This is a genomic window from Tissierella sp. MB52-C2, from assembly GCF_030931715.1.
Taxonomy (GTDB): Bacteria; Bacillota; Clostridia; order Tissierellales; family Tissierellaceae; genus Tissierella.
On the sequence record NZ_CP133261.1, the window covers coordinates 1326444 to 1441786 of the forward strand.

105 protein-coding genes, 3 rRNA genes, 1 pseudogene and 1 other annotated feature (2 of these 110 cut by a window edge) are annotated in these 115343 nt (G+C 32.0%); of the genes and pseudogenes, 88 read left to right on the forward strand and 21 right to left on the reverse strand.

Features of this window, described 5'->3' with window-relative positions:
- Positions 1 to 828, forward strand: partial view of an AraC family transcriptional regulator gene (locus RBU61_RS06520; protein WP_308878816.1) — the 3' portion only. 33 nt of this gene lie to the left of the window's left edge; 828 of the gene's 861 nt are visible here — the last part of the coding sequence; its start codon lies off the left edge, out of view; it ends in the stop codon at positions 826 to 828.
- A 122-nt stretch (positions 829 to 950) separates the two neighbouring features.
- On the opposite strand, the gene RBU61_RS06525 is transcribed toward RBU61_RS06520, so the two are convergent.
- Positions 951 to 1913: an AraC family transcriptional regulator gene (locus RBU61_RS06525; protein WP_308878817.1), complete on the reverse strand. Its 963-nt coding sequence runs from the start codon at positions 1911 to 1913 to the stop codon at positions 951 to 953.
- Positions 1914 to 2205: 292 nt separating this feature from the next.
- On the opposite strand from RBU61_RS06525, the gene RBU61_RS06530 reads away from it, so the two are divergent.
- Positions 2206 to 2424, forward strand: a complete 219-nt coding sequence (locus RBU61_RS06530; protein ID WP_308878818.1) for a cation transporter — start codon at positions 2206 to 2208, stop codon at positions 2422 to 2424.
- 67 nt (positions 2425 to 2491) lie between these two features.
- Entirely contained in the window at positions 2492 to 4390 is a 1899-nt protein-coding gene (locus tag RBU61_RS06535; RefSeq protein WP_374212490.1) for a heavy metal translocating P-type ATPase, read from the forward strand.
- A gap of 108 nt (positions 4391 to 4498) precedes the next feature.
- On the opposite strand, the gene RBU61_RS06540 is transcribed toward RBU61_RS06535, so the two are convergent.
- Positions 4499 to 4885 (reverse strand): metalloregulator ArsR/SmtB family transcription factor, encoded by a 387-nt coding sequence (locus RBU61_RS06540; RefSeq protein WP_308878819.1) that lies wholly within the window; start codon positions 4883 to 4885, stop codon positions 4499 to 4501.
- Between the two features lie 301 nt (positions 4886 to 5186).
- Here RBU61_RS06540 and RBU61_RS06545 point away from each other — a divergent pair, with 301 nt between their 5' ends.
- The 15 genes from RBU61_RS06545 (at position 5187) to RBU61_RS06615 (ending at position 22765) form a co-directional block, all read left to right on the forward strand.
- Positions 5187 to 5756, forward strand: a complete 570-nt coding sequence (locus tag RBU61_RS06545; RefSeq protein WP_308878820.1) for a TetR-like C-terminal domain-containing protein — start codon at positions 5187 to 5189, stop codon at positions 5754 to 5756.
- Between the two features lie 302 nt (positions 5757 to 6058).
- Complete coding sequence (locus RBU61_RS06550; RefSeq protein ID WP_308878821.1) at positions 6059 to 7852, forward strand: oleate hydratase; 1794 nt, start codon at positions 6059 to 6061, stop codon at positions 7850 to 7852.
- A gap of 96 nt (positions 7853 to 7948) precedes the next feature.
- Positions 7949 to 10060, forward strand: a complete 2112-nt coding sequence (locus tag RBU61_RS06555) for a hypothetical protein (protein WP_308878822.1) — start codon at positions 7949 to 7951, stop codon at positions 10058 to 10060.
- Positions 10057 to 11286 carry a hypothetical protein gene (locus tag RBU61_RS06560; RefSeq protein ID WP_308878823.1) on the forward strand — a complete coding sequence of 410 codons (1230 nt, stop codon included), beginning with the start codon at positions 10057 to 10059 and terminating at the stop codon, positions 11284 to 11286. The genes RBU61_RS06555 and RBU61_RS06560 overlap by 4 nt, the downstream gene beginning before the upstream one ends.
- A 10-nt stretch (positions 11287 to 11296) precedes the next feature.
- Positions 11297 to 13234, forward strand: coding sequence for a VWA domain-containing protein (locus tag RBU61_RS06565; protein WP_308878824.1), 1938 nt, complete (start codon positions 11297 to 11299; stop codon positions 13232 to 13234).
- A gap of 105 nt (positions 13235 to 13339) precedes the next feature.
- Positions 13340 to 13960: a TetR/AcrR family transcriptional regulator gene (locus RBU61_RS06570; RefSeq protein WP_308878825.1), complete on the forward strand. Its 621-nt coding sequence runs from the start codon at positions 13340 to 13342 to the stop codon at positions 13958 to 13960.
- A 147-nt stretch (positions 13961 to 14107) separates the two neighbouring features.
- Positions 14108 to 14821 (forward strand): ABC transporter ATP-binding protein, encoded by a 714-nt coding sequence (locus tag RBU61_RS06575; protein WP_308878826.1) that lies wholly within the window; start codon positions 14108 to 14110, stop codon positions 14819 to 14821.
- Positions 14814 to 16376 carry a hypothetical protein gene (locus RBU61_RS06580; protein WP_308878827.1) on the forward strand — a complete coding sequence of 521 codons (1563 nt, stop codon included), beginning with the start codon at positions 14814 to 14816 and terminating at the stop codon, positions 16374 to 16376. The genes RBU61_RS06575 and RBU61_RS06580 overlap by 8 nt, the downstream gene beginning before the upstream one ends.
- Positions 16377 to 16394: 18 nt before the next feature.
- A complete protein-coding gene (locus tag RBU61_RS06585; protein WP_308878828.1) occupies positions 16395 to 16610 on the forward strand; it encodes a DUF1648 domain-containing protein in 216 nt (71 codons plus the stop codon).
- Positions 16611 to 16692: 82 nt separating this feature from the next.
- Complete coding sequence (locus RBU61_RS06590) at positions 16693 to 17001, forward strand: winged helix-turn-helix domain-containing protein (protein ID WP_308878829.1); 309 nt, start codon at positions 16693 to 16695, stop codon at positions 16999 to 17001.
- A 794-nt stretch (positions 17002 to 17795) separates the two neighbouring features.
- Entirely contained in the window at positions 17796 to 19331 is a 1536-nt protein-coding gene (locus tag RBU61_RS06595) for an ABC-F family ATP-binding cassette domain-containing protein (protein ID WP_308878830.1), read from the forward strand.
- 594 nt (positions 19332 to 19925) lie between these two features.
- On the forward strand, positions 19926 to 20366 hold the full coding sequence (locus RBU61_RS06600) for a GNAT family N-acetyltransferase (RefSeq protein ID WP_308878831.1): 441 nt from the start codon (positions 19926 to 19928) through the stop codon (positions 20364 to 20366).
- 33 nt (positions 20367 to 20399) lie between these two features.
- Positions 20400 to 20942: a GNAT family N-acetyltransferase gene (locus RBU61_RS06605; RefSeq protein WP_308878832.1), complete on the forward strand. Its 543-nt coding sequence runs from the start codon at positions 20400 to 20402 to the stop codon at positions 20940 to 20942.
- A 175-nt stretch (positions 20943 to 21117) separates the two neighbouring features.
- A complete protein-coding gene (locus tag RBU61_RS06610; protein WP_308878833.1) occupies positions 21118 to 21849 on the forward strand; it encodes a class I SAM-dependent methyltransferase in 732 nt (243 codons plus the stop codon).
- 238 nt (positions 21850 to 22087) lie between these two features.
- Complete coding sequence (locus RBU61_RS06615; protein ID WP_308878834.1) at positions 22088 to 22765, forward strand: biosynthetic peptidoglycan transglycosylase; 678 nt, start codon at positions 22088 to 22090, stop codon at positions 22763 to 22765.
- Positions 22766 to 22814: 49 nt separating this feature from the next.
- On the opposite strand, the gene RBU61_RS06620 is transcribed toward RBU61_RS06615, so the two are convergent.
- Positions 22815 to 23459 carry a polysaccharide deacetylase family protein gene (locus tag RBU61_RS06620; RefSeq protein WP_308878835.1) on the reverse strand — a complete coding sequence of 215 codons (645 nt, stop codon included), beginning with the start codon at positions 23457 to 23459 and terminating at the stop codon, positions 22815 to 22817.
- 410 nt (positions 23460 to 23869) lie between these two features.
- On the opposite strand from RBU61_RS06620, the gene RBU61_RS06625 reads away from it, so the two are divergent.
- The 5 genes from RBU61_RS06625 to RBU61_RS06645 all read left to right on the forward strand — a co-directional run bounded on the left by RBU61_RS06625 (position 23870) and on the right by RBU61_RS06645 (position 31058).
- Positions 23870 to 25306 carry an aminoacyl-histidine dipeptidase gene (locus tag RBU61_RS06625; protein ID WP_308878836.1) on the forward strand — a complete coding sequence of 479 codons (1437 nt, stop codon included), beginning with the start codon at positions 23870 to 23872 and terminating at the stop codon, positions 25304 to 25306.
- 22 nt (positions 25307 to 25328) lie between these two features.
- Positions 25329 to 27263 (forward strand): OPT family oligopeptide transporter, encoded by a 1935-nt coding sequence (locus RBU61_RS06630; RefSeq protein WP_308878837.1) that lies wholly within the window; start codon positions 25329 to 25331, stop codon positions 27261 to 27263.
- Positions 27256 to 27672, forward strand: coding sequence for a hypothetical protein (locus RBU61_RS06635; RefSeq protein ID WP_308878838.1), 417 nt, complete (start codon positions 27256 to 27258; stop codon positions 27670 to 27672). Before RBU61_RS06630 ends, RBU61_RS06635 begins: the two co-directional genes overlap by 8 nt.
- 377 nt (positions 27673 to 28049) lie before the next feature.
- Positions 28050 to 30347 (forward strand): RNA polymerase recycling motor HelD, encoded by a 2298-nt coding sequence (gene helD, locus RBU61_RS06640; RefSeq protein ID WP_308878840.1) that lies wholly within the window; start codon positions 28050 to 28052, stop codon positions 30345 to 30347.
- A gap of 165 nt (positions 30348 to 30512) precedes the next feature.
- Positions 30513 to 31058 (forward strand): hypothetical protein, encoded by a 546-nt coding sequence (locus tag RBU61_RS06645; RefSeq protein ID WP_308878841.1) that lies wholly within the window; start codon positions 30513 to 30515, stop codon positions 31056 to 31058.
- Between the two features lie 191 nt (positions 31059 to 31249).
- On the opposite strand, the gene RBU61_RS06650 is transcribed toward RBU61_RS06645, so the two are convergent.
- Together RBU61_RS06650 and RBU61_RS06655 are read right to left on the reverse strand one after the other, a co-directional pair.
- Positions 31250 to 31582, reverse strand: a complete 333-nt coding sequence (locus RBU61_RS06650; RefSeq protein ID WP_374212491.1) for an IS3 family transposase — start codon at positions 31580 to 31582, stop codon at positions 31250 to 31252.
- Positions 31583 to 31697: 115 nt separating this feature from the next.
- On the reverse strand, positions 31698 to 32039 hold the full coding sequence (locus RBU61_RS06655; RefSeq protein WP_308878842.1) for a YmaF family protein: 342 nt from the start codon (positions 32037 to 32039) through the stop codon (positions 31698 to 31700).
- Positions 32040 to 32342: 303 nt separating this feature from the next.
- Here RBU61_RS06655 and RBU61_RS06660 point away from each other — a divergent pair, with 303 nt between their 5' ends.
- From RBU61_RS06660 to lysS, 10 genes are all read left to right on the forward strand, one after another.
- Positions 32343 to 33872 carry a thiol-activated cytolysin family protein gene (locus RBU61_RS06660; protein WP_308878843.1) on the forward strand — a complete coding sequence of 510 codons (1530 nt, stop codon included), beginning with the start codon at positions 32343 to 32345 and terminating at the stop codon, positions 33870 to 33872.
- 388 nt (positions 33873 to 34260) lie between these two features.
- On the forward strand, positions 34261 to 34950 hold the full coding sequence (locus RBU61_RS06665; protein WP_308878844.1) for a response regulator transcription factor: 690 nt from the start codon (positions 34261 to 34263) through the stop codon (positions 34948 to 34950).
- Positions 34951 to 34961: 11 nt separating this feature from the next.
- Entirely contained in the window at positions 34962 to 36899 is a 1938-nt protein-coding gene (locus RBU61_RS06670; RefSeq protein WP_308878845.1) for a HAMP domain-containing sensor histidine kinase, read from the forward strand.
- 144 nt (positions 36900 to 37043) lie between these two features.
- Complete coding sequence (locus RBU61_RS06675; RefSeq protein ID WP_308878846.1) at positions 37044 to 38402, forward strand: ABC transporter substrate-binding protein; 1359 nt, start codon at positions 37044 to 37046, stop codon at positions 38400 to 38402.
- A gap of 21 nt (positions 38403 to 38423) precedes the next feature.
- Positions 38424 to 39281: a sugar ABC transporter permease gene (locus tag RBU61_RS06680; RefSeq protein ID WP_308878847.1), complete on the forward strand. Its 858-nt coding sequence runs from the start codon at positions 38424 to 38426 to the stop codon at positions 39279 to 39281.
- A 13-nt stretch (positions 39282 to 39294) separates the two neighbouring features.
- Entirely contained in the window at positions 39295 to 40173 is an 879-nt protein-coding gene (locus tag RBU61_RS06685; RefSeq protein ID WP_308878848.1) for a carbohydrate ABC transporter permease, read from the forward strand.
- A 22-nt stretch (positions 40174 to 40195) separates the two neighbouring features.
- Positions 40196 to 42145: an HlyD family efflux transporter periplasmic adaptor subunit gene (locus RBU61_RS06690; protein ID WP_308878849.1), complete on the forward strand. Its 1950-nt coding sequence runs from the start codon at positions 40196 to 40198 to the stop codon at positions 42143 to 42145.
- On the forward strand, positions 42142 to 43302 hold the full coding sequence (locus RBU61_RS06695; protein ID WP_308878850.1) for an ABC transporter permease: 1161 nt from the start codon (positions 42142 to 42144) through the stop codon (positions 43300 to 43302). The genes RBU61_RS06690 and RBU61_RS06695 overlap by 4 nt, the downstream gene beginning before the upstream one ends.
- Before the next feature lie 65 nt (positions 43303 to 43367).
- On the forward strand, positions 43368 to 44444 hold the full coding sequence (locus RBU61_RS06700) for a sn-glycerol-3-phosphate ABC transporter ATP-binding protein UgpC (RefSeq protein ID WP_308878851.1): 1077 nt from the start codon (positions 43368 to 43370) through the stop codon (positions 44442 to 44444).
- Positions 44445 to 44496: 52 nt separating this feature from the next.
- Positions 44497 to 44768 (forward strand) — a binding site (T-box leader).
- Positions 44769 to 44859: 91 nt separating this feature from the next.
- Positions 44860 to 46380, forward strand: a complete 1521-nt coding sequence (gene lysS, locus RBU61_RS06705; RefSeq protein WP_308878852.1) for a lysine--tRNA ligase — start codon at positions 44860 to 44862, stop codon at positions 46378 to 46380.
- 89 nt (positions 46381 to 46469) lie between these two features.
- Here lysS and RBU61_RS06710 read toward each other — a convergent pair whose 3' ends face one another.
- Together RBU61_RS06710 and RBU61_RS06715 are read right to left on the reverse strand one after the other, a co-directional pair.
- Positions 46470 to 48224, reverse strand: a complete 1755-nt coding sequence (locus RBU61_RS06710; protein WP_308878854.1) for an ABC transporter ATP-binding protein — start codon at positions 48222 to 48224, stop codon at positions 46470 to 46472.
- Positions 48221 to 49957: an ABC transporter ATP-binding protein gene (locus RBU61_RS06715; RefSeq protein ID WP_308878855.1), complete on the reverse strand. Its 1737-nt coding sequence runs from the start codon at positions 49955 to 49957 to the stop codon at positions 48221 to 48223. Before RBU61_RS06715 ends, RBU61_RS06710 begins: the two co-directional genes overlap by 4 nt.
- Before the next feature lie 153 nt (positions 49958 to 50110).
- Here RBU61_RS06715 and RBU61_RS06720 point away from each other — a divergent pair, with 153 nt between their 5' ends.
- From RBU61_RS06720 to RBU61_RS06780, 14 genes and pseudogenes are all read left to right on the forward strand, one after another.
- Complete coding sequence (locus RBU61_RS06720; protein ID WP_308878856.1) at positions 50111 to 50980, forward strand: LysR family transcriptional regulator; 870 nt, start codon at positions 50111 to 50113, stop codon at positions 50978 to 50980.
- A gap of 207 nt (positions 50981 to 51187) precedes the next feature.
- A pseudogene (locus tag RBU61_RS19540) lies at positions 51188 to 51349 on the forward strand (recombinase family protein); the annotation flags it as partial.
- A gap of 427 nt (positions 51350 to 51776) precedes the next feature.
- Positions 51777 to 52466, forward strand: a complete 690-nt coding sequence (locus tag RBU61_RS06730; protein WP_308878857.1) for a response regulator transcription factor — start codon at positions 51777 to 51779, stop codon at positions 52464 to 52466.
- Positions 52467 to 53399, forward strand: coding sequence for a HAMP domain-containing sensor histidine kinase (locus tag RBU61_RS06735; RefSeq protein ID WP_308878858.1), 933 nt, complete (start codon positions 52467 to 52469; stop codon positions 53397 to 53399).
- A 77-nt stretch (positions 53400 to 53476) separates the two neighbouring features.
- A complete protein-coding gene (locus RBU61_RS06740; RefSeq protein ID WP_308878859.1) occupies positions 53477 to 54397 on the forward strand; it encodes an ABC transporter ATP-binding protein in 921 nt (306 codons plus the stop codon).
- Positions 54394 to 55092: an ABC transporter permease gene (locus tag RBU61_RS06745; protein WP_308878860.1), complete on the forward strand. Its 699-nt coding sequence runs from the start codon at positions 54394 to 54396 to the stop codon at positions 55090 to 55092. The genes RBU61_RS06740 and RBU61_RS06745 overlap by 4 nt, the downstream gene beginning before the upstream one ends.
- Before the next feature lie 19 nt (positions 55093 to 55111).
- Positions 55112 to 55306 (forward strand): hypothetical protein, encoded by a 195-nt coding sequence (locus RBU61_RS06750; protein WP_308878861.1) that lies wholly within the window; start codon positions 55112 to 55114, stop codon positions 55304 to 55306.
- Between the two features lie 292 nt (positions 55307 to 55598).
- Positions 55599 to 56600 (forward strand): C45 family peptidase, encoded by a 1002-nt coding sequence (locus tag RBU61_RS06755; RefSeq protein ID WP_308878862.1) that lies wholly within the window; start codon positions 55599 to 55601, stop codon positions 56598 to 56600.
- A 383-nt stretch (positions 56601 to 56983) separates the two neighbouring features.
- A complete protein-coding gene (locus RBU61_RS06760; protein ID WP_308878863.1) occupies positions 56984 to 57976 on the forward strand; it encodes a hypothetical protein in 993 nt (330 codons plus the stop codon).
- Between the two features lie 17 nt (positions 57977 to 57993).
- Complete coding sequence (locus RBU61_RS06765) at positions 57994 to 58881, forward strand: ABC transporter ATP-binding protein (RefSeq protein WP_308878864.1); 888 nt, start codon at positions 57994 to 57996, stop codon at positions 58879 to 58881.
- Positions 58882 to 58884: 3 nt separating this feature from the next.
- Complete coding sequence (locus RBU61_RS06770; protein WP_308878865.1) at positions 58885 to 59643, forward strand: hypothetical protein; 759 nt, start codon at positions 58885 to 58887, stop codon at positions 59641 to 59643.
- A gap of 372 nt (positions 59644 to 60015) precedes the next feature.
- Complete coding sequence (locus RBU61_RS06775; RefSeq protein ID WP_308879781.1) at positions 60016 to 60660, forward strand: VanZ family protein; 645 nt, start codon at positions 60016 to 60018, stop codon at positions 60658 to 60660.
- 10 nt (positions 60661 to 60670) lie between these two features.
- On the forward strand, positions 60671 to 60748 hold the full coding sequence (locus RBU61_RS19545; RefSeq protein WP_374212516.1) for a hypothetical protein: 78 nt from the start codon (positions 60671 to 60673) through the stop codon (positions 60746 to 60748).
- A 12-nt stretch (positions 60749 to 60760) separates the two neighbouring features.
- The gene (locus RBU61_RS06780; RefSeq protein WP_308878866.1) at positions 60761 to 60967 is read left to right on the forward strand and encodes a hypothetical protein; all 207 of its coding nucleotides are present in this window, start codon (positions 60761 to 60763) and stop codon (positions 60965 to 60967) included.
- A 107-nt stretch (positions 60968 to 61074) separates the two neighbouring features.
- Here the strand turns inward: RBU61_RS06780 and RBU61_RS06785 are convergent, their stop codons facing one another.
- A complete protein-coding gene (locus tag RBU61_RS06785) occupies positions 61075 to 62256 on the reverse strand; it encodes a PLP-dependent aminotransferase family protein (protein WP_308878867.1) in 1182 nt (393 codons plus the stop codon).
- 58 nt (positions 62257 to 62314) lie between these two features.
- Between RBU61_RS06785 and RBU61_RS06790 the strand changes: the two genes are divergently transcribed.
- The 17 genes from RBU61_RS06790 to RBU61_RS06870 all read left to right on the forward strand — a co-directional run bounded on the left by RBU61_RS06790 (position 62315) and on the right by RBU61_RS06870 (position 78850).
- Positions 62315 to 62764, forward strand: coding sequence for a DMT family transporter (locus RBU61_RS06790; protein WP_308878868.1), 450 nt, complete (start codon positions 62315 to 62317; stop codon positions 62762 to 62764).
- Between the two features lie 144 nt (positions 62765 to 62908).
- Positions 62909 to 63310 (forward strand): BlaI/MecI/CopY family transcriptional regulator, encoded by a 402-nt coding sequence (locus tag RBU61_RS06795; protein WP_308878869.1) that lies wholly within the window; start codon positions 62909 to 62911, stop codon positions 63308 to 63310.
- Positions 63303 to 65066, forward strand: coding sequence for a M56 family metallopeptidase (locus RBU61_RS06800; RefSeq protein ID WP_308878870.1), 1764 nt, complete (start codon positions 63303 to 63305; stop codon positions 65064 to 65066). The genes RBU61_RS06795 and RBU61_RS06800 overlap by 8 nt, the downstream gene beginning before the upstream one ends.
- Positions 65067 to 65087: 21 nt before the next feature.
- Entirely contained in the window at positions 65088 to 66320 is a 1233-nt protein-coding gene (locus RBU61_RS06805; protein ID WP_308878872.1) for a S8 family serine peptidase, read from the forward strand.
- Positions 66321 to 66374: 54 nt separating this feature from the next.
- Entirely contained in the window at positions 66375 to 66704 is a 330-nt protein-coding gene (locus RBU61_RS06810) for a hypothetical protein (protein WP_308878873.1), read from the forward strand.
- Between the two features lie 69 nt (positions 66705 to 66773).
- On the forward strand, positions 66774 to 68669 hold the full coding sequence (locus RBU61_RS06815; RefSeq protein ID WP_308878874.1) for a S8 family serine peptidase: 1896 nt from the start codon (positions 66774 to 66776) through the stop codon (positions 68667 to 68669).
- A gap of 385 nt (positions 68670 to 69054) precedes the next feature.
- Complete coding sequence (locus tag RBU61_RS06820; RefSeq protein ID WP_308878875.1) at positions 69055 to 69636, forward strand: isoprenylcysteine carboxylmethyltransferase family protein; 582 nt, start codon at positions 69055 to 69057, stop codon at positions 69634 to 69636.
- A gap of 356 nt (positions 69637 to 69992) precedes the next feature.
- Positions 69993 to 70391, forward strand: coding sequence for a hypothetical protein (locus RBU61_RS06825; protein WP_308878876.1), 399 nt, complete (start codon positions 69993 to 69995; stop codon positions 70389 to 70391).
- 20 nt (positions 70392 to 70411) lie between these two features.
- The gene (locus tag RBU61_RS06830; RefSeq protein WP_308878877.1) at positions 70412 to 70891 is read left to right on the forward strand and encodes a hypothetical protein; all 480 of its coding nucleotides are present in this window, start codon (positions 70412 to 70414) and stop codon (positions 70889 to 70891) included.
- 231 nt (positions 70892 to 71122) lie between these two features.
- Entirely contained in the window at positions 71123 to 72112 is a 990-nt protein-coding gene (locus tag RBU61_RS06835; protein ID WP_308878878.1) for a sulfurtransferase, read from the forward strand.
- Positions 72113 to 72185: 73 nt separating this feature from the next.
- On the forward strand, positions 72186 to 72881 hold the full coding sequence (locus RBU61_RS06840; RefSeq protein WP_308878879.1) for a TVP38/TMEM64 family protein: 696 nt from the start codon (positions 72186 to 72188) through the stop codon (positions 72879 to 72881).
- A 188-nt stretch (positions 72882 to 73069) separates the two neighbouring features.
- Complete coding sequence (locus RBU61_RS06845; RefSeq protein WP_308878880.1) at positions 73070 to 73393, forward strand: metalloregulator ArsR/SmtB family transcription factor; 324 nt, start codon at positions 73070 to 73072, stop codon at positions 73391 to 73393.
- Positions 73394 to 73417: 24 nt separating this feature from the next.
- Positions 73418 to 73768, forward strand: a complete 351-nt coding sequence (gene arsD / locus RBU61_RS06850) for an arsenite efflux transporter metallochaperone ArsD (RefSeq protein ID WP_308879783.1) — start codon at positions 73418 to 73420, stop codon at positions 73766 to 73768.
- 47 nt (positions 73769 to 73815) lie between these two features.
- Positions 73816 to 75561 carry an arsenical pump-driving ATPase gene (gene arsA / locus RBU61_RS06855; RefSeq protein WP_308878881.1) on the forward strand — a complete coding sequence of 582 codons (1746 nt, stop codon included), beginning with the start codon at positions 73816 to 73818 and terminating at the stop codon, positions 75559 to 75561.
- 48 nt (positions 75562 to 75609) lie between these two features.
- A complete protein-coding gene (arsB, locus tag RBU61_RS06860; protein WP_308878882.1) occupies positions 75610 to 76671 on the forward strand; it encodes an ACR3 family arsenite efflux transporter in 1062 nt (353 codons plus the stop codon).
- Positions 76672 to 76692: 21 nt separating this feature from the next.
- The gene (locus tag RBU61_RS06865; RefSeq protein ID WP_308878883.1) at positions 76693 to 77094 is read left to right on the forward strand and encodes an arsenate reductase ArsC; all 402 of its coding nucleotides are present in this window, start codon (positions 76693 to 76695) and stop codon (positions 77092 to 77094) included.
- 490 nt (positions 77095 to 77584) lie between these two features.
- Positions 77585 to 78850, forward strand: a complete 1266-nt coding sequence (locus RBU61_RS06870; RefSeq protein ID WP_308878885.1) for an extracellular solute-binding protein — start codon at positions 77585 to 77587, stop codon at positions 78848 to 78850.
- 231 nt (positions 78851 to 79081) lie between these two features.
- Here RBU61_RS06870 and RBU61_RS06875 read toward each other — a convergent pair whose 3' ends face one another.
- The gene (locus tag RBU61_RS06875) at positions 79082 to 79399 is read right to left on the reverse strand and encodes a hypothetical protein (RefSeq protein WP_308878886.1); all 318 of its coding nucleotides are present in this window, start codon (positions 79397 to 79399) and stop codon (positions 79082 to 79084) included.
- Positions 79400 to 79516: 117 nt separating this feature from the next.
- Between RBU61_RS06875 and RBU61_RS06880 the strand changes: the two genes are divergently transcribed.
- Entirely contained in the window at positions 79517 to 79879 is a 363-nt protein-coding gene (locus tag RBU61_RS06880; RefSeq protein WP_308878887.1) for a metal-dependent transcriptional regulator, read from the forward strand.
- Between the two features lie 466 nt (positions 79880 to 80345).
- Entirely contained in the window at positions 80346 to 80753 is a 408-nt protein-coding gene (locus RBU61_RS06885; RefSeq protein ID WP_308878888.1) for a hypothetical protein, read from the forward strand.
- A 122-nt stretch (positions 80754 to 80875) separates the two neighbouring features.
- On the opposite strand, the gene RBU61_RS06890 is transcribed toward RBU61_RS06885, so the two are convergent.
- A complete protein-coding gene (locus tag RBU61_RS06890) occupies positions 80876 to 81310 on the reverse strand; it encodes a DNA starvation/stationary phase protection protein (protein WP_308878889.1) in 435 nt (144 codons plus the stop codon).
- A 112-nt stretch (positions 81311 to 81422) separates the two neighbouring features.
- Between RBU61_RS06890 and RBU61_RS06895 the strand changes: the two genes are divergently transcribed.
- The gene (locus RBU61_RS06895) at positions 81423 to 81728 is read left to right on the forward strand and encodes a winged helix-turn-helix transcriptional regulator (RefSeq protein ID WP_308878890.1); all 306 of its coding nucleotides are present in this window, start codon (positions 81423 to 81425) and stop codon (positions 81726 to 81728) included.
- A 36-nt stretch (positions 81729 to 81764) separates the two neighbouring features.
- On the opposite strand, the gene RBU61_RS06900 is transcribed toward RBU61_RS06895, so the two are convergent.
- The 4 genes from RBU61_RS06900 to RBU61_RS06915 all read right to left on the reverse strand — a co-directional run bounded on the left by RBU61_RS06900 (position 81765) and on the right by RBU61_RS06915 (position 85735).
- On the reverse strand, positions 81765 to 82616 hold the full coding sequence (locus tag RBU61_RS06900; protein ID WP_308878891.1) for a DegV family protein: 852 nt from the start codon (positions 82614 to 82616) through the stop codon (positions 81765 to 81767).
- 225 nt (positions 82617 to 82841) lie between these two features.
- The gene (gene mnmA, locus RBU61_RS06905; RefSeq protein WP_308878892.1) at positions 82842 to 83954 is read right to left on the reverse strand and encodes a tRNA 2-thiouridine(34) synthase MnmA; all 1113 of its coding nucleotides are present in this window, start codon (positions 83952 to 83954) and stop codon (positions 82842 to 82844) included.
- A 53-nt stretch (positions 83955 to 84007) separates the two neighbouring features.
- Positions 84008 to 84949 carry a phosphoglycerate dehydrogenase gene (locus RBU61_RS06910; protein WP_308878893.1) on the reverse strand — a complete coding sequence of 314 codons (942 nt, stop codon included), beginning with the start codon at positions 84947 to 84949 and terminating at the stop codon, positions 84008 to 84010.
- Between the two features lie 66 nt (positions 84950 to 85015).
- Positions 85016 to 85735, reverse strand: coding sequence for a zinc dependent phospholipase C family protein (locus RBU61_RS06915; protein ID WP_308878895.1), 720 nt, complete (start codon positions 85733 to 85735; stop codon positions 85016 to 85018).
- Positions 85736 to 85977: 242 nt separating this feature from the next.
- Between RBU61_RS06915 and thpR the strand changes: the two genes are divergently transcribed.
- The 4 genes from thpR (at position 85978) to RBU61_RS06935 (ending at position 89551) form a co-directional block, all read left to right on the forward strand.
- Positions 85978 to 86535, forward strand: a complete 558-nt coding sequence (thpR, locus tag RBU61_RS06920; RefSeq protein ID WP_308878896.1) for an RNA 2',3'-cyclic phosphodiesterase — start codon at positions 85978 to 85980, stop codon at positions 86533 to 86535.
- Between the two features lie 89 nt (positions 86536 to 86624).
- Positions 86625 to 87515: an acyl-CoA dehydratase activase-related protein gene (locus RBU61_RS06925; RefSeq protein ID WP_308878897.1), complete on the forward strand. Its 891-nt coding sequence runs from the start codon at positions 86625 to 86627 to the stop codon at positions 87513 to 87515.
- A 1-nt stretch (position 87516) separates the two neighbouring features.
- A complete protein-coding gene (locus tag RBU61_RS06930; protein WP_308878898.1) occupies positions 87517 to 88614 on the forward strand; it encodes a CoA protein activase in 1098 nt (365 codons plus the stop codon).
- Positions 88595 to 89551 carry an acyl-CoA dehydratase activase gene (locus RBU61_RS06935; protein ID WP_308878899.1) on the forward strand — a complete coding sequence of 319 codons (957 nt, stop codon included), beginning with the start codon at positions 88595 to 88597 and terminating at the stop codon, positions 89549 to 89551. Before RBU61_RS06930 ends, RBU61_RS06935 begins: the two co-directional genes overlap by 20 nt.
- A 34-nt stretch (positions 89552 to 89585) precedes the next feature.
- On the opposite strand, the gene RBU61_RS06940 is transcribed toward RBU61_RS06935, so the two are convergent.
- On the reverse strand, positions 89586 to 91151 hold the full coding sequence (locus RBU61_RS06940; RefSeq protein ID WP_308878900.1) for an FAD-dependent oxidoreductase: 1566 nt from the start codon (positions 91149 to 91151) through the stop codon (positions 89586 to 89588).
- A 380-nt stretch (positions 91152 to 91531) separates the two neighbouring features.
- Between RBU61_RS06940 and RBU61_RS06945 the strand changes: the two genes are divergently transcribed.
- From RBU61_RS06945 to rrf, 3 genes are all read left to right on the forward strand, one after another.
- Positions 91532 to 93062: ribosomal RNA gene (locus RBU61_RS06945) — 16S ribosomal RNA — on the forward strand.
- A gap of 88 nt (positions 93063 to 93150) precedes the next feature.
- Positions 93151 to 96045 (forward strand): 23S ribosomal RNA (locus tag RBU61_RS06950).
- A 24-nt stretch (positions 96046 to 96069) separates the two neighbouring features.
- Positions 96070 to 96186: ribosomal RNA gene (gene rrf, locus RBU61_RS06955) — 5S ribosomal RNA — on the forward strand.
- The 16S, 23S and 5S rRNA genes sit together here, the layout of an rRNA operon.
- A gap of 48 nt (positions 96187 to 96234) precedes the next feature.
- On the opposite strand, the gene feoB is transcribed toward rrf, so the two are convergent.
- Positions 96235 to 98385, reverse strand: coding sequence for a ferrous iron transport protein B (gene feoB / locus RBU61_RS06960; protein WP_308878901.1), 2151 nt, complete (start codon positions 98383 to 98385; stop codon positions 96235 to 96237).
- A gap of 13 nt (positions 98386 to 98398) precedes the next feature.
- Positions 98399 to 98641, reverse strand: coding sequence for a FeoA family protein (locus tag RBU61_RS06965; protein ID WP_308878902.1), 243 nt, complete (start codon positions 98639 to 98641; stop codon positions 98399 to 98401).
- Between the two features lie 126 nt (positions 98642 to 98767).
- Here RBU61_RS06965 and RBU61_RS06970 point away from each other — a divergent pair, with 126 nt between their 5' ends.
- The 9 genes from RBU61_RS06970 to RBU61_RS07010 all read left to right on the forward strand — a co-directional run bounded on the left by RBU61_RS06970 (position 98768) and on the right by RBU61_RS07010 (position 106398).
- Entirely contained in the window at positions 98768 to 99244 is a 477-nt protein-coding gene (locus RBU61_RS06970; protein ID WP_308878903.1) for an iron dependent repressor, metal binding and dimerization domain protein, read from the forward strand.
- A gap of 263 nt (positions 99245 to 99507) precedes the next feature.
- On the forward strand, positions 99508 to 100077 hold the full coding sequence (locus RBU61_RS06975) for a GNAT family protein (RefSeq protein WP_308878904.1): 570 nt from the start codon (positions 99508 to 99510) through the stop codon (positions 100075 to 100077).
- Between the two features lie 21 nt (positions 100078 to 100098).
- Positions 100099 to 100791: an isoprenylcysteine carboxylmethyltransferase family protein gene (locus RBU61_RS06980; RefSeq protein WP_308878905.1), complete on the forward strand. Its 693-nt coding sequence runs from the start codon at positions 100099 to 100101 to the stop codon at positions 100789 to 100791.
- Between the two features lie 190 nt (positions 100792 to 100981).
- Positions 100982 to 101755: a hypothetical protein gene (locus RBU61_RS06985; RefSeq protein WP_308878906.1), complete on the forward strand. Its 774-nt coding sequence runs from the start codon at positions 100982 to 100984 to the stop codon at positions 101753 to 101755.
- Positions 101756 to 101867: 112 nt separating this feature from the next.
- Positions 101868 to 102629, forward strand: coding sequence for a hypothetical protein (locus RBU61_RS06990; RefSeq protein ID WP_308878907.1), 762 nt, complete (start codon positions 101868 to 101870; stop codon positions 102627 to 102629).
- A 226-nt stretch (positions 102630 to 102855) separates the two neighbouring features.
- The gene (locus tag RBU61_RS06995) at positions 102856 to 103815 is read left to right on the forward strand and encodes a phosphotransferase (protein ID WP_308878908.1); all 960 of its coding nucleotides are present in this window, start codon (positions 102856 to 102858) and stop codon (positions 103813 to 103815) included.
- Between the two features lie 450 nt (positions 103816 to 104265).
- Positions 104266 to 104772, forward strand: a complete 507-nt coding sequence (locus tag RBU61_RS07000; RefSeq protein ID WP_308878910.1) for a hypothetical protein — start codon at positions 104266 to 104268, stop codon at positions 104770 to 104772.
- A gap of 192 nt (positions 104773 to 104964) precedes the next feature.
- Entirely contained in the window at positions 104965 to 105747 is a 783-nt protein-coding gene (locus RBU61_RS07005) for a YfcE family phosphodiesterase (protein ID WP_308878911.1), read from the forward strand.
- A 174-nt stretch (positions 105748 to 105921) separates the two neighbouring features.
- Complete coding sequence (locus tag RBU61_RS07010; RefSeq protein ID WP_308878913.1) at positions 105922 to 106398, forward strand: superoxide dismutase family protein; 477 nt, start codon at positions 105922 to 105924, stop codon at positions 106396 to 106398.
- Positions 106399 to 106462: 64 nt separating this feature from the next.
- Here RBU61_RS07010 and RBU61_RS07015 read toward each other — a convergent pair whose 3' ends face one another.
- The gene (locus RBU61_RS07015; RefSeq protein WP_308878915.1) at positions 106463 to 107185 is read right to left on the reverse strand and encodes a LysM peptidoglycan-binding domain-containing protein; all 723 of its coding nucleotides are present in this window, start codon (positions 107183 to 107185) and stop codon (positions 106463 to 106465) included.
- Between the two features lie 234 nt (positions 107186 to 107419).
- On the opposite strand from RBU61_RS07015, the gene RBU61_RS07020 reads away from it, so the two are divergent.
- Together RBU61_RS07020 and RBU61_RS07025 are read left to right on the forward strand one after the other, a co-directional pair.
- Complete coding sequence (locus tag RBU61_RS07020) at positions 107420 to 108244, forward strand: metallophosphoesterase (protein ID WP_308878917.1); 825 nt, start codon at positions 107420 to 107422, stop codon at positions 108242 to 108244.
- Positions 108245 to 108251: 7 nt separating this feature from the next.
- Positions 108252 to 109325: a DNA polymerase IV gene (locus RBU61_RS07025; RefSeq protein WP_308878918.1), complete on the forward strand. Its 1074-nt coding sequence runs from the start codon at positions 108252 to 108254 to the stop codon at positions 109323 to 109325.
- Positions 109326 to 109374: 49 nt separating this feature from the next.
- Here the strand turns inward: RBU61_RS07025 and ftsH are convergent, their stop codons facing one another.
- Together ftsH and RBU61_RS07035 are read right to left on the reverse strand one after the other, a co-directional pair.
- Positions 109375 to 111222, reverse strand: coding sequence for an ATP-dependent zinc metalloprotease FtsH (ftsH, locus tag RBU61_RS07030; protein ID WP_308878919.1), 1848 nt, complete (start codon positions 111220 to 111222; stop codon positions 109375 to 109377).
- 134 nt (positions 111223 to 111356) lie between these two features.
- On the reverse strand, positions 111357 to 111800 hold the full coding sequence (locus RBU61_RS07035; RefSeq protein ID WP_308878920.1) for a MarR family transcriptional regulator: 444 nt from the start codon (positions 111798 to 111800) through the stop codon (positions 111357 to 111359).
- Between the two features lie 257 nt (positions 111801 to 112057).
- On the opposite strand from RBU61_RS07035, the gene RBU61_RS07040 reads away from it, so the two are divergent.
- Genes RBU61_RS07040 through RBU61_RS07050 form a run of 3 tightly spaced genes read left to right on the forward strand, consistent with a single transcriptional unit; the run spans position 112058 to position 113893 of the window.
- Positions 112058 to 112546: an RNA polymerase sigma factor gene (locus RBU61_RS07040; RefSeq protein WP_308878921.1), complete on the forward strand. Its 489-nt coding sequence runs from the start codon at positions 112058 to 112060 to the stop codon at positions 112544 to 112546.
- On the forward strand, positions 112543 to 113076 hold the full coding sequence (locus tag RBU61_RS07045) for a hypothetical protein (RefSeq protein ID WP_308878922.1): 534 nt from the start codon (positions 112543 to 112545) through the stop codon (positions 113074 to 113076). Before RBU61_RS07040 ends, RBU61_RS07045 begins: the two co-directional genes overlap by 4 nt.
- Before the next feature lies 1 nt (position 113077).
- A complete protein-coding gene (locus tag RBU61_RS07050) occupies positions 113078 to 113893 on the forward strand; it encodes a hypothetical protein (RefSeq protein ID WP_308878923.1) in 816 nt (271 codons plus the stop codon).
- Between the two features lie 139 nt (positions 113894 to 114032).
- Here RBU61_RS07050 and RBU61_RS07055 read toward each other — a convergent pair whose 3' ends face one another.
- Positions 114033 to 115343 carry the 3' portion of a hypothetical protein gene (locus RBU61_RS07055; RefSeq protein ID WP_308878925.1) on the reverse strand. Its footprint extends 636 nt past the window's final position, so 1311 of the gene's 1947 nt are visible here — the last part of the coding sequence; the start codon falls outside the window, past its right edge; it ends in the stop codon at positions 114033 to 114035.

Sequence of the window (115343 nt, forward strand, 5' to 3'; positions counted from 1 at the left end):
GAGTATATGGAAGAACATATTCTAGAAAATATTAATTATGAAGATGTGTCGAGGCAGGTATATATGTCAAATTATCATTTTCATAGAATCTTTAGTATGATTACTGGAATAACAGCGAATGAATATATTCGAAATCGAAAACTTTCAATGGCAGGTCAAGAATTGATAATGTCAGATAAGAAAGTAATTGATATTGCAATGAAATATGGATATGATTCTCCTGAAAGTTTTACTAAAGCTTTTTCAAGATTTCATGGAATAACGCCCATCGTGGCAAAACGTTCTGGAATGCAGTTAAAATCATTTAATCGCCTCGTAATGAAAATTAAATTGGAAGGTGGAACGGTTATGAAATACAAAATCGTAGAAAAAGAAGAGTTTAAACTATTGGCTAAAGTCAACGCATTTAGAAATGAATCTATTTCAGAAGAAGGTAATACGGAGATACCAGATTTTTGGAAACAATGTGGAGAGAACGGAGTATTTGATGTGCTGACCAGACATACTATAGAGCATGATGTTTATGGAGTATGTGCTCCTATATCGAAAGAAAGCACCCATTTTGATTATGGTATAGCTATGAAATATGATGGTGAGAAAATTCCAGAAGGATATAAATTATGGCATGTGAAACCAACCTTGTGGGTAGTATTTGAATGTATCGGGGATGATGAAGGATGTATAGGAGAAACGTGGGATAGAATATTTAAAGAATTCTTACCCAGTTCAGATTACAATATGTTGGATGATACAGATTTTGAATTATATCCAGAAAATAATAATTCTGATTGTTTTTGTGAAATATGGATTCCTGTAGAGAAAAAATAATGGAGTATGTAAGAGTAGTATAATCTGTATTGTAGTTAATACACATCTAGCATATGGCTTTGTTTAGTGGAAAGATGAAAATAGCAATGGACGATATAGAAATGGGAAGCTAATAATAAATATTATTGGCTTCCCATTAATCTGTGAATTTTTCTGTATTCCAATGGAGTGACTTTCATTAAGTCTTTGAAAGCAACAGTGAATTTACTCTGACTCTCATAACCGACAGAGATAGAAATATCAGCGATGCTCTGTTCCGTTTCATAAAGCAGTACTGCTGCCTTTCGTATTCGATATTCCTTCATAAAAGCCGCAAGGGATTGACCATATAAATCTTTGAAATGCTTTTTTAGAGCAGTAGCACTGATGCAATATTCCCTGGCCAGCTCTTCAATGGTAAAACGATAGGAGAGCTGCTCAGTAATACGCTTTTGAATTTGTTTTACAATATCAACTTGCTGCCTTGCATAAATGCGTACTTGCTTTTCGCTTGCAGGATCAAAATAGTAAAGGTAGAGTAGCAGTTCCATTATCTTCAGCCGGTAATAGGCCCCTCTGATTGCTTCCGGAACAGAATACATACCTGAAAAAATGTGCTTGATTTGCTCCTTGGATTGTATCATAAAACACTCGTCATGAAGAAAAAAACGTTCTAGTGTTCTGCAGATATTGTTGGGCATACCGGGAAGGAGGTTTTCCCATTGAACTGGTGCTGCATCTAGATCGATAGTGATCACAAGCCCTTGATAATACCCTAGGGGAAGCTCAATGCTGTCCCAATGGTTTTGAGGGTGCCTGAGAAAGATATCGCCCTCACCAACGTATTGTAAGCAACCATCCTTCATTCGGCATTCAACCCGTCCTGCCCAGCAATGATTGATTTCTATGGCATTCTTTGATTTTACTATGCCTGGTGAGTACTGATAAGAAGATATGTCAACCTTTGCAACCTCAATACCCGGAAATATGGGATATACCGATACAGTACCATCTCCATCTTCAAGCTTGAGTTTGTAAGTAGCATGGTCGTGGCTTTTTTCTAAAAGAATTCCTTCATCAAAATGTAAAATTGTATTTAATGTCATTTGATTACCTGCCTTTATATATTCTAATCGTAAAATATCGATTCAACTTATGGACTGTTATTACTGTCATTTATATTTTTTCTAGGGTATTAACAACATAATTATATCATAGGAAGCTATGTATTACTTTACATTTTGTTCCAAATAGACAAAGTTTTAGCCCTATTGGTTTTCTTTTATTACATCTGTTGACATCTTACTGATAAATGAATATACTAAACACATAACGATAAAACAATTGTTTGATTGTTTTATCGTTCAAATTAAATAGATAGTGGGAGGAGCATATATTATGAAAAAAACAATTAAGTTACAAGATCTAGACTGCGCTAATTGCGCTTCTAAAATTGAAAATGCCATTTCAAAAATTGAGGGTGTGACCAGTGTCAAAGTAAACTTCATGGGACAGAAAATGATATTAGAGGCCCCAGATGACAAGTTTGACGAGGTTTTAGCTCAGGCAAAAAAGACTGCGAATAAAATCGAGGCAGATCTTGTATTTTTAGACTAAATATAGAAACGGCAGCGCTATATATACTAAGTCGCTGCCGTTTTAACAGAAAAGGGGGATTACGTTTATGACTAAGAAAGAAAAAAGGCTTCTGATACGAATTTTAATTGCGGGAGCAATCTTTTTTTTAGCTATGCCGATTCATAATAGAGAAGCTCTCGGCTGGAGTTTCCTACAATCACCTATTATGGATTATATTGAATTTCCAGCTTTTCTAATCGCCTACATTATCATCGGAGGCGAAATTGTGAGGAAAGCACTACGAAATATCAGCAAGGGACAGGTTTTTGATGAAAACTTCCTGATGAGTGTTGCCACAATTGGGGCATTTTGTCTTAGAGAGTACGGAGAAGGCGTTGCAGTAATGTTGTTTTACCAAGTAGGAGAGCTGTTCCAATCTTATGCAGTTTCCAGATCACGCCAATCTATTGCCGACCTGATGGATATCCGTCCTGACTATGCAAATGTCTTGCGAGATGGAGAGTTGGTTCAAGTCGATCCAGAAGAGGTAGTTATTGGGGATACGATTGTGGTTATACCGGGAGAACGTATACCACTGGACGGAGTTGTTACAGATGGTCGCTCTACTCTGGACACTTCAGCCCTTACCGGAGAGTCTATTCCACGTGATGTGAATACTGGTGATGAGGTTATCAGCGGATGTATCAATCAGACTGGTAAGCTAACCATCGAAGTTTCAAAAGAGTTTGGAGAGTCTACTGTTTCAAAAATTTTGGAGCTGGTGGAAAATGCTTCAGATAAGAAGAGTAAAAGTGAAAACTTTATTACCCGTTTTGCCCGTTATTATACACCGGTTGTAGTTTTTGCTGCTATAGCACTTGCAATTATACCGCCACTTGTTACTGGGCAATCATTTGTAATTTGGATTGAACGTGCACTTACATTCCTTGTAATTTCATGTCCATGTGCACTGGTTATCTCAGTACCTCTCAGCTTCTTTGGAGGAATTGGAGGCGCATCTAAATGCGGCGTTTTAGTAAAAGGCAGCAACTATTTGGAATTGCTTGCTGACACTGAAATCGTTGTATTTGATAAAACAGGTACACTTACAAAAGGAAATTTTGTTGTAAGTGAGGTTCATGCTCTTAACATGAGTAAAGAGGAACTAATAGAAGTTGCAGCTCATGCAGAAGATTATTCTAGTCACCCCATTGCCGCAAGTATCAAGAAAGCCTATGGCAAAACTGTGGATTCTTCATTGATAAAAGATATTGAAGAAATTGCTGGTCACGGTGTGAAGGCTACAATTGATGACAAGGAAGTGCTTGCAGGTAATGCAAGGCTTATGAAACTGAAAGATATCTCATATGAAGAGTCATCTTCTGTTGGTACTGTTGTTCACATTGCCATTGATGGCGCATATGCTGGATATATCCTTATTGCTGATGAAATAAAGGCAGATTCACCTAAGGCTATCCGTGAGCTTAAAGAAGCAGGAGTCAAACAGACGGTTATGCTCACAGGTGATGCCGAAGCTGTAGGGCAGAATGTAGCCTCCCAGCTGAAATTAGATAAAGCATATACGGAGCTGCTACCTGCTGATAAAGTAACACAGCTTGAGAAGCTGATGAAGCAAAAAGGTGAGAAAGCAATGTTGGCCTTTGTCGGTGATGGTATCAATGATGCTCCCGTTCTTGCACGGGCTGATGTGGGAATTGCCATGGGGGGTCTTGGCTCTGATGCAGCCATTGAAGCCGCAGATGTTGTAATAATGACAGACGAACCTTCAAAGATTGCTACAGCAATGAAAATAAGTAGAAAAACTCTACGCATTGTAAAACAGAATATTATTTTCGCGTTGTTTGTAAAGTTAGTAGTATTGGTGCTTGGAGCCTTTGGCCTTGCTAATATGTGGGGAGCAGTATTTGCAGATGTGGGTGTTTCAATTATTGCCATACTAAACGCTGTCCGCGCATTGAATGTAAAAAAATATAGTCATTCGTAAAGTAATGACGAGAGATAGATATAGTATTATTTTTCCTTATGAAACAGCAGCTTATCCTAGTATTTTAAACGTGCTATTCACAATCAGACGTGAATAGCACGTTTTCATTTAACAGTCTTTATAGTCGATAATTCCCTTGTTTGGGCAGGTCATTTGAAAAAAGTTATCTATCATTTGATGGGTAAGATGAGCGGTCTCCGTATCAGCTAATGTGTAGTAAACTTCCTTGCCGTCACGTCTGCTGGAAATGAGACCACTAAGCTTTAAGGACTTTAAGTGATGAGATACCGCCGCAGTACTCATACCAATGGCTGCTGCAATATTGATACCACATTCTTCACAATGACATAAAAGCCACAAAATTCGAAGTCTTGTGCCATCGCAAAGTTGTTGAAAAACAGCAGATGCATCTGAAAAATAATTTTCATCGGGCATTTTGTCAAGGATCTTTTCAACATTTTGACCATGGTTATGAGGTAAGCATTTTTTATCCATACAGATACCACCTTTCAAATTAAACAAGTATTTGATTGTTCAATTATATTCTAGCACTGTAAATTTGTCAATTCCTTGCACAGAAGGGAGGAGGAAAAATGACACTGAATAATACATCTATTCATGAAATAACAGTAAAACAAATGGTAAGTTAAGAGTATTTGTTCTTAACTTCCTATTCGTATATTTAAAGAAACACAAGTTGGGAAGTATAATAGATCATATGATCATAGATTATTTGCAAACAGCCTACTATGTGTTATAATTTTTAATACAGATAAAGGGTTAAGGAGGTGGCGACTTGGCACAGCAATATACTAAAAAAATGATTCGAGAAGAATTCATAAAGATGCTGAATGAGAGTCCACTTAATAAAATCACAGTTAAGGATATTGCTATAGCATGTGAGATCAATAGAAATACTTTTTATTACTACTACACGGATGTATATGCACTTCTGTCAGAGATATTCCAAACAGAGCTTCAGACAGTCATTAATGAATATAATGATACACTCTCCTGGGAGGAGAGCTTTATTGTGGCTGCTAAATTTGCTTTAGAAAACAGAGCGGCTGTTTATCATGTATATAATTCTATGCAGAGAGAAGAATTAGTGAATTATATATATAATGTATCAGGGAATGTCATGATGCGATATATTGAAAAAGTAAGCGATGGTATCTCAGCTTCTTTAGAAGATAGAAAACTGATTGCTTCTTTTTATCAGTGTGCCCTCACTGAAATGGTATTACACTGGATCGCTTCTGGAATGAAGGGAGACCCTGATACTATAATCAGACGAATCGGGTATCTCTTCGATGGAAACATAGAGTTATCTCTTAAACGAAGTGCTGGTTTAAATGATGTCTAGTAAAAAACAATAGGAGAATCCTTCCGCATCAGACATTTTAACTTTAATGCCTAAAAACTAGACAAACAAACTGCAGTGTTCGAAATTCGAACACTGCAGTTTGTTTATCTAATGAAAAAGATATAAAAAAGCTATATTATAGATTTATACAAACTTTATAAATAATAAGTATTCAAAAATTAAAAGGAGGACTTATTATTTATTACACCATATTGGCATGCTAATAGAGTGAACAGAGAAGAACTGCAAATTAATAATAGGATTAGAAGAATATCAAAAAAATTAAGAAAGAGGGAGATACAATGAAATTAAAAACATATGACGATAGACTTAAACTTACAAATGGAAGTTATCATTCTTTAGTAAATGCAAGAAAGCCTAAAGGAATTGAAGAGAAAAAAGCTTATTTAATTGGGACAGGAATTGGAGCATTGGCTGCTGGCTGTTTTTTAATTCGTGATGCTCACATGGATGGCAGCAAGATCACGTTTTTAGAACAATTAGATATTCCTGGTGGATCTTTAGATGGTGCAGTTCGCCAGAATGCAGGTTATGTAGCACGTGGCGGACGTGAAATGGGACATTATTTTGAAGTTTTATGGAATCTATTTAGTTCATTACCATCTACAGAAGACCCTAATATGACTGTGTTGGATCACTTCTATTATACAAATTATGATGACCCAAATTTTAGCAATTGTCGTATTACAAAAAACCAGGGTGAACGCTATGACAATGGAAAATTCAACTTAGGTCAAGAATTAGCAAAGGAATTAGCTGCTTTTACAATGATGTCAGATGATAGTCTTCAAAATAAATCAATTGAGGATATTTTTTCTGAAGAACTATTAAATAGTGATTTCTGGACATATTGGAGAACTATGTTTGCTTTTGAAAACTGGCATAGTGCTTTAGAGATGAAATTATATATGAATCGTTTTATTCACCATGTTGGAGGGCTTCCAGACCTTTCAGCTTTACAATTCTCACGTCATGACCAATATACTTCATTTGTAAAACCAATGGTTAAATATTTAGAAGATCATGGTGCTAAATTTGAATATGGAATCACTGTCGATAATGTGGAGTTCCTAATTTCAGAGGATAAAAAAGTTGCAAAGAAAATAGTTGCAAAAGATAAAAATGGAAAAGATGTTTCTATTGATTTAACAGAAAATGATTTAGTATTTATCACCAATGGTTCTATGACTGAAGGCTCTGGATATGGTGACGACAACACACCTGCTCCATTTAACAAAGAGATAGGTGGATGCTGGAACTTATGGAGAAATATAGCAGCTCAATCAGATGAGTTTGGAAGACCAGATAAATTCTGTACAGAGCCAGAAAAATCTAATTGGGAATCTTGTACAGTAACTTGTCATGATGAACGTGTTCCTAAATATATTGAAAAAATTACAAAACGTTCTCCATATGGCGGACGTACTGTAACAGGTGGTATAGTAACAGCCCTTGATTCTTCATGGTTAATGAGCTGGACAATAAATCGTCAAGAACAATATTATGGACAGCCTGAAAAGGATGTTGTTGTTTGGGTATATGGTTTATTCTCTGATACTCCTGGAGACTATATTAAGAAACCTATGAGAGATTGTACTGGTAAGGAAATCACAAAAGAATGGTTATATCATATAGGAGTTCCTACAGAGGAAATAGAAGAGTTAGCAGGATCTTGTACTGCAGTTCCTGTTATGATGCCATATATCACATCTCAATTTATGCCTCGTGAATTTGGAGATCGTCCATATGTTGTACCAAAGAATGCAGTAAACTTTGCTTTCCTTGGACAATTTGCCGAAACCCTAGATGACCCAGGACGTGATACAGTATTTACTATTGAATACTCAGGACGTACGGCTATGGAAGCAGTATATGTTTTAACTGGAGTTGAAAAAGGAGTTCCTGAGGTCTATGCTTCAAGATATGATATGCGTTATTTATTAAATGCAGGTAAATGTTTATTAGATGGTGAAAAACCAGAAGTAAATCTATCACCAATGACTAAACAAATGATTGCACAACAAATAGCAGGAACAGAAATTGAAGTATTATTGAAAGATTATGGAATTCTTTAATCACATTTAAACTTAATAATTTAATTAAAATCCCGAATTTTCAAAGTCGGGATTTTAATTTATATTTGTCTACTACCACTAAAGGAGGGAAATTTTGTGGATAAAAAGAAAGATCTTAAAATAGATTATATTCCTACCATAGAGGAAATGGAAAATTGGTATGAAGAAGACTTGCGAAATGAAGCTTCAAGATCATGGGAATATGAAAATAATAAAAAAATAGAAGAAGAAGGATTATTCTTTAAAACATTTAGAAGACTGGAAGAAATAGATGATAAAGTTCTCTTTGATTCTAAAAAAGATAATGTCTACTATGAAAAATATAAAAAATATCTAGAAGAAGAGACAGAGAATAAAGCAAGGGAAATACAGGAAATTGAAAATTTAATTGAATATGAAAAATTCTTTCTCCGTTGGGAAAGGAGAGTCAATAGAGAAAAAAATGGTTCTAGTCATTATGGAAGCAATTCAGCTACAAGGTATCGAGTTGATTCTATAAAAAGATTAGAGAAAAAGTTAGAAAATATACTAGATACTTCTCCAGAAGGGTGGGAGTACTATTATAAAAATCAGTTAATAGGGGATATAGAAAACAAACAACAACAGCGTTTAGTAAATGTTCCATATGTAGCCAAAGCAAAACAAAAAGTAATGGAATCTTTAAACTTAGGAACTCCTGTATATATTGTGGGGCATTTAGGAAGTGGAAAAACACAATTAGCAACTGAAGCAGCTTTGGACTTTACTATTGAAAATAAGGTCCAAAGTGAATTAGAGGATAAAATGGAAAATTGGTATTCTATAAATTCAAATGCAACAGAAAAAGATGCTATTGAGAAATTTAGAGAGTTCAATGAAGAAAGAAAAGATTACTATAAAAATATTTTGGTAAATGGAAGTAAAGAGGAAATAGAAGTATTACAGCCATTATTCATATCTGGATCTCATAATTTAACTTATGAAGATATGTTTGTAGAAAAAACCTTATCTCTTAACCATAGTTTTTCTCAAGGCTCCTTTTCAGATTATCTCAATATGATTATAGAAGATTTTTATGAGTGGATGGATAAGCATAAAGAAAGATTAGATAAGATGACTGGCGAAGAGCAATTACAACTTAAAATTCAGATATGGAAAAGCTTTTCCGATTTGTTGGTGGCAAGTAATAGTGCCTTTGGTACTGAAATCAGAAAAATAGAAAGAGAAATTTTAATCGCAGTAAAGGAAGGGCGTACTGTAATAGTAGATGAATTAAATACAATTGCAATGCAAAACTTAATTGGATTAAATGATATATTACAGCGTCATGCAGGAAGTACAGCTTACATTACAGGAGTTGGTCCAGTAGTAATTAAACATGGATTTGGATTTATAGGTACAGGAAATCTATCAACTCAAATGGTTAACTATGAAGGAACAAATGAATTAAATCCAGCTTTTAAATCACGATTTGTAACTATTGAATACAATTATATACCTCAAAATGTAATTGGGTCTTTAGAAGATCAAGAACTCCTAGAAATAAACCAACTTTTTAGAGTAATAATTACAGGATTAGCTGATAAAAGTGGGAATATTCATATTCCCAACCCTAAAAGAACATTAGAAGAATTATTTAGATTTTCTCAACTATGTAAAGTTACACAAAACGTTTTTATGGGCAAATGGAATGACAACGAAGATCATAGTGATTCTGGAATAGAAGATTTAGAGTTAAGAGAATCTGTATTATCTGTTCGTAATATTCTGCACGTTTTAGATAATTGGAATCAAGGGGAAGAAAAAGATCTAAGCAAAGCTTTATGGGACGGATTTATAAGTTCAATTACTTATGCTGATGACCAAAACTATATTCTATCGCAAGCAGTTCGTTTTGGGTTCTTTCCTGTAAATGAAGGATGGAATGTTGAGACAAAAGCCATAGGAGGAGGTACAACTACCTATGAAGAAATTCGTACCCGCCCATACAATTATATTCGCCCTAAAATAGAAACTTTGAGCTATTTAGATGTAATTCATCTTGTATTTGGCAAAGGACCTGGCAGAAAAACTTTACCAAAAGAGTTAATAGAAAGATTTGAAGATAATATAGATAATTTAAAACAGATTGATGTAAACAAATATCAAGAATTAGACCAGCAGCTATTTCATTTAGAACATTCAAAGAATCTGCTAGAATATTTGGAGGATAATGGAGGGAAAAAATGAAAGTAAATTTGTCTATAGATGGAGAGCACTTTAAGAATGAAGTCAAGAATTTAAGAAATAAGCTGGAGGAATGTAAAAAAACAGGTATTTTAGATAATGATTTTGAAGATAGATTAAAAAGACTCTTACAAATGGAAGATAGTCTACTAAGAGATTTAATTCCATATTACCGAACTAATCTAGATAATATTAAAAAAACTTCTATGGAGGTAATTCCCATAAAGGAATTAGGATCTTTTAGTTCTCACGGTTTTCCACAAAATATATTAAGAATCAATAAAAATCTTTTTATCACCAGCAGTATAAATAGTAAAGTACAATTCTTTTATATAAATATTCCAAAAAAAATATCTGAAGAAAATGAAATAGAGGTGGAATGGAGTCTACCTATAAAGGAGATAAAAGAAAGAATTTCATTTATATATAAACTAAATCATAAAGAAATCCTGCTTTTAGGTGTAAAAGGAGGATGTTATATACTTTCAAGTGATGATTTTGATAAATTACCAGATATTAATGAGCAGATTAAAGTTAAAAGAATTCATATAGATTCTGATTTTAAAGGATCTGGAAGGACTTTAGAGATTGGAGATAATCTATTTGTAACAGGGAATGAAGAAGATACATTAACTTTATTTGAAATAGTGAAGGAAAAGGGTGAATACTCTTTAAATTTTCATACAGATATATCTTGTATTATTCCAAACTGGACTGCCATGGAAAAAATAGATGAAGACTGCTTTATAGTTGGAACAAAAGATGGAATAATATATTTTGTTAAATATGAAAATAGTCAGCTTAGAGTCCTAGGAGAAACTGATATGTTCCATAATAGAATAAGAAAAATCAATTGTCTAGAGGATGGAAAAGGTAATAAGAAATCTCTTATGGTAATCGGAAACAAAGGAAAATGTAAAATATTTTCTTTATATGAAGATACAATTTTAGAAAATCATGACTTAAAAGGCAATTTATTTGACCTTCAATCTGAAAAAGGTACTGCTGTAGTTTTAAGTGAAGATGGAATTATATACTTATTTGAAGAGAATTTTGGGAATTGGTATTTAAATAAAGAGGCGACCATCAATAATATGTTCTTTACAAATATATTTAAATTAAGCATTTCAAAATATTTGCTTATGGATATAGAAGGTAAATTAAATCTTTTGGACATTGATGGAATTTATACATCTCAGGATCTATGGAGTATCGCTCTATACCAGTAGGAGGTAAACTATGTTTGATGAACAAACTTTAATTGAGGAATCTAAAAAACATTGCGAAGAATTTTTACAAAAACAACAACGATCACTGGCTACATTTACAAAAGATTCTAGCTTAATATATATTCCTGATGAAAAGTTAGAGAGATTTAGATTAGATTCTTCCAAAGGAATTCTGTATTTGCCTTTGGCTAGTTTTTTAGATAAAGATTTGGATGAAAATCAAATGATGTGGCATATCTATTATGAGTTAGCCTTATATCCTGATTGGAGAAAACAAACTAGAATGTATTTAAATAGAAAAAAACATTGGCAGAAAGAAATTGACAGTATGACAAATTATATTCTAGATAGAATAAAAAAAGAGGGGTTGGAAAAAGACTCTGCATATGAGCCTAAGATTATTTCAAATTATGTAAAAAAAGAAGTTCTTGATTTATTATATTCCTTAGATAAGTATATTTCTTTTTTAAGGGTTTTACAGTTATGTCCCATATACAGAGATGAGGAAAATTTTGAAAAAATCATTTTATATATGAAGGAAATAGGTAAGACTGTTGAAGGAATCTCAGAAATCCCTAAGCATAGGGCTTTTATAAACAGTTTTTTAATTATTGAATTATATAAAACTGAACCTAAATTTGAAGAAGGTGTCGAAAATCCATTTCATAGGAAGGTTTTTAATGAACCTTTTTTTGACTTTGTTCGTTATCAGTTAATGAGACAGATAAATAACGAGCAAGGAATTATGGAAAGAGACCCATTTATTCAATCTTTTATCTTTCCAGCTTTTAAAGAATTATGGAAACAGGAAATTGATGAAATGATATTTTATAAATCAAAGGAAGGTAAAGAGGAAAGTATAAAAGGAGGGGAAAACCCCTTTAAACAGGATGATATAGATGAAGTACAAGAATCTCTGGAATCTACCTATGAAGAAGTAGAAAGGATTTTAGAGGAAATGCTGGAGCAACAAGACCAAATGGTTTCCAGCGTAGAAAATATCATGAATAATAAAATGGATTTAGAATGTTATGGAATCAGCCAAGGTGATCAACAGTTATTTCAGTTTTATTCAAATAAGATGAAAAAAGAAAGAGAAGAAATGCGTCAATTTTGGAAGAAATTAATAGGAGATGCTAAGGAAGAAATAAGTGTAAAAAAAGACCATGAAATAAAGGGGAAACTGGATATAGGTAATTTGATTAGTTTTTATCCAGATTTTATCGAAGCTGAAAAAAAGGGAAACTATAAAAACCTCCCGATTTTCAATAGATACCTTCTAGAATCTCAAACAGATATATTGCCTGAAAGAATAGAGATTTCTTTTGTTATAGATAATTCAGGCTCAATGGATCCTAGGAAAATTGAAGCAGCAAGAAAAGCATTGGCAGTAACATTATTGTCAATAGATGATTTCAATAGATATTTAAAAAATAATTCAGAACAGTTGAATCAGAAAATTGAAGTTTTAAGTGAAACTTGGTTTTTTGGAAGTAAATATTATAATGTTAAAGAATTTAATCATAAAAATCTACAGGAAAAGGAAAAAAGTGAAATAATTCGTTCCATTGTAAGACTAGATGGAACAGATGGAGCAACTGATGATGGAAGTTGTCTAAAAGAAATATCCAATAGGATTACGCCTAGACAGGCAAGAGAACTTAAAAAGGGAAGTCAAATAAAGATAGTTTTTCAAGTTACAGACGGTGCATCTAGTTTTCCGGGATTAGCAAAGGAAGCTGTAGAGGAATTATTGTCTAAGAATGTGGAAGTATATGGATTTCAAATAGGGAAAAATAATCAAGCCAATGAAAAGATATTTAACTTTGTATGGAATGAAGGATATAAAGAACCACATGGAGTAATAATGGGTGAAGAAGTAGAAAAGTTGCCAAAAGAATTGCTAAAAGCTGTAGGAAAAAATATGAAGTCTATTTTTAATAATTAGTTGGATAAGCGTTAGGACGGTATTACCAAACATAATAAGTATAACTTGCAATTGACAATTTGTCAGTTGTGAGTTATACTATGATTTACAGGGAGGGATTTTTTAATGCGAGATGTAAAAGAGCCGGAAGTTCGCAGGGCAGAGATCATGGCTGCTGCAGCTGAGCTATTCGTAACAAAAGGCTATCTAAATACTACAACCCAAGACATCATTGATGAATTGAAAATATCCCGTGGTCTGTTATATTACCACTTCAAAAATAAAGAAGATATTTTGTTCTGTATGGTCGAGAAGTATTCTGAACCTTTATTGTGTCAGTTAAAGACTTTAGCCTATTCGGAAAAGAAAACCGCAATTGAAAAAGTACAGCAGTTCATTGAAGTAACTCTAATTTCACCAGAAAGCATAACTGGTGAAAAAATAGAACTACAAAACTCCGTCAATTTGGAAGAAAACCGATACATGATGGATAGGTTCAATCACAAATTCTGCAATATTGTGATAGAATACTTTACTCATATTATTGAGCAAGGGAATGAGGAAGGTGTTTTTCATGTAGCACATCCTAAGGAAACAGCGGCTTTTTTAATTACTGGATATGCTTTTGTTTCTAATGATTTGAAAATTATATATCATGATTATGGATATATGGAAAAATATCTTGTGGCATATAAACAGATTCTAGAACGAACACTAGGGACGAAAGAACATATTTTCTTCTCATAATTGCACCAATGGGAAATATACCTATTGGGCAATTTTTAACCACAATACTGACACTTTGTCAGTATGTTTTAAATCTTACCGATAGTTATGGCTGTCGGTTTATTTCAAAATCAACACTGACAATTTGTCAGTAGAGGGGGAAAAGAAATGTTAAAAATTAATAATCTTACCAAAACCTATGACGGTGAAAAGAAAGCAGCTGATAACCTAAGTCTCAAGATTGAGGCAGGAGACATTTATGGCTTTATTGGAGCTAATGGAGCTGGAAAAACATCAACCATTAAGTCAATTGTTGGAATTCATGACTTCGAAAGCGGAGAAATCACAGTAGATGGACATTCTATAAAATTGGAACCGATGAAATGCAAGGCTATGATGGCATATATACCTGATAATCCAGATTTATACGAACATTTGACGGGCTATCAATATATCAATTTTATTGCTGACCTTTATAATGTTTCTAACACAGAACGTAAAGAAAAGGTTCAGAAGTATAGTGATATTTTCCAGATGACATCCAGCTTGGGAAATGTGATTTCTTCTTATTCCCATGGTATGAAGCAAAGAACAGCGATTATTGCAGCCATGGTACACTCTCCAAAACTTTTAATTTTAGATGAGCCATTCGTTGGACTTGACCCAAAAGCTACCTATGCTCTAAAACAGATTATGCAAGAATTAGTAGCAAATGGTGGTGCAATTTTCTTTTCTACCCATGTGCTTGATGTGGCAGAAAAACTCTGTAATAAAATTGCAATTATTAAACAAGGAAAACTGGTTGCCAGTGGTTTGACTGAAACGGTGAAAGGTAATAGTTCACTGGAAGAAGTATTTATGGAGGTTCAGGGAGATGAATAGGACTTGGCTGCTACTCAAAACACAACTTTACAATTATTTCTCTATTAATGAGATTATGGAACCGAATAGCCAAAAGAAAAATGCCTCTTTTATTGCAGGGATTGGAGTACTTACCATTGGATTGTTTCTTTGTGTCTATAATGTATTAACAGCAATTTCTCTTGTAGAGATGGGTCAACAAAACTTAATACCAGCCTACATGGTAGCAGTATCTAGCTTTGCTATTTTATTACTTAGTATGTTTAACTCAAATGGTATTCTTTTTGGGAGTCAAGATTTTGAAATGCTTTCAGCTTTACCAATTAAATCTAGTGAAATTATAAGCAGTAAATTTTGGTTCATGTATTTGCTAAATTTAGTTTTAGGATTTGTGTTTATGGTTCCGGGAGGGATTGTATGGGCGATCCATTCTAATCTGAATGTTCTATTCCTACTCCTATATATTATCACAATATTTTTTGTTCCACTTATTCCGATGTGTATAGCGGCTTTGATTGGTGTTGGAATTGTTTTGCTATCTTCTAAGTTCAGGAATAAGAATATTTTTTCTCTACTGTTTAGTTTTATGATGTTAGGAGTGATTGGATATATCGGTTTTTCCAGTACTCAGAGTGGAACAGCCAATGGTAATATTGGGGCAATGCTTGCTGACCAGATTAGTGGAATGTATCCGTTATCACGTTGGTTCCTGATAAAAGACAATTATCCATTCACAGGAGCAATTTTATTCCTGCTTATATCTGCAACAATCTTTTTCCTGTTTATAAAAATTGTTGCAGGAAAATACAACCAAATGAATTCAATCCTTATGCAGGCTGCTGGAAAATCAGTAAAGCGAAAAGAAAATCTAAAACACTATTCCAGATTTATGGCTCTGTATCAAAAAGAGTTTGGTCGTTTTTTCAGCTCATATATGTACGTATTGAATACTAGCCTTGGTGTAGTTCTTCTTTGTATTTCAAGTATCGTTTTTGCTGTAGTATCTCCAGATACACTTGCAAGACACATAGGAGTTGAAAACATTGATGTTTTTTTCGGACAGTTCGCCCCGATTATAATTGCGTCTATGCTTTCTCTTAGCTGTCCAGCAGCCTCCTCTATTTCTTTAGAGGGGAAAAATATCTGGATTTTACAGAGTGCTCCTTTATCCATGAAAACATTCCTAAAAAGCAAGATTGCAGTAAATCTTACATTACACAGCTTTGGATATTGGCTTGCTGTCATGTCGTTTTCGTTCAAGTTAAAATTAGATGGGTTCCAGCTTATTACACTTTTTGCCATACCTGCTGTTTACTCTATTTTTACAGCAGTACAAGGAAGTTACTTTAATAGTCGCTTCCCAAACTTTGAATGGGAAAATGAAACATTATTAGTGAAACAGAGTATTCCTGTAATTCTATCGAGTGCTGTTGGTATGGTGGCGGTTGCAATTCCCGTTTTGATACACTGGTTTTTAGATTTTTCCCTCCTACTTACTTTATGGGGCATGGCACTCATTCTGTCGGTTATCACATGCTTACTTTATCGCAAGGCATGTAAAATAAAAATTATTTAAATTTAGGAGGATGGCAAAATGAAAAAAAGTATTGTAAAAGACATATTTGTACTGATAGTTATGTTAGCTGCAATGTTTCTTATCATTCAGTTTTTACCAGATAGGGTACCTATACACTTCAATGCACGGGGCGAAGCCGATATGGTAATAAACAAGTATTTCCTACCACTTGGTACTGTCATTCCTTATTCTGCGTACTGGCAGATTCTAAGAGGTAGAAAAGGCAAGAAATAGATGGATATAATTAAAGGTGAGCTGAAAGATTTTGAAATAATTTAATCAGCTGAATAGGAAAAGAAAAAGTTGGTTGCTCTAATTGAACCAGTCATTTAGTTTAGGTGATTTATATATTGATTATGATAAGAGAATAGTAACAGTGGTTGGAAAAGCAGTACATTTGACTCCTATTGAATATCGGATTATTGTCTTGCTCTCTCTGAACGCAGGTACTGTACTGACCCATGAATTTCTATGCCGTGAACTTTGGGGACCTTATGCGGGCAAAAGCAAGGCACTTAGGGTAAATGTTGCAAACCTTAGGAGAAAAATTGAAAAAAATACAGCAGATCCTCAATATATTTTAACAGAAATGGGAGTGGGATACAGGATGTTAGAAGAAATATAACAGGTTGCAATTATATTCATTTGCGGTATTTGGTTCTTTTGAGCAAAATTGCCTAGTCAGCGCCGCCAGTATGTACCCTTGGGGTAATGCGAAAATTGCAGACACTGGCGTATTGACTTTGACGTCCTTTAGGGGAAAAGGTCATGTCCGAAAAGTAGTGCGTTCAATCAGCAAGTATGCCTATGATCAGGGATACGAACCTCACTATTGATGCCAGCTCGACAATCAGGCATCTACGTTGCTGGCTAAAGCGGCGGGGTTGACGCTATTTGGAAAGTGGGAAGTAGTTTCTCCCGACTCCGCTGACCGAGAATCTGAGTCAAAATTAAACTAAGCTACGAAAAAAGACCGCCATAAGATTTCAGACTATTTTATTTATTATTTACAATCCCAAGTAAATGTGATACTATAGAGGAGCTTATATGTAGTGAATTTGGAGGTTATTATGGTAAATCGTATTATTATAGATCAAATGACAAGAGAAATCTGCTCTGTACAATTGAAGCCGATGAAGCGTTGTACCGAGCTTAAACTAAAAGCATAAAGCTTTCCATTCATCGGTAAATAGGTTATTTTAGGCGTATATTGTTACGCTTTATTTTCGTACCTATTTTCCGAGTAATTATGACTGGTTTATTAGGCCGTGGACAATGTTTTGTCCCCGGCCTTTTGTGTGAGCTCAAACTAAATTTTGGGCGGTAATGTACGTTAATAATACGTACTATTAGGAAGCAGGAGGTCGTGTGTTTATACACAAGATCTTCTGCTTTTTTTATTAGAAAGGAGTTTTAAAAATGAGCTTATTAGAAATTAAAAATTTGTCTCATACTTATGGAGACAAGATATTATATAAAAATGAATCTCTTGTATTGTTCAAAGGAGAACATATGGGTATTGTAGGACAGAATGGTACAGGAAAAAGCACCTTAATTGGAATAATGTCGGGAGAAATTATTCACGATAAGGGGAGTATTGCTTGGCAGCCAAACATAAAACTTGGACATCTTGACCAACATGCAGTTGTTCTAGGAGAATACACAGTTACAGAGTACTTGAAAACAGCATTTCAAAATTTATATATTTTAGAAGAAAGAATGAACAAGCTGTATGAGAAATATACTTTTACTGGTAATGAAAAAGATTTATTACAAGCAGCAGAGTGTCAAACTATTTTGGAAACTCAAGAATTCTATCTTATAGAGTCACGAATAGAAAAGGTAATGAATGGACTTGGACTATCTGTCATTGGTGGGGATAGACTGATTTCAAAGTTAAGTGGCGGTCAACGAGCAAAAGTAATTCTTGCGAAGCTACTGCTGGAAGAACCAGATGTGTTATTGCTTGATGAACCTACAAATTTTTTGGATAAGGAGCATGTTCTGTGGCTTTCAGAATATCTGTCTGCATTTCCTAATGCGTTTGCTGTGGTTTCCCACGACTATGATTTTCTTGAAAAGATTTCTAGTTGTATTTGTGATATTGACGGAGGAATAATCAGAAAATATACGGGAAAATATTCTGATTTTCTAAAACAAAAAGAGCACATAAGAGAGGAGCATATTCGTAGATATTATGCTCAACAGCAGCAGATTAAAAAGACTGAGGAATTTATCCGCAAGAATATTGCAGGTGTAAACAGTAAAAATGCCAAGGGAAGACGGAAACAACTTGAACGTATGGAACGAATATCTCCTCCTTCTGTTACAAATTCAAAGCCTGATTTTTGCTTCCTAGAAAGTCCTAGTTCAGCACATGAAGTGTTAAAAGTAAAAAATCTTGAGGTAGGTTATTACTATTCCTTATTCTCACCTTTAAACTTTACTATAAATGGTGGCCAAAAGATTGTGATTACAGGTTTTAATGGAATCGGAAAATCTACCTTGCTTAAAACCTTAACTGGATATATTAAAAAAATATCAGGTGAGTTTATGTTTGATAATTCTGTGAGAGTTGGATATTATGAGCAGGATATTATATGGGAAAATCCCTCACTTACACCCATTGAGATAATCACTAAATACTATCCGTCTCTAAATATCAAAGAGGTACGCCGCCAGCTCTCACGATGTGGTATAAGCAATGATCATGCAATACAGGCAGTGTCAACATTAAGTGGAGGTGAGCAGGCAAAAGTGAAGTTATGCAAGCTAATGCTATCTCCTTGTAACTTTTTAATTCTTGATGAACCGACAAATCATCTGGACTCTGCTGCTAAAGAGGCGCTTCAAAATAGCTTAAAAAATTTTGGAGGTACTGTGTTGATAGTATGTCACGAAGAAGCATTTTATCGTTCGTGGGTAAACAGGGTAATAAACATAGAACTAATATAAGTATTGATAATCCAAATTAGGAATGTGAGATTAATAGTACGAACTTCTATATTTAAACGAATATCAAAAAAAATAGGAACGATTAAGTGAAAGGTTTTTAATTAAATATCTAGATGTATAATAAATTCCCTCAAACTAATGCTTGAGGGAATTTATTATACACACAAAAACATACTTTAGAGATATTCATATATATTGTAATTTAATATATATTATAATATATATGTACAAAATGTAAAAAATGAGAGAATTTATATGGAGATTACTTACAATATAGGATAAATTTGTATCTTGGTTTTAGAGGTATTGTTTTATAGTATATGATTTAATATATTAGGGTAGGAGTCAGGAATTATGATAATCAAACTAGAGAAAAATATTAATCAAAAACAACTTGAAGTATTTATAATACGAATTAGAAAGGAAAAATCAAATATAAATTGAAAAATAATAAAAAAATTGTTATATATCAATTAATATTTAGCTACAAAAATTTTCTCTTGTCACTCGACTTATTTATGTTATATTATAGGAATATCTATTAATGTTAGAACACGCAATTTATTGAAAATATTAAAACTATTGAGGTGTTAAATGAAAGATAATATTCTAGTCTTGGAAGCTAAACAATCAAATTATGAAGAATTACGGGAGATATTCTTTACTGTTCGTCAAAATGCTTTTCACTGGATAGAACCAGAAATTTTGAAACTATCGGACTTTGATGAAAGTACAAAGGATGAACTAATATTAGTTGCATCAATAGGAGATAAAATTGTTGGGTTTGTATCAATTTGGGTACCAGATAAATTTATTCATAATCTATTTATATTACAGGACTTTCAAGGTAAAGGTATTGGAACGGCTCTTGTTAATGAAGCCATAAAAAGGGTAGGACTACCATTAACCTTAAAATGCGTAAAATCAAATACTAAGGCTCTTAATTATTATAAATCTCACAATTGGAAAATCGAAAAAGAAGAAATGAGCAATGAAGTGCTATATTATTTAATGAAATATAGCAATCAATCATAAATGAATATATTATATAGTTAAGGGGGAGAAAATATGGATACAAGTTTATTTCATTCATTGGAAGGTAAAAATATCTGCTTTAAATCATTAAGTACAAATGATGCTGAGGAGATACATAGTTATGCATCAGATGAGGAGGTTTCACGTTTTATCGGCTGGAATTTAATGAATACCTTGGATGAAACTCGTGAGTATATTGAAACAATGTTAAAACGTGAGTCAGCAGGGACTCATTTATATGCCTCCATTGTTCTAAAATCAACCCAGGCAATTATAGGGACTGCCATGATTTTCAATTTTGACCAAAAATCAAACCATGCTGAAATTGGTTATGTTTTTCATAAAGAACATTGGGGCAAGGGCTATGGCTCAGAGAGCGTTGCTTTAATGAGTGATTTCGCATTTAGATCACTCAATCTTCACAAACTCCATGCCACTGTAGTGGATGCAAATATTGGTTCTGCCCGTATACTTGAAAAGAACGGGTATGAGTTAGAGGGACGATTAAAAGACTACTATCTTATAGAAGATAAATATTACGATGCATTACTTTTTGGCAAAGTTCAAACTAAATAAACTAAACTGGATGCAAAAAATATTAATTAGCTAAGAATGATATTATTTTGCATCTTTTGATTTTTTGAATATTTTCTTTTACAATGAAATTAAATTAAATAAGTGGTTATAAATTAAAAGATATAATATAAATAGAGAATAAGACTATATAACTTATATAGGGGGTATAAATGGAATGAAACAAAATAAGTATGATGATAAAACATTCTTTGAGAAATACAGTAAAATGGATCGTTCTGTGAAAGGACTTGCTGGTGCAGGTGAATGGAAAACTCTTGAATCAATGTTACCTGAGTTTAAGGATAAACGTGTTCTGGATTTAGGATGTGGATTTGGCTGGCATTGCCAATATGCTATAGAGCATGGTGCTAGAACTGTTACTGGGGTTGATATTTCAGAAAAAATGCTTACAGTAGCAAAAGAAAAAACAAATAAAAATATAAGTTATATCTGTAGGCCCATAGAGGATATTTCTTTTAATGAAAATTCCTTTGATATAGTAATTAGTTCACTAGCTTTTCATTATATTAAGTCATTTGAAGAAATTATAAAAAAAGTATCCCAGTGTCTTGTACATGGTGGAGATCTTGTTTTCTCCGTAGAACATCCAGTTTTTACAGCTTATGGAACTCAAGATTGGTATTATGATGAGAAGGGGAATATTCTACATTTTCCTATTGATAATTACTTTTTTGAAGGTGAAAGAAACGCTAATTTTCTTGGAGAAGAAGTAGTCAAATATCATAAAACACTTACAACCTATTTAAATGTTTTATTAAAGGAAGGTTTTGAAATAACAGGAATTGTAGAACCGCAACCGTCAGAAGAGTTACTTCATACTGTTGAAGGAATGCAAGATGAGCTTCGTAGACCAATAATGCTGATTGTTTCTGCAAAGAGAAAATAAATTATATTATAGAAAAGAAGTAATTATTTTATCATTAATTAAATTACATTCTTTAGATTATGAAATAGTATAAGGTCCAGAAATCCTATGTAATAATGTATTCTCTCTTATTAATATATATTAGACTGTTACTTTCCTATTCTTACAAAATTGTTAGGAGATTGTAAGGTAAATGAATGGCAAATGTATGGTCTATATAATATAATTAATTAGTAGAATACGAAAGGGGCAGGTGGAGATGAAAAAGAAAATAATTGTTTTAATTATATGTATTTTTCTCATCGGCATTTTTGCATTAGGTGTATTTACAGCTCCAACTATTATTACTGGATATGAAATGTATAAATCTGCTATAAATGACACAAATCTTGAAGATGCAATTAACCAAGTTAGAGATGATGAAAATTATATAGAACTTGATAAAATATCGGATGACTATTTAGAACTTGTATTAAAGTCAGAGGATAAGCGATTTCATTATCATTTTGGCATTGACTTTATTGCAATAGGAAGGGCTATGCACAATAATTTAAAAGCTCACTCCTTGGTACAGGGAGGAAGTACAATAACTCAGCAGCTGGCGAAAAATTTATATTTTTCCTTTGATAAAAAGTATGAACGTAAGATTGCAGAGATGTTTGTGGCAATTGATCTTGAAAAGATGTTAACAAAAGATGAGATACTGGAATTATACTGTAATATCGCCTATTTTGGTGAGGGATGCTATGGAATTAAAGAAGCTGCTAATTATTATTACGGGGTAGAGCCCATTGAATTATCAACTGAGCAATCATATGCTTTAGTGCATACGCTGAAAAGTCCAAACAATTATAATCCAAATGTTTATAAACCGGTAGCAGTCCATAAGTTTTTATCTTATGACTGGGCAGGTGGGATTTTGAGTACTGCTATATGATGAGAATAATACAAATGTTTTATTAATGTTTACACTACCCAGGTCAATCCTAGGTAGTGTTTTTTAATTTGCCAATGAAAACACTAAATTCATCTAAAGAATTAATATATATTCTATTTATGGCGTAAATTCCATTGCTTTTCTTAGCTGTCTTTTCTTTTGTCGTAAAGCCCATCAAATATCCTGCATCTTTAACAGCCTTAATAGTATCTTCATTATATTTTCCATAAGGATAAGATATATAATTAACTTTTTTGTTTAGAAGTTTTTCTAAATATTCCTTAGATTTATTTATAGTCTCTAGCTGTTTTTCATAGGTGAGTTTATCTAATTCTATATGTTGACATGTATGATCTTGAATGTCTATTCCATTGTTTTGAAGTTCCTTAATCTGCTGTGAATTCAAGTAATTATTATCTTCATCAATGGTATCAGTAATAACGAAAATTGTAGCCTTTATCCCAAATTCTTTAAGTATTGGATATGCATACTTATAATTGTCTGCATATCCATCATCAAAGGTTATAACCACAGATTTTTCAGGTATCGGGAGGTTTTTATTAAATATTTCATATAATTCATTTAAAGTAAGAACTGTGTAATTATTTTCTTTTATATATTGAATTTGTTTTCTAAATTCTTCTGGGTTCATTATTAGTCCATTATTGTCAGCATAACCTACGGAATGATACATAAGTATATTTATTCCTTATACGGTATTATTTGAAAAGGCTAAAGCTGGTTTATTAAAATACATTAAACTTAAAATAGTAACTATAAATACAGATACTTTCCTAATGTTAATCATGTTTTTCTCCAAAAATAAATTGTATTTTATACTTATTGATCAATTCTAACTATATTTATTATTGGTTTTGAAGTTCTAATATATTCACAATAAGAAATAGAAATTAAGTAAAATCATGACAGCAGTAAAATTTTTACAGGAGAATTTTTGATTAAAAAAAACGTAGCTAATTAAGGATAATAGATACATTATAGGGAATAACTATTATGCAACAAATAATATTCTTTACAAGAAGAACTTTAAAATATTCAAACATAATATTACAATTTCTATAAAAATACCGTAGGAGGAATAAAATGTCTAATTTACAAAATATAGAACCCAAAAAAGTATTTCATTGGTTTTATGAGTTAAATCAAATTCCAAGATGCTCTGGTAATGAAAAGATGGTTAGTGACTTTCTTATAAATTTTGCAAAAGAGAGAAACTTAGAAGCGTATCAGGATGAGATGTACAATGTCATAATAAAAAAGGCAGCATCAGAGGGATATGAGAATTCCGATCCTGTAATTATTCAGGGACATATGGATATGGTTTGTATAAAGGGAGAAGGTTCTAATCATGATTTCACAAAAGATCCTATTGAAATGATAATAGAAGGAGATACCATGAGGGCAAATAATACTACTCTAGGAGGCGATGATGGTATAGCAGTTGCTTATGGCCTTGCCATAGTAGATTCTGATAATTTAAAACATCCTCCCCTTGAAGTATTAATTACCACCAATGAGGAAACTGGTATGGATGGAGTTCATGCTTTAACTAATGAGCATCTATCTGGAAAAATTCTTTTAAACATAGATTCTGAAGAAGAAGGAATATTTTTAGTAAGCTGCGCTGGGGGCGCGAATAAAATTACAACTTTTGAACTTCAAAGAGAAAAAAGAGATGGTGATGGTTTAGAAATTAAAATTTCTGGCTTAAAGGGCGGTCACTCTGGTATGGAGATAATTAAGCAAAGAGGCAATGCCATCAAACTACTTGGTAGAATTTTAGAAGAATGTAATATGACAAGCAATATAAGGCTATCTAAAATAGAGGGTGGAACTAAGCATAATGCCATACCAAGTGATGCAAGTGCAGTTATTTTAGTAGAGGATAAAGAAGTTGTAAAAAAGATTATTAAAGATCTTGCACAGGATTTAAAAGAAGAATATCGAGTAGAAGATAGCGGATTAAATATTGATGTAAAGGAAGTAAAGGTTGAAGATGTCTATACTAAAGAATTAAATGCTGATTTAATTGACTATATTATGATGGTTCCAGATGGTGTCCAATATATGTCTAAGGATATAGATGGGTTGGTACAAACTAGTCTAAATAATGCTATTATTGAAGAAAAAAATAATAGTATAGAAATAACTGCTTCTGTACGTTCAGCATCTAGCAGTTCCTTAAGACAAATCCTAAATATTCTTTCGGTTATTGCAAGAAGGACTAATGCAAAAACAGAGGAAAAAAGTGCATATCCTGCTTGGCAATTTGATAAAGATTCTAAAATTCGTGAAAAAGCAGTCAAGGTATATGAAGAATTATTTGATAAAAAGGCAGAAGTCAGTGCTATCCATGCAGGGCTTGAATGTGGTCTTTTAAAGGAAATATTGCCAGATACTGATATGATAAGTTTTGGACCAAATTTGTACGATGTGCATACTGAAAAAGAGCATTTAAGTATTTCTTCTGTGCAGAGAGTATGGGAATTTCTTATAAAATTACTGGAAGATTTAAAATAGATAAACATAGGAGGAACTTATCATGGCAAATGATTCAAAAAAATTATCTAAGCAAGCATATGGTGGGGTAGAGGGAGAGGATTATATTCCCTTTATCCCTACAACTGAGATTATTCCTGAAGCGACGGGTTATTCAATAATTATGGGCATTATATTTGCAATGATATTTGCCGCGGCAAACACCTATCTAGGACTTAAGGTAGGGCTTACTATTTCTGCAGGTATTCCAGGAGCAATTCTTGCAACAGGATTATTAAAATCAATATTTAGAAGAAATAGTATACTAGAAGCAAACTATGTAGCATCTCTAGCAGCTGTGGGAGAATCCATCGCTGGCGGTATTATATTTGTATTGCCCGCTATTATATTAATAGGATTCAATCTTTCACTTACTACAGTTGCATTGGTTACTGTTATCGGTGGAATTATGGGTGTATACTTTATAACTCCCGTTCGTAAATACTTAATAGTACAAGAACATGGAAATTTAATTTATCCAGAGTCCATGGCTCAGGCTGAGGTTTTAGTAAATGCAAATCAAGGTGGTCAAGGATTTAAATCTGTATTAAAGGGTCTCGGAGTAGGTCTTGGATACAAGGTGGCATCTGGAGGTCTTGGTCTATGGAACGAAACAGCTTCATATACCATAGTTGCCTACCAAGGAACTATGATTGGTATGGATACCTTAGCATCTCTTTTGGGAGTTGGATTTATAGTTGGAACAGGTACTTCAATATTAATGTTTGCAGGTTCTGTTGTAGCATGGCTTGGGCTTATTCCCCTAATAAAGTTTTTTGGAGTCCTTGCGCCTACACCTATATTTCCATCTACTATGCTAATTTCTGAAATGTCAGCTACAGAGATTTGGTCTAATTATATTAAATATATAGGAGCAGGCGCTGTGGCCATGGGAGGATTCATTTCATTAGCTAGATCTCTACCTACTATTATCACTTCCTTTAAAGAAGCTATGGGTGGTTTTGGAAAAGGTGAGAAATCTTATGATAGAACAAATGAAGAAGCACCAATTATATGGGTATTGGCAGCAGCTATATTTGGATTTTTGCTAACTTGGCTTGTTCCTTCTATAGGTGCAGGTCCAGTAGGTGCAATCCTTGCTATATTCTTTTCATTTTTCTTTTCAGTTGTTTCAGCTAGGATGGTTGGAGTAATAGGAGCAAGTAATAATCCTGTATCTGGTATGACTATTGCAACACTTCTTGTTATAGCTTCAGTATATAAGGCTATGGGAGCTACTGGAACTGAAGGTATGAGAACAGTCCTATTGGCTGCTGGTATAGTCTGCGTTGCAATAGCCGTTGGAGGAGGAGTAGCTCAGTCTTTAAAGGCTACATATATCCTAGGCGGCAGCCCTAAAAAGATTCAACACGGTATGTTTATATCATTAGCTATAGCTTCATTTATAGCTGGAGCCACTGTATTGCTTTTACACAATGCCTATGGAATAGGCTCTGAGCAAGTTACAGCTCCTCAGGCAACACTGATGAGGTTAATTGCAGAGGGTATCATGACAGGACAGCTTCCTTGGACTCTTGTAATCATAGGAGCTGTAATTGCACTATTTTGTGCCTTTGCAGGTCTTCCTATTCTACCAGTTGCTTTAGGTATTTATTTACCAATATCTTTAAATAGTGCTATTTTCTTTGGTGGGATTATACGTAAACTTGTAGAAGTTAGATTCAAAAAAGATGAATCTAGTTTAGATTTGGCTGTAGAAAGAGGGACTTTAATCGCTTCAGGCCTTGTTGCTGGAGATGCCCTTACAGGTATAATAATCGGTATATTTGCTGCCCTAAATATTAAAACTGACTTTCTTGCAGGCATTATTCCAAATGAAGCATTTAAAAATCTAGTAAGTCTAGGAATATTTGTAGCCCTTGCTGCTTGGTTATATAGTTACTCTTGTAGACTTAGAAGGAATGGTGAAAATGCATAAGAGTAGTAAAAAGAATAAAGAGATAAAAAGAGAAAATAGGCAGGACAAAGATAAATATAATTTTATATTATATGTTCCAGAAGTTACTCATGATGATTGGAAAATAGTAAATGGAAAGGTACTACTAAACTTTAAAGTTGTAAATCCTATGACTAGATTTGCGGGATTTTTAGCTAAAAAAGAACCTATAAGAGATATGCTATTTGATGATATGTGTACTTCTGCTTGGCTTTTAATCGATGGTGAGCGTTCAATATATGAGATAGCAAAAATTCAGTTTAAAATGGGTGATGATGATTTTAAAGATGACTTAAGAAGACTTGCAGTATTTATAAAGTATATATCCAAGCAAGGTTGGGTTAAATATAAGAGAGTAAAAAATAGAGAGGAAATAAAATATTCTTTATAAGAAAGTTCTATTTTTTTATATTTTCGTTTCAAGAATTTTCCGAAATGAGTTTCAAAAAAGGCTTCTAAAGAAGCCTTTTTTATAAATGGTTTACATAATATGGAAAAAAGGTCGAATTTCTAGTGAAATTTGACCTTTTCCTTTTCTAAGTATATTATAGCTTAAAAATACCAGATATACAAGAAAAAGTTTAAAATATTACGAATTATAGAGATTATGTGATATAATACTCTTCTCATATAATAGGGCCATGTATTTATTAATATCATGGACTTTATTTTTTTCTATATATTATATAGAATTAGTGTACCGTCATTTCACCGCTTAAACGTTCTTTTTATTTACATTTATAATTTTATATTGGAGGTGTAAGTTTTATGCAGGCTCAAAAACATCCAGCATTTGATGCGGAGAATAGATATTTAGAGGATACTTGTAAATGTATAGACAGTGAGATAGATTATCTTGCAGATGAAGTAGAAAAAATGGATGAAGAATTATTAAGACTTAAGAGAGCTGTAGGGGGTAACTATAGCGATGATGTCATTGTAAAAAATACAATTCATGAAGCAAATAAGAGAAAGCTTAATCAGCTTAGAAGAGCTGAGGATAAACCGTATTTTGGAAGGATTGACTTCAAAGAACCTGGGAAAAGTGAATACGAGACATTTTATGTAGGAAAAACAAGTTTAACTAAGAAAGATGATAACAAAATGCTTATTATTGACTGGAGAGCTCCTATGGCAAGCTTATACTATAGTGGTGAAATAGGAGAAGTAATGTATAAAGCACCTGATGGGTTGATAATAGGAGATTTGGAGCTTAAAAGACAATACGAAATACAGAAAAAGGAACTAATTAATATCTTCGATAAAGGACTTACTCCTATGGACGAGTATCTTCAGACAGCATTATGGGAAAAGAAGGATAATAGACTTAAGGATATTGTAAATACCATACAAGGTGAGCAAGATGACATTATAAGGGCGGATAAAGGAAAAGCTTTGATAGTCCAAGGAGTAGCAGGAAGCGGAAAGACTACAATTGTTTTACACAGGATAGCATACCTTATGTATACTTATCAGGATATATTTGATGCTGAAAAACTGCTCATCGTAGTACCTAACAATCTTTTCCTAAACTATATCTCTGATGTACTACCAGATTTGGGGGTTGAAGAAATAAAACAATCTACATTTGAAGATCTTGTGATGTCTTTATTAGATACAGAGTATAAATTGGCAGATATTGAAACTAAGTTTTATCAATTGTTAGACTATCAGAATCTATCAGTAGAACACAGAGAGAAACTACAGTTAAGTTCGTTTTTTAAAGGCTCCATGATATTTAAAAGTATAATAGATAGATATATTACGGATTTAGCATCTAGTTTAGTTCCTAAAATTGATCTTAAAATAAATGACCTTACTATATACTCATATGATGAAGTGTTGAAAATGTATGAACAAGACTATAAATACCTTCCTATCGTACCACGTTCAAAAAGAATACAGAAATACATCGAAGTAAATATATCAGATAGAGTTAAAATTATTCAAGATAAAGTAACTAAAAAATGTGATAAAAAAATAAAAGAGCTGAAAGATTCAGTAGAGGATATAGAGACTGTTAGAGATAAGATTAGACGTGTATATAATAAGAGAGATAGGATCAATAAAGAGTTGGAAGACTCTATGTATAAGGCTGTAAAGAAGTATTTCGATGAATGGAAAAACCTTGACATCCTAATACTGTATAAAGAATTGCTGTCGGATTCTCAGAACTTGGGGAAATATAGTAGGGGTGAATTTGATAAAGATATATTGGATTTTATAAGCAATTATTCTAAAAAGATATTTGATGATGGGATGTTGGAAAGAGAGGATTTAGCTGCATTGTTATATCTTTATTTGAAGCTTGAAGGACTATCTTCAAAGGGAAAATATAATCATATAATAGTAGATGAAGCACAAGACTACAGTGAGCTTCAAATGTATATATTAAGACAGCTTAGCAATAATGATTCTTTTACAATAGTGGGTGATATTTCACAAGGAATACATTCATATAAGGGTATAGGGAATTGGAAGGAATTAATGGAGAACGTATTTATAGGCTGCGATAAGGAGTTATTGAAGTTGAAAAAATGTTATCGTTCTACAATGGAGATAATGAATTTTGCTAATCAAGTCATAAAAAAATGGAGAAAAGAGGAAATAACCCTTGCAGAGCCAGTATTAAGATCAGGAGATAAGCCTTTTATTATAAAAAAGAATAGTGACATTGAGATCATTAGTGATATAATTTTGAGAATAAAGGAGCTTAAAGAAGAGAATCATAAGTCAATTGCTGTAATATGCAAGACTACGGAAGAGAGTACAGTTGTGTATAAAGCATTGAAGGATGCTATGGGTGATGATATACATTTAATCACTGATAAAGATACTTCTTACGGAGGTGGAATAGTAGTAATTCCCACATATCTATCAAAGGGATTAGAATTTGACGCTGTTATAATATATAACTGCTCAGCTGATAATTATATTGATGATGAGCTTCACATAAAATTACTATATGTTTCAATAACAAGGCCTTTGCATAAGCTTTTTATATATTATAAAGATAAGCCATCGGTATTGTTAGATATTGATAGTGAACACTTTAGTATCTTATAAAAGTTTGAGCGTTGATTTATGCTTAATAATGGATTTAATTCTTCAGGGGAATATGTTTAAGGTACATTTTGGGAATTGAGATTTGATGAAGTAAAAAAAGCGCAAATGTTTAAAGCTAGATAAGATTGTCTAGAGTTAGAAAGTTAATACAGGAGGGTTTGCAGAATGGGTAATTCATGGAGCGGATTGAGACGGGAATTAGAAAATGATTATATATGTGAATCCTTAAAAGGGAGAGTACAGTATTTTTTAACTCATTACCGTAAGGCTCATGATGATTATGGAAGAGTGGCTGTAAGAGTTGATGGTGAGGAAGTTTTAATGGGGAATCCCTTTGATTATTATGTAAAAGGTTATATCCATAAGGAAAGAGCTTTAAAAAGAGAAATGGAAGTTTCACCAAGAGAATGGACAGGAAAAGAAACTTTGTATGATGAGGAAAATAGAAAAGTTGAAGACATGATAAATGAAATGGCGAATAATGATGGCTTTTTTGAGATTTATCATATTACCGATGCCATTAGGGAATATAAAAATTCGGATATAAAACAAAGCATTACTTCTTCCAATCCTGTGATACGAATGTTTGCCATTATGCACAGGAGATTAGGAAAACGTACTCTTATAAATATGATATCAGAAATTGATAATCAGCCTGAATGGCTGCAATTCTTTTATAAATTAAGGCTTGAGGCTGAGGATTTGTTATAATTAATTTATGAAATTTTGTTACTTAATAGAAAAATAAAGGAAGACGATGAAGGCTAAAAGAGGCGAAATATTCGGTCATATTATGACTGTGAAGTGCACCCTGTCAAGTAGACAATATAAATAAATAAAATATTGGACTGGACCCGATTAGGTAGACACGACAAATAGTCTATTTAGTCAGGTTCAGTTTTTCATATTCTATATTCTACAGGGGTAAGGTAATTTAATGAGCCATGAATCCTGTGGTTATTGTACAAGCTTACATAATCAGATAATAAATATTCAAGCTCCTCAAAGTTTAGAAACATTTTATTGGATGCCAAACTATGTTTTTTCATAATGCTGCCAATTATTCTCCTAGAAACTTGATATCTTTTTTTATCTAGTTCCATAGTTATTTCTACTATTTTTAATATTTTGCACATGACACTAATACTGTATTTATCTTTATTAGCTTTTATAATAGCTACCATCCTAGTATCAGTGTCGCCTGCTTCATGTGGCATTAGGGTATAAAATATCATTTTTTATTTTAAGCTGTTGATTTTCTTTCCCAAGTTTTATTAACTCTTATTCCTTATTATATATTCGTACTTAGTTGGTGTCATATAATTAATTGATGAGTAAATTATCATTATATTATACTAATGGATCTTCTATTAAAGAAGAAAATACAAACATATGACTATGCTCGTCATCTACTGAAGCTCTTACACTTACAAAGTGAATATGTTTACCTTCGCCTACTGGAATACCAGGACCCGATATCCCTTCAATGTGATGATAGTGCTTAGAGAAAAAATCAGTATTAGTAAACAACTCATGAAGGTGATTGCCACCAGGCAATGAAATAGCCATTCCAGAAACAGCTGCAAAACGATGGTTGTGTCTATCCTCACATTCCTCTGTCATTTTAGTATTGCCTATAATCTCGTGAATGTGTGTCTGTCTAAAGTTATTATAATTATCATTATAGTACATTATTTCGTATCTTATCTTTATTTAACTACTATTTATCAATTTTAAAGATTTTAAAGGGATTTAAAGTAAAGTTTGTAGCTTGTAAATTTTACGATTATCGGTAAAAGGGGGACTAAATATCTATTTTTAGTATTTCTATCTAGTTATGTTGACTTGTATTAATGAGACATCGTATAATATCGATATAAAGTAAGGAAAGAAGTTGTTTAAATGTATTGAAAAGAATATATTTCGAATATAGGTTTTAAATGAAATAATGTCTTTTGATCTAAGCAGAAAAACATAAAATTTAGGGGGATCAATATGGAAAAAAAATCAATAAAAACAAAAAGACTTTTAATTTGTTTGTTGGCTAGTCTATGTATAATTCAACAACCTTTGTCTATATTAGCAGAAGAAGTACAATCGTCTATAGGTATACAAACAGATGATATTAATGATATTGATGAAGGAGTTTTCAATTTAAACTATAATAAAAATGAGGTTCTTGCATCAGAAGGAGACACAATTGAAAGTTTTATACCAAGAGAAGGTAATTTGATAAAAGATAAGTTTATTGTAGTGGAACGTACTAAAAAAACTCTTAACACAACGCCAGTGGATATATCCATAATAGATTCAATGACAGATAGGACATACCCAGGAGCATTACAGCTGGCAAATAGGGATTTCATCGATAATCAGCCTAATTTATTAGCATGCAAAAGAAAGCCAATAAACATTAGCATTGATCTTCCAGGTATGAAGTCTGAAAATACAGTAAACGTACAGAATCCAACATATGGTAATATAAATGGTGCAATAGATGATTTGATAGCTAACTGGAGTGAAAAATATTCACCTACACATACACTACCTGCTAGAATCCAATATTCAGAATCAATGGTCTATAGCAAATCTCAAATATCTTCAGTTCTTAATGCTAACACTAAAGTTATTACTGATTCACTTGGAATTGATTTTGATGCTATTTCAAACGGAGAAAAAAAAGTTATGGTTGCTGCATATAAACAGATATTCTATACGGTAAGCGCAGAAACCCCTAACAATCCATCAGACCTCTTTGATAATAGCGTTACTTTTAGAGAATTAACTCGTAAAGGGGTAAGTGACCAAACTCCACCAATAATGGTTTCAAATGTGGCATATGGTAGAACTATTTATGTAAAGTTAGAGACAACATCTAAGAGTAACGACGTACAAGCTGCATTTAAAGCATTGCTTAGTGATGCTAGTATAAATGCCAAATCAAAATATAAAGATATATTTGAAGAAAGCTCATTTACTGCAGTTGTATTGGGTGGTGACTCAAAAGAGCATAATAAAATAATTACAAAAGATTTTGATCAAATAAGAAATGTAATTAAAGATAATTCAGAGTGGAGTCCTAGAAATCCAGCATATCCAATTTCATATACAAGTATTTTCCTAAAAGATAATTCAGTAGCAGCTGTTCATAATAAAACAGACTATGTTGAAACTAGATCTACCGAATATTCTAGTGGAAAAATAAACATAGACCATCGTGGTGCTTATGTAGCACAATTTAATATTTCATGGGATGAACTTTCATATGATGAAGATGGTAATGAAATTCTAAATCATAAAACATGGGATGGAAATTGGGCAGATAGAACAGCACGTTTTGTTTCAGTAATTTATCTACCAGCTAATTCAACGAATATAAGAATTTATGTAAGGGAATGTACAGGACTAGCATGGGAATGGTGGAGAACAGTTATTGATGAATACAATGTTCCTTTAACAAAAGAAATTAATGTTTCGATTGGAGGAACAACACTAAGTCCAACAGGCAGTATTAGTCATAAGTAACTGTTAGTTGGGCTACATATATTTATTATATCTTCCTAACTTATCATTATTTGCCTTAAGTATGTTGGAAGTATAGAATTGATGAAGAAAAAAATAGGTTGAAATACTTAAGTTAAGATATTTTAATTGAACATGTAATACGTTTAAATTCCCTCAAGTTTAATTTGAGGGAATTTTTGATAGATTTTTTTATAAGTTTACTCATTTATAAAATTTTATATAAGAATTATGATGGAACAGGTGGATTGTACTTGGAGAGGTATGAAATTAGCAAAACATAAATTTATTTGATAAGATGCATATGGTATAATAGACGATCCATATTATTTGAAAAAAGGATTAAGGTATTATATAATAACATGGAAAATAATATAAATAAGGTGATTAGATGGTAACGCATAATATATTAGTTGTAGATGATAATGTGGAGATATTGGAAGTCCTTGAGATATACTTAAAAGAAGCTGGATATAATGTTTACAAAGCAAAGGATGGTCTCCAAGCCATTGAAGTCCTAAGACTTTACAAGATACATCTCATTCTTATGGATATTATGATGCCAAAGTTAGATGGCATCAAAACTACATTACATATTAGGGAGAATAACAATATTCCAATTATTCTTTTATCTGCTAAGAGTCAAGAATATGATAAGATAGAGGGACTAGAAGTTGGGGCTGATGATTATATAACTAAGCCTTTCAGTCCTCCTGAATTGTTAGCAAGAGTAAAGGCACAGTTGCGAAGATATACAAAATTAAATACTGGAACGTTAAACCAAAGTCAGATTGATATAAGAGGATTGACAATAAATCAAAAGAATAAGACGGTGGAGGTTAATGATGAATCAATTAAACTCACGCCTACAGAATATAAAATTTTATTACTATTAGCAAAAAACAAGGGAACAGTATTATCATTGCAAACCATATATGAATCAGTATGGAGACAACCATTTTTAGATTCAGAGAGTACCGTCATGTTTCATATTAGTAAACTAAGAGAAAAGATAGAGATAGATCCTAAAAAACCTATGTATTTGAAAGTTGTGTGGGGTCATGGATATATGATTGAATGAGAGGGAATCTTATGAAAAATAAAAATAATAGAATATATAGAATTATATCTTTTATCTCCATTTTACTCATAAGTATAAGTATGGTATCCTCTATTGGGATTTGGAAAAATAGGAGTTTCTTTTTTGATGGTTATATTTATAGTAATTATCTAAATTCTAGTGTTAGAGAGTATTGTTCTGAAGTATATAGATTTATAACGGGAGATATGTCTGATAAAGAGAAAGAATCATTTCAAGTAGAAAATCAAGGAGCATATTATTATATTATAGATGATAATACAAAAGAAATCTTTACTAATCTTCCAGAATATACTAATTATATTGAATTTTCTTCCCAGCCTAATATTATATCTTTTGAATATAATGACAATCAAAAGTTGTTCTTAAAAAATGTAGAAGAGTTTAAATTATCGATTGTTGAATCAGACTATATAGTAGACATTGATCCAGAGCATAGGAATTTTTCAGGATTCGTATTTATTGATAAAAATAATGAATTTGCTTCAGGTATTCTTCGATATACAATTGAAATAGGATTTAAACAGCAAAAAATACTATATTTAGAGATTAAAATTGCAGTAATTTCTCTTTTAGTTGGAGTTACATTATATCTTATATCATATAAAAAAATGATTAGAACTTTAAATGAAGTAATGAATGTAATACCAATAGATGTAAGATTAGGAGCTCCTATATTGGCTCTTATTCTTTTGGTTTTTCTATTTAGGACCTATTTATATACAATAGGACTTTTTTCACAATTATTGAGTCGTATTATTCTATATGTCATTTTTGTTATATTGATATTCATCATGTTAACTGGTTCCATATTGTTGATAATAAAAGTAGATGAGTATAAAAGGGATAATATGAAATTTAATCAGGAGTGGGAAAATAGGCTCACCCAAAATATACCTTCATGGATTATCGGATTGATTTTGCAGCTTATTTGGTACTTTTTTACATTATCCTTCTTTGCTCCAGGGAGGTCTACGATATACGATTACATCTCAATGATCAGAACTAAGTGGGTTATAGTTGTTGTACATAATTTGATTATTTTAATATTTTTCATCTTAATTCGTCAAATTATAATAAACAAAAGAATATACGCAAGAGAAGTTATAAGCATTACACAAGAAATAGCGAATGGTGATTTGGAGCAAAGTATCCCAATTGTTGGAAACGATGGCTATGCTAAAATTGCTCATAATATTAATGAAATAAAAGAAAATTATATTCATGCACTTGAAGAGCAGAAAAAAAGTGAAAGATTAAAGTATGAGTTGGTAACTAATATTTCACACGATTTAAAAACACCTATAACGTCTATTATAAACTATATCGAATTAGTTAAGAAAAAAGGAGTATCAAATGAAATAGAAAAATATATTCTTAATGCTGATATGAATGCAAAACGGCTTAATATTTTAATTGAAGATTTGTTCGAACTATCAAGAATAGAAAGCGGTAACATTCAGTTGGATATTTCAAAGGTTGATATTGTGTTGATGATTAAGCAAATAGGTTATGAATATACAGAGAGAATGAAGGAAGCGAAGCTTGAGTTGGTTGTAGAAACCACAAGCAAGCAAATATTATGGTCTTGTGATAGTCTTAAAATGTGGAGAGTATTTGATAATATTATAATCAATGCAGTCAAATATTCTTTACCAAATACAAGGATATATGTAGCAATTACAGAAAATATAAAAGAGAGACAGCTTACTGTCAGTATAAAAAATATATCTTCTTACAGAATGGAGTTTGAAACTGATGAATTATTTTTACGGTTTAAAAGAGCTGATAGTTCAAGAAGCTCTGAGGGTTCAGGGTTGGGGCTTGCTATAGCAAAGAGCATTATAGAGTTCCATCATGGCAGTATCAATATTGAGACAGAAGGTGATATGTTTAAAGTTATTATTCAACTAAATGATATATCTTTATAGTAGAAAAAGCGTATTATAGTTAATCTATATTACGCTTTTTTGCATAGTTCAGCAAATCCTAAGCAAATCCTAAGAAATTTTATTAGCTTCTTCCTATATAATCTATTATGTAAATAAATTCTAATTAGAAAAGGAGAGATGATAATGAAGAAACGTTTACTTGCTATTATAGTTCTTTTAATTATCTTAGTAGGATGTACTGGAAAAATGCAGAATGGTAATGGAGATATTATGAGTATATCAGACCAAAACGACGTAAAAGAATACATACCACCTAAAATGGAGGGAGAAATTTCTATTTCAACTATGAATGAAGATGAATATTTAACGATTGCAGCCCAAAAGTTTATGAGCAAATACCCTAATGTAAAAGTCATAATCAATTCATATATGGGCACAGAAGATGAGGATGATACAGGAGTTTCAAAAGTAGATTCTATGGCTGTAGAGAATTATAGAAATCATCTAAATACAAAAATAATGACAGGAAAAGTAGAGGATATTATTTTTACAGGGCTGCTTCCAGTTCAGAAGTATATCAATATAGGTGCATTTGAGGACTTGAGTAAGTTTATAAATCTTACACCTGAGATTAATTCTGATAATTATTTTATGAACGTTCTTGAAGCTCCAAAAGATGAAAATGGAAAGATACATACGCTGCCAATCAGGTGCGCTTTATCTATTGTTAGCTTTAATAAGCAATTAGTAACTGATAGTAACAAGAAAATGGATGATGGTATGACAAAAATCAGCTTTGAAAAAGCAGCAGAATTTGCACAACAACTTGTAGATAATACAAACAGAAAGAATACTTTTTTAAGCCTAGAAGAAGGAGCACATTTTTTTAACCGTGCATTTAACGACTATCGTAACGAATTTATTGATATGGGTAATAAGAAGGCAAATATTACAGATCAATATGTTACTTTATTGAATCATGTAAAAGATTTAGAGGAGAAAGGTTATTTTGATACAGAAAACAGTATAGATTTTTATAATATGGAATACTATTTTGCTTTTGGCATTGATTTTGATATGCAAGCTGCTTTTTACAGCTTACTGCCAGATACCTATGTTTATGCAATGCCATTGTCCGATGCCAATGGAAATGTTTATCTGAATCCAAATAGTGACATAGGTATTAGCAGTACCTCCAAAAATAAAGAATTAGCATGGGAATTTGTTAAATTTTTATTATCAGATGAAGTCCAAAGCTTACCATCATTCTATGGTTTGGGCGTAAATAAAAAAGGTCTTGATGCTTCAGTTGAAAGGATATTAAAGATGTATAACGATGGAAATAATGAAAAAGTTAGTAAAGAAGCATATAAAAGTCTTTTAGAAAAATGGATAATGGAAATCAATGCTTACGATACAAGTGATCCTATTATCACTGATTTTGTCTGGGAAGAGAGCAAGAAGTTTTTCGATGGAAAACAATCGGCAGAAGAAGCAGCAAGGATATTGCAAGCAAAGATAGATAAATATTTTAACGAATAACGATTAGGGAGAGATGATGAAATGAAGAGGAACAATATAATACCAAGCATGATGTTGTCAATTAGTTTATTGGGATTTTTGTTTTTTTATCTCTTCCCCTTTATCATTTCATTAATCTATGGATTGACTGATAATCCTATAAATATGAAGTTTGTTGGCTTAAAAAATTTCAGCGATTTACTTCAAAATAAATATTTTATGCTAGGACTTAAGAACACTGCTATTTTTATGGCGATTAGCATACCGCTTAACATTTTACTATCTTTAGTCATAGCATTAGTCATAAACAAATCTACAAAATATAGAAATCATTTCAGTCTTGTATTTTTAATACCTTTGGTCATACCATCAGCGACAATCGCTTTTTTTTGGGAAAATCTTTTTAGTCTGAATGGTATTGTCAACAAATATTTAAGTGTCTTTGGTATAGAAAAAATAGACTGGTTTCAGAGTAAATACGGTATGCTTGTTATGATATTTATATTTCTATGGAAAAACATAGGTTATAATATGGCCCTTTTTATCAGCGGATTAAATAATATTCCAGAAGAGTATTATGAATGTGCTGATATTGAAGGCGCCAATTGGTTTCATAAATTTACAAAAATAACTTTGTTATATTTGATGCCTACCATATTTTTGGTATTGATTATGACCTTTGTTAATTCCTTTAAGGTATTTAAGGAAATATACATTATTACAGGGGAATATCCCCATGAAAGCTTGTATGTTTTACAGCACTATATGAATAATATGTTTCTATCATTAAATTATTCAAAGCTTGTTAGTGCTGTGTATATTTTGACTATTGTCATTGTGTTCTTTGTGGCTGTGGTATTTAAGACAGAGGATAGATTTGCTAAGGACTTAAGAAGCTAAGGAGGCGGAAGTTATGAGTAAACCAACATATTATTCTAAAAGAATTTTTCATATATCCTTATTAATTGCATTTTCTATTATAGCAATAATTTATATTCTTCCCTTGATTATTACTTTTACCAACTCCTTGATGAGTATGAATGAAGTGAGTCGTCATTATAGTACTGCTGGAGACATTTTTCATCCAGAGGGAAAGTTTGTTAATATGGTTATAATTCCGGAAAGGATTACACTATCCCAGTATATCCATATACTTGTAGAGAGTCCTGTATATCTCAATATGTTTTGGAATTCTGTTAAAATCGTTGTTCCTGTTGTTGTGGGACAATTATTTGTGTCCTCTATGGCAGCCTATGCATTTACGGTTCTTAAATTTAAAGGTAAGGAATTCTTGTTTTTTATTTATATTATTGTTATGCTGCTTCCTTTGCAGGTTACTTTAATGCCAAATTATATCGTCTTTGATTGGTTAAATATGACAGATAGCTATCTAGCCATTATTCTGCCGGGTATATTTAACCCCTTTGGGGTATTTCTGCTAAGACAGTTTATGAAAATGATTCCCAGTGCCTATATAGAATCAGCACAAATGGATGGGGCTGGGCATATTAGGATATTCTTTAGTATTGTGTTGCCTATGGTAAAATCAGGACTTGCTTCTGTAGCCATGCTTACATTTATTGATTATTGGAATGTAGTTGATCAGGCTGTTATTTTCATTCAAGATACTTATGCAAAGCCCATGTCCTTATTTCTAGCCCAAATCAATCAAGGACAGATGGGAGTATCCTTTGCATCATCATGTTTTTATATTTTTCCAGTATTGATTATATTGTTTTACGGTCAGGAATATTTGAAAGAAGGAATAAATTTATCAGGATTAAAAGGATAACATTAAGAGGTGATAAAAACATATGAACAGCAAAAAATTCATAAAAGGAATAAATCTATTTTTGGGAATTACACTTTTTCTAACTTTTTTTTCTAAAACCATATATAATTTTAACCTTCCTACTGTAACAGTTGTGTCTCTTGTAGGTGGGAAATTACTTAATACAGTTGAAGGGACTTCACAGATTACTTATAGAGATAGCTATGATATCTATGCAAAAAAAGAAGGTATAGTAAAAGATATTCTTATTAAGCCTGGTGATAAAGTGATAAAAGGACAAGCACTTATAGAATTTGATCTAAATGAGGATTATATTGAGGAATTGACATTAGATATACGAAAAAAAGAACAGGATATTAAGCTTTTGAATATGAAATTAAATAATTTGAAATCGGAGGATTTGACTGCAGAAAAAGGGAAAATCGAAAAGTTGAATACTGAGATTTTAGATATAAAGTCTGAAATAGAAAGGATTGAAGATGGGACATATGAATCATTAAAAAAATCAGAATATGAGTTTAATATTGATATTGCGGAAAAAAAACTGAGTGATAAAAAAGAACAATTTAATTCAGGAATGACAAATAAATCTGAGCTTAATGAAGCAGAGAATAACCTTGAAATAGCTAATATGCAGTATGAACAATATATACAATCTGAGAAAGAAGCTAAAAACGCCCTATTGAACGATAAACAAGAGCAAGTAAATAACTTATATGAAAAAACATTTTCCTTTGAGAAGGAAAATGAGTATGCAATTAAAGATTTACGCTTTCAAATAAGTGATATTGAGTCTGAACTTTCGATATTGGATAAAAAGCTAGAGCAAGAGACAGATGATATGACTATTGAAGAATTGACATTGAATATACGAAAAAAAGAACAGGATATTGAACTTTTGAATATGAAATTAAATAATTTTGAATCTGAAGATTTAATGGCTGAAAAAAGGGAAATCAGAAGATTAAATGATGAAATTTCAGATATAAAGTCTGAAATAAGAAGGATTGAAGATGGTAGATATGACTCATTAAAAAAATCAGAATATGAGTTTAATATTGATATTGCGGAAAAAAAACTGCGTGATAAAAAAGAACAGTTTAATTCAGGAATGACAGATAAATCCGAGCTTAATGAAGCAGAGAATAGCCTTGAAATAGCTAATATGCAATATAAACAATATATGCAGTCTGAAAAGGAAGCTAAAAGTTCCCTATTGAACGATAAACAAGAGCAAGTAAATAGCTTATATGAAAAAACATTTTCCTTTGAGAAGGAAAACGAGTATGTAATGATGGATTTTCGTTTTCAATTAAACAATAGTCAAGCTGAGCTTTCAATACTTAATAAGAAGCTAGAAAAAGAAAAGAATGGTAAGATTATAGCAGAAGCTGATGGCATTATCATCGGTATAGAATGTGAAACAGGAAAGCTTATAAATAAAAATGATGTTTTGGTTCAGGTGAAGGATATGTCAAGTGAATTTAAAACAGAGTTAGTTATTGATGAGGAAAAGCTAAATTTATTTCACATGGAAAGCCCTGTAGAAATAAAAGTAAGAGGAATTTCAGAAACTTTAACAGGAGAAATTCTAAGTATAAATCCCAATGGGAGTGAAGATGATACAAGACATAAAATAACTATAGCCATAAAAGATACTTCCTTTCAGTTGGCAGGGAGAAATGCTGATATAAAGATTAAGGCCGAAAGTCAATTATACAATTCAATTATACCAAATGATGCAGTAAGGAAAGATACAAAAGGATATTATGTTTTGGTGTTGCGAGAAGAAAATAATGTACTGGGTAGAAATTACATCGCTCATAAGACCTATGTGGAATTGATAGATACCGATAATTCTCTATCAGCCATTAGAGAATTAAGCTTGTTTGAACCGATTATTGTAACTAGCACTTCTCCTATTGACTCTGGAAGTCGAGTAAAATATGAAGGTATTGGTGATAAAGAATGAAAATAAAGAAAAGGGTCTTAATGATTTTGACTTTGATGCTGTGCCTAACCACAGGATTATGCTATCTTATAGGCCTATATATAGTAGAAAGCACAACTAATAACCTTTATATGACGTCTATAGATAAAGATTCTACTTTCTTTAATGCCAGAGATATTGATTTCCTAAATGAGAAGAGACATCCTTTTACTTTTATAGCAAGAGAGTATATGAATGTTTCTTCTGGTATAATTGAAGGTCAGACAGAGATTATCGGAACAAACGAGAATTTTGCCTATATGAAGAAATTAAAAATATTATCAGGATCATTCTTTAATGAGATACATATTGAAAAAAATAGCAATGTAGTTGTATTAAGTAGTAAAGCTGCTTGGCATTTTTTTGGAAATAAACAAAGCGTAGGTAATGATATAATCATAAGTAATGAAAAGTTTCAAGTAATTGGGGTGTTTGAAAAGGATTTAGCACAAGAAGATGAAATACTTTTATATATGCCTTTTTCAAAGTTAAATCAACTTGCTTCTAATGAATTGAAAGTTTTAGATATATGGCTTCAACTTGACAATATATCGGAAGTGGAGCCAGTCATAATAGAAATGGGATATCTACCTAATGACATAAATATTGTTGAAATAGATCAGTATAAGGATATTGTTATGCAACGTTTTAAATTTATTATTTTCATTGTTGGTATAGTTATTATCATTTTTTTATGGAAAATGATATTGAATAATATAAGGATTTTAAAGCAAGAAATAATAGAATTTTTGAAAGAAAATTATATAAGAGATATATGGTCAATTTTTAGCAATAGGAAGATTCTCTTTCAATTGCTATATTCCTTAGCTTATATGCTATCTGCTTTACTGATTTGGAAGATAATTCGATTTAAACCACGTATACCTAGTGAGTTTTTTATGTGGAGAGATTATAATTTTTATGTTTTTAGAGATATATTGGATTTTTATATACAGTCTAATATTGGAATCCCAGTATTACAATATCTAAATTATTTAAATACTATATCTAATATATTGTTTTTCCTATCCATATTATCAGCTACATCTATTTTGTGTGTATTATCTAGAAGAAACCAAAGGAATCTAGTTCAAGAGGATGATAAATTAGAAAATAAAAATAATCAATCATTTATTTAGAAATATCTTAATGAGAATTGAGCTGAAAGATATATGAAATTATATAGAGAAAGGGGAGATTCTATTTGAAATTACAATTAAAAAACATTAGCAAGACATATGAGAATGGGTTTACCGCTGTAAAAGATTTTAATTTAAATGTTGAAGATAAAGAATTTATAGTCTTTGTAGGACCTTCAGGATGTGGGAAAACTACTACACTTAGAATGATTGCGGGTCTGGAAGAAATAACAAGTGGAGAACTAAAAATTGATGGAGAAATTATGAATAATGTATTATCTAAGAATCGAAATATTGCTATGATTTTTCAAAATTATGCTTTATATCCACATATGAGTGTATATGACAATATAGCCTTTGGTATGAAAATACGTAAATTACCAAAATCAGAAATTGACCATAAAGTAAAAGAAGCGGCAAATATTCTTAATATTTATGATTTGCTAGATCGGAAACCCAAAACATTGTCTGGTGGCCAACGTCAGCGTGTTGCCATGGGTCGAGCTATTGTTAGGGAGCCAAAGATCTTTCTCATGGACGAGCCTTTATCAAACTTAGATGCAAAATTAAGAATTCAAATGCGGGCAGAAATTGCTAAACTATATCATCGTTTACAAGCAACCATTATTTATGTAACTCATGACCAGACAGAAGCAATGACCCTTGGAACTCGAATAGTGGTAATGAAAGAAGGGGTAATCCAGCAAGTCGATACTCCCAAAGGATTGTATAGTCACCCTAAAAATATATTTGTGGCAGGATTTATTGATACACAAATAAATTTTATTGATGCAATAGTAAAAAAGATTAATGATAAAATTTATCTTCACTTCAATGGTATTGACATAATATCTCCAGAATCAATTGAAAATGTAATGGAGCACTATGTAGATAAAACAGTTATAGTAGGCTTACACCCTGAAGCTATACAGATATGTCAAAATAGTACAAAATATGCAAAAGTAGATGTAGTGGAACATCTAGGTTCTGAGGATAATTTATATTTAGACTTATCTGGAATGAGTATTAATGCAAAGGTTAGCTCAGAATTAAATATAAAAGTTGGTGATAATGTAAAAATCTCCATTGATACAAAGCAAATGCATGTTTTTGATAAGACAACAGAATTGGCTATATGTTAATATTAGAAAAATGTTGACTTTATAAATAAAGTATAATAGAATAATCAAAAGTAAAAAGATTATGAAGAGATGAGTAGATAGATTAAATTTTTTTACAGAGAGCTTCCATTGGTGAGAGGAAGTAAAAAATATTTATTGAAAAAAGCCTCTGAGTCTTACATTGAACCTAAAAATAGGGGATGATGTAACGGGAGCTCCCGTTAAAGAGCTAGAGTATAACCTGTTAACTATATTGTAGTTAAGAGACGTACTTGAAAAGGTTAATATGGTGACATATTAACAAACTGGGGTGGTACCACGAAGTAATTATCTCTCGTCCCCAAGACTTATGTCTTGGAGGTGAGAGTTTTTTTATTGTCACAAAGTAGAAATATGTAAAAAATCTATTTTGAAAAAATGAAAGGTGGTATTATCAATGTACGGCAACTATACAGATTTAAATAATTTAAGTGAGATAATGCAAGATGCTAATGAATTTATGGTAGAGAGAGTAAAGAAATTAACACAGCTTAAAGAATATGGGATTAATCCATATCCATATTCTTTCAATACAAGTTCTAACTCTAAGTATATATTAGAAAACTTTGATTCTATAGATAGTGAACAAGAATTTATTTTAGCAGGTAGAGTTATGCTTTTAAGAAAGATGGGAAAGGTTACTTTTTTAAATATTAGGGATCAGCAAGGAACAATTCAAGTTTATATAAGTAAAGGCCATATAGGAGAAGAGGAATATAATCTAATTAAACTAATAGATACAGGGGATATTATAGGAGTACAGGGAAGTGCATTTAGAACAAAAACAGAAGAAATAACTATAGATGCAAATAAAATCACAATGCTTTCTAAATCCATAAGACCATTACCAGAAAAATATCATGGGATTCAAGATGCTGATTTAAGACAAAGACATCGTTCTCTTGATATGATAATGAATGAAGACGTAAAACAAAGACTTATTAATCGTTCAAAAGCTATGTCAGCCATAAGAGAATTTATGGCTGGAAAAGATTTTATGGAGATGGAAACTCCAATATTAGATACAAAATATGGCGGAGGAGAGGCAAAGCCTTTTGTAACAAATGTAAATGCGCTAAACTGTGAAGTGTTTATGAACGTGTCCCCAGAATTATATTTAAAAAGACTTATAGTAGGAGGAATCGATAGAGTTTATACTATGGTAAGAGCCTTTAGAAATGAAGGTATAGATAGAACTCATTATCCAGAGTTCACATTATTTGAATGTTATATGGCTTATGCAGACTATGATGATATGATGAGGCTTATGGAGCAGCTATACGAATATGTATTTTTAAAGGTAAAAGGAACGACTAAGGCAACTTATGATGGAATAGAAATTGATTTTAAAGCTCCGTGGAAAAGAGAGACTATGTGCAATCTTGTAAAAAAGGATACTGGAATAGATGTAGAAATCCTTTTAAAAGAAGATATAGTGAGATTAATAAAAGAGAAGGAACTTTTATTAGAGGAGCAAGAGGAAGGGCTAGATTTAGAAGAAACTTCAAAGGGAGATTTAACTTTAATTCTATTTGAAGCTTATAGTGAGCAGCATTTAATAGAGCCTACTTTTGTAATAGATTTTCCATTAGATTCTTCTCCACTATGTAAAGTTCATAGGTCTAATCCAGAATTAATTGAAAGGTTTGAGCCTTATGCTTTTGGTGTAGAATTAGGAAATGCGTATTCAGAACTTAATGATCCATTAAGACAGAGAATATTGTTACATGACCAAGCTAATAAATTGAGAGCAGGGCTTGAGACAGCGAGCCCAATGGATGAGGAATTTGCAGTAGCAATAGATACTGCAATGCCACCAGCCGGAGGTTTGGGAATAGGTATAGATAGAATGATGATGTTCTTAACAGATTCTCCATCTATAAAGGATGTAATAGCATTTCCATTAGTAAGGAGATAAAAGAGCTTTGGGTTACAGCGAAGAATGTAGATAACATGAAAACCTTAGGATTTAAGTATTTATATCCTAAGGTTTTTCTATGAATTAAATTAAGAAGAAGCAATAGTTTGTGCAGGAACTAACTGGCTGTTATAAAGTCTTTCATAATAGCTACCGTTTTTTAATAATTGATTATGAGTTCCACTTTCCACTATATTACCATTATCCATGACCAAAATTAAGTCTGCCTCCCGTATGGTTGAAAGCCTGTGGGCTATAACAAAGCTTGTTCTACCTTCAACCATTTTTAGGAAGGCTCTTTGTATATGGATTTCTGTTCTAGTATCTATATTACTTGTGGCCTCATCTAAAATAAGCATTGGTGGATCCACAAGCATTACCCGGGCAATGGTAAGGAGTTGTTTTTGTCCTTGAGATAGGTTTCCACCATCATCAGAAATAAGTGTATCATAACCATGAGGTAAACATTGTATGAAATTGTGAGCGTCAGCAGCTTTAGCAGCTGCAATAATTTCTTCATCTGTTGCATCTGACTTACCATAAGAGATATTATCTCGTATAGTACCTGAAAATAGCCATGTGTCCTGAAGTACCATACCAAAACTAGATCGTAGACTATCACGGCTAATGGACTTAATATCAATACCATCAATGGATATGGAACCTTTATCAATATCATAAAATCTCATAAGTAAGTTTACAAGAGTTGTCTTACCTGCACCAGTTTTACCAACTATGGCAATTCTAGTACCAGATTTTACATTTAGATTGAAATTTGTAATCAAAGGATTATCAGGGCTATATGAAAAACTCACGTTATTAAAGTCTATTTTACCTAGACTATCTTTAATATTAATAGCGTCTATAGCATCAGCTTTTTCTGGAGGTGTATCAAGAATATAGAATATACGTTGTGCTGATGCAGCTGCAGCCTGTATCTGAGTAAATATTCCAGTTATCTCATTGAAAGGTTTTGCAAATAGATTTGAGTAAATAAGAAAGCTTGAAATGTCTCCAACTGTGATTTTGCCTAATATAGCTAAAGTACTGCCCATAATACCTATAATAGCATAGGTATTATTGTTCACAAGGCGAGTAGTAGGTCCAGATAGTGAGCCATAAAACTGTGATTTTACTCCTGAATTATATAGTGTATTGTTAATTACTTTAAATTTCTCGAAAGAACGATCTTCATAATTAAAGGCTGTGACAATTTTTTGTCCACTAATAATTTCTTCCACATAGTCATTTAACTTTCCTAAGCTTTTTGCTTGATTTCTAAACATTTGTTGTGAACGATTAGCAATAAATCGTGCCATTAAAAAGGAAGCAGGAGCAGAAAAAATCACTATTATTGTCATAATTGGACTTATATATAGCATAAATCCTATTGCACCTACGATAGTAACCATAGCCGTAAGCAATGTTGAAAGTCCATGAAGCATTCCATCTGAAACAGTATCTATATCATTGATAAAACGACTTATTGTATCACCATGAGGGTGACCATCATAGAACTTAAGAGGCAGTATACTAATTTTATCAAAAAGTTGATGACGCATATCATTGACAGTTTTATATGAAATCCAATTTGTTAAATAGGTCAAGAGCCATGTAAATAAGTTACCAAGACCATAGATCAATGCCAAAATAATTAAAGTTTTGAATAGTAATGTAAAATCTACTGCATCTATTCCAATCATATGATCAATAGATTTACCTATGAGCATAGGACCAATTAAGCTTGACACAACACTTAGAAAGGCGGCTATGAAGGAACCAAATACATAAGCTTTGTAGCTTTCAATATATTTTAAAGTTCTCTTTAATATATTCTTGTTCATATAGAAGCCTCCTCATTTGAAAATTGTGATAAACATATTTCTTTATATACTTCACAATTATTCATAAGTTCTTTATGTGTACCAGAGCCTACAATATGTCTGTCATCAAATACAATAATTTTATCAACTTCCTTTATAGTGCTAACCCTCTGAGATACAATTATTACAGTCATATTTTTACTAATTTCATTAATTGCTTGTCTTAGTGCTGCATCTGTAGCGAAGTCTAATGCACTTGCAGAATCATCAAGTATCAAAATATCAGGTTCTGAAACTACAGCACGAGCGATGGTCATACGTTGTTTTTGTCCACCTGAAAAGTTTAATCCACCACGTGATACCTGTGTGTTATATCCATTGGGAAGCTTTGAAATAAATTCATCAGCCTGTGCAATTTTAGCTGCTGCTACAATCTCTTCATCTGTGGCATTTTGTTTGCCCCAACGAATGTTTTCTGCTATACTTTCTGTGAATAGCACCGCATTTTGTGGTACAATACCAATTTTGTTACGTAGTTCATGAAGTTTATAATCTTTAACATCTATTCCATCTACAAATATATTACCTTTTGTCGCATCATAAAACCTAGGAATAAGGTTTATGAATGTAGATTTTCCTGATCCGGTGCTACCTATAAGTCCAATAGTTTCTCCAGGATTAATATCTATTGAAATATCTTCAAGAACCATATCACCTGTATTGCTGTAAGCAAAGGAAACATTGGTGAACTGAATTGATGGAGTGTTATTATTTATAATACTGGGAAGACACTCTGCATTGTCTGGAATCGACGTAGTAATAGCTAACACCTCATTTATACGATCGGCAGAAGCAGCTGCCCTAGTAAATATAATTACAAGGTTGGATACCACTATAAGTGCAAGTAGTATTTGAGTAATATAATTTACAAATGCAATAATTTCTCCATGAGAAAGCTTTCCCGTATTAACATGGAACCCAGCGACCCATAATATGGCTATGATAGCAGCATTCATTACAAATGAAGTCATAGGATTAAGTAATGCAGATATCTTACCAACACTAATGGCAGATTCAGTTAAATCATCGTTTGCGGCGTAAAATCGTTGTTTTTCATTTTCGGTTCTTGCAAATGCACGGATTACTCTTATTCCAGAAAGATTCTCTCGCAATATTAGTCCCATTTTATCCAGTTTCCTTTGATATTTACGATAAAGGGGTGAAGATTTGCTTATAACAAAATACAATATAATTGCAAAAATAGGTGTAACAGCTAAAAAAATCAGTGATAATTTAAAATCTAGTATCATGGCCATGATGATTGCACCTATACATATAAAAGGTGCACGTATAACCAGACGTATAAGCATTGCAACTGCAAGCTGAAGTTGATTTACGTCATTTGTAATTCGATTTATTAGTGATGATGTACCAAAAGTATCTATTTCCGAATAAGAAAAAGAAGATATATGTTTAAAAAGAGTATTTCTTAAAGTCGTACCAAAACCTTGTGATGCACGTGCCGCATAATATTGACATATCATAGAGCTGCAAAATCCTAGTATTGCCATTAGGAGCATAAGTCCGCCCATTTTAAGTACATAATCTGTATCGTGTTTATCAACACCATTATTAATGATAAGTGCTATAATTGTAGGCAGTAGTAATTCAAGGATTGCTTCCAACAGCTTAAAAGCTGGACCAATTATACATTCTTTTTTATATGGTTTTAAAAAGACTGCAAGTTTGAACAAATTTATCATCCTCCACCGTGATATAATGATTAAAGATATATTGCACATTTTCATATCTCAGGCTATAATTGTATCATAGGAATTGACATATTTAAAATATCTATTTCATATATGTGATATATGAAAAACATATATCATTTTGGAGGTTTTTTTATGGATTTAAGACAATTAAAATATTTTCTTACAATTGCAGAGGAAGGTCAGATAACTTCAGCGGCTAAAAAACTTAATATGGCACAGCCGCCCCTAAGCCAGCAACTCAAGCTTTTGGAAGAGGAGCTTGGTGTAAAGCTCGTAGAACGAGGCTCACGACATGTGAAGCTTACAGATGCGGGGAAAATCTTGATGAACAGAGCACGTCAAATCTTAGAGCTATCGAATTCAGTTGTAAAGGAAATTGACGATTTCAGCAAAGGACTGAAGGGAACCTTATCAATAGGTACAGTTTCCTCCTCAGGCGAAACACTTTTAAGCGGAAGAATATCGGAATTTCGCAAGGAACATTCTGGTATTAAGTTTGAAATATATGAGGGTAATACTTTTGCACTTATTGATCTTCTAAATAAAGGTATTATAGAAGTAGGAATTGCCAGGACACCATTTAATGCCTTAAACTTTGAGTGTAAATATGCAAAGGCTGAACCTATGATAGCTGCAATACCAAAGGAATGCTATTGGGGCCCAACTGGTTCTACTGCATCAGTCAGTGAACTAAAAGATAAGCCATTAATCATTTATAGAAGGTTTGAACATTTAATTTATGAAACCTGTATGGAGCATGGATTTGAACCAGAAATATTCTGTAAAAATGATGATGCTCGAACAACTCTTTTGTGGGCAAATGCAGGACTTGGAATAGCCATAGTCCCTAAGTCTGCATTTGAACTTGCTGCTAATAGAAATCTGCTTTACAAAGAGATAGAAAGTGAAAAGCTGAAAACTCAAATAGCTGCAATATGGGTGAAAGATAGGTATATTTCTCCTATTGCATTAAAATTTATAGAAAGTTTCGGAAGCGTATAGGTCAAAGTTTCGGAAGCGTATAGGTCAAAGATATAATTGCACACTCTCAAAAAGTCACTGTGAATCCGCTTCTATGGGATGGAAAAGAATATGCCGATGATATTTTGAGCATACCCTTTAGATAAAAACTTAATATGAAATTAAGAGGCTAAGTTTTAGGTGGACTTCAATGACTGATAGACTTAATCTCTTTTTTATACTCAAGAAAGGAATACAGTAGATTCCCTACAAAATATAAGAAAACTAAAAGAAAAGAATATCGCCATATTTTTTGAGAAAGAGGGAGTCAACACCTTAGAGAGCAACGGAGAATTATTAATTACAATCCTTAGCAGTCAAGCTCAAGAGGAGAGCAGAAACTTAAGTGAAATACAAGGTGGGAATTAATAGTTAAAATACTTAGAATTTCATTGTTATCAGGTAACTTAAATGAATAATGGGGAAGTTTTGGTAAATTTAAGTGCTTTATGTTGAAATAAATCTCCTAAGGATATACAATAACAATGTTGTTGCAAGAATTGAAACATAAGATGAAAAATATCTAAAAAATACAATAGCTGTATATAATTTTATTACCAAAAAGCAATATATTGGTATTCTTATAAGTATGCTTGATCTTAATATAATAAACTTAAAATTATTCTTTAGAGAATTGATGAAATATAAAAGTTTTATTTCCTGCCATAAGGTTTATTATACTATCCTCAAAAAAATCTTTTGAAATTTAAAGCAATTGTTGCACATATAGAAAAGAGTTATAATAAAAATATCATAGATTGAATGTGAGGTAGAAATCATGAAAATTTTACTGGTTGAAGATGATAAAAATATAAGTGAAATGGTTTGTGATTATTTAGAGGGTGAATCCTATGAAGTTATACAGGTATATGATGGGAATGAAGCGATACATAAATTTGAGAAAGATAAATATGACGCGGCATTAGTAGATTTGATGCTTCCTAGCTCTAGTGGATTGGAAGTAATTAAGGCCATCCGCGCTACAAGTATGATACCGATTATTATCATTACTGCAAAAGATAGTGATGCAGATAAAGCGATGGGCTTGAATTTAGGTGCGGATGATTATGTCACAAAACCTTTTTCTATCATTGAATTATCTGCAAGAATCAAGGCAAATATCAGACGTGCTACAAAATACAACCAAACAGAAACTGAGAAAAATTCTATAATTTCAATTAAGGATTTGGAAATTAACATCACTCAATATCAGGTAAAACGAAATGAGGAACTCTTAAATCTAACTCACACAGAATTTGAGATTTTGAGACTGCTGGCATCGAATCCAGGCAGAGCATTTTCCAAGGAACAGCTCTATAATTTAATTTGGAAAGAACCTTACTACGGTAATGAAAGCGTATTGAATACTCATATGAATAGATTGCGGAATAAGCTTCGTACAGAAAAAGAGGATACGGAATATATTAAAACATTGTGGGGAATCGGATATAAGATGGAGGAAGATTAGATGTATGTGATATTGGTGATTGTTATTTTTATTTTTTTATGCATAAGCGTGTTTGAGCATAGGAAAGTAATAAATCAGTCCAAAGAAATGGACTATATCAGTAAAAAAATAGAATCTATTTTGCAGGGAAATGGTAAGGAGTTCATCATGGTATCGTCTGAAAGTGAAATGGTAAAGAGGATTGCTGTAAGTGTTAATCATTTACTTGAACGGCATTATCAGAATCAGATAGAGTATCAGAAATCACATAAAATAATGAGTCAGGTATTAACAAATGTTTCTCATGACTTAAGAACACCATTGACTGTTTTAAAGGGATATACGGAAATTCTTCAAATAAAATCGAAAGATACTGTTTCAAATGAGGAGATTACAAATTTAATTCATAAACTGGATACAAAAACTCAGGAGATTGTAAGAATGATTAACCAGTTCTTTAGCATGGCAAAACTGGAATCAGGGGATATGATTTTAAATATACAAAGACTAGATATTGGAAGAATATGCAGGAATATTATACTGGAATATTATGATTTGCTTGAAAAACAAAACTTTCAGGTAGAGATTCAAATACCTGATTATCCAATCTGGGCAGATGTGGATCAGGAAGCACTGGAGCGTATTCTGAAAAATCTGATTGATAATGCAATGAAATATGGCGTGGATGGAAGCTTTCTGGGAATCATAGTACAGGAAATAAACAATGAGATAGTAATAAAAATTGAAGACCATGGTGTTGGCATAGTGGCAAAAGAAAAAGAAGAAATTTTTAATAGAACCTTTACTTTAAATAGTAGCAAGGAGAGAAAACATTCAGGAAGTGGTCTTGGACTTCCGATATGCAGAAACCTGATTAAGCAAATGAATGGTACAATTCATGTTTCCAGTGTTCCAGAAAAAGAAACTATATTTTCTGTACATTTAAAAAGTTAGAAAAAAGTTAGAATTAAAATAGAAAAAAGAGAAGTTCACTCTGTATACTTAGAAATATGCAAAGGAGGGAACATACAATGGAATATATATTGGAAACCAATGGGCTTACTAAATCGTACAAAAAGAAAATGGCAGTCGATCATGTGAATTTACATGTCAAAAAAGGTGAAATCTACGGGTTCGTCGGGCCAAATGGAGCTGGCAAGAGTACCATATTAAAAATGATTTTGAATCTTACAAAACCGGATTCTGGAGAGATAAAAATATTTGGAGAGACAGTTAGCAATAATAATTTTGAAATATTGAAACGGATTGGCTCAATCATAGAAAATCCATATTTTTATGACAAACTAACTGGACGTGAAAACCTGAAATTGCATTGTGAATATATGGGGTATCATAATAAAGGACAGATTGATCATGTATTAGAGGCTGTTTCGCTGACAGATATTGAAAATAAAGCGGTAGCACATTATTCCTTAGGAATGAAGCAGCGTTTAGCAACTGCAAGAGCAATCTTGACAAAACCCCAAATTTTGATATTAGATGAACCTATCAATGCACTAGATCCAGAAGGAATACGGGAAATGCGCTCTTTGTTTCGTAAATTAAATGAGGAATGGGGAATCAGTATTCTTATTTCGAGTCATATTTTATCAGAAGTAGAACTAATTGCTGACACGATTGGTGTCATACAGAAAGGACGACTTCTGAAAGAAATATCCATAGAAGATATTCATGATTATAGTACAGAGTATATGGAAGCAGAGGTAAGTGATACCAGCCGTGTAGGATATCTGTTAGAAGAAAAGCTGGGTATTACGAATTATAAAATTATTTCTGATAAAAAAATTCGGATTTTTGATATGCATATATCCGGTACAGAAATCTCTGGATTGATTATCCAAAGCGGAATTGGGCTTGAAAGTATCCGAAAACAGAAAAATACATTGGAAGATTATTTCTTCCAGTTGACAGAAGAGGATGAAAGATTATGATGCAATTGATGAGATTAGAATTAAAAAAATATAAATTACAATATCATATCATAGGTGTCGTGATCGCCATTCTGTTAATAATGGCTTTTATTACCATTTCACTTGTTGATAGTATGACAGATCCTACACAGACAAAGGATACTTATGAAAGTACATTTATGGCAATTAATCTATTAATAACGGTTATATTTTTGGTATATTCTTCTGTACTGATATCTAAGATAGTGATTAGTGAATATAACAATAAAACAATTATGATCTTATTTTGTTACCCACTGAGCCGAAAAAAACTTATGATAACAAAATTGCTAATGGTCAGTATTTTTACCATTATAGCTATGACAATCAGTTATTTGTGCTGTACTTTTTATCTGATAGGTATTGATTATTTTTTTGATATGGTGCAAGGTACTTTTAATATAAGTTATCTGAATCCATACATTACTGAAGCAGTTACCAGTATAGTAATGAGCGGTGTCTTATCCCTAATTCCATTTGTTATAGGGATGCAGAAAAAATCAGTACCGGTTACGATTGTGAGCTCTTTGTTGGTCATATTTTTAAGACAAGTGATTATTACAAAAAATATGGGATACAGAGAAACTCTGCCACAATTAATTATTGTGGTAATACTCACGTTGATTGCTGTAAAATATACATTTTATAAAAAAGTAAATGAACTGGATAATTTGTAAGGAATAATAATATGGGAAGATGTTAGTTTTAATCTTTGAAGATTCAGAAGAAAAGATAATGGAAATAGTCATAAAAGTACTGGCTGAGAAAGAGAAACTAGAAATTGTTTTGCCAAGGCAGTGTGATGTGCTGGAGTATAAAGATATAGTTATTAGCTGTAGGAGTAGCGAGGTATTTAGACTACATCATTCGTGTAGCAACAAGGCACGTTAAGTGTATAATTCTGATGATGTGTTATGATCAAAACGATAAATAAGGTATATAAACTAGAATATATAATGGTTTTGGTGCAAAAAGTGGGCGAAAATTAGGCTGGAAACAGAAGTTTGAGTTTTGAATTAAGTAGACAAAGCATTCTATTAAGTGTAGTAAATTTATATTATTTTTACTGTATCTAGTGAGATAGCACAATATTAATATAGTTCTTGACATAAAAATTTTATTAAACTAAGCTTGTAGTATGAGTTAACGTTAGCTCTCAAATTGAAAATAGGAGAGTGAAATTATGTATCATTCAAGATGGAAAGGCAGTCACTATGAAGCAGGACTACGTTATGGGAATATATTGCATAAAAAAGGGGTTAATCCTATAGATAACATGCCCATAAATGATGAGAGAAAAGAATTTGCAGCAAAATGTCTGGCAATTTACGAGAAATTTTATCCGGAAATAGTTGAAGAAATAAAGGGCATGGCAGATGGATTACAAATTGATTATATGGATATAGCAGACTTTCTTTTTACTATGTATTGCTTTGTATTTGATAATAAATGCTCTTGTTTTGCTTTTTCTTATAAAGGAAAAACCATCTTTGGTAAAAATAGTGATTTTATTGTGAGTATGGAGAAGTTTTGCGATAGTGCTTATTATAAGCTAAATAATGCCTATTCATTTATTGGAAATACAACTGCATGGACAGAAATGGAAGATGGTGTCAATGAACATGGATTAGCAGTTGGTCTCACTTTCATTTATCCCATAAAAATAAAGCCTGGATTTAATGCAGGAATGCTTGTCAGGTACATTTTAGAGAAATGTAAAACAACAGATGAAGCTATTTTAGCATTAAAAAAAATTCCCATTGCTTCACCGCAAACAATCACGCTGGCAGACAAGTCTGGCAATATTGCAGTTATAGAATGTAATTGTGATAAGGTTGTTGTCTTAGCCCAGGAACAAGGGAAAAACTATATTTTTACAACCAACCATTTTGTGTCTGAAGAAATGCAGAAATATCAATTTGATGGTGTTGATGATGTACATTCTCATGAACGATATGAAACATTAGTAAATGCATTTACAAATAGTCAAGATTATTCACTAAATTTTGCAAAAGATCTTTTGTCTGGAAAGATGGGATTTATGTGTCAATATGACCGTAAACAAGGACTTGATACCGTTTGGTCATCAATCTATGATTTAACAGATGGTACAATTTTTAGAGTTGAAGGAAATCCTTCAAGAAAAGCATTCAAACAGGATAAAAGGTTTAGTTTCGCAAAATGAGCATACCCTTTATTTGAAAATTTAAAGTAAGAAAACCCAGAGGCATTAAGATAAAAATCTTAGTGTCTTTGTTTTTGCTAAACATCACCAAAGAATATTACCGTCATATGTTATCTTCTCCTAGACTTAGTAAAGTATATCCTTTGTCAAGGATGATTAAAAAAGACATAGATTAGATTATTAAGATGATTTCTGTATTCTATAGGAGTCATCTTTTTTAAGTTTCATTATATCATGAATAAATAAATTAGCTTACAATTATAAATTGACTGAACAACAGTCAATTTATAATTGTAAGCTTTAATTAAGGTTTATGTTATCAAGAGTTAAGCATAGAGGGGTAAAATATTTTTGTACCCGAGAAAACACAGGAGGAGAAAATGATGAGTTGGGAAGTAAAGAAAATATTTAAATCAAAAAACGGAATAATTGCTTTAATTTTATTTTTTATCCTTTGTACATCCATGGTATTTATGAAACCACGATTAGAAGGGGAAAGTGATTATAAAGATAAAAGTAAAGATGTAGTATCACTTCAAGAGCAGTTTAACATGAAGGTTGAGCTATTAAAAGAGGTTAGTGAAAATAAAGAAGAAGATGATATTTCAAAAGAATTAAAAGAAATATCTAATAAAAAGTTAGCTGCAATAAAATTCAATGAATATAAGGATATTAGATTTTGGAAGGTCTTTAATCATAGGGTATCTCATTCATTTATGACCTTTGTTATGCTTACCATCATAGTAATTATTTTTTCTAACATTTATACAGATGAGATTATATCAACTGTCGATAATTTAATCTTATCATCAAGAAATAAAAATAAAGTTTTATATTCAAAATTGGCCTTAAGTATAGGAGCCCCAACGATTTTATATGCTATGTATTTAGTGATACAATTTGCAGTCACCTATATACAATATGGAAAACCTATTAATGGGAGTTTACAGGCAATAAGAATATTGGACAACCCATTATTAATTAAAGATGCCTATACAATATATGGATTCATACTGCTTAAAATAGGTATTATGCTTATAATTCTTATGACATTAGGAGTACTAGCAAGCTTATTTTCGTTCATTACCACAAATTCTATTCAATCTACAAGCGGATTTTTAATATGTATACTTTTAGGTAAAGTAATGATTTTAATTAAATGGCTACCAAAAGAAGCATTGATGATACTTTCAAAAATTAATTATATAGACTTAATATTTAAATTTAATGAATTTGCTGGAATGTATTTTGGAAGATTAGAAGTATTTACTATGAGTTTAGATGTAGCAAACTTATGCTTAGGGATTATAATAGCTACTTTATTTATAGGAATATTTTCATGTACAAGTATTTTTAAAAAATTTTTAGCAAGATAAATTAGGAGGAGTTAATTATGAATAAACTTGAAATAAAAAATTTGACTAAGAGTTATGGAAAGAAAAATGCAAATAATAATATAACACTTACATTGGAAAATGGGGTATATGGACTTTTAGGGCCTAATGGAGCAGGTAAAACAACATTAATGAAGCAAATAGTTACACTAATTAAACCTACAAATGGAGAGATAATCTACAATGGCAAAAAAATTTATAGTATAGAAGATAAATATAGAGGAGTTATAGGTTATTTACCACAAGAGTTTGGAGCTTATAAAAACTTTTCAGCTAAAAACTTTTTAAAGTATGTAGCAGCATTAAAAGGTATAGATAAAAATGAAACAAATGGAAAAATAGATGAATTATTAAATTTAGTTGGATTGTATGATGTAAGAAATAAGGCTGTTGGAAAGTTTTCAGGGGGCATGAAAAGAAGAGTGGGAATTGCTCAGGTGCTATTAAATGACCCTAAGATTATAATATTAGACGAACCAACAGCAGGATTGGATCCACAGGAGAGAGCAAGATTTAGAAATCTATTATCAGAGATATCTAAAGATAAGATAATAATACTTTCAACTCATATCATTTCTGATATAGAATCTATAGCAAAGGAAACTATTATGATAAAAAATGGTGAAATAATTATGAAGGGAAGCCATAGAGAAATTTTATCTGATATGAACGGAAAAGTATATAGAATAAGAACGAATGATGAAAATCAATTAGCAGAAATACAAAATAAATATAAGGTAGTAAATCTTCAAAGAGGAATAGATTTTACTGAACTTAGAATTGTAAGTGATAAAGTCATAGCTTATGCAAATGCAGAGATTATAGAACCTAAATTTGAGGATGTTTATATGTTTTATTTCGATTTAGAAAACACAAAGGAGGTATAATCAGTGGGTACACTTATAAAATCAGAATTAAGAAAAATGTTATTAAGAAAAAGTGTTTTAATAACTTGGGCAGCATCCTTGTTATTTGGAAGGTTATTAATTCATAATGGTACTGTAGGTGATGTTTATGCAGATGTTTTTTATAAAAGTTATGGATATACACCTATAATGGCGCTAGTTATGTTTATGATTTTATCTGGTGCTTATACCTTAGAGTATAATTCAAACATGAATGATCTAATAAACACTACAAAAAATGGAAAGAAAAAATTAGTTACAGCAAAGGGAATAGGAGCGGGTATAGCAACTTCTATAGTAAATCTGTCTATGGTGATTACAATATATTTAGATGGATTTAAGAAAGCAAACTTTAAAGGCTTAGATATGCCACTAAAAAACCTTTGGTACTTCGAAGGCATAAAATCCAATTTAAATGTATTTCAAATGATGATAATAGTGAGTATTACTGTAATCGCAGCTTCCTTTTTCTTCTCGCAGTTAGGTTTATATTTATCATCAATAAGTAAATCTGCTTCTATGCCATTTATTTTTGGTGGTTTAGTTATGGGAATACCATATATACTAGAACATGCTTTACCTAGTAAACTTATTGTTATGACTCCATTATGGGGAATGATGTCTTCACAGTTAATCAAGTATAAAGTAAGCACAGGGATAATGGTAATTCAAGGGATGATATTTATATTGGGGTATTTAAATTTACCTAAACTCACATATACTGCATTTAATCCGAATAAATGATAGTAGATATTCTACACCAGAGGATTTTACAAGGGAATTTAAAGAGTATTTTATAGAAGATAAAGACAAAATATATATCAGCAGTGAAGGAAAATACACTTTTAATATGTATATACCTTATATTTACAGGAGAACTTAGCATTAAAGGATTATTCTTTGAAAATTACCAGTGGATGATGATTTTTGCATCAACACTATTATATTTATATTTCTTAAATTATTGAAAATATTGAGGAGGGTTTTTATGCAAGCATATTTTTACCTATAAAGGTTGCTTTTATCACTTTCCCGTTTATAGCTTTATATTTTACTTTTCCCTTCGCAATTTATCAATATAAAAAGCACGGATATATAAACAAATTTAGAGTTCTTATTTTATATTCTTTCCTATTATATTTAATTACAGCTTATTACTTAGTAATATTACCTTTACCAAAAACAAGAGATATAAAAGGTTTGCAGGTACCTGGCACTCAATATTATAACCTAGTACCTTTTAACTTTATTCGTGACATACTTAAAGAAACGAAAGTAGTTCTAACTACGCCTTCAACATACAAATATCTATTAACTGAAAGAGCTTTTCTACAGGCAGCTTTTAATGGAATTTTACTTACTCCACTTGGTATTTATTTGAGATATTATTTCAAAAAAGATTTGAAAAGAACCTTAGTTATTACTTTTCTAGTTTCACTATTTTTTGAAGTAACACAGATTACCGGATTATTTGGTATTTACAATGCTCCTTATAGACTTTTTGATATTGATGATTTGTTTTTAAATACTCTTGGGGGTCATATTGGATATCTGATAAGTCCAATGTTTACTTTTTTTCTTCCAAATACAAATGAAATGGATAATAACATAAATCTTGAAAAAATAAGAGGAACCTATTTCAGAAGAATTTTAGCATATCTCATAGATATGTTTGTAATTAGTTTAATTTCAAACATAAATGAAAGTATTACTTTAGAAGTAGTAGTATTTTTCGTATATTTTAATTGTTTATTTTACTAATGGTAAAACTATTGGAAAATGGCTTACAAATATAAGAGTAAAAGGACAAGAAAACAAATTAACCTTTAAAGAAGTATTTATAAGATAGGGTATTTTGTATTTGGGAGTATTTAGTGGTAACAAAATTCTATTTGCTGTAGCTACATTAAATCAAAATACTGAAGTTAGTTATGCAATTATTATTATAAATATAATACAATTTGTAATAATCTTATTAATTCTAGTTCATGCAGTACTTTGTGTTATTAAGAAAAACAGATTTTTTTATGAAAAAATTAGTAATACTAGCATTGTTATATCTAAATAATAAAGGTGGAATTGATCGTTAGCATTTTTCTATCAAAACACATGTTGAATGCTGTTGCTTAATGACAAAGAAATAAATGCAAATGTACAATGTTATGTTGCATAATTCTATAAGTGCATCCTATTACTTATTATATCTACAATATCCTTTATTCCATCTTCTATATATTCATGTGGAACATTAGAGGTATTTAGCTTAATATAGTTTTTTCTATCATCGAAATCTTGCAAGTAATTTGATGATGTATCTGAAATAAGTATGGAGTTCTTTCCTGCTTCTTTTATGATATTTTTAATATTAATTTTAGTACCAAGCTCAAGACATGTGTGAATACAGTAATTTTCATAACTCTGATATATTTCAGTACCATTATTAATAGTATAATAGTTCTGTAATGAATTATGGAGTTTCTTTGCCCTGTGAGAGTAGGAATATCTCATTTTTTTTCTATGTTTTTCAAACATGCCACTTTTTATATAAATTTCTAAAGCAGCTTGAGATATCATAGATGTGTCTACATCAGAATATATTTTGTATTTACTGAATAATCCTGCAAGTGAATCAGGAATAATGGAAACTCCAACCCTAAGCCCTGGAAAGATAATCTTAGAAAAACTCTTCAAATAAATGACACGAGATTGGTCATCATATGAATAAATAGGATCTGCTTTAGAATTAGTTTCATAATCTGCTAAAAAATCATCCTCAACAATATAAACATCATATTTATTAGCTAGTTTTAAAATTTCTTGTTTATCTTTTTGTGATAAGGAAGAGCTTAAAGGATTATGATATCTTGGCATTATATAAAAAAACTTTATATCCATTTCTTTAAAGATACGTTCTAATTCTTCTAGATCTATCCCAGAATAATCTCTTTTAATACCTACTGTTGAAATTCCTTGAGTTTGTAGTTGTTCGATAAATAAATGATATCCAGGTTGTTCAATTAAAATAGTATGTTTATTATTGGGAAAAGGGAGTAATGTTAAAATAGATAATCCTTGTTGAATACCAGATGTGATAAATATATTTCTATCATTTGCAAAGACTTGATAATGTGTAAGTTCTTTTCTAATCACAGATACTAGAGATGGTAATCCTTTTGGTGTTCCATATATGAACAATTCATTCTTATAGGTGTCGATTGCTTGGTTGATACAATGTTGGAAGTCAATATATGGGAATACATTGGAATCTGGAGCTGAAGATGAGAAATCTGTAATCAATGCTCCATTTTGATTTAAAATATCTTTTTTGGGAACTACATAATGTCCACTTTGTGGCACTGAATATATAATATGCTTTTTTTCTAATTCTTCTAATGCACGGATTACAGTCCATTTATTGCAGTTGAAAAGATCAGCAATTTCTTCATCTAGTTATAATGTTTTAGCAAGAAAGATAGTTCAAAAATATAAATTTATTGATGTAACATATGTGATGATTTTTATAGGCTTTATAAGTTTCAATCTTTTATCTATGATAGACCGACTTTATAGTGGAGACCTGAAGACGTATTTTAGCGTATTTACTAATCAGGATTTTTTAATATCAATTTTATATTTAGGTATTCTATCATCTGTTGTAACATCACTTTTATCAAATTATGTTTTGCCTATAATATCGGCTCCTAAAATGAGCGTTTTTAATAATTTATTTACTTTAGTCACTGTAGTTGCAGGAGTACTATTATTAAACGAAAGGCTTTATTATTATCACATAATAGGTATTGTGAGTATTTTAATAGGTGTATTAGGAACTAATTTAGATAAATTAAGAAAAAATTCTATATAATCACCATCTTGCAGGCTGCCCTGATTAAGGGATTCCATTTTATTTGCTGATTAAAGTAGGCAGATGCCTACAAATAATAGTTGACAATACTAAAATTCATATATATGATATGAGTAGGCAATTGATTACTATGGAGGTGATAAATTGGATAATAGAGAAAAAACAAAACTTACAGATACGGAATGGAAAATAATGATGCTTTTATGGGAGAAGAATCCTTTAACCTGTAGACAGATTGAGGATGATTTGAAAGAGGAAACAGGTTGGTCAAGACATACAATTATTTCCTTCCTAAAACGTATGCAGAAAAAGAACTATATTCGTATGGAGGAAGCAAATCCTGCAAGACTTTACTACCCTTTGCTAAATAAAGATGAAACGGTATTACAGGAAACACGTTCATTTGTAAAAAAGATATTTGATGGCAAAATGGGATTACTTGTTTCCTCATTAGTAGATAGTGAGGATATTACAAAGGACGAAATTAATTCCATGCTTCAATCACTAAAAGAAGCATTAGTTGAAAAGGATGAGAAAAATGAATGAAGTCTTGAATATCTTAATGCATACTTCAATTGTATCATCACTTCTCATACTGCTTATTTTCATGCTTCGGTTTATTTTTAAAGACAAAATAAATCCAAGACTGCAATATACTTTATGGCTAATCGTTGTAGCTAGATTGATTATTCCTTTTAGCTTTCAATGGGAGGTTGAAACTAAGACTATTTTGCCACAAATTCAAATTTTAGATTTTAGATTCGAAAATAATATGGATCTATATGAAGACGATAGCTATCAGCCTCTAGCTAATGAAGATACTGAAAGCTATACAAGGATGTGGAATAACCAATCATGGGATTATTCATGGAGTCTATCTGATGTTTTGTTCATAATGTGGATTATTGGAGCCATTTATATATTAGCTGTTTTTGGCATACGCAATGTTTTTTTTCGCAGGAGAATTCTGAAGAGTCTGACGTCGTATGACTTTGATGATTATGAGGAAGTTGCTGAAATCATGGGAATAAAAGATAATATTCCAGTTTGTTTTTCTCAGAGTCTAAAATCTCCCTGTGTAATCGGGATATTTAATCCAAGAATTATTCTAACAGAAAGCGTCATTCATGATACTAAAGCAATTAAATTTGCTATCATACATGAAATGATTCATTACAAGCAAAGGGACAACTTTATTCGGCTGCTCGGAAATATTCTTTGCGCGTTCTATTGGTTTAATCCTCTCGTCTGGCTATCGGTAGAGGCAGCGAGGAATGATGCTGAGCTATCTTGTGATAGTAGAGTTATTGAAAAGATAGGATCAAGTGAACATTTCAATTATTGTATTACGCTTCTATCTATAGCTGGCAATGACAATCAAATAGTTGCTGCCATGTCAACGGGAGGCAGAAAAATGAAAAATCGTATTGAGATGATACTAAAGCCGCCACAAAAACGTACTATTGCTCTTGCTGTAGCCATAATTTGTCTCTCTTTGGGAGCAGTCTCATTTATTAATATAAATGTAAGAGCAGAGAATTCAAATACAATCAAAGGATTGACTGAAAGCAACGAAGAAAATGTTCACGAGTTTATTTCTCTTGGAAATATATATGAAGTTTATCAGTTTTTAACCTCACTTGAAAATCCCAATGACAATTATAAAATTAATACTATTATCATTGACAATAGAGGAAATAGAAAGGATATGTATAATATAGGACGAAGTCTGTATTTAGGATATGAATTTTCTGGAAGTGATAGTGTTTCAGGTCTCAAGGATGACCATGTGAAAAAAATAAGCAAAAACGCTTTATGCTTATTTTCCAATATATCTGATTTAGAAAATATAACGATTTCTTATATTGATAAGCCTGCGAATTCAGCTATTAGGAATGAAAAAGCACCAATTTCTTATAGCTATAGAAGGAGCGAAATCGAAAAACAATATGGCGATTTGTCCTTAATTGAAAGTGATGTGGAAAGTTTAAATATTGCTCCGAAAATTGACAATAGCTTCTGGCAAAGTATGGGCGGTAATAATGTGATTATCGTATATGGGTATTCAGAGTTTTTTGCTGGTTTGGGAATTGAAAAGAAGGAATATGAGGAAAATCCAGCAATAGCAAATGAGCTGTTTTCAAAATTAGGGGATTATAGTGACTCTTGGCAGAATAGTGGAGGTACCCTATATAGATTTTCTCCAAATCCCATATATGGTGAATGGGCAGATTTTATGATCACAACTGATAAATTGGGTAACATTAAGAGTCATGGAGTTATTTTATCGGATTTAAATTAATAACAGGGGAGGAAAGTTAAGATGAAAAGATTTATTTGTTTAATCATGGCAATATCAATTTTACTGGCAGGATGTGCTCCAGCTAAAACAACACAAACAGAAATATCAGAACAACCAGGGAAATATAGGACATTACTATCGCCAAAAAATAAGTTGAGCATTGTGAGAAAACCTGGTGCTGCAGATTATTCTTTTATTAATCCCGGAAAAATGAAAGAGTTGCCAAGCTATGACCCAGATTTAGATGAAATATGGCAGATTGACTTGAGCAGCAGCGATTTAACAGAGCTTGATTTATCAGAAAGGCTTAACGACTTGCTTAATGCTAGTTTTGATAGCAAAACTCAATGGCCAGATAAATTACCTGATGGGTTTGATCCACAGATGCTAATGGAATTAGGGAAAAATCCTGGACTGGGAGTAAGAGAACTTCATAAAAAAGGAGTCACTGGAAAGGGAATTGGTATAGCAATAATTGACCAAAGTTTATTAGTTGATCATGTAGAGTATAAAGAACAGTTAAAACTGTATGAAGAGATCCATTGTGCTGATGAAGAGGCAGTAATATTTGGACCAGTAGTGGCATCTATTGCTGTAGGTAAGACTGTTGGAGTAGCACCTGAAGCTGATCTTTATTATATTGCTGAAACACATGGAGATGTTAAAAATGGAGAATTTGAATGGGATCTTTCTTGGATTGCAAAATCTATTGATCGTATTGTAGAGATTAATAAGATACTGCCTAAAGGGGAAAAAATCAGAGTTATATCAATTTCTTTAGGAGTAGGAGGAAAGATGAATGGATACGAGCAAGTCTTTGATTCAATTGAGAAGGCAAAACAGGAAGGAATTTATACTGTATATGTAGATAGTGATCCATATTTTGGGCTTGGTCGTGACCCTTTAAAAAGTCCAGATGATATTACTTCATTTACAATAGGGGATTTTTGGAAAAATCAAAGATATGAAAATCAACGACTTTTGGTTCCTATGGATTATAGATGTACTGCAAGTCCTACAGGTGTTGATGATTATGTTTTTTATAAAGAAGGTGGTATGAATTGGACAGTACCTTATATTGCAGGATTATATGCACTAGCATGTCAAGTGAATCCTGATATTACACCTGAAGATTTTTGGAGAGAAGCATTTAGCACAAGTGATACAATTTCTGTTGATAACAATAGTCAAGAGAAACTTGGTAAAATAGTTAATCCAATAAAATTGATTGAAAAGATTGGGAAGATAAAATAGTAATAGTAAAAGCTATTAGATAAGAAACTTCAAGTATTAAGAAAGGGGTGTCTGATGAAACGCATTACTGTCATAAAAATAATGGTTTCTTTGTTTGTTTTGATAATTATGCTAACAGGGTGTTCCGACAAAACTTTCCTGCAAAGTCTTGGGAAGACAGGTGTATATTCTGATTCCAATGAAAGTAGTGAAATAATTGAAATAGGTATACATAAGACTATAAAGCCTAATCCTGAAATGCATGGAACTTTAGATTCTTTTCCTGAAGCTCCAAATGGCAATACTACCAGAATAGATGTTGGCAGCTATGATATAAGCAAGTTAGATCTTTCCAAGTATGAAGATTTACTCTATTATATTCGGTTTAATACAAAGACTATTTGACCAGAAAAATTACCAGGAAATTTTGATCCAAATAAGATTATTGAATTAGGGAAAGATCCGGGACTTAATGTGCGTGATTTACATGCTCAAGGAATAGATGGAAGAGGAATATCAATTGGGATTGTTGATGTGACATTATTTACAGGACACGATGAATATAGGGATAATCTTGTACATTATGAAGATATTCCTAAGAGTGATGTAGAGTGGCATATGCATGGTGCAGCAGTAGCGTCCCTTGCAGTAGGAAAAACTACAGGAGTTGCTCCAGGGGCAAAGCTATATTTTATAGAAGCCTCATGGGATGACGAGAATGGCAAAGAAGGGGATATGACATACAAATATTATGCAGAAGGTATCCACAGGCTTTTGGATATAAATAAGCAATTATCTGAGAAAGAAAAAATAAAGGTGATTTCTATTTCTGCTAATCCTAGTCCGGATTATGGTGTCAGTAATTATACAGACTATGAAAAAGCTTTGGATAGGGCGAAAGAAGAAGGGGTATTTATTATGGCAGTCTCATCTGATGTGGATTATGGTTTTCGTTTTGGTGGACTTAGTAGAGAGCCTCTTGGTGACCCGAACGATCTTAATGCATATTATGCTACTGATTTGAATGAATGGAAGGACGAAGGCCGTATTTTCTTCCCAATGGGTTCTCGTGCCTTTGCTAGCTATGTAGGTGAGAATGATTACACATGGATACGATCAGGAGGAGCAAGCTGGACTGCACCATATATTGCAGGACTTTATGCTATGGCTTTGCAGGTTAATCCTGAAGTTACGCCGGATTCCTTTTGGAGTGCAATTGAAGAAACTGCTGATGTTAAAATGGATTCTGTCTATAATAAAAATATTTTAATTGCTAATCCTGTTAACTTGATTAGCAAACTAGCTGGAAAATCATATTCTGCATTATCCTCTTCGTCTCAGGCTATCATATTAAAGTCATATGACGACATCAGTCAACTATTTTGGCCAAATAGAAGTGGAAATATCATTGAACAGAATCAATATAAACCTGAAGATATATTCACTTATTCTTTTGATAATACAACTATCTTTAAAGGCAGCGAAGCTCTTGCTTCTGAAATTCTAGAAGGTGGGAAAAATCCAGGACTTGGAATTAAAAATTTGCACCAACAAGGGATTACGGGCAAAAATGTTAATGTAGCTATCATTGACCAAAATATGTTGATAGATCACCCAGAATTTACTGGACGTATATTTTCTTATTATGATTCTGGCTGTTATCAGCCAGAAGACGAAGGTTCTTATCATGGTGCGTCAGTTACGGGCATTTTAGGTGGAAAAACAGTTGGCGTTGCACCCGAGGTTAATATTTATTATGCTGCCGCCCCATCATGGGAACGGGACGCAAAGTACTTTGCGGACTGTCTTAATTGGGTTATTGAGCAAAATAAAGGGCTTCCAAAATCTGAAAAAATTCGTATAGTTTCTGTATCCTCTGCGCCAACAAGCGAAGGTAATTGGTATAAGAACGGAGAGCTGTGGGAGGAAGCAGTGCTTAAGGCTCAAAAAGATGGTATAATGGTTATTGATTGTCGTGAGAATGATGATACTGGTTTTGTATTTTCTTCATATTACGATTTAGCTGACCGAGATAATGTAACCAAATGTGCCCCTGGATATCCGGGAAACTATGAACGCGATTTTAAAGCTAAACCTTGGCAAAAAATGATTTTTGCACCAGCTTCATTTCGAACATTAGCGCAAGAATTTATAAAAGGTGAATATTGTTATCGTTATGATGGTGTTGGAGGACAGAGTTGGGCTGTTCCCTATGTATCCGGAGTGCTGGCACTAGGTTGGCAGGTAAATCCTAAATTAGACGGTGAAACAATGAAAAAACTTCTTTTCCGGTCAAGTTGGGTTAATGAGGATGGGCTTCACTTCATCAATCCTCCTGCTTTCATAGATGTTGTCCGCAAATCACATTAAGCTGATTACTGATATTCGGTGAGACATATTAAATAGTTAGATCCAAAATCCTCAGAGGGCTGATAGCATTAGGGTTCTGGGGATTTTTTGTTTTACCTGCTACTCTCATCAAACTCTTTAAATCTGGCATATAGCGAGGCATTACATTAATATAATAATTCTTCTATGTAGAATAAATCATTGTTCATATATGCATAAACTAAAATTTTAAAGAGAGCTTTTGGTGATATTACGGGAGTTCTTTCAAGGTAAGAGTACGCCTTATTTTAATTTTTATAATTTGTAGATATTGACAATAGGTTAGAATAGAGATGGAATTGTGGGGTATATAAATATTATATTACTCATATATATAGAAAATTTACATAAAAATTGGGGGATATTTATGATATATCAAGGATTTGCAATTATGATTTTAATAGTTTTTTATGCTATTTATATTGGCAAAATGATAGGACAAAGGAAAAAGGGAATTCAGACAGATCAAATAGCAAAGGGGAAAAAGGATAAGAAGTTGATGATAGTCGAAATCCTTATGAAGGTTGCCACATATAGTATCGTAGTTGTTGAATTAATAAGCATCTTTAAGAATACCTCAACTATGCCAAACTTGATTAGAATTGTCGGAATATTTTTTGGAATAATAGGTGATATAGTTTTTGGAGTGGCTGTATATACAATGAAGGATAGCTGGAGGGCAGGAATTCCCGAAAATGATAAAACAACAATTGTAACAGATGGTATTTATATCTTAAGCAGAAACCCTGCATTCTTAGGATTTGATTTAGTATATATAGGCATATTGTTTATGTTTTTTAATTGGACACTTTTGATCTTTACAATTTTTTCAATTCTTATGTTACATCTGCAAATTTTACAAGAGGAAAAATTCCTGCCAACTGTTTTCGGAGATGATTATATAGATTATTCTAAAAGAGTATGTAGATATATAGGAAGAAAGAGATAATTGCAATCCGATAAAGTTACGAATTAAAAAATGTTTTAAGTGAATAATATTATCTTGTTCCCTCAGATTTTGTTCTGGGGGGTTTTTTACTTTTAAATGAATTTGATTGCAATAAAATGTATCTAAGACAAATTAGTATTGAAGGCTATGATGAAGAAAGTAGGTTGTATTTTGAGATATGTAAAATAAATGAAATGTAAATTTATTTGATAAAGTCTATATGATATAATAACCATAATTAAAAGGTTAAAGAACCATTGTGTACAAATTTAAGGGTATCGAAGGGTTTGCTTATAATTTTATGAAGGCGCAAGGATACCAATACTTAGAAGATGAATAAAGAGGAAGTGATAATAATGGAATATTGGTTTGGAGATTGTTCTGATTCAAATATATTAGTTATAACAGATAAAAAACAACACAAAGAAATTAAATTTGTATTATCTTATTTAATCAGTAAGTCTATTAGATATATATTAGTTGATGATGAAGGATTTTCGATTTCTGAATATGAGCATCTTACTCCATCAGACCTATTGGTTGTAGCATTATCTATTGATTCATTTGTTTTCAATAACTATAATAAATATTTTTCTCCGTTTAGTAAGCCTAAAAACTTACTCAGTAAATATGTATTTATTAGATTAGATATTACTTCAAAGTCTTTAATGGAAGGTTTGAATACACCCCCAGAAGATTTTGAAAAAGTATATGAATACTATAAATCTTTCCGAAAGATTCAAAACTTTGTGTAAAAAACAAATCTGGTACAGAATTGCAATTTGAAATAAATGAATTTAAAACTTGTAGCCATAGGATTTCTGACTATTCGGATAAAGCCTTTTTACCTCCTTCAGAACTTGATGTAGGAATTAAATTAGGAACTGCAAATGGAAAGATTGTTGTAGATTGTACCATAGGGCAAATTAATCAATATGGGAAATGGTTAGGTATGTTTGGATTGATTAAGAAACCTACAGTTATCAACATTAGAAATTCAATGATAACAGATATTGTTGGCAATGAAGAACTTAAAAAAATCCTTTTTTCTTTAGAACCTGAGTGTAGAATGTTAGTTGAGTTTGGTAAAGGGTTATCTACAATGACTCCCACAGGAACAATTGGTATAGATGAAAGTATTATTGATACTTGTCACTTTGGGATTGGTGATGGAATTGGATTTGGTATAAATAATGAAGCCAGTATACATCTTGATATAGTAATTCATCAACCTAAAGTAGAAATTTTCAGTTAAGGATTATAGTATACATGAATAGTGTTCTTAGTGTCACTAATATATGGATAAATGTAATGTGTTATGGAAATTGTTTAATTATGCTATTTTAATAGATATTTACAGAATAAAACTTACCTATACATGGGCAAAAAAGTATAGATAAGTTTTATTTTATTTAAATTAGACAATATGTTAAAATTTAATCGGCATTAAGAAAGTGAATAGAATATTAGATGAGGAGTGGATTAGATGAAAGGATTTAAATCTATATTAATAATTATTTTAGCTTTAGTATTAGTGACTAGTGGATGTTCAAGCAAAACAGATGTAATGAATGAAGTAAATAGCCAACAACCTAAAGCTGGAGAAGGTAATGAAGCAGTAAATGAATCGACGGAAGATGGTATAGAGTTTGTAGACACTAGTTATATAGTAAGTGCTGATTGGCTAAAAGAAAATATGGAAAAAGAAGATTTATTAATATTGGATGCTAGGGGAGCAGATACTCATAAAAAAGGTCATATACCTGGAGCTGTAGCTATTACGTGGCAAGAGTTTTCAAATATGGAAGGTGCTCCTGGTAAAGACCCTAATTGGGGAACGATTCTTGAGCCGAAAGCTTTATCAGAAAAACTATCAGAGTATGGAATAACAGAGGGTAAAGAAATAGTAGTATATACAACTTCACCAGAGGGCTGGGGAGAAGATGGAAGAATAGTGTGGATGTTGAGAAGAGCAGGATATGACAATACAAAGATTTTAGATGGAGGGTTTGATTTCTGGAAATCAAAGGGTTATGAAGTATCCAAAGATGGTGTAGTACCAACTCCTGAAACTGTTATTGTAGAAGCATTAGATGATAAAACAAATATTGATACTGAAGAATTAGCGAATAAGTTAAAGGATGTTGTAATAATTGACGTCAGAGGCAAAGATGAATATGAAGGAGCTACAAATTTTGGAGAACCAAGGGGAGGACATATACCAGCAGCTATTAATATAACCTTCAATGAGTTTTTAAATAAAGATGGTACCTTAAAAACAGCAAAAGAGATAAAAGATATACTTGATTCTAATGGAATTAAAAAGGATGATGAAATCGTAACATATTGTACAGCAGGTATTCGTTCTGCTCATATGCAAATAGTATTGGCTATGATGGGTTATAATAACGTAAAGAACTATGATGCTAGCTTCTATGGTTGGTCAGGAAATACTGATTTAGAAGTAGTGAAATAATATAAATATAAACTATATATTTATATTATTTTTAGGAGAATAGAGATATCTTTACAGGAAGGCTGTTGATATTTTGAAAAACATAAAGAAATCTACATGGATTAAATTAAGTGTTGTTTTGGGATTAATATGTATATATTTTTTTGTTGCTCCTGTTAGAAATGCTATAAAGCAAATTGTATTTATATTTAGTATGTTAGATGTAAATGCAGTAAAGGGATATATACTTTCCTTTGGTATATGGGCGCCTATAATATCATTTTTGCTTATGGTATTTCAATCAGTAGCTGCGCCACTACCAGCTTTCTTGATAACCTTTGCCAATGCAGGGTTATTTGGATGGGTAAAGGGAGCAATTCTTTCTTGGACATCTGCCATGGCAGGAGCAGTCTTATGCTTTTATATTTCTAAGATATATGGAAGAAATGCTATTGAGAAGCTGGCATCTAAATTTGCTTTAGATGAAATAGATGGTTTTTTTGATAAATATGGAGATTATGCAATATTAGTGGCTAGACTTTTACCCTTTATATCCTTCGATATAGTTAGCTATGCAGCAGGATTGACAGCTATGAATTTTTGGTCTTTCTTTTGGGCTACTGGACTTGGACAACTTCCTGCAACTATTATTTATTCCTATGCAGGTGAAAAGCTAACGGGTGGAGCAAAAACCTTCGTCACTGGACTTCTGATATTATTTGCAGTTAGTGCTTTAGGATTTTTGATGAAAAAGATATGGAATGAGAAGAACAAAAAAAACATTAATTAGAGAGTATATTAGGATTGCTTCAAAAATGGAGCAATCCTTTTTTAGGTTTATGAATACCATCCGCTTAGCGGATGGTATTCATAAACCTAAAAAATATAAAATAGATAATACATTTATGTTGACAATACATAGATAATCATCTATATTAAATATATAGACACTTATCTATATAGGGGGGTGAAGAGCAAATGAAAAATTATGATGAAAATGCAAAAATACTAAAGGCTGTTTCTGATGCGAACAGATTGAAGATAATTGATATATTATCATGTGGTGAACTATGTGCCTGTGATATACTAGAGAATTTTGACTTTACACAACCAACACTTTCGCATCATATGAAGGTTTTGGCTGATGTTGGTTTGGTCAAAGTCAGAAAGGATGGAATTTGGAACTATTATTCACTAGATATGATTAAATGCAACAATATAATTAAATTTTTAAATGATATATTCACTGAATCTGACAATTGTATTTGTAAAGCAATTGATAATAAAGAATGTAAATGTTAATAGGAGGAGATTCAATTGAAAAAGATGGAAATATTTGATCCAGCCATGTGTTGTTCTACAGGAGTTTGTGGACCTTCTGTAGATAAAAATCTATTAAGAGTTGCTACACTTTTAAATAGGTTGGAGAAGAAAGGTGTAAAAGTAGAGAGACATAATCTAACTAGTGACCCAAAATCATACGTGGATAATAGTATTGTAAATAAATTACTGCTTGATAACGGAGTAGATATTCTGCCTATAACTATGGTTGATGGAGAGGTAGTTAAAACAAAGGAATATCCAACAAATGAAGAGTTTGTAAAGTTACTTGAAATACCTGAGGAGTATATTATGTCTGAATTAGGTGCTAGAAAGGCTAGAAACGAAAAACAATAATTTTATAGAGGAGTGGCTATTGTTAATATAGGTGAGGAGGAGATAAGATGTTTAAGGATTTTGATGTAAAAGATATGGATTTAACAAAATATTTATTTTTTACTGGAAAAGGTGGAGTTGGAAAAACCTCTACTGCCTGTGCTATAGCTGTTAGTTTAGCAGATAATGGCAAGAAGATTATGCTTATAAGTACTGATCCAGCTTCAAATTTACAGGATGTATTTGATACAGAGCTTAACAACAAAGGAATTCCTATAAAGGACGTACCAAACCTAGTAGTTGCAAACTTCGATCCTGAGGAAGCAGCAGCAGAATATAAAGAAAGTGTAATAGCACCATATAGAAGAAAGCTTCCAGAGGTTGTTATTCAAAACATGGAAGAACAACTTTCTGGATCCTGTACAGTTGAAATAGCTGCTTTTAATGAGTTCTCCGGATTTATAACAGATAAAAAAGCTGCAGAGGAATATGATCATATAATATTTGATACTGCCCCTACAGGACATACTCTAAGAATGCTTCAATTACCATCTGCTTGGACTAATTTTATAAGCGAAAGTACTCATGGTGCATCATGTCTTGGTCAATTATCAGGACTAGAGGAGAAAAAGGATATATATAAAAATGCAGTAGAAAACTTAGCAGATAAAGAAAAGACTACTCTTGTGCTTATTTCACGACCTGAAGTATCAGCATTAAAAGAGGCTGAGAGAGCATCAAAAGAGCTACAGGATATCGGAGTAAGTAATCAGCTTCTAGTAATAAACGGAGTATTAAAAGCGCATGACGACGAGCTTTCAAATGAAATTTTTAATAAGCAACAGGATATACTAAAGGATATACCAGAAGGACTAAGAAATTTAGACATATTTGAAATACCACTAAGACCATATAATATTACAGGAATTGAAAATATTAGAGCGTTTTTTAATAGTGGAGATATAAAATATTCAGATGAAAAATTAAAACCAGAGGTAATCCCCACTTTAAGTAAAGTTATAGATGATTTATATAATTCAAATAAAAAGGTAATTTTTACGATGGGTAAGGGTGGCGTAGGAAAAACCACTATAGCTGCTACAATTGCTAGCGAACTAGCTAAGAGAGGAAAGAAAGTGCATCTAACAACTACTGATCCAGCAGCTCATATAGGCTATGTAATAGATGAAAGCTTTGGCATTACTCTAAGTAATATAGATGAAAAAAATGAATTAAAAAAATATCAAGAAGAAGTGTTGAGCAAAGCCAGAGAAACAATGAGTGATGATGATATTGCCTATGTAGAAGAAGATTTAAGATCTCCATGTACCCAAGAGATAGCTGTATTTAGAGCCTTTGCAGAAATAGTAGAGCGCTCAGAAGATGAGATTGTGGTCATCGATACAGCACCTACAGGTCATACTCTATTATTATTGGAATCAACCCAAAGCTATAATAAGGAAATAGCACGTACACAGGGCGATATTCCAGAATCAGTTAAAAATCTATTACCTAAGCTAAAGAATGATAGTTTGACAGAGGTAATAATTGTAACATTAGCTGAAGCAACTCCTTACTTTGAAGCTATGAGATTACAGGAGGACTTAAATAGAGCTGGAATATTTAGCAAGTGGTGGATAATCAACTCTAGCTTTTATGCTACTGACACAACTAATGAGATTTTAAAAGCAAAGGCAAGTAATGAAATACAATGGATAAATAAGGTGAATGAAATCTCTAAAGGAAACTTTGCAGTAGTTAAGTGGACCCCAGAGGAACTAAAGGGAGAAAATCTAAGTAAGCTCTTAAAATAGAGCTTACTTAGCAAAGTTAAATAATTTTAAATGAAAGGTGGAATATTTATGACAAAGGAGAAATTATCACCAGGAATTAGTTTTTTTGAAAAGTACCTTACTATATGGGTAGCTATATGTATGATAATTGGAGTGTTAATAGGAGTCTATCTGCCAGGTATTCCAGAATTTTTAAATAAATTCGAGTATTATAATGTATCAGTTCCTGTAGCAATACTGATATGGCTGATGATATATCCAATGATGTTAAAAGTTGATTTTAATAGTGTGAAAAAAGTGGGAGAAAACCCTAGGGGACTTATAGTTACTTGGGTTACAAATTGGTTGATTAAGCCATTTACAATGTATGGTTTGGCATATTTTTTCTTTTTTATAGTATTCAAAAATATGATTTCTCCTAATCTAGCTAAAGATTATCTAGCGGGAGCAGTGCTTTTAGGAGCAGCTCCATGTACAGCCATGGTATTTGTTTGGAGTCACTTAACAAAGGGAAATCCTGCCTATACCCTTGTACAAGTAGCTACAAATGATCTTATTATTTTAATAGCATTTGTTCCAATAGTAGCGTTTTTATTAGGTATAAGTGGATTTACAATTCCTTGGGGTACTCTTTTTTTATCTGTGGTATTATTCGTAGTAGTTCCTTTAATTGCAGGAATTTTCTCAAGGAGCTTGATTACAAAGAAAAAAGGTGTAGAATACTTTGAAAAGGTGTATATACCTAAATTTAGTGGTGTTACGATTGTTGGATTATTATTAACATTGATAATTTTATTTTCATTTCAAGGTCAAACTATTATTGAGAATCCTTTAGATATATTATTAATTGCAGTACCATTGACAATTCAAACATTCTTAATATTTTTTATAGCATATTTATGGTCAAAAGCATGGAAACTTCCTTTTGATGTGGCAGCACCAGCAGGTATGATAGGGGCATCAAACTTTTTTGAGCTTGCAGTAGCTGTAGCAATATCATTATTTGGATTAAAATCAGGAGCTGCTTTAGCAACAGTAGTTGGTGTACTCACAGAGGTACCTATAATGTTAGCTCTTGTAAGTGTTGCGAATAGGACAAAGCATTGGTTTGCTAAAACCAATAATAACTAATCCTAGTTTGGAGGTATACTGATGAAAAAGAAAGTAGCTTTTATATGCGTTCACAATTCATGTCGTTCACAAATGGCAGAGGGTTGGGCGAAAAAATTAGGAAGTGATGTGTTAGAGGTATATTCAGCAGGAACTGAAAAATATCCAGAGGTAAAACCTTTGGCAGTAAAAGTAATGGAAGAGGATGGAGTAAATATGAGTAGCCACTATCCAAAGCTATTATCCGATATACCTGAAGAATTAGATATACTTATTACTATGGGATGTAATGTAATTTGTCCATTTATACCTAATGACCATAGTGAAGACTGGGGGCTAGATGATCCATCAGGGGGATCAATTGAAGCTTACAGAAATACTAGAGACCTTATTAAGGAAAAGGTAGAAGATTTAATTAGAAGAGTAAAAAATAGGGAGCTATAATTATACTGAATAGAATATCAGCCGATGTTTTTTGAAAAGATAATGTTCTCAAAGTGAAAAGGAGAAACTGACCGTTAAGGAGTTAGTTTCTTCTTTTTTTGAATTAATGCAGTAAATTATTTTATTTAAAAATAATCTACTACACAGCATTGTTGATGTTTGTTGAATGAGAATTTTAATATATTGGAAACATATGGTACAATGGTAGAGAGAATGAGTTTAGACATCTTATATAGATAAAGAAAAGATACACTTATTTGATTCTGAGACAAGCATAAGAAGTTTTTAATAAATAAAAAATGTAGAAAAACTCAGATAAATTTGAGTAAATATAAAGAGAAGGGAGTTGTAAAACAAATTGAGGTATGGAAGAATATGGAGGATTCTTGTAGCCTGTATGGTAATGGTTATATTATCTGGATGCTCAGGAAATATCAATACAGATAATAGCCTTCCAGCGATAAGAGAGAATAAAGAATTAAGTTGAACATTGACAGTATCAACTGTTTTCGATGGATATATCGACACATTTGCAGAAGAATTTATGGACATGCACCCAAATGTAGAGATTATAGTGGAACGACCGGAAGATAACAAGGCTTCATATATGTATAGAACGGCTATAGATTTATTAAGTGGTACAGCCAGTGATTTGATAGATTTAAGTGCTCTGGACATAAACCATAAGGCCCAGAGTGGTCTATTAGTTAATATATACGATTTTATGGATAATGATCCTGATTTTAATAAATCTGACTATTATACTAATATTTTTGAGGCTATGGAATACGAAGGTGGTTTATATGCCATGCCATTGTCATTTAATTATGATATGGTGTATATTAGTAAGCCCTTATCAGAAAGTATAGGTTTAGACTATGAAAGTTATGAAAACATAAACTATACTGAAATGATTAATATATATGAAAAGGCTAAAAAGACCCACCCTTCACCGGATGAATTTTATCTTATGCCTGGTATTACAAAAAATTCATTTTTTGACTATCAATCTGTTGATTTCTTTGATATTGAGACTGGAAATGCCAATTTCGATAGCGATGAATTCTTACAGAATTTAAGGCTTACCAAAAAGCTAAATACAGTTTATCATCCAGAAACTATGGAATGGGATTTCACTCGTGTAGGAGTAAGAAACGAAGATTTTTTAATAGAGGATTTTATGTTTGCTAAATTTACAACAAGTAACATCGATATGAAAAATATGATGGTTGAATTTGAAAACACAATAAACCCTATACCATTTTTAAGCAGTAATGGAAAGGCACCGTTTAGCAATTTACTTTCAACATATGCTATTTCCCATAATAGTAAGAATAAAGAATTGGCTTGGGAGTTTTTAAAATATTGTGCATCTGCTAAGGAATTGCCTACATTTGAAAGCGAAGAAGATGAATATAAATACTCTTTTATGTTCTGGGGAAATATACCAATAAATATTGAGAATTTTTATACCTATTTCAGACATAGTTTTGAAGCTGATATTAAGTGGTATGAAGAGAGAGGTCTTGAAGGTAATTGGAAATTTACAAATGAAGAAGAAAAGGAAAAAATGTTTGAGGATACTTTAGATCAAATACATGAATGGAATCAACAGAGAAATGTTTTAGTTGGAAATCTTGAATTAACATATTTACTGAGAGAAGAACTGGATAACTATTACTATTATGACTTAGCAACGGCTGAAGAAACAGCGGAAATTATTCAAAACAAGGTCTTTACCTATTTGAATGAATAAAATTTTATATAGATGAAAGGGAAAGTATATGAAGATGAAACATATGAAAAAAGATAGTCTATTACCATATATATTACCTAGTTTATGCGAGATATTGTTTTTTTATGGTATCCCTTTTATATTGTCCTTTTATTATACTTTATTAAATAATATGGGGGAGAAAAGGTTTATAGGTTTAAAGAATTTTTCTGATACATTACAAAATCCCATGTTTCAAAGAGGTTTAACAAATCAAAGTTTTTTTATGGCTATTGCCGTTCCTTTATGCCTTATTTTAGCTTTATTTTTTTCATTGCAAATAATAAAATTAAAAAAAGGTAAAAAGTTTATATTTTTAGTATCAATAATACCCTTCGTGATTCCATCCGGTACTAGTATATATTTTTGGAAATGTATCTTTGATGTTAATGGACTTGCTAATAAAGTACTATATTCCTTAAATATTCCTATGGTTAACTGGTACAATAGCAAATGGGTCATGGCTATTGCGGTTATAACTCCCAGTGAATTTAGAAAATCATTCAACTTATAGATTATAGATTTTATCACTACATCACTTCATCTTAATTTAATCATCACTAAATATTGCATCTAGATATTGTACCTAGTCTTTTTTATGAATCTCTGATATGATTATTGTATAAAAGTAGTATGGAGGTAAAAAATATGTATGAATCAGGAGAAATGTATTTAGAAACTATTTTAGTTTTAAAGAAACGCAATGGTCAGGTTAGATCTATAGATGTAGCAAGGGAATTAAACTTTAGTAAACCTAGTGTAAGTCGTGCAATAGGGATTCTAAAGGACGAAGGCTATATATTAGTAGATAATAATAATTATATTGAATTAACAGAGAAGGGTAAGAAAAAAGCTAAAGACATATATGAAAAACATAAAGTTTTAACAATGTTTCTAACAGATATAATTAAGGTATCTTCTGAAATAGCTGAAGAGGATGCATGTAGAATTGAACATATTATTAGTGATGAAACATTTAGAGGGATAAAAAAATTTCTAGAAGATTATTAGATGAATAATACATTTTATGAATACGAGAGCGTAAAGTACATTTAGGTAAGATAAAGGAAGGCTGTCTAAAAATTATTATGTTAGGCAGTCTTTAATTTATCATTTTTTATTGTTTCTCCTTGTAAAAAAGGTAGATTAGAAAATGTGGAATTTAAACATAATTCTTTTGATAATATAATTTGCTTTAAGGTTATTGGCTTGAAATGGAGAGTACAGCTATTTGTACTCTCCATTTTTGATTTCAGGAACTTGACCTCAATGATTTCCAAAAAAGAATTCCTTAATAATACTTTAATGAATCCTTTTCTGTTTATTACAAATATGTAATTAAAGTGTAATTTAACTAAATAGTAAAGTTTTATATTTTAAATTATAATTAAATCAGAGTAGGGGGAATGAAAGATAAATTATGAAGCATCAAGAAATTAATCAGGTAAGTAGACTTTAGGTTTTAAGGAGGACAATAATGAAAAGAAATAAAAAAATATTAGTAAGTATATTATGTGTTGTATTATGTTTAAGTCTTTTATCAGCTTGCAATAAATCAATATTAGGAGAAGATAATGATATAAAAGAGCTAAAAGCTGAGCTAAGTAATATGGCGATAGAAAATGCTAAGAAATATTTTAATGAAAATATAGATATAAATGAATTTGATATTTCAGTTGCAGAAAAAGTTGGAGATAATAAATTTAAAGATATAGAATCAATTGAAACAACAAATGAAATATATCTTATAGGACACCATAAAAATAAACCTGAGAATATTTTTGAATTTATTTTAGTTTATAATATAGAGAATAAAAATATAATGAAATTCGGAATTCAGACTATTAATAATGATGATATTGTATATGCAAATCTAGAAAAATAATAGATTCAAATATGAAAAAGGGAGCTTTTGCTTTATAGCTTATTTCGCTATTTAGCAAAGGCTCCTTTTATTTTTCACTCTTAATTGCCTAAAATACTGCAAACCCATTTGAAAAAATTAATTTACTTTAACATGGAATTTATAAACCATATATTTTTACTGTAGAATGCAACGTAGTCTTCGAATATAGCAACAGTTTCGAAATCTCCGTCTTCATCTGCAAGGTTTCTAATTTCAGTCGCTAATTCTTTCATTAATTCTAAGTCTTTTTTAGCAATTTCTAAAGATTCCTTTACAGAAAAGTCTTTTGGATTGACTTCTTCAATAGTAGAATTTGCTAAATAATCAGCTATAGTGGACAATGGCATTATATTTTTCATCTTTAATAATTCTGCTACTTCATCTAAGTCTTCAAATAACTTATCATAAATCTCTTCTGTAAAGTTGTGGACCTGCATAAATTGGCCTCCTACCACATTCCAGTGAAGATTATGAAATTTTACATTTAACACACCTAAGTTAGATAAATACTTTTGTACTAATTCTAAATGTTTCATAATAAACCTCCTTTAATTTTTAAAAAGATTATTTATTGTCTTTGATTTACTTATATTATATGATAAAATATAAGTAACAAAAAGGCACAAATATGTTCGTAGGAGTGAGAATATGAAAAATAAAATATCTAATGGATTTCAGATTGTACATGATTTAATAAAACTAAGATGGGTTCCTGAAATACTGGAATCTATTGATCTTGGTAATCAACATTATAGTGATATTTTAAGAAGTATTCCATATATGAGCCATACAGAGCTAAATAGAAAACTATCTGTACTTATAGAGAAGAATGTTATAGATAAAAAAGTTGAAGATAATAGTATATGTTATTCTTTACTTAGTTTTGGTAAAGATTTAGTGCACATTTTCCGTCATCTAGAGGATTTAGAGGATAAATATTTTCAAACTTCTTAAAGAAAAAGCTTTCACAGAAATCTCTGTGAAAGCTTTTTATATAGTTTCAAATGCTATACCTAAAGTATTAGGTCCACAGTGACAGGATATTGTACAACTTGCAACTGCTACATGAATTTTATCAAAATCCATATGCTCTAGTATTACACTCTTAGCAAGGTCGATATATTTAGAATCTATACCAGAATGAACAATAAAGATGTGGTCTTGATTAATATTATCATAGCTTGATAATTTGTCACTTATATATTTGGGAATGGTCTTGCTCAAAGAGCCTCTATATTTGTTTCCAACGTCCATTGCACCAGAACTATTATCTACATTAATAACAGGCTTTATTTTCAATAAATTTGCCCCTAGAGAGGAAAGTTTTGAACAACGACCTCCAGCATATAAAAAGTCTAAAGTATCTAAAATAAAGCTCATATGTATGTTTCCTCTATGGCTATTTAATCTAGTGCTAATCTCTTGTGCTGATAGTCCTTCTTTTATCATATTGGCAGCTTTTAATACTAAAAGAGCAGATCCTGTAGAAAGATTCTGAGAGTCTATAGGATAAATACCTTTAAGTTCATTTGCCACTATGGAGCAATTATTATGGCTACTTGTAAGTGCACTCCCTAGATTAATATGTATTACCTCATGGCCATCATCTATCCAAGGTTTAAAATATCTATAATATTCTGCAACATTTATGGCAGATGTCTTCGGTAAAATTTTCTTTTCAAAATATGTATTGAAAATCTCAGGAGGGGTAATATCTACATTATCTTTATACACCTTTTCATCTAAAAGAATAGTATAAGGAAAACTATTTATATTATAAGTTTCCATTAATTCATGATTTATATCGCAGGTACTATCAACGCTTAATATTATTTTTTTCATCTTTAGCAATCCTTCCTAAATAAATTAATTGATAATCTTTCTTTATATTAACTACCGGAAATAATAAGTAATATTTATGAATAATAATAACTAATACAATGACTTTTGTCAATTGAATGCCCTTTAAAAAATAGCTTGGATAACTAAGATATATCGTTATTTTTATTATGGAAGAAAAACATCCAAATGTTAGACTGCAAGTCTAATATTTGGATGTTTACTTTTCTATATTGTATTTAAATATAAATATTTTTTCTCTAAAGGTTCTATAGACTTAATTATACAGCCACCAAGACACACTTCATCTTGATATAATACTGCTACTTGTCCAGGAGTTACTGCTTTTACAGGATAGTCATACTTGATATGAAGGTTGCCATCTTCTAGTATATCTACTGTTACAGGTATATCTCCCTGTCTATATCTAAACTTAGCAGTGCATTTTAAAGGTATAGTAGGAGGAGTTCCCGATATCCATTTAGGTGTTTCACCAATTAAGGAAGTAGAGTAAAGGGCAGGATTCTTCTCACCTTGAGCTACATATAATATATTTTTATTTAAATTTTTTCCAGCTACGAACCAAGGCTCTCCAGTTCCTATTCCGCCAATACCAATTCCTTTTCTTTGACCTAGGGTATAATGAATAAGTCCACTATGTCTTCCTACTTTATTTCCATCTATATCTATTATATCTCCTTCTTTAGTTAAAAGATATTTGTCTAGGAATTCATCAAAATCCCTTTCCCCTATAAAACATATTCCTGTGGAATCCTTTTTTAAGGCAGTTGATAAATTATGTTTTTCTGCTAATTCACGAACTTGTTTCTTTTCTAAATGTCCTATGGGAAATAAGGTCTTAGCAAGGGCACTTTGCTCTATTCTAGATAAAAAATAACTTTGATCCTTATTGTTGTCATTTCCTCGAAGTAGATAGAACTTTCCATCCCTTTCTTCTACTTGTACATAGTGTCCCATAGCTATATAATCAGCATCTAATTTAAGAGCATAATCTAGAAATGCATTAAATTTTATTTCTTGATTACACATTACATCAGGATTTGGAGTTCTTCCTTTTTTATATTCATCAAGAAAATAGGTGAATACCCTATCCCAATATTCTTTTTCAAAATTTATAGTATAAAAAGGGATTTCCAGTTGATCGGCAACTTGTCTTGCATCTTCAGAATCAATTGTAGCAGTACATACACCATCCTCATCTTTTTCATCCCAATTCTTCATAAAAAGTCCAATTACTTCATAACCAGCTTCTTTAAGTAGTAAAGCAGCAACAGATGAATCTACTCCACCACTCATACCTAAAATTACTCTCTTTTTCATAAGTTCTTCCTTTCTTCAAAAAATCTTAATACGCATTCTAAAGAGGATATTGATCAATATCCTCTTTTTAAATCAACAATATTAACTAATTTTTCTCCATTGATGTATTTTTTCATATTTTTATAGACTATTTCATATCTTTTGTTACTATTCATATCTGACACCCAAGAATTATGAGGTGATATAATTACATTTTCCATTTGCCATAAAGGACTATCTTCAGGTAAAGGCTCCACTTCGAATACATCTAAAGCAGCTTTTTTAATTTTACCAGATTTTAAATTATTTATAAGAGCTTCTTCGTCTATAATACTACCTCTAGCAATATTAATTAGATATGTTCCATCTTTCATATGAGAAAATATAGATTCATCTATAAGATGGTGGGTTTTCTCTGTATATGGAGTAGCGATTACTAAAAAATCACATTTAGGAACTACATCATTAATCTCATCGATGCTAAAGGTTTGATGAAAATGTTCTGCTTCTTTCCCACTGGAATTAATACCAACTATGTTGACACCGAAGGATTCTAATCTTTTAGCAGCTTCACTGGCAATTGATCCAGTTCCTATAAATCCCACAGTTTTACCATGAAGTTCCATAAGGGAAGTATCCATTTTCCATACCTTTTTATTTTGTTTATCATAGAATTCCTTAGTATTTTTAATCATCTCCAATACTTTAAGAACAATCCATTCGGCTATTGGAATACTGTATCCACCCCTATTGTTTGTAAGTAAAATATTTTGTGATAATACTTTATCTATTGGCACATGGTTAATACCTGCACTAGAAAGTTGTATCCATTTAAGGTTTGGAAATAGGGATATATCTATTTTATCAAATGGATCAAAGCATACCATTAGATCTATATCCTTTATTTCATCAGAAAAAATGATTTCTTTTTCATTACTAAAAATTATATTATAACCTAGGTCTTCTAGTTTCTTCATTTCTTCATCACTATATTTAAAGGTAATTAATGCCTTCATAGCTTCCCCCCTCCTAATATTATATTAATATAATACCCCTATTCATTTGTTAAATCAACTTTATATCTAATGAAGTTGACTTGAATCTTGAGAAAATAAATCTTTATAGAATAAAATCATGGCTCCAGCTGTAGTTCTTTCTGCTAATGCTAGGGTACATCTACTGGTGCGATAAAATCTAGTTTCATCATCAGATATATTTTTAAACTTCTTATATACTCTAATGGCTACCCTAGCATTAAATCTTATATAATCCTTTATGGAATCCAGAAGATATGCGCCATTTTCTACTTGAAAATCCTTTATATATTCATGGGTACGTTTAACATAGTTCTCATATTGGTGATGGTTATCTAGCAAACGAATATTAGCGTGTTGGGGAATAGTCATATCTTGGATTATATGTATGGATGCACCAAAATAAAATAATGATTTATTGAAGTCCCCTTGTTTCCATAACTCAATTGATTCATTATAATATTCTACTCCCAAATCCATAGCAGTCTTTCTGCCATATAATCCTTTTTTAGTGGTAGGATTATAAAAATGATTTGAACTTTTAAAATCTTGATCTGCCCATACAGCTCCCTCGTTTATATGATAGATATAGCTTTTAAAAAAATCGTATTCACTAATATATTTATCATTCCTAAGAATTCTTAGGGCATTTATATTAATAAACTTATGAACTTTACAATGAGTATTGATGATAGATCTTTTAATAGGATTTGCCACATCAAAAACTGTATTTAATACTTTATCGTAAGTGTTTTCTAAAAAATCCATTTTTTATCACTCCTATACTTAATTGATTTTAGTATTAGTATTTTTAGAAATATTATAAACAATAATTTAATATAGAATATATTTTGAAAATTTCATTTAGGAAATGAAGCCTTTTGCGATAGTCTCATAAAAAAATATACTTATTATATAATAGGTATATTTTTTTATGTTTTATAAGATGATAAGAGGGGAATATAACTGGAAAAGCAGCATGGAATTATAGATAATTGGAGTGGATAATAATGCGTATATTTTTAGCAATAGAATTTTCAGATGACATAAAGACATATTTATACAATATACAAGAAATAGTAAAGAAAAATAGTATTTCAGGAAAATTTACTGATAAAGATAATTTTCACTTAACTCTTAGATTTATAGGAGAAACTACAGAGACACAGTTAAATAACCTAAAGAAAGCTATTGATAATGTAGTTGTAAATCAAGAGAAGTTTGAATTGAACCTCAGCGGATTAGGAGAATTCCCTAGAGGGAGAAAAAGAATAATATGGCTGGGAATAGAAGCAAATCAAATGATGGATAGATTATATTTAAAATTAGAGGATGAATTAGAAAAACAAGGTTATGAAAAAGAGGGAAGAGATTTTGTTCCCCATATTACAATGGGAAGAGAAGTAGTTATTGCAGAGGAGTTTAAAGAATTAGAAAGGAAGGTTAAAACCACTGATGAAATAGTATCAGTAGGTAAAGTCTCAATAATGGAAAGCACAAGAATAGATGGAAAACTAACTTATGTTCCAATTTATGTTAGACAATTTAGTTTAAGCTCTAAGAGTTAAAAAATAAAAAACCCCTAATTTTGGAATATTTTTTATAGATATAGGTGATACTCCATAAATGTAATATTAATTTACATAAGGAGGATAAAATGATAGTAGGAATTCCAAAAGGGCTTTTATATTATAAGTATAATCCATTTTTACAAACATTTTTTAGTGAACTTGGAGCCGAAGTAATTACTTCTGAAGATACTAATAAAAAAATATTAGATGAAGGTATTAGATATTCAGTGGACGAAGCTTGTCTTCCAATAAAGGTCTTCCATGGACATGTTTCTTCACTAAGAGATAAAAGTGATATTATTATAATTCCAAGAATAATGCAGGTTAGAAAAAGAGAATATATATGTCCGAAATTTTGCGGGCTTCCTGAAATGATTATGAATAGTATTCCAGATATGCCTAAGGTCATTACAGAACCTATTTATGCCATATCCAAAGGAAAACTTTATAATTGGGCAGAGGATGCAGGCAGTATCATAGTGGATGATAAATCAAAAATTAAAAGGGCATTTAATAAAGCTTTAGAGCAGCAGAAGGTCTACGATTCGGGAATAAAAGATGAGAATTATAAATTAAAAGTTGCATTAGTGGGACACCCATATAATATATATGACGATTTTATAAATATGAATGTAGTGAAAAAACTTAATAAATTAGGTGTAGGTGTCATAACTGAAGAATATCTTAGGGAAGAATTAATGGATAAAGAGGTTGAAAGTCTATATAAAAGGCCATTTTGGACTTTTGCAAGAAATTCTTATGGTTTTGCATCTTATATTTCTAAGAAAAAACAAGTAGATGGAATTATATATATATCCTCATTTGCCTGTGGTATAGATTCCGTTGTAGTTGAGCTTATTAAAGATAAAATAGGTGAATTTCCTTTTATGATATTGAAAATAGATGAACATACTGGTGAGGCAGGTCTTGATACAAGAGTGGAAGCATTTATTGATATGCTGGAAAGGAGATATTAGAATGAAGATAACAGCACCACATTTGGGAAATGTATACTTGGCAGCTAAGGCATTATTTGATGGGCTTGAAATAGATTATATTATGCCTCCTTTAAATAACAAATCAGCCATAGAAATTGGGTCTTTGTATTCTCCAGAAGAAATGTGTCTACCTTTTAAGATAATGGTGGGAAACTATATACAGGCGATCGAAAAGGGGGCAGATACAGTAATAATTCCTGGAAGCTGTGGACCCTGTAGGTTTGGAGAATACGGAGAAATGCAAATGAATCTATTGAATAGATTAGGATATGATTTAGAGTTTATATTGATAGATTCTCCAGGAGATATTGGAATTAAAGAATTATTCAATCGAATAAATAGAATATCTACAAAAAGTAATAAATCGGGACGTCAAAAAATAAAGGTCTTATCTGATGCTATAAAGATTATGAATTTAATTGACAAAATAGAAGGAGAGGCTAGATACCTTACAGGATATGAAGAGGAAAAGGGTAAGTGTAAAAAGATATTAAATAATTGTATAAGAGAAGCATTTAAATGTAATAATCCTCAAGAGATGATAGAAGTATTGAAGGAATATGAGATAGAATTAAATAATATCAAATTAGATAAAAATAAAAATCCTGTTAAGATTGCCATAATTGGAGAAATCTATACCATAATAGAACCATTTTCAAATCTATATATAGAAGATAAGCTTATGGATTATGGGGTGTCAACTCAAAAAAAATTAACCCCTAGCTGGTGGGTAAAGAATACGGCATTATCTCCTATTAAATTAAATTCATTAGATATAAAAAATGCAGGAAAAGAGTATTTATCCATAGGAATCGGAGGTCATGGAAGAGAGTGTATCGGGGAGGCTGTATTGGCCTATGAAAATGGATTTGATGGAGCTATTCAAATATTTCCTATGGGTTGTATGCCTGAAATTGTATCAAAGGCAATTTTACCAACTATTTCAAAGGATAAAGATTTCCCAATAATGTCTCTTATTGTTGATGAAATGACAGGAGAGGCAGGATATGTTACTAGAATTGAAGCATTTGTAGATTTGCTTGAAAGGAGAAAGGTAGATGCATTATCTTGGAGTTGATGTAGGTTCAGTAAGTACAAATATTGTACTTTTAGATGAAGAAATGGATGTTGTAGAGAAAATATATTTAAGAACTAAGGGAAGTCCCATTAAAGCAGTTCAAGATGGGTTTAAAATATTAAAGGCTAATTATAATGATATGAAAATTGGTGGAGTTGGAACTACTGGAAGTGGTAGGCATATAGCATCTACACTAATAGGTGCAGATGCAGTAAAAAATGAAATAACTGCCCATGCAGTTGCAGCTCTTGAAATTGATAAAGACGTAAAGACTATAATTGAAATAGGGGGACAGGATTCAAAGATAATAATTTTGAGAAATGGAGTAGTATCTGATTTTGGAATGAATACAGTATGTGCAGCAGGTACAGGATCATTTATTGATAGGCAAGCAGAAAGACTTGAGATTCCAATTGAAGAATTTGGTGATTATGCACTGGAATCAAATACTACAGTAAGGATTGCTGGAAGATGTGCAGTTTTTGCGGAGTCTGACATGATACATAAACAACAATTAGGATATAATAAGTCTGATATTATCAGAGGACTTTGTGATGCCTTAGTTAGAAATTATCTCAATAATGTAGGAAAAGGAAAAGAAGTTCTACCAAAGATATTTTTTCAAGGGGGAGTAGCTGCTAATAAGGGAATAAAGAAAGCTTTTGAAAATGCATTAGGTTATGAGGTATTTGTTCCAGAACATTATAATGTAATGGGTTCAATAGGTGCTGCAATTATTGGGAGAGAATCTGCCGAAAAAGCAGGTGAAACAAATTTTAAAGGATTTGACCTTGCCGAAAGTAATTTTATATCTACAAGCTTTGAATGTAATGATTGTACAAATAAGTGTGAAGTCGTTAAGATTAATGAAAATAATAATGATATTGGTTGCTTTGGAGATAGATGTGGAAAATGGAGTCATAAAATTGCAATATAAAAGAAGCTTAGAATTTTCTAAGCTTCTTTTATATTTAAAAATCGTCTTTAAATAGTTTTTCAATAGTATTTACATCATGCTCAAGTTTTAAAGGTTTTGTAGCAGGTCCTTCTAATACTTTTCCCTCATAAGAAAATCTTGAACCATGGCAAGGACAGTCCCAGGAACTTTCTGCAGAATTCCAATTCAATTCGCATCCCATATGGGTACAAGTAGTATTTACTATATGGAGTTTTCCTTGATAATCTCTATAGGCTCCTGCTCTCTTACCCTGGATTTCTAATACTTTTGATTCTCCATTTTGTAAATTAATATCATTATCTAAGGATGATAATTTTCCTTTTAAAAGATGTTTTGCAACATCTGCATTTTCTACTATAAAGTTTTTTGAAGACGCTGCAATTGTTTTACGAGATGGATTGTATACATCTGCCCAAGGGCTTTCACCTTTTATAATTAAATCTCTGATGATTATGGAAGCAACAGTGCTGTTTGTCATACCCCATTTTTGAAAACCAGTAGCTATATAAAGATTAGGTGTATTTGAAGTAAAGTTTCCTATATAGGGAATACTATCTAAGGTCATGCAATCTTGAGTAGACCACCTAAAGGGTATATCTTCTACAGTGAATAAATTATTTGCAAAATCCATTAATACTTCATAATGTTGATTCATATCTTCTCCCTGACCAGTTTTATGACCCTCTCCTACAACAAGTATAAGTTCACCATCTTGTGTATTTTCACATCTTATTGAACGGGAAGGCTCTTCGGCGTTTATATACATCCCACCTGGATATTTTTCCTTTGCTTTAACTCCAGTAATGTAGGTTCTCGATGGATAGATTCGAGTAAAATACATTCCGTGTTTATTATAAAAGGGATAGTGAGATGCGATAATAACTTTTTCTGCACTTACTTTATTTCCATTTATAGTTGTAATGATATAATTATCATTATTTTCTTCAATGTCCACAGCCATAGTCTGTTCGTATATATGAACTCCTTTTTTACTTATATTCTTTGCCAAAGAATATAAATATTTAAGAGAATGAAACTGTGCTTGATTATCAAATCTAATTGCTCCCTTAATAGGTATTGAAAATGGAATATCTTGTACATAGGAAGCTTCAATTCCTAATTCTGATGCTGTTTTAACTTCATCATGAATTTTTTCGACGTATTCATCTTGTTGAGTATAGATAAATGACGATTGAGAAATATAATTACAATCTATATTAGATTCATCAGCAATTCTTTTAATCTCATGAATAGCAGTTTCATTTGCAGTAGCATATTGCTGAGCTAGTTCCTTTCCTACTTGAGATTGTAATTTATTATAAATAAGGTGATGCTGCGAAGTGATTTTTCCTGTTGTGTGGCCAGTGGTACCGTGACCTATGTGATTGGCCTCTAAAACAGCAATGCTTAATCCCTCTTTATGTAGTTGATAAGCACATTGAATACCTGCCAGCCCCCCACCTATAATAACTACATCTACATTAATATCTTCATTTAAAATAGGATATTCAGCTGATGAAGCGGATAAGATCCAATAGGAAGTAGGTGAGTTTTTAAAATACTTTTTATTATTAATCATTATATTATCCTCCATATATGAAATTTCAATATGTTTATTCTCTGCTTATATGATAAAAAATATTCTAATATCTATTTATAAACAACAAATAGATAAATTTACCTTGAATATTCTATAAAAAAAGTATTTGCAAATCATAAAAAAACATGTTATACTAAACATCCAGTCAAAAATGGCTGGAGTTAGTGGCAAATTAAGTTTTTATTAAAAAATAAAAAACTTATAAAAAACCATTGACAGAAAGAAACAAAAATGTTATTATAAGCAAGTTCCCTCGAGAGAGGAAACGAGAACCTAGAAAACTAAACAGTGTGAGAAACTTTGAATTATAAAAAGTAACACATGAAACAACAGTCAGCAAATTGAGCTGAATCAAACTTTTAAATGAGAGTTTGATCCTGGCTCAGGACGAACGCTGGCGGCGTGCCTAACACATGCAAGTTGAGCGAAGTTTTCAAAGTCGATTTCTTCGGAATGAAACTTTGATTATCTTAGCGGCGGACGGGTGAGTAACGCGTGAGAAACCTGCCTTTCACAAAGGGATAGCCTCGGGAAACTGGGATTAATACCTTATGATACTAAATCTTCACATGAAGGAATAGTCAAAGCGTAAAGCGGTGAAAGATGGTCTCGCGTCCCATTAGTTAGTTGGTGAGGTAATGGCTCACCAAGACTACGATGGGTAGCCGGCCTGAGAGGGTGAACGGCCACACTGGAACTGAGACACGGTCCAGACTCCTACGGGAGGCAGCAGTGGGGAATATTGCACAATGGAGGAAACTCTGATGCAGCGACGCCGCGTGAACGATGAAGGCCTTCGGGTCGTAAAGTTCTGTCCTTGGGGACGATAATGACGGTACCCAAGGAGGAAGCCCCGGCTAACTACGTGCCAGCAGCCGCGGTAATACGTAGGGGGCAAGCGTTGTCCGGATTTATTGGGCGTAAAGGGTGCGTAGGCGGCCTTTTAAGTCAGATGTGAAAGATCACGGCTCAACCGTGGTAAGCATTTGAAACTGGAAGGCTTGAGTTAAGGAGAGGAAAGTGGAATTCCTAGTGTAGCGGTGAAATGCGTAGATATTAGGAGGAATACCAGTGGCGAAGGCGACTTTCTGGACTTATACTGACGCTGATGCACGAAAGCGTGGGGAGCGAACAGGATTAGATACCCTGGTAGTCCACGCCGTAAACGATGAGTGCTAGGTGTTGGGGGTCAAACCTCGGTGCCGCAGCTAACGCATTAAGCACTCCGCCTATTTAGTACGTACGCAAGTATGAAACTCAAAGGAATTGACGGGGACCCGCACAAGCAGCGGAGCATGTGGTTTAATTCGAAGCAACGCGAAGAACCTTACCAGGGCTTGACATGCCCCTGACCGGTCTAGAGATAGACCTTTACCTTCGGGTACAGGGGACACAGGTGGTGCATGGTTGTCGTCAGCTCGTGTCGTGAGATGTTGGGTTAAGTCCCGCAACGAGCGCAACCCTTGCCTTTAGTTGCTACCATTAAGTTGAGCACTCTAGAGGGACTGCCGATGACAAATCGGAGGAAGGTGGGGATGACGTCAAATCATCATGCCCTTTATGTCCTGGGCTACACACGTGCTACAATGGTCGGTACAACGAGCAGCTACTTAGCGATAAGATGCAAATCTCTTAAAGCCGATCCCAGTTCGGATTGCAGGCTGCAACTCGCCTGCATGAAGTCGGAGTTGCTAGTAATCGTGAATCAGAATGTCGCGGTGAATGCGTTCCCGGGTCTTGTACACACCGCCCGTCACACCATGGGAGTTGGCAATACCCGAAGCCAGTGAGCTAACCGTAAGGAGGCAGCTGTCGAAGGTAGGGTCAATAACTAGGGTGAAGTCGTAACAAGGTAGCCGTATCGGAAGGTGCGGCTGGATCACCTCCTTTCTAAGGAGTTCAAAAGGACTCACACTTGTTTAATCTAGTTCACACTGAACATTGAAAACTACAAATTGCAATATAAATAAGTAATTTAGGTCAAGTTATTAAGGGCGTAGGGCGAATGCCTTGGCACCAAGAGCCGATGAAGGACGGGATAAGCACCGATATGCTTCGAGAGTCGCAAATAGACTGTGATCCGGAGATTTCCGAATGGGGAAACCTACTTGAGCAACCCTCAAGTATCATACACTGAATACATAGGTGTATGAAGGAAGACCAGGGGAACTGAAACATCTAAGTACCCTGAGGAGAAGAAAGAAAAATCGATTTCCTAAGTAGCGGCGAGCGAACGGGAAAGAGCCCAAACCAGATTTATCTGGGGTTAAGGACCAGCACAATGGAATAATAAATCTAATAGAAGAGGATTGGAAAATCCCACCATAGACGGTGATAGTCCGGTATATGAAAGAAGAGTTTACCAGCTGGTATCCAGAGTACCACGGGACACGAGAAATCCTGTGGGAAGTAGGGAGGACCACCTCCCAAGGCTAAATACTCCTTGGTGACCGATAGAGAAATAGTACCGTGAGGGAAAGGTGAAAAGAACCCCGGAAGGGGAGTGAAATAGAATCTGAAACCCTACGCCTACAAGCAGTGGAAGCACATTATTCGTGTAACCACGTACTTTTTGTAGAACGGGCCAGCGAGTTATGGTAGTGAGCAAGGTTAATGACTTAAGGTCAGGAGCCGTAGGGAAACCAAGTCTTAATAGGGCGACTAAGTTCCCTGCCATAGACCCGAAACCGGGTGACCTATCCATGGGCAGAGTGAAGTTGAAGTAAAATTCAATGGAGGCTCGAACCCGTTAGCGTTTAAAAGCTATGGGATGACCTGTGGATAGGGGTGAAAAGCCAATCGAACTCGGAGATAGCTGGTTCTCCTCGAAATAGCTTTAGGGCTAGCCTCAAGGAAAAGTGATATGGAGGTAGAGCACTGAATGGTCTAGGGGCGCATAGCGTTACCAAAACCTATCAAACTCCGAATGCCATACTCATAACCTTGGGAGTCAGACTATGTGGGATAAGCTTCATAGTCGAAAGGGAAAGAGCCCAGATCACCAGCTAAGGTCCCTAAATCCAGATTAAGTGGTAAAGGATGTGAGGTTTCACAGACAACCAGGATGTTGGCTTAGAAGCAGCCATACATTTAAAGAGTGCGTAATAGCTCACTGGTCGAGAGACCTTGCGCCGAAGATTTCCGGGGCTTAAATCTGGTACCGAAGCTGTGGGATTCGTAAGAATCGGTAGAGGAGCATTGTGTGTGGATAGAAGGTATACCGTAAGGAGTGCTGGACTGCACACAAGAGAGAATGCTGGCATAAGTAGCGAAAGGTGAGTGAGAATCTCACCCGTCGAAAGCCTAAGGTTTCCTGAGGAAGGTTCGTCCACTCAGGGTAAGTCGGGACCTAAGCCAAGGCTGAAAAGCGTAGGCGATGGACAACAGGTTGAAATTCCTGTACTAGTTATAAGCGTTTGAGAAATGGAGTGACGCAGGAGGATAGGCTAAGCGTGCCGTTGGTTGAGCACGTCTAAGCATAAAGGAAGTGAGTATAGGCAAATCCGTACTCATAATTCTGAAATGTGATGGGGATCGAAAAACAAGTAGAGAAGTAGCTGACTCCACACTGCCAAGAAAAGCTTCTATCGAGCAAGTAACTACCCGTACCGCAAACCGACACAGGTAGGCGAGGAGAGAATCCTAAGACGAGCGGAAGAACCATTGTTAAGGAACTCGGCAAAATAGCCCCGTAACTTAGGGAGAAGGGGTGCCAGGGAAACCTGGCCGCAGTGAATAGGCCCAAGCGACTGTTTACCAAAAACACAAGTATCTGCTAAGTCGAAAGACGAAGTATAGGTGCTGACACCTGCCCGGTGCTGGAAGGTTAAGGGGAAGGCTTAGCGTAAGCGAAGGCTAGAACTTAAGCCCCAGTAAACGGCGGCCGTAACTATAACGGTCCTAAGGTAGCGAAATTCCTTGTCGGGTAAGTTCCGACCCGCACGAAAGGTGTAACGATTTGGGCACTGTCTCAACAATGGATCCGGTGAAATTGTAGTATACGTGAAGATGCGTATTACCCGCGACAGGACGGAAAGACCCCGTGGAGCTTTACTGCAGGCTGACATTGGATTTCGGCATTGCATGTACAGGATAGGTGGGAGACTTTGAAGCCAGGGCGCCAGCTTTGGTGGAGTCAACCTTGGGATACCACTCTTGTAATGCTGAAATTCTAACCTGATACCATGAAACTGGTATAGGGACACTGTCAGTTGGGCAGTTTGACTGGGGCGGTCGCCTCCTAAAGAGTAACGGAGGCGCTCAAAGGTTCCCTCAGCACGGTCGGAAATCGTGCGAAGAGTGTAAAGGCAAAAGGGAGCTTAACTGCGACACCAACAAGTGGAGCAGAAACGAAAGTTGGACTTAGTGATCCGGTGGTTCCGAGTGGAAGGGCCATCGCTCAACGGATAAAAGCTACCCCGGGGATAACAGGCTTATCTCCCCCAAGAGTCCACATCGACGGGGAGGTTTGGCACCTCGATGTCGGCTCGTCTCATCCTGGGGCTGGAGTAGGTCCCAAGGGTTGGGCTGTTCGCCCATTAAAGAGGCACGCGAGCTGGGTTCAGAACGTCGTGAGACAGTTCGGTCCCTATCCGTCGTGGGCGTAGGAAATTTGAGAGGAGCTGTCCTTAGTACGAGAGGACCGGGATGGACAGACCGCTGGTGTATCAGTTGTCATGCCAATGGCACGGCTGAGTAGCTATGTCTGGAAGGGATAAGTGCTGAAGGCATCTAAGCACGAAGCCCCCCTCAAGATAAGATTTCCCACTTTAAAAGTTAAGACTCCAAGAAGACCACTTGGTAGATAGGTCTCAGGTGTAAGAGTAGTAATACTTTAAGCTAAGAGATACTAATAAGTCGAGGACTTGACCTAAAATATTGCAATTGATAGTTTTCGTCTGGTGACGATAGCAAGATGGACACACCTGTACCCATACCGAACACAGAAGTTAAGCATCTTAACGCCGATGGTACTTGGTTGGAAACGACCTGGGAGAGTAGGAAGTTGCCGGGCTTACATAAGTAAAAAACCTGTTAGATATTCTAACAGGTTTTTTTATGCTTATATCAATCCTAGCAACCTTACAGTATTAGCAACTATAAAACAAATTACTATCCCAAATAATGTTGGAAGCATGAAAGATATAAATGTCCATTTAAAGCTTTGAGTTTCCTTCTTTATAGTTAGACAAGTAGTGGCACATGGCCAATGCATAAGAGAAAATAACATAACACATATAGCTGTTAGCCAAGTCCATCCATTGGAAATAAGAAGATCTTTTAATTGTACTAAACTATCAAATTCAATTAAAGAGCCTGTTGCCATATAACTCATGATTATAATTGGGATAACGATTTCATTTGCAGGAAATCCCAAAATGAAGGCCATTAGGATATAACCATCTAACCCAATTAATTTTCCGAAGGGATCAAGAAAATTAGCAGAATAAGTGAGTATACTAGTGTCGTTAATAAATATATTCGCCATTATCCATATAATTAATCCTGCAGGAATAGCTACTGCTATAGCACGGACTAGAACAAATAATGTTCTATCGAAGATGGATCTAACTATAATTTTACCTATTTGTGGTTTTCTATAGGATGGTAACTCTAATGTAAAATTTGAAGGTATTCCCTTTAGTATAGTTTTAGATAATAGTTTAGAAGCTATTAAAGTCATTACTACGCCAAGTAGTATAACGGCAGTAAGAATAAGAGTCAATATTATAGAGCTTAGAGGGCCACCTATAATTCCTGCAAAGAACATGGATATGATAGATATTAATATGGGAAACCTTCCATTACATGGTACAAAATTATTTGTAATAATAGCTATCAATCGCTCCCTAGGAGAATCTATTATTCTACAACCAATTACACCTGCTGCATTACATCCGAAACCCATACACATGGTAAGAGCCTGTTTTCCACAAGCATATGATTTTTTAAAGAAATTATCAAGGTTAAAAGCCACCCTAGGTAAATACCCTAAGTCTTCTAACAATGTAAACAATGGGAAGAATATTGCCATAGGCGGTAACATTACAGATACTACCCAAGCCAGTGTCCGATAAATTCCTAATACTAATACCCCGTGAACCCATTGAGGAGTGCCTAACCAGTTAAAGAATAGTGTTAATTTACCCTCTATCCAAAAAAAACTTTTTGCAAGCAATTCAGAAGGGATGTTTGCACCAATAATTGTAATCCAAAACACTATAGAAAGAAGGAAAATCATAAGCGGAATTCCAAATTTCTTCGAAGTAAGATATTTATCTATCTTTCTATCAAAATTATTATAGTTTACACTTTGAAAAGAAACGACTTTACTGCTAATATCTTCAGAAATACTTACAAGTTGACTAACTATCTTATCACGAAAAATATCATGGTTAATTCCAATAGTATTGAGATATTCTCTTACGTTATGGACTTTTGCCATCAATTCCTTATGTTCATTTAAATTAAATCCAATGTATTTATTTATTGAGTTTATCAAAGTTAAATCTCCATCTATTAACTTTAATGAAATCCATCTAGAATTAAAATTATCTTGAACTAAAGGTTTAAGAATTGTATCGACTTCAGAAATTGCTTTTTCTATTTCTTCTTGATAGATAATCTTAATAGGATTCAAATTAAGTTCATCTATGGATACACTGAGAATCTTATCCATTAAAATATCCAATCCTTTACCTTTGATGGCACTGGTTCCTACTACGGGTACACCAAGTTCATCAGATAATTTATCTAAATCTATATTTATATTTTTTCGTATTGCTTCATCCATAAGATTTACACATACTATAACCTTTGAAGTGATCTCAAGGGACTGTAACACGAGATTTAAATTTCTCTCTAAACAAGTAGCATCTACTACAATTACTGTTGCATCTGGATTACCAAAACATATGAAATCTCTAGCCACTTCTTCCTCGATAGAATTTGCCATTAAAGAATAAGTTCCAGGAATATCTACCAATATAAAGTTATTATTATTATGGGAGTAGATTCCATGTGCATTTGTAACTGTTTTACCAGGCCAATTCCCAGTATGTTGATTTAATCCAGTTAAGTTATTAAAGACTGTAGACTTTCCAACATTAGGATTTCCACCTAGGGCAACAATCTTATCATTAGGTGTTATCTTTTCTATTTTTAACTCTGCTTCAAAAACTCCCGTTCCTGTAGACGTATTAGTTAAACCCATTATTCAACCTCCTTTATAAAATCTTTTCTACTAAAATCATAGATGCAACTTCAGAACGTAGTGCAATCACTGCTCCTCTTATGGAATAAGCAACAGGATCTCCAGAGGGACTTTGATGTAAAGGCTCTATTATTGTATTATTTATTATTCCTAAGTCCAACATTCTTCTCCTTATTAGACCATTAGAAGTCAATTTTTTAACTTTACATTTCTCACCTATTGATAATGAGCTAAGAGGGATATAGCTATTAATCATATTAAAACCTCCTAAAAAATTTTAGCCTCGGGAAAACTTTCCCTACACCAAAATATGTAAAATACTTTGGAAATGTTACTCATATATATAGAATAAAATATAATATTTTAATAGGGTGGTGATAAGGTGAATAGTAACTTTTGGACAGTAAGGGGATATGAATTAAAAGGGTATAATAAGACTAATCTTACTCCAGCCTTAGAGGATTATCTTGAGATGATATATAGAAATACTCTAGTAGAATCATACATTCGTATAAATACATTGGCAAAATTATTAAATGTAAGGGACTCATCGGCTTCTAAGATGGTAAAAAAACTTGGAGAATTAGGATTAGTTAATTATGAAAAATATGGAATTATAACTTTAACTGAAGCAGGTAAAAACGAAGGGGAATTCTTATTGAATAGACATAATATTATAGAGCAATTTTTATACTTCATAGGGTGTGAAGACAATACTCTATTACAGACAGAGATGATAGAGCATTATATTTCGACTAGTACAATTGAAAATATAGAAATTTTATATAATTTCTTTTATGATAATAGAGATATATTAGAAAGATATATTAATTATAGGGAAGTAAATTTGGAAAAGTGAAGATGGTAAGTAATAATTCTTTATTAGTAACTGCCAATTGTTTAAATTGACTGTATAAAGCCAAATATGGTAAAATTTAGTCTATAATTAGATACCTTTCCTTTGGGCAATTTACTAGATAATTTAATTGTACAAAAAAGAAAGGTATTGTTTATACTAAAAAACCTTAAAAATCACGGTGGTGCAGGGTTGGGATATATTAATTATATAAATACGTTTTAAGATATTATATTAGGTAGATACAAGAGAAGGAGGGAATTTGGATGGCTAGCAATTATTGGGTTGGTGAAAAGGTAAGACTTCGTGCAGTAGAGGTAAAAGATATTGATAGTTTTTTTAAAGCAAGTTTTGATGCAGATACAGATTTAGATAGATTTTCTGATGAGGTACACTTTCCCCAATCGAAAGAAAAAATGCGAGAAAGGTTAGAAAATAATATTAAAAGTGAGTCACAGAATGATGAGTTTTGGTGGATCATTGAGGATATAAATGGAAATGCAGTAGGCAATATTAATACATTTGAATGCAATAGAAGAATTGGAACATTTAGATATGGCATTGGATTGGAGAAACCTTATTGGGGCAATGGGTATGCAAAAGAAGCAATCAAAATAGTGTTAAGATATTATTTTAGAGAATTAAGATATCAGAAAGTTAATGCATACGTCTATTCCTTTAATGAAAGGTCATTGAAATTTCATGAATCATTAGGATTTCAACAAGAAGGCAGATTGAGAAGAATGGTCTATACTAATGGAAAGTTTTATGACGAAATATATTATGGTATGACTTGTGAAGAATTTGATGTAATAGATATACCAAAAGCTTTATAGGAAATTGGTGAGGTGGATTCTATGTATATAAAGTTGGAAAAGAGTGGGGTTGATTATTTACTGAGAGTTGCTTTCCAGGTTATTATTGGAGCTATTCTGTTTTTTGTTTCTTCAGGAACATTAAAAAATCATCGGGGCTGGATTTATTTTGCTGTCTATACAATTTCGACTATACTAGGAATACTCTATTTATCAAAATACAACCCTGAGGTCTTAAATGAAAGAGCAAAGGAGAGAAATAATACTGAACACTGGGATAAGATATTGCTTAAGCTATATATAGCCCTTGCATTTTTTATAATTTATGTCGTTGCTGGTTTTGATATAAGATTTGGTTGGTCTAGTATACTTATGTTTTGTATGTATCCTTCTCTAGCAATTATAATTTTATCTTCTTTTCTTGGAATATGGGCCATGAAAGAAAATGCAAATTTTGAGGCTACGTCACGCATACAAAATGATCGGATACAGAATATTTGTGATTCAGGTCCATATAAGACTATCCGTCATCCCGGCTATCTGGCTATAATACTATGGACTATTGCAATACCTTTTGTATTTGGATCAGTATATATGATGATTCCATCATTCCTTATATCTGTTATTATAGTGATTAGAACATATTTGGAAGATAAGATGCTGAAAGAAAAATTAACTGGCTACGTTGAATATTGCAAGAAAACAAAATATAGACTTCTTCCTTACATATGGTAATAAAGTATCCATGCTCCAGTTTCAGATTACACTTATCAAATAGAAAATTCTGGACAAACTCGTTGGTTGGTTATGTCTGGATAGCTTGGAAAAGATGGGAATGAAATTGTTCCAAAAGATTAACTAACAATATTTAAAGCACGTAATGAGACAAAGATTATATGTAATTAATCCGGGGGGGGGGAAGTATATGTTAAGGGATATTAATTCATTTAGAGATATTGATAGTTTCATTGAACACTTGAAAAAGAAGGATGATATTGTAGGAATTGTTGAATATGGTGGTAGAACACATAGTGATATGAGTATTGGCGGAGATTACGATTTAACTGTTATATTTAACAAGCCTATATCTAATAATTTTACAGGCATACATTTTCATATAGGGGGAATACCAATAGATTGTATGCTTTTATCTGTGGATGATTTTTTATTAGATGCTCCTTTAAATGAGTTCCTATTGGTTCATTTGAACTGTAAAATACTTTTTGATAGAAATAATATAACCAAAGATATTTTAGATAAAATAAAAAAGACTTGGAAAACTCCAGAATATTTATCAGCTTATGAGATAAATACTTTTAGATTCACATTTCAACATATCATAGACAAATTAGAACATAGATTATATGAAAATGAATTATATTCTAAGAATTTTATATTTTCCTCTTTTGATTGGTTTCTGCAATGTTATGCAAGAATAAAAAATCTAGAAATAGGAAAGCCCAAGGTACATTTGAACTATATTGAAAATAATGATTCCGAACTATTTAATATTATTAACCAGATGTATAGCACAGAGGATTTAAGTGTAAAATTTGAAATGCTAAAAAAATGCGCATACCATATGTTGCAGCCAATTGGTGGATTATGGCAAAGAGATGAAATTTTGTTTCATATGATACCTGATGGAAAGATTATAAATGAGGAACAACAGTCAGTTATTAGGTTATTGTTTGAGTAAAATTTTGAATTGGATTAGATTGTCTTGTGCAGTAATCTCTGGAGAGCAAAAACTAATAGAGATTAGGTAAGATAAAGAAAGAATAATTATATTTTCTGGAGGGAAAAAGATATTGAGATTAGATCATTTTGTCATAAATGTAGATCCAAAGTATCAGAAAGACATCCAAATCATTAAAAGTATAGAAAACAGTGGTTTTCCTTATAAACCTTCATGGGGGAAAGGAACAAAAGGATTTAAGGCATCTAATCTATGGATTGGAAACGAATACTTTGAAATGATCCATATTTTAAAAGAAGATGGGGGTGGATGGAAAAGTGAATGGGTTGACCATTATAATAGCGGACATCGGGGTTTGATTTGTATAATGATTGACACAGATAATTTTGATAAGATTTATGAGACATTAATCAAAAAAGACATAAAGATTACACCTCCAACTTTTTTACAGTTTAAATGGTTTTTTAATTTACTAACTAGAACAATGCCTTGGCGTAATAGTTATCTGCCTTTCTTTGAAGGTATTCCATTACAGATAGGATTTCAGCAAATGAAAGATAACAAGGCACAAGAATTTATGGAGCAGTATATGGTTCCAAATAGTAGAGATAATCAGATATATGGAATAAAGGATGTAATTGTTCAAGGACCATATACAGCAAATGATTTAAAATTAATAAAAGCCATATTTTCAAATTATGATGAAGATGAGAGAAGTATAACAATAAACTTTTCAACTAATCAAAAGCTTATATTTCAGAATAATCAAAGTTATGGTGTTGAAATAATAACTGAATGTAAAAATAAATCATATATCGATAAGACAATCCAAATTGAAAACGTTATATTGTCCAATACCAATGAATTGGAATAGTATCTAAATATTATTAAGGAAGACAAGAAACTTTGGATACAACATAATTGGACTTCAACTAACAAAGGCATTACCAATAGAATTAAGGTGAAAATCCTTGAAGGATAAGATATAACAACCACCTATACTATTGGTACCTAGTATGGTGTCTCAGGTAACTGATGAGTCTACTGTGACTATTAAATATTTTTAATAGTACAAAGAATAGAGGAGGTAAATATAGCTTATGATTGATAAAGTTGTATTAAAAAAAGTAGTTAATAAGTTAAATGGCGACTATTCAAGCCTAAAATTACTAGGTGGATTTAATGATAGTGTTTATGAAATTAACGTTAATGGTAAAAGTTTTGTAATTAAATTTTTCTTAATGTCTCAGACTAATAAGTCTTTAATTAAAGGAGAATTGGACTGGATTAGTTATCTGTCAGAAAACGGAATGAATGTAGCTAGACCAGTTTTTCCAATTCAAGATAATTTTATTAAAGAAATTAGTGAAAATGATTATTCATATTATTATGTCATATTTGAAAAAGTAGAAGGACGCTTTATTGATGAAGAGGGTTGGAAGAAAGATTTAATCAAAAACTGGGGACAGGCAATGGGAAAAATGCATAAACTAGCTAAGAACTATAAACCATCGTGTAATAATAGCATTAAAAAGTGGATAGAAAATGATGTCTTAGTAGATCCACCTAGTTTAATAACAGATTTAGTTCTAGATAAATGGAATAAATATATAGAAAAAATAAAATCTCTACCAACTTCTAAAGATAGCTATGGGATTATACATAATGACTTGCATCATAAAAACATATACTTTAATAATGGAGAAGCTATATTATTTGATTTTGGAGACTGTGAATATAGCTGGTTCAGTTATGATATTTCGATCTCTTTATATCATGCCATTCAGAGAATTCCATTAAATCAGGAAGAATATAGATTAGACTTTGCTAATAAATTTATGAAAAATTTTATAATAGGGTATAAGCTAGAGAATAGCATAGATTATAGCTGGCTAGAAGAAATAGAGTTTTTTCTAGATTATAGACATATATATTCCTATTTATATATATTGAAGCATTCAAAGATTAATGATACTAATAATGGATTGAAGGAATTTGTAGAGAAAATGAAATACAGGATAGAAGGGGAAATTCCATATCTTAAAGGATTAAACTTATAGAACTTCATATAGTATCATAATTCCTACATTTCTCAATCTAAGATAAGAACTATCTAGGCCTAGGTAAGTACTGGGATATCAAAATGTTATAAGAAAGGGAATATGTGAAGTTACAGATTCTAATAATTCATTTGAAGTTGCAGGAGGATATTATAATCCTACAAATCAGTCTTATGGTAGGGTATCTTAATTGGAAAAGTTGATGGATGGGAGTACTATAGTGACGAATCATATGATGAATGATAGGGGTGGACAAGTATAGTGTATTTAGTGAGAATATAATAGAAGGATTATTTACAGGATAAGTGATTAAATTTACTTATCTTTTTTATTTTGTAAATATTTGCTGGAAAAAGGAGGAAATTCGAGATTTATATAGAATATATATTATAGCGAGATAAGATATGATATATTTTGTTGATTTTCATAAAAAGGAAGAGGTAGGTTAAATTGTACGTTAAACAATTATCAGAAAATGAGGAAAAAGAACTAGAGCAAAGATTTGAAAGAATAAAAGAACTTCAAGAAAAAGGTATATGTTTTGGATGTTATAACTTTAAAACAGGAGATATATTTCCTGATGATGGTTTAATTTTTTACGAGGATGAAAAGGTAAGGTGTCAATTTGAAAGATACCCAAGAGCAACTGGGCAGACAATTATTGTATCAAAGGAACATTATGAAGATATTGCTGAGATGCCTCTTGAACTAGGTACATATATATTAAAAATATCAAATGAAATAATTAAACTTCATAAAGAAATTTTAGGTGCAGAAAAAGTATATATGTGTACAATATGTGACGGTAAAAGGAATCATTTACATTTTCAGCTTTTTCCACGATTAAAAGGAGAACCGAGGGGCTATGGAAATTTTGTCAGAGAAGAAGGAATTATTATGGATTATCATGAAACAGCAGAACTTTATAGTAGTAAAATGAAAGAAATTATATTATAGGATATAAATATTATGAGGAGTTAATGATGACATTAATTAAAAGATAGATAATTGATATAATCCTATAGTAACTACAACAAAAAAGTTAGTGAAGTAGGAAAAACTATTATGAATTACGGCAGGAAAGAATTATATATTAAATATTTTTTTATGAGAAATATTAAACCAATCTAAAAGAGGAGAAATATATCTATGAGAATTGCGATACTTTCGGATATACATAGTAATCACATTGCTTTTGAAGCAGTATTGAAGGATATAAATAATAGAGAAATTGATATGATTTTCTTTCTAGGTGATTATATTTTGGGTGGTTACGGTTCAAATGAGACAGTTGATTTGTTAATCAGGTTACAAAGACAAAGTGAAAAACATTTAATTATATCAGGTAATATTGATGAATTAATAACTTCAATAGAAGAGAATGCTGATTGGATATGTACAGTTAATAATCAAATTTATAACGAATTAGGAGCGGAGCGTGTATCATTTTTAAAATCGCTTCCATCTAATTTAATGATAGAAATCGAAGGAATATCTATGTTTTTATGTCATAATCCATCAGAAATCGAAGTCTTTACAATGGTTGACAGTTTAAGAAGAGAAAACAATACTCCAAATATAAGTGGGCTTGCTGAAATAGCAAATGGATTGGAAAGTGATGTTTGTATTTTTGGACATTATCACCTATTCTTGGATGAGCAAGTAAATGGTAAAAGATTTATATGTCCTAGCTCTGTTGGAATGCCATTTAATGGAGATGTAAGAGCACAATATATTATATTAGAGATTTTTGACGGTAATATTATCATATCAAAGCAGTATGTTGAATATGATTGGATAGAATTAGTAAAAAATTTTGATGAAAAAGGATATTTTGAGAAGTATAATAATTGGTCGATGAATGTGGTTACTACCATATTAACAGCACATAATTACTTTGGTACACAAGAGCTTAGAAAAAATGTGGAGTAGAACAAAGTTATTATTTGAAAATTTTTAATTTTAATAATGCATATAAATTAGAATAATAATGCAATTTTTTAAGAATAGATAGTGTAGATTAGCTATCTATTTTCATATAAAAATATCTATATCACACCTATTATAAACTCCTTTCATATTATAATTTGAAGGGAGGAATAAATAATGTGTTATGAAAATAGAACCAAGGCATATGCGAGAATAAAGGGTGGGAATTTATATCCAAACTTACGCGGTATAGTATTTTTCGATGATGTGGAGGGTGGTACAGAGGTGAGTGTAGAAGTATGGGGTTTGCCTTTATATAAACCTGCCGAAGGTAATAATCAGCCCATAGGACCACATGGATTCCATATACATGAAAAGGGAATATGTGAAGTTACAGATCCTAATAATCCATTTGAATCTGCAGGAGGACATTATAATCCAACAAATCAACCTCATGGAAACCATGTGGGAGACTTTCCAGTACTGTTTTCAAATAACGGCTATGCTAGAATGAGATTTTTTACAGATAAGTTTAAACCTGAAGACATTATTGGCAGATCAGTAATAATTCATGAGAATCCTGACGATTATAGAACTCAGCCAGCTGGTAATTCAGGAAAAAGAATAGCCTGTGGTGTAATCTATTCATCTTGAGAAATTTTACAATGAAAAATCAAAAGCCCAATAATTTGGGCTTTTGATTTTTGAATTATATTACTTATAGACAAACAGTAAAACATCTTCTTGGAATACATATTACTTGACCTACTTGCAATCTATTTGGATCGATTCCAGGATTTGCATTGATAATTGCTTGCACAGTTACATTAAATCTTTGGGCAATTGAGAATAAAGTATCTCCAGCCATTACTGTATAGAGGAATCCATTAGGGCATGGAGGTCTAGGTGGCATCGGCCTTGGTATGCATATTACTTGACCTATTTGCAAAAAGTTTGGATCGATTCCAGGATTTGCATTGATAATTGCTTGGACAGTTACATTAAACCTTTGAGCAAGTATAAATAAAGTATCTCCGGCAACTACTGTATAGAGAAATCCATTAGGACATGGAGGTGTAGGTGGTGTAACTCTTGGTATACATATTACTTGACCTATTTGTATAAAATTCGGATCGATTCCTGGATTTGCGTTTATGATTGCCTGCAAACTAACATTAAATCTTTGAGCAATTCCTATCAAGGTATCCCCGGCAACTACTGTATAGAGGAATCCATTAGGGCATGGAGGTGTTGCTCTTGGAATACATATTACTTGACCTATTTGCAATCTATTTGGATCAATTCCAGGATTAGCATTAATAATTGCTTGGACAGTTACATTAAACCTTTGGGCAAGTATGAATAAAGTATCTCCAGCCATTATTGTATATTGGAAACTTCCAGGAGGACATATTTGTTCTATCTGATAATTATCATTCATAATAATCACTTTTCCTTTCAAATATTTATAGTCACTATATATTATGCTGGACAAGGAAGAAATGCTAAAGATATTATAAGAAAAGGACAAAAATATTAGATTTTTTATACCCTAATGAATATTTAAAGGCATTTATTTCATTAATTCAATAAATTTCTTAAACATTACAGAGATATGTATTTATGATATAATTAATCTATTATAGAAACATCATTTTTCAATAGGAGGATAAAAGTGAAATTGTTGAAAATTATACTTATTATTATAGCTGTTGGAGTGTTTATATTTGTTTATAATTATGATCAGATAAGTAAATTTAGAGTGAAGAATATAAGAATAGATTCTAAAAAAGTGAGAAATAATTTTAAAATAACTCAAATATCTGATTTTCACTCTAATAATCTAATTAATTTAGAAAATATGGTAGATAGGGTAAAAAAATTTGATCCAAATTTTATAGTACTAACAGGTGATATTATAGACTCTAATGATATGAAATTAGATACTGTAATTAAACTATTTGAAGCATTATTAAAGTTAAATAAAGAGATTTATTTCGTACAAGGGAATCATGAAAATAGAAGTGAATTATATAAGGATTTAAAAGATGAGATGGAAAAATTAGGAATAATTATCTTGGAAGATAGTTCCACTACAATTATAGTAAATAATGAAAAGATAAACCTTACTGGTCTTAAATTTTACCCAAAATCTAGAGAATATAAGGAAATTACATATTATCAAGAGACTATTAAAGACCTAAATTTAGATTATTATAATATTTTACTTAGACATTCTCCTAATAATGTGGAAGACATTTTAAATGGAAATGAGGATTTAGTAATATCTGGACATACACATGGAGGACAGGTAAGAATACCGTTAATAGGGGCAATAGTAGCTCCAGGACAAGGTTTATTTCCAAAGCTTGATAAAGGAATTTTTAGAATAAATGATACAAATCTATATATAGACAGTGGATTAGGAAATAGTGCTGCACCAATAAGGGCATTTAATCCTGTTCAAATTTCTAATATTATAATTGAGCCAAAGAAGTGATGAAAACATGAGTATACAGAGTTCAAAACAAAAAATAAAATTAAATATAATTCATGTAGATATGGATGCTTTTTATGCATCTGTAGAGGAGCAAGATAATCCTAAGATTAAAGGACTTCCTGTTATAGTAGGTGGCCTTAGTAATCATGGTATAGTAACCACTGCTAATTATGAAGCTAGAAAATATGGAATTCACTCTGCCATGCCTATATTTATGGCAAAGCAAAAATGTCCTAAGGGTTGCTATATATATCCTAGAATGAAAAGGTATCAAGAAGTATCTAAGGAAGTTTTCAGTATTTTATATGAATTTACAGATTTAATAGAGCAGGTATCAGTAGATGAGGCTTACTTAGATATTTCTAATATAGATATGGAGCCTTTAGAATTAGTCATGAAAATCAAAGAAAATGTAAAGAGAAATACAGGTTTGACCATGTCTATAGGGATTTCATACAATAAATTTTTAGCTAAACTTGCATCAGATTGGAATAAGCCAAATGGTATAAAAATCATAACTGAAGATATGGTTCCCGATATATTATTACCATTACCAGTTAGAAAAGTACATGGAGTAGGGCCAAAATCTGCTAAAAAACTAAATGGCATAGGGGTATATACTATTGAGGACTTACTAGGGCTTTCAGAAGAATTTCTTATGGAGCTCTTTGGAAAAGCAGGCGTGGAAATATACAGCAGAATTCGAGGAATAGATTATAGGAAAGTTGATACAACTCGAGAGAGAAAGTCTTTAGGTGTAGAGCGTACCTTTGAGGAAGCTACAAGTAACAGGGAAATCCTCATAAAATATTTAGAAAGATTTTCAAAGGAATTATCATATGATTTAAAGAATAGGGGAATACATGGAAGAACCATTACTTTAAAAATAAAGGATGAGAACTTTACAGTTCAAACTAGAAGCAAAACTCTAAATGAATATATTAACGATTTACCTCAGATATTTGATATATCTCTAGAGCTTTTAGAAGAAATAAAAATAAACAATAAGATAAGGTTAGTTGGTATAACAGCATCTAATCTTATGACTTCAGAATTGGAACAGCTTTCTTTATTTGATTAAAAATGTACATTTACAGAGTACTCTGTAAATGTACATTTTAATTTAATGATTAATTATTAAATTGTTTTTCAGGCGATTCTAGTACTTCCATAAATTCCTCACCTGTAATAGTTTCATTTTCTAATAAAAATTCAGATAACTCATGAAGCTTACTAATATTTTCATTAAGAATATCCTTTGCGCTTTGATGTGCTTTTTTAATAATCTGAAGAACTTCTTCATCTATTTTAGAAGACATTTCAGCTGAACAAGCGAGAGAAGTATCTCCGCCTAAATACTGGTTAGATACTGTTTCTAAAGCCATCATATCAAAAGTGTCACTCATACCATAGCGAGTTACCATAGCTCTTGCTATTTTAGTGGCTTGTTCAATATCATTAGAAGCACCAGTAGTGATTGAATTGAAGATAATTTCTTCAGCTGCACGGCCACCAGTTAAAGTGACTATTTTATTAAACATTTCTTCCTTAGACATTAAAAAGCGTTCTCCCTCTTCTACTTGCATAGTATATCCCAATGCACCAGAAGTCCTTGGAATAATGGTGATTTTATGAACAGGGGCAGAATTTTTTTGTTTTGCCGCAACTAAAGCATGTCCAATTTCGTGATAAGAAACGATTAATTTTTCTTTAGTAGATATTACTGCACCTTTACGCTGATATCCTGCTATGACTGTCTCAACTGATTCCTCAAAGTCAGATTGATTTACCTTAGTACGTTTACATTTCACTGCACGTAGTGCTGCTTCATTTGTAATATTTGCAAGCTCTGCACCTGAGGCACCAGAAGTGGCTCTAGCAATTGCATTATAATCAATATTATTTTCTGTCTTAATTTTCTTAGCATGGACTTTAAGAATATCTTCACGGCCTTTTAAATCTGGAAGCTCCGCTGGAATACGTCTGTCAAATCTTCCAGGACGTAGAAGTGCTTTATCTAAAGTTTCTGGTCTGTTGGTCGCCGCAAGGATGACAAGACCTTTACTACCATCAAATCCATCCATTTCAGTAAGCAATTGATTAAGGGTTTGTTCACGTTCATCGTTACCACCCATACCAGAGTTATCACGCTTTTTACCAATAGCATCAATTTCATCAATAAATACTATACAAGGAGCTTTTTCCTGGGCTTGTTTAAATAAATCACGTACGCGAGCAGCACCCATTCCCACAAACATTTCAACAAATTCGGAACCAGATATGGAGAAGAAGGGAACATTAGCTTCACCAGCAACAGCCTGAGCCAGTAAGGTTTTACCAGTTCCAGGAGGTCCCACCAGTAGAGCACCTTTTGGAAGCAGAGCACCGATTTCCTTATATTTATCTGGATTATGAAGAAAATCAACAATTTCTGTAAGTGCTTCTTTTGCTTCATTTTGACCTGCCACATCAGCAAAAGTTTTTCCAGTCTGAGCCTTTACATATACCTTGGCATTACTTTTCCCAAAGGTCATGGAATTACCGCCCATTCTGCCTTGTAGATTACGGGAAAATAGTTGTCCGACTCCTATAAATAATAATATTGGAAAAATCCATGTTAATAAAAAATTAGTGATAGGAGATCTTTCCTTTGGAATTGACCCTGAGAATTCAATTTCTTTATGCTTTTTAAGCTTATTCAAACGATTTACTAAATCAGGATCATCCATTTTACCAGTTATAAATACACTATCTTTTCCTTTATCATCAGGTGCAATAAAGGCAATTTGATTTTGTTGGACCTCAACTTCTTTAATATTTCCAGATTCTATCTGCTTTAAAAATGTTCCATAATCAACTTCAGTTATTTGCTGCTTTAATAATGATGGAAATACAAAAGTATTTAGAAGCATCAATACTATCATCGCAATGGTATAATAATAAATTAACGGTTTTTTAGGATTTTTTTTTGCATTCATAAATATCCCAACCTTTCTAATTAAGATTTTTTATAACGAATAGGAAAGTTTTACTTTTTATTTTTTTATTTCAAGAACTTTACGTAAATGAGTTTCAAGAAAGGCTACCTTTAACGTGTCTATAGATGCTTTTCTTATATTTGATTCATTCTTATTAACAAATCTTTTAAATTTTGTAGACCAGATATAATAGCATGAAGATCATTAGAGCTTTCATCAGATAATATAGAGGAATATTTGTCTTTTATAATATCATTAATTTCATCAATAGTAGATATTCCTTTATCAGTAAGTGTTATTTTTACAACTCTTTCGTCTGATTTATCTCTTTGTCTTTGTAAATATCCTTTTTTCTCCAATTGTTTACACATAGATGAAGTATTTCCACTTTGTATATTCATAATCTTCGCTAAACTACCAATGCTAAGATTTTTATTATCATTTACTTCTCTAAGGATTTGAGCTTGTATAAGAGTTAAATCATATTTACTAACTATGGGAAGAAAGGTAGTACCTATGCTTACAGACACATCTCTCGTTAATTCTATCAATTGCTTTTTAAACTCTAAAGCATCCACTTATAGTCCTCCTTTATGCTTAAACATATTAAGATAACCATATAAGGTATATTATATATGATGCATATATAATATACCCCTTAGAGTGGCTTGTCAATATAATTTATTTTCTAAATTATACTTATTTATACATTTTTATTATGATGTATACTTAAAAGTAGAAACATAAAGGGTTTTTCATAGAATATAAAATTATTTTAGAATATCTGTAACAATTCTATAAAAAATGTGACTAATTATATGAAAGGGGGATTTTGATGAGGGAAATAGAAAAATTATATAGGCTTTATAAAGATGATGTTTATAGATATTTGCTTTCTTTGACTCATAATCCTGACCTTTCAGAGGATTTACTGTCAGAAACTTTTATAAATGCAATCAAGGCTATAGCAAACTTTAAAGGACAATCTTCAATAAAAACATGGCTATTTTCCATAGCTAGAAATCTATGGCTGCAAAACATTAGAAAAGAAAAATCTACAGCTGAATATAATGATCTTTTACAACTATATGTAGTAAATCCTATGGATGAAAGGCTGATTACAGAAGAAATAGCAAAAAGAATAAGTAATCTATTATTAGAAAAAGATGAACGTACACAGCGAATAGTAAATATGAGATTAGAAGGTTATAGCTTTATAGAAATTGCAAGAGAATTAAGTATATCAGAAAACTCAGCAAGGGTTATTGATTTTAGAGCTAGAAAATGGATTAAGTCTATTTTAGTAAAGGAGGGACTATATTGAAAAATATTTCTTGTAATATAATATTAGATTTAATACCATTAGTAAAAGATGGTGTAGCAAGTGAGGACAGCCAGAAAATAGTAAATAATCACATTAAAAATTGTAGTAACTGTAAAGCAGAATTTGAAGTCTTTGAAGACGTTTATTTAGAACAGAAATCCATAAATGATAAAAAGATAATTGCTAATATCAAGAAAAATATTTTCATAACACAAATCTTTATTCTTGCAATAGGAACTATCGGTGGAATAGCATTAACGAACTCTATGGCTATGTTTTATAACTTTATCATAATGCCTATAGTAGGGGGGCTTTCTTTTATAGTGCTAAAGAGAAGATGGTATATAGCTGCAATATCAGTTTTTATTTTGAGTTATTTATGGCAGACAATAGTATGGATAATAGAAAGTGGATTGGATTGGATGATGTTATATGATAGTTTATTTTATAGTATCATATATACAAGCTTAATAGCATTAGGAGTAATTATTGCAATGCTTTTAAAATTTGCATTTGGGAGGGGCAAATAATATGAAAAATACAAAAAACAAGATACTTAAAATATTAGCAGGATTAATAGCTATACTGTTAATTGGAGGGATACTTTTTATTACCAATGCCTTTGTTGGAAATCCAATATCGGCTAGAATTGCAGATAAAGCCATTAAACAATATGTTAAAGAAAATTATTCTTTTCTTGATCTCGAACTGGAAAAACCAATATATAGTTTTAAAGATGGGTCATATGTGGTGAATGCTAGATCCAAATCCAGTATAGATACTAAATTTGGTATACATTATAGAAATGGAAGTATAGGCTATGACAGTTATGAAATGCGAGTGCTAGGTATGTTTAATACAATCGACAGGCTTTCAAATGAATATACTGACTTGGCAAAAAGAATTATTGCAGAGGAACTTGAATATGAAGAAAATAATACAAGAGTAATGTATTATAAGGATGTTTATGAAAATGGTAATGATGCTTTACAACTTGATATAAAATATGACAGGTCATTACCTATAGATGCAGAAGTTATCATTGACATTAATATAGGTGATACATCTATAGATAATATAGCAAAGATTTTAACTGATGCACATAAAGCTTTTGTAAAGAATAATTGTTATTTCAAAAAATATGGATTATTTGCTGAGAATGATGGAATTCTTGTAATGGTTAATGAGATTACTCCAGAGGATATTGAAAGTGGCGATTTAATAAACTTACTTCAAAAGGCTAAAGATTATGAAGATGGTACTGCAGTTGAAAAAGGAAGTGAGAGAAAGGACTATGAAGAGAGAATCACCGTATTTATTAAAGATAGTAATTCTAAAAATGAGTAATGAGCGAAAATTTCGCTCATTACTCATTTTTAATTATACTCTTATTTTATTGCATATTCTTACAATCTACATCTCATCTGCACCATTTGCAGTAACTACATGAAGTAGATTTCCAATAGTATTATTAAAAAATCAATAATTATCTTTTTACAGGTTCCTCCGGTATTCCCTTATCTTTATCGCCAGCAGAAAATCTGTTTTTATCTGCAGTTTTGTATTTCTCAAATAATTCATCTAGTTCATTTGAATAATACTTCCTTATAATATTTTGAATATCCATCACTTCTAAATCTTTGTTTTCGGCGGAGTAAATATCATTTAAAACCTTGGAGAAATAACTACTATCTATTTCATAGCATCTATTTAATATATAAGCTGCTATGTCCGATGAATCATAAATAGAGTTAAATTCACTTTTATTTAAGGTAGTTGTTATATCTTTAATATAATAATCTTTATTTTCATTAGGAATATAATAACGAAGTTTATCCATGTTTTCTTTCCAATACTCTTCGCCTAAAGAATCAAACAAAGAAGGCATTATAAAATTGATCCTTACATAGTCTGAAAACCCTCCAACCATATTAGAATTGGATATATTTTTAAATAATATTTGTTCTAAAGCTTCTTGAGTAATATATTCAGTCCAGTCCTTACCGCCTTCTTTATGAGGATTAAATCTAATTTTAAGGGTTTCTATATTAAATCTTTCAGGATATAATAGCTCATCATATTGTAAATTACTTATCATCCTTAGTTGCAATAGATTATCTACTTTATTATTTTTAGTTAAATCTACTAAATTTTTATATACAATATTCCAAATTTTAGAGATTTCGTTTTTCTTTTCAGAGGAAGTTATATATCTATATATAATGCGAGTATTCTCATAAGAATCCGTATACCATGTGTTTTCATTGAGTTCCATATTTCTATTTGTATTTTTAATATTAGTATTCTTACTTCTTAGAAGCCAATCCCTGTCATCCATAATTACTAAATTATCTAAACAACCATCAAAGAACATTTTTAGCTGTTTCTCATTCCAATTATTTGAAATAAAGAAGAGAGATTTTTTATTTTTATTATATAAATTATCTTTGACTATACAAATAGCACTGCCATTTAAAATAGTTTTTCCATCAAAATTGATGCCATTTTCTACAAAACCTAAATTATTTATATCTAATAAATCTAAATTATCCTTATCAGATATAATGACTATGTTTTTATCTTTATAGCCCTTTATCTTATTAATATCCTCTGAGTATGCAAGTCCTTTTTTCACCATAAAATCTTTAACTGCTTTGTTTTCACTCAATAATATATATTGGGTTTCATTTTCTACATTTGCTACTATTTCGTTCAATTTGTTTTTTTCATAGTTTCCGTAAGCAAAGTTGCCAAATAAGATAGAACCTATAATAACAAATAATATTAAAAATAGTAT

Bases quoted from the DNA above. Each gene is read 5' to 3' on its own strand.
- RBU61_RS06525 (WP_308878817.1), bottom strand. From the start codon at position 1,913: ATGACATTAAATACAATTTTACATTTTGATGAAGGAATTCTTTTAGAA.
- RBU61_RS06530 (WP_308878818.1), top strand. From the start codon at position 2,206: ATGAAAAAAACAATTAAGTTACAAGATCTAGACTGCGCTAATTGCGCT.
- RBU61_RS06535 (WP_374212490.1), top strand. From the start codon at position 2,492: ATGACTAAGAAAGAAAAAAGGCTTCTGATACGAATTTTAATTGCGGGA.
- RBU61_RS06540 (WP_308878819.1), bottom strand. From the start codon at position 4,885: ATGGATAAAAAATGCTTACCTCATAACCATGGTCAAAATGTTGAAAAG.
- RBU61_RS06550 (WP_308878821.1), top strand. From the start codon at position 6,059: ATGAAATTAAAAACATATGACGATAGACTTAAACTTACAAATGGAAGT.
- RBU61_RS06560 (WP_308878823.1), top strand. From the start codon at position 10,057: ATGAAAGTAAATTTGTCTATAGATGGAGAGCACTTTAAGAATGAAGTC.
- RBU61_RS06565 (WP_308878824.1), top strand. From the start codon at position 11,297: ATGTTTGATGAACAAACTTTAATTGAGGAATCTAAAAAACATTGCGAA.
- RBU61_RS06570 (WP_308878825.1), top strand. From the start codon at position 13,340: ATGCGAGATGTAAAAGAGCCGGAAGTTCGCAGGGCAGAGATCATGGCT.
- RBU61_RS06575 (WP_308878826.1), top strand. From the start codon at position 14,108: ATGTTAAAAATTAATAATCTTACCAAAACCTATGACGGTGAAAAGAAA.
- RBU61_RS06580 (WP_308878827.1), top strand. From the start codon at position 14,814: ATGAATAGGACTTGGCTGCTACTCAAAACACAACTTTACAATTATTTC.
- RBU61_RS06585 (WP_308878828.1), top strand. From the start codon at position 16,395: ATGAAAAAAAGTATTGTAAAAGACATATTTGTACTGATAGTTATGTTA.
- RBU61_RS06595 (WP_308878830.1), top strand. From the start codon at position 17,796: ATGAGCTTATTAGAAATTAAAAATTTGTCTCATACTTATGGAGACAAG.
- RBU61_RS06600 (WP_308878831.1), top strand. From the start codon at position 19,926: ATGAAAGATAATATTCTAGTCTTGGAAGCTAAACAATCAAATTATGAA.
- RBU61_RS06605 (WP_308878832.1), top strand. From the start codon at position 20,400: ATGGATACAAGTTTATTTCATTCATTGGAAGGTAAAAATATCTGCTTT.
- RBU61_RS06610 (WP_308878833.1), top strand. From the start codon at position 21,118: ATGAAACAAAATAAGTATGATGATAAAACATTCTTTGAGAAATACAGT.
- RBU61_RS06615 (WP_308878834.1), top strand. From the start codon at position 22,088: ATGAAAAAGAAAATAATTGTTTTAATTATATGTATTTTTCTCATCGGC.
- RBU61_RS06620 (WP_308878835.1), bottom strand. From the start codon at position 23,459: ATGTATCATTCCGTAGGTTATGCTGACAATAATGGACTAATAATGAAC.
- RBU61_RS06625 (WP_308878836.1), top strand. From the start codon at position 23,870: ATGTCTAATTTACAAAATATAGAACCCAAAAAAGTATTTCATTGGTTT.
- RBU61_RS06630 (WP_308878837.1), top strand. From the start codon at position 25,329: ATGGCAAATGATTCAAAAAAATTATCTAAGCAAGCATATGGTGGGGTA.
- RBU61_RS06635 (WP_308878838.1), top strand. From the start codon at position 27,256: ATGCATAAGAGTAGTAAAAAGAATAAAGAGATAAAAAGAGAAAATAGG.
- helD (WP_308878840.1), top strand. From the start codon at position 28,050: ATGCAGGCTCAAAAACATCCAGCATTTGATGCGGAGAATAGATATTTA.
- RBU61_RS06645 (WP_308878841.1), top strand. From the start codon at position 30,513: ATGGGTAATTCATGGAGCGGATTGAGACGGGAATTAGAAAATGATTAT.
- RBU61_RS06650 (WP_374212491.1), bottom strand. From the start codon at position 31,582: ATGATATTTTATACCCTAATGCCACATGAAGCAGGCGACACTGATACT.
- RBU61_RS06655 (WP_308878842.1), bottom strand. From the start codon at position 32,039: ATGTACTATAATGATAATTATAATAACTTTAGACAGACACACATTCAC.
- RBU61_RS06660 (WP_308878843.1), top strand. From the start codon at position 32,343: ATGGAAAAAAAATCAATAAAAACAAAAAGACTTTTAATTTGTTTGTTG.
- RBU61_RS06665 (WP_308878844.1), top strand. From the start codon at position 34,261: ATGGTAACGCATAATATATTAGTTGTAGATGATAATGTGGAGATATTG.
- RBU61_RS06670 (WP_308878845.1), top strand. From the start codon at position 34,962: ATGAAAAATAAAAATAATAGAATATATAGAATTATATCTTTTATCTCC.
- RBU61_RS06675 (WP_308878846.1), top strand. From the start codon at position 37,044: ATGAAGAAACGTTTACTTGCTATTATAGTTCTTTTAATTATCTTAGTA.
- RBU61_RS06680 (WP_308878847.1), top strand. From the start codon at position 38,424: ATGAAGAGGAACAATATAATACCAAGCATGATGTTGTCAATTAGTTTA.
- RBU61_RS06685 (WP_308878848.1), top strand. From the start codon at position 39,295: ATGAGTAAACCAACATATTATTCTAAAAGAATTTTTCATATATCCTTA.
- RBU61_RS06690 (WP_308878849.1), top strand. From the start codon at position 40,196: ATGAACAGCAAAAAATTCATAAAAGGAATAAATCTATTTTTGGGAATT.
- RBU61_RS06695 (WP_308878850.1), top strand. From the start codon at position 42,142: ATGAAAATAAAGAAAAGGGTCTTAATGATTTTGACTTTGATGCTGTGC.
- lysS (WP_308878852.1), top strand. From the start codon at position 44,860: ATGTACGGCAACTATACAGATTTAAATAATTTAAGTGAGATAATGCAA.
- RBU61_RS06710 (WP_308878854.1), bottom strand. From the start codon at position 48,224: ATGAACAAGAATATATTAAAGAGAACTTTAAAATATATTGAAAGCTAC.
- RBU61_RS06720 (WP_308878856.1), top strand. From the start codon at position 50,111: ATGGATTTAAGACAATTAAAATATTTTCTTACAATTGCAGAGGAAGGT.
- RBU61_RS06730 (WP_308878857.1), top strand. From the start codon at position 51,777: ATGAAAATTTTACTGGTTGAAGATGATAAAAATATAAGTGAAATGGTT.
- RBU61_RS06735 (WP_308878858.1), top strand. From the start codon at position 52,467: ATGTATGTGATATTGGTGATTGTTATTTTTATTTTTTTATGCATAAGC.
- RBU61_RS06740 (WP_308878859.1), top strand. From the start codon at position 53,477: ATGGAATATATATTGGAAACCAATGGGCTTACTAAATCGTACAAAAAG.
- RBU61_RS06745 (WP_308878860.1), top strand. From the start codon at position 54,394: ATGATGCAATTGATGAGATTAGAATTAAAAAAATATAAATTACAATAT.
- RBU61_RS06750 (WP_308878861.1), top strand. From the start codon at position 55,112: ATGTTAGTTTTAATCTTTGAAGATTCAGAAGAAAAGATAATGGAAATA.
- RBU61_RS06755 (WP_308878862.1), top strand. From the start codon at position 55,599: ATGTATCATTCAAGATGGAAAGGCAGTCACTATGAAGCAGGACTACGT.
- RBU61_RS06760 (WP_308878863.1), top strand. From the start codon at position 56,984: ATGAGTTGGGAAGTAAAGAAAATATTTAAATCAAAAAACGGAATAATT.
- RBU61_RS06765 (WP_308878864.1), top strand. From the start codon at position 57,994: ATGAATAAACTTGAAATAAAAAATTTGACTAAGAGTTATGGAAAGAAA.
- RBU61_RS06800 (WP_308878870.1), top strand. From the start codon at position 63,303: ATGAATGAAGTCTTGAATATCTTAATGCATACTTCAATTGTATCATCA.
- RBU61_RS06805 (WP_308878872.1), top strand. From the start codon at position 65,088: ATGAAAAGATTTATTTGTTTAATCATGGCAATATCAATTTTACTGGCA.
- RBU61_RS06810 (WP_308878873.1), top strand. From the start codon at position 66,375: ATGAAACGCATTACTGTCATAAAAATAATGGTTTCTTTGTTTGTTTTG.
- RBU61_RS06820 (WP_308878875.1), top strand. From the start codon at position 69,055: ATGATATATCAAGGATTTGCAATTATGATTTTAATAGTTTTTTATGCT.
- RBU61_RS06825 (WP_308878876.1), top strand. From the start codon at position 69,993: ATGGAATATTGGTTTGGAGATTGTTCTGATTCAAATATATTAGTTATA.
- RBU61_RS06835 (WP_308878878.1), top strand. From the start codon at position 71,123: ATGAAAGGATTTAAATCTATATTAATAATTATTTTAGCTTTAGTATTA.
- RBU61_RS06845 (WP_308878880.1), top strand. From the start codon at position 73,070: ATGAAAAATTATGATGAAAATGCAAAAATACTAAAGGCTGTTTCTGAT.
- arsD (WP_308879783.1), top strand. From the start codon at position 73,418: ATGGAAATATTTGATCCAGCCATGTGTTGTTCTACAGGAGTTTGTGGA.
- arsA (WP_308878881.1), top strand. From the start codon at position 73,816: ATGTTTAAGGATTTTGATGTAAAAGATATGGATTTAACAAAATATTTA.
- arsB (WP_308878882.1), top strand. From the start codon at position 75,610: ATGACAAAGGAGAAATTATCACCAGGAATTAGTTTTTTTGAAAAGTAC.
- RBU61_RS06865 (WP_308878883.1), top strand. From the start codon at position 76,693: ATGAAAAAGAAAGTAGCTTTTATATGCGTTCACAATTCATGTCGTTCA.
- RBU61_RS06880 (WP_308878887.1), top strand. From the start codon at position 79,517: ATGTATGAATCAGGAGAAATGTATTTAGAAACTATTTTAGTTTTAAAG.
- RBU61_RS06885 (WP_308878888.1), top strand. From the start codon at position 80,346: ATGAAAAGAAATAAAAAAATATTAGTAAGTATATTATGTGTTGTATTA.
- RBU61_RS06890 (WP_308878889.1), bottom strand. From the start codon at position 81,310: ATGAAACATTTAGAATTAGTACAAAAGTATTTATCTAACTTAGGTGTG.
- RBU61_RS06895 (WP_308878890.1), top strand. From the start codon at position 81,423: ATGAAAAATAAAATATCTAATGGATTTCAGATTGTACATGATTTAATA.
- RBU61_RS06900 (WP_308878891.1), bottom strand. From the start codon at position 82,616: ATGAAAAAAATAATATTAAGCGTTGATAGTACCTGCGATATAAATCAT.
- mnmA (WP_308878892.1), bottom strand. From the start codon at position 83,954: ATGAAAAAGAGAGTAATTTTAGGTATGAGTGGTGGAGTAGATTCATCT.
- RBU61_RS06910 (WP_308878893.1), bottom strand. From the start codon at position 84,949: ATGAAGGCATTAATTACCTTTAAATATAGTGATGAAGAAATGAAGAAA.
- RBU61_RS06915 (WP_308878895.1), bottom strand. From the start codon at position 85,735: ATGGATTTTTTAGAAAACACTTACGATAAAGTATTAAATACAGTTTTT.
- thpR (WP_308878896.1), top strand. From the start codon at position 85,978: ATGCGTATATTTTTAGCAATAGAATTTTCAGATGACATAAAGACATAT.
- RBU61_RS06925 (WP_308878897.1), top strand. From the start codon at position 86,625: ATGATAGTAGGAATTCCAAAAGGGCTTTTATATTATAAGTATAATCCA.
- RBU61_RS06930 (WP_308878898.1), top strand. From the start codon at position 87,517: ATGAAGATAACAGCACCACATTTGGGAAATGTATACTTGGCAGCTAAG.
- RBU61_RS06935 (WP_308878899.1), top strand. From the start codon at position 88,595: ATGCATTATCTTGGAGTTGATGTAGGTTCAGTAAGTACAAATATTGTA.
- RBU61_RS06940 (WP_308878900.1), bottom strand. From the start codon at position 91,151: ATGATTAATAATAAAAAGTATTTTAAAAACTCACCTACTTCCTATTGG.
- feoB (WP_308878901.1), bottom strand. From the start codon at position 98,385: ATGGGTTTAACTAATACGTCTACAGGAACGGGAGTTTTTGAAGCAGAG.
- RBU61_RS06965 (WP_308878902.1), bottom strand. From the start codon at position 98,641: ATGATTAATAGCTATATCCCTCTTAGCTCATTATCAATAGGTGAGAAA.
- RBU61_RS06975 (WP_308878904.1), top strand. From the start codon at position 99,508: ATGGCTAGCAATTATTGGGTTGGTGAAAAGGTAAGACTTCGTGCAGTA.
- RBU61_RS06980 (WP_308878905.1), top strand. From the start codon at position 100,099: ATGTATATAAAGTTGGAAAAGAGTGGGGTTGATTATTTACTGAGAGTT.
- RBU61_RS06985 (WP_308878906.1), top strand. From the start codon at position 100,982: ATGTTAAGGGATATTAATTCATTTAGAGATATTGATAGTTTCATTGAA.
- RBU61_RS06995 (WP_308878908.1), top strand. From the start codon at position 102,856: ATGATTGATAAAGTTGTATTAAAAAAAGTAGTTAATAAGTTAAATGGC.
- RBU61_RS07005 (WP_308878911.1), top strand. From the start codon at position 104,965: ATGAGAATTGCGATACTTTCGGATATACATAGTAATCACATTGCTTTT.
- RBU61_RS07010 (WP_308878913.1), top strand. From the start codon at position 105,922: ATGTGTTATGAAAATAGAACCAAGGCATATGCGAGAATAAAGGGTGGG.
- RBU61_RS07015 (WP_308878915.1), bottom strand. From the start codon at position 107,185: ATGAATGATAATTATCAGATAGAACAAATATGTCCTCCTGGAAGTTTC.
- RBU61_RS07025 (WP_308878918.1), top strand. From the start codon at position 108,252: ATGAGTATACAGAGTTCAAAACAAAAAATAAAATTAAATATAATTCAT.
- ftsH (WP_308878919.1), bottom strand. From the start codon at position 111,222: ATGAATGCAAAAAAAAATCCTAAAAAACCGTTAATTTATTATTATACC.
- RBU61_RS07040 (WP_308878921.1), top strand. From the start codon at position 112,058: ATGAGGGAAATAGAAAAATTATATAGGCTTTATAAAGATGATGTTTAT.
- RBU61_RS07050 (WP_308878923.1), top strand. From the start codon at position 113,078: ATGAAAAATACAAAAAACAAGATACTTAAAATATTAGCAGGATTAATA.